The 85,150-nt window shown below is 65.8% G+C and carries 71 protein-coding genes and 3 pseudogenes; 34 read left to right on the top strand and 40 right to left on the bottom strand.

Translation table 11 applies throughout. The features are described 5' to 3' along the window. Positions 1 to 233: 233 nt before the first annotated feature. A complete protein-coding gene (locus QH290_RS09235; RefSeq protein ID WP_425301570.1) occupies positions 234 to 866 on the bottom strand; it encodes a TetR/AcrR family transcriptional regulator in 633 nt (210 codons plus the stop codon). Between the two features lie 231 nt (positions 867 to 1,097). Here QH290_RS09235 and QH290_RS09230 point away from each other — a divergent pair, with 231 nt between their 5' ends. Then, positions 1,098 to 2,405, top strand: a complete 1,308-nt coding sequence (locus tag QH290_RS09230) for a DUF7159 family protein (protein WP_280382559.1) — start codon at positions 1,098 to 1,100, stop codon at positions 2,403 to 2,405. 4 nt (positions 2,406 to 2,409) lie between these two features. On the opposite strand, the gene bcp is transcribed toward QH290_RS09230, so the two are convergent. Continuing rightward, positions 2,410 to 2,880, bottom strand: coding sequence for a thioredoxin-dependent thiol peroxidase (bcp, locus tag QH290_RS09225; RefSeq protein WP_280263308.1), 471 nt, complete (start codon positions 2,878 to 2,880; stop codon positions 2,410 to 2,412). Positions 2,881 to 2,990: 110 nt separating this feature from the next. Here bcp and QH290_RS09220 point away from each other — a divergent pair, with 110 nt between their 5' ends. Further along, entirely contained in the window at positions 2,991 to 3,215 is a 225-nt protein-coding gene (locus QH290_RS09220; RefSeq protein WP_280263305.1) for a DUF3618 domain-containing protein, read from the top strand. Between the two features lie 63 nt (positions 3,216 to 3,278). Here the strand turns inward: QH290_RS09220 and QH290_RS09215 are convergent, their stop codons facing one another. Next, entirely contained in the window at positions 3,279 to 3,569 is a 291-nt protein-coding gene (locus QH290_RS09215; RefSeq protein WP_342213208.1) for an excalibur calcium-binding domain-containing protein, read from the bottom strand. Between the two features lie 160 nt (positions 3,570 to 3,729). Continuing rightward, positions 3,730 to 4,707, bottom strand: coding sequence for a pirin family protein (locus QH290_RS09210; RefSeq protein ID WP_280382561.1), 978 nt, complete (start codon positions 4,705 to 4,707; stop codon positions 3,730 to 3,732). A gap of 60 nt (positions 4,708 to 4,767) precedes the next feature. Between QH290_RS09210 and QH290_RS09205 the strand changes: the two genes are divergently transcribed. Further along, positions 4,768 to 5,235, top strand: coding sequence for a MarR family winged helix-turn-helix transcriptional regulator (locus QH290_RS09205; protein WP_280263300.1), 468 nt, complete (start codon positions 4,768 to 4,770; stop codon positions 5,233 to 5,235). Positions 5,236 to 5,256: 21 nt separating this feature from the next. On the opposite strand, the gene QH290_RS09200 is transcribed toward QH290_RS09205, so the two are convergent. Genes QH290_RS09200 through QH290_RS09185 form a run of 4 tightly spaced genes read right to left on the bottom strand, consistent with a single transcriptional unit; the run spans position 5,257 to position 7,840 of the window. Then, positions 5,257 to 6,297 carry a crotonase/enoyl-CoA hydratase family protein gene (locus QH290_RS09200; protein WP_280263298.1) on the bottom strand — a complete coding sequence of 347 codons (1,041 nt, stop codon included), beginning with the start codon at positions 6,295 to 6,297 and terminating at the stop codon, positions 5,257 to 5,259. Positions 6,298 to 6,330: 33 nt separating this feature from the next. Further along, the gene (locus tag QH290_RS09195) at positions 6,331 to 6,654 is read right to left on the bottom strand and encodes a hypothetical protein (RefSeq protein ID WP_280263296.1); all 324 of its coding nucleotides are present in this window, start codon (positions 6,652 to 6,654) and stop codon (positions 6,331 to 6,333) included. 36 nt (positions 6,655 to 6,690) lie between these two features. Further along, positions 6,691 to 7,152, bottom strand: coding sequence for a MarR family winged helix-turn-helix transcriptional regulator (locus tag QH290_RS09190; RefSeq protein ID WP_280382558.1), 462 nt, complete (start codon positions 7,150 to 7,152; stop codon positions 6,691 to 6,693). Between the two features lie 40 nt (positions 7,153 to 7,192). Beyond that, entirely contained in the window at positions 7,193 to 7,840 is a 648-nt protein-coding gene (locus QH290_RS09185; RefSeq protein WP_280263291.1) for a TetR/AcrR family transcriptional regulator, read from the bottom strand. A 364-nt stretch (positions 7,841 to 8,204) separates the two neighbouring features. Between QH290_RS09185 and QH290_RS09180 the strand changes: the two genes are divergently transcribed. From QH290_RS09180 to QH290_RS09165, 4 genes are all read left to right on the top strand, one after another. After that, positions 8,205 to 9,752: a DEAD/DEAH box helicase gene (locus tag QH290_RS09180; protein ID WP_280263289.1), complete on the top strand. Its 1,548-nt coding sequence runs from the start codon at positions 8,205 to 8,207 to the stop codon at positions 9,750 to 9,752. A 136-nt stretch (positions 9,753 to 9,888) separates the two neighbouring features. Beyond that, positions 9,889 to 11,310 (top strand): alpha/beta hydrolase family protein, encoded by a 1,422-nt coding sequence (locus tag QH290_RS09175; RefSeq protein WP_280263286.1) that lies wholly within the window; start codon positions 9,889 to 9,891, stop codon positions 11,308 to 11,310. Positions 11,311 to 11,376: 66 nt separating this feature from the next. After that, positions 11,377 to 12,897, top strand: coding sequence for a cytochrome P450 family protein (locus QH290_RS09170; protein ID WP_280382557.1), 1,521 nt, complete (start codon positions 11,377 to 11,379; stop codon positions 12,895 to 12,897). Further along, entirely contained in the window at positions 12,894 to 15,044 is a 2,151-nt protein-coding gene (locus tag QH290_RS09165) for a 1-acyl-sn-glycerol-3-phosphate acyltransferase (RefSeq protein WP_280382556.1), read from the top strand. Before QH290_RS09170 ends, QH290_RS09165 begins: the two co-directional genes overlap by 4 nt. 178 nt (positions 15,045 to 15,222) lie before the next feature. On the opposite strand, the gene QH290_RS09160 is transcribed toward QH290_RS09165, so the two are convergent. The 5 genes from QH290_RS09160 to QH290_RS09140 form a co-directional block, all read right to left on the bottom strand. Beyond that, entirely contained in the window at positions 15,223 to 16,584 is a 1,362-nt protein-coding gene (locus QH290_RS09160) for an NAD(P)/FAD-dependent oxidoreductase (RefSeq protein WP_280382555.1), read from the bottom strand. Positions 16,585 to 16,637: 53 nt separating this feature from the next. After that, positions 16,638 to 17,033 (bottom strand): RidA family protein, encoded by a 396-nt coding sequence (locus QH290_RS09155; protein WP_280263278.1) that lies wholly within the window; start codon positions 17,031 to 17,033, stop codon positions 16,638 to 16,640. A gap of 74 nt (positions 17,034 to 17,107) precedes the next feature. Next, a complete protein-coding gene (locus tag QH290_RS09150; RefSeq protein ID WP_280382554.1) occupies positions 17,108 to 17,680 on the bottom strand; it encodes a GNAT family N-acetyltransferase in 573 nt (190 codons plus the stop codon). A 22-nt stretch (positions 17,681 to 17,702) separates the two neighbouring features. Beyond that, a complete protein-coding gene (locus tag QH290_RS09145) occupies positions 17,703 to 17,891 on the bottom strand; it encodes a helix-turn-helix domain-containing protein (protein ID WP_280382553.1) in 189 nt (62 codons plus the stop codon). Between the two features lie 50 nt (positions 17,892 to 17,941). Further along, on the bottom strand, positions 17,942 to 18,430 hold the full coding sequence (locus QH290_RS09140) for a hypothetical protein (RefSeq protein ID WP_280382552.1): 489 nt from the start codon (positions 18,428 to 18,430) through the stop codon (positions 17,942 to 17,944). A 3-nt stretch (positions 18,431 to 18,433) separates the two neighbouring features. On the opposite strand from QH290_RS09140, the gene QH290_RS09135 reads away from it, so the two are divergent. Further along, the gene (locus tag QH290_RS09135) at positions 18,434 to 18,802 is read left to right on the top strand and encodes a DoxX family protein (RefSeq protein ID WP_280382551.1); all 369 of its coding nucleotides are present in this window, start codon (positions 18,434 to 18,436) and stop codon (positions 18,800 to 18,802) included. Here QH290_RS09135 and QH290_RS09130 read toward each other — a convergent pair. Then, positions 18,788 to 19,375: a TetR/AcrR family transcriptional regulator gene (locus QH290_RS09130; protein ID WP_280263274.1), complete on the bottom strand. Its 588-nt coding sequence runs from the start codon at positions 19,373 to 19,375 to the stop codon at positions 18,788 to 18,790. The genes QH290_RS09135 and QH290_RS09130 overlap by 15 nt on opposite strands. A gap of 164 nt (positions 19,376 to 19,539) precedes the next feature. Here QH290_RS09130 and QH290_RS09125 point away from each other — a divergent pair, with 164 nt between their 5' ends. From QH290_RS09125 to QH290_RS09105, 5 genes are all read left to right on the top strand, one after another. Then, the gene (locus QH290_RS09125) at positions 19,540 to 20,487 is read left to right on the top strand and encodes a cupin domain-containing protein (RefSeq protein ID WP_280382550.1); all 948 of its coding nucleotides are present in this window, start codon (positions 19,540 to 19,542) and stop codon (positions 20,485 to 20,487) included. 703 nt (positions 20,488 to 21,190) lie between these two features. Continuing rightward, positions 21,191 to 21,805: a hypothetical protein gene (locus tag QH290_RS09120; RefSeq protein ID WP_280382549.1), complete on the top strand. Its 615-nt coding sequence runs from the start codon at positions 21,191 to 21,193 to the stop codon at positions 21,803 to 21,805. Positions 21,806 to 21,915: 110 nt separating this feature from the next. Next, the gene (locus QH290_RS09115) at positions 21,916 to 22,932 is read left to right on the top strand and encodes a M14 family metallopeptidase (protein WP_280382548.1); all 1,017 of its coding nucleotides are present in this window, start codon (positions 21,916 to 21,918) and stop codon (positions 22,930 to 22,932) included. 141 nt (positions 22,933 to 23,073) lie between these two features. Further along, a complete protein-coding gene (locus tag QH290_RS09110; RefSeq protein WP_280382547.1) occupies positions 23,074 to 24,747 on the top strand; it encodes a cutinase family protein in 1,674 nt (557 codons plus the stop codon). Between the two features lie 70 nt (positions 24,748 to 24,817). Then, the gene (locus QH290_RS09105) at positions 24,818 to 25,240 is read left to right on the top strand and encodes a hypothetical protein (protein WP_280263264.1); all 423 of its coding nucleotides are present in this window, start codon (positions 24,818 to 24,820) and stop codon (positions 25,238 to 25,240) included. 72 nt (positions 25,241 to 25,312) lie between these two features. Here the strand turns inward: QH290_RS09105 and QH290_RS09100 are convergent, their stop codons facing one another. From QH290_RS09100 to QH290_RS09085, 4 genes are all read right to left on the bottom strand, one after another. Then, positions 25,313 to 26,782 (bottom strand): alpha-amylase, encoded by a 1,470-nt coding sequence (locus tag QH290_RS09100; RefSeq protein WP_280263262.1) that lies wholly within the window; start codon positions 26,780 to 26,782, stop codon positions 25,313 to 25,315. Further along, a complete protein-coding gene (locus QH290_RS09095; protein WP_280382546.1) occupies positions 26,752 to 28,473 on the bottom strand; it encodes a glycosyltransferase in 1,722 nt (573 codons plus the stop codon). The genes QH290_RS09100 and QH290_RS09095 overlap by 31 nt, the downstream gene beginning before the upstream one ends. 151 nt (positions 28,474 to 28,624) lie before the next feature. After that, on the bottom strand, positions 28,625 to 28,900 hold the full coding sequence (locus QH290_RS09090; RefSeq protein ID WP_280263258.1) for a hypothetical protein: 276 nt from the start codon (positions 28,898 to 28,900) through the stop codon (positions 28,625 to 28,627). Between the two features lie 12 nt (positions 28,901 to 28,912). Next, on the bottom strand, positions 28,913 to 29,554 hold the full coding sequence (locus QH290_RS09085) for a MauE/DoxX family redox-associated membrane protein (protein WP_280382545.1): 642 nt from the start codon (positions 29,552 to 29,554) through the stop codon (positions 28,913 to 28,915). Between the two features lie 1,240 nt (positions 29,555 to 30,794). On the opposite strand from QH290_RS09085, the gene QH290_RS09080 reads away from it, so the two are divergent. From QH290_RS09080 to QH290_RS09055, 6 genes are all read left to right on the top strand, one after another. Further along, positions 30,795 to 32,207, top strand: a complete 1,413-nt coding sequence (locus tag QH290_RS09080; protein WP_280382544.1) for an FAD-binding oxidoreductase — start codon at positions 30,795 to 30,797, stop codon at positions 32,205 to 32,207. A gap of 442 nt (positions 32,208 to 32,649) precedes the next feature. Then, the gene (locus tag QH290_RS09075) at positions 32,650 to 34,296 is read left to right on the top strand and encodes an AMP-binding protein (protein ID WP_280382543.1); all 1,647 of its coding nucleotides are present in this window, start codon (positions 32,650 to 32,652) and stop codon (positions 34,294 to 34,296) included. Next, a complete protein-coding gene (locus tag QH290_RS09070) occupies positions 34,286 to 35,554 on the top strand; it encodes a cytochrome P450 (protein WP_280382542.1) in 1,269 nt (422 codons plus the stop codon). The genes QH290_RS09075 and QH290_RS09070 overlap by 11 nt, the downstream gene beginning before the upstream one ends. Before the next feature lie 77 nt (positions 35,555 to 35,631). Beyond that, a complete protein-coding gene (locus QH290_RS09065) occupies positions 35,632 to 36,444 on the top strand; it encodes an acyl-ACP desaturase (RefSeq protein WP_280382541.1) in 813 nt (270 codons plus the stop codon). Next, positions 36,441 to 36,701: an acyl carrier protein gene (locus QH290_RS09060; RefSeq protein WP_280382540.1), complete on the top strand. Its 261-nt coding sequence runs from the start codon at positions 36,441 to 36,443 to the stop codon at positions 36,699 to 36,701. Before QH290_RS09065 ends, QH290_RS09060 begins: the two co-directional genes overlap by 4 nt. Next, positions 36,698 to 37,684, top strand: a complete 987-nt coding sequence (locus QH290_RS09055) for a ketoacyl-ACP synthase III family protein (protein ID WP_280382539.1) — start codon at positions 36,698 to 36,700, stop codon at positions 37,682 to 37,684. The genes QH290_RS09060 and QH290_RS09055 overlap by 4 nt, the downstream gene beginning before the upstream one ends. A 268-nt stretch (positions 37,685 to 37,952) precedes the next feature. On the opposite strand, the gene QH290_RS09050 is transcribed toward QH290_RS09055, so the two are convergent. From QH290_RS09050 to QH290_RS09040, 3 genes and pseudogenes are all read right to left on the bottom strand, one after another. After that, positions 37,953 to 38,510 carry a DoxX family protein gene (locus QH290_RS09050; RefSeq protein WP_280382538.1) on the bottom strand — a complete coding sequence of 186 codons (558 nt, stop codon included), beginning with the start codon at positions 38,508 to 38,510 and terminating at the stop codon, positions 37,953 to 37,955. 42 nt (positions 38,511 to 38,552) lie between these two features. After that, positions 38,553 to 40,025, bottom strand: a pseudogene (locus tag QH290_RS09045) (carotenoid oxygenase family protein). 189 nt (positions 40,026 to 40,214) lie between these two features. Continuing rightward, positions 40,215 to 41,093, bottom strand: a complete 879-nt coding sequence (locus tag QH290_RS09040) for a VOC family protein (protein WP_280382537.1) — start codon at positions 41,091 to 41,093, stop codon at positions 40,215 to 40,217. Between the two features lie 86 nt (positions 41,094 to 41,179). Between QH290_RS09040 and QH290_RS09035 the strand changes: the two genes are divergently transcribed. Both QH290_RS09035 and QH290_RS09030 read left to right on the top strand, forming a co-directional pair. After that, on the top strand, positions 41,180 to 42,139 hold the full coding sequence (locus QH290_RS09035) for an Lrp/AsnC family transcriptional regulator (protein ID WP_280382536.1): 960 nt from the start codon (positions 41,180 to 41,182) through the stop codon (positions 42,137 to 42,139). A gap of 205 nt (positions 42,140 to 42,344) precedes the next feature. Beyond that, positions 42,345 to 42,665 carry a VOC family protein gene (locus QH290_RS09030; protein ID WP_280382535.1) on the top strand — a complete coding sequence of 107 codons (321 nt, stop codon included), beginning with the start codon at positions 42,345 to 42,347 and terminating at the stop codon, positions 42,663 to 42,665. A gap of 73 nt (positions 42,666 to 42,738) precedes the next feature. On the opposite strand, the gene QH290_RS09025 is transcribed toward QH290_RS09030, so the two are convergent. Further along, positions 42,739 to 43,428, bottom strand: a complete 690-nt coding sequence (locus tag QH290_RS09025) for a TetR/AcrR family transcriptional regulator (RefSeq protein WP_280382534.1) — start codon at positions 43,426 to 43,428, stop codon at positions 42,739 to 42,741. Positions 43,429 to 43,586: 158 nt separating this feature from the next. Between QH290_RS09025 and QH290_RS09020 the strand changes: the two genes are divergently transcribed. Continuing rightward, a complete protein-coding gene (locus QH290_RS09020; protein ID WP_280382533.1) occupies positions 43,587 to 44,030 on the top strand; it encodes a hypothetical protein in 444 nt (147 codons plus the stop codon). A gap of 51 nt (positions 44,031 to 44,081) precedes the next feature. On the opposite strand, the gene QH290_RS09015 is transcribed toward QH290_RS09020, so the two are convergent. Next, positions 44,082 to 44,693, bottom strand: a complete 612-nt coding sequence (locus tag QH290_RS09015; protein WP_280382532.1) for a TetR/AcrR family transcriptional regulator — start codon at positions 44,691 to 44,693, stop codon at positions 44,082 to 44,084. 85 nt (positions 44,694 to 44,778) lie between these two features. On the opposite strand from QH290_RS09015, the gene QH290_RS09010 reads away from it, so the two are divergent. Together QH290_RS09010 and QH290_RS09005 are read left to right on the top strand one after the other, a co-directional pair. Continuing rightward, entirely contained in the window at positions 44,779 to 45,825 is a 1,047-nt protein-coding gene (locus QH290_RS09010; protein ID WP_280382531.1) for a TetR/AcrR family transcriptional regulator, read from the top strand. Between the two features lie 73 nt (positions 45,826 to 45,898). Further along, on the top strand, positions 45,899 to 47,593 hold the full coding sequence (locus QH290_RS09005; protein ID WP_280382530.1) for a carbamoyltransferase N-terminal domain-containing protein: 1,695 nt from the start codon (positions 45,899 to 45,901) through the stop codon (positions 47,591 to 47,593). 238 nt (positions 47,594 to 47,831) lie between these two features. On the opposite strand, the gene QH290_RS09000 is transcribed toward QH290_RS09005, so the two are convergent. The 4 genes from QH290_RS09000 to QH290_RS08985 all read right to left on the bottom strand — a co-directional run bounded on the left by QH290_RS09000 (position 47,832) and on the right by QH290_RS08985 (position 52,101). Next, entirely contained in the window at positions 47,832 to 48,191 is a 360-nt protein-coding gene (locus tag QH290_RS09000; protein ID WP_280382529.1) for a hypothetical protein, read from the bottom strand. A gap of 182 nt (positions 48,192 to 48,373) precedes the next feature. Continuing rightward, positions 48,374 to 48,832: a hypothetical protein gene (locus QH290_RS08995; RefSeq protein WP_280382528.1), complete on the bottom strand. Its 459-nt coding sequence runs from the start codon at positions 48,830 to 48,832 to the stop codon at positions 48,374 to 48,376. Between the two features lie 52 nt (positions 48,833 to 48,884). Further along, on the bottom strand, positions 48,885 to 50,189 hold the full coding sequence (locus tag QH290_RS08990; RefSeq protein WP_280382527.1) for an MFS transporter: 1,305 nt from the start codon (positions 50,187 to 50,189) through the stop codon (positions 48,885 to 48,887). Next, on the bottom strand, positions 50,089 to 52,101 hold the full coding sequence (locus QH290_RS08985) for a hypothetical protein (RefSeq protein ID WP_280382526.1): 2,013 nt from the start codon (positions 52,099 to 52,101) through the stop codon (positions 50,089 to 50,091). Before QH290_RS08985 ends, QH290_RS08990 begins: the two co-directional genes overlap by 101 nt. A gap of 600 nt (positions 52,102 to 52,701) precedes the next feature. Between QH290_RS08985 and QH290_RS08980 the strand changes: the two genes are divergently transcribed. After that, a complete protein-coding gene (locus QH290_RS08980; RefSeq protein ID WP_280382525.1) occupies positions 52,702 to 53,262 on the top strand; it encodes a TetR/AcrR family transcriptional regulator in 561 nt (186 codons plus the stop codon). Positions 53,263 to 53,496: 234 nt separating this feature from the next. Here QH290_RS08980 and QH290_RS08975 read toward each other — a convergent pair. From QH290_RS08975 to QH290_RS08960, 4 genes and pseudogenes are all read right to left on the bottom strand, one after another. Then, positions 53,497 to 54,021: pseudogene (locus QH290_RS08975) on the bottom strand (DUF2867 domain-containing protein); the annotation flags it as partial. A gap of 631 nt (positions 54,022 to 54,652) precedes the next feature. After that, the gene (locus QH290_RS08970; RefSeq protein ID WP_280382524.1) at positions 54,653 to 55,585 is read right to left on the bottom strand and encodes an NAD-dependent epimerase/dehydratase family protein; all 933 of its coding nucleotides are present in this window, start codon (positions 55,583 to 55,585) and stop codon (positions 54,653 to 54,655) included. Beyond that, positions 55,582 to 55,974, bottom strand: a complete 393-nt coding sequence (locus QH290_RS08965; protein ID WP_280382523.1) for a hypothetical protein — start codon at positions 55,972 to 55,974, stop codon at positions 55,582 to 55,584. The genes QH290_RS08970 and QH290_RS08965 overlap by 4 nt, the downstream gene beginning before the upstream one ends. After that, positions 55,971 to 56,888 carry an NAD-dependent epimerase/dehydratase family protein gene (locus QH290_RS08960; RefSeq protein ID WP_280382522.1) on the bottom strand — a complete coding sequence of 306 codons (918 nt, stop codon included), beginning with the start codon at positions 56,886 to 56,888 and terminating at the stop codon, positions 55,971 to 55,973. Before QH290_RS08960 ends, QH290_RS08965 begins: the two co-directional genes overlap by 4 nt. A 791-nt stretch (positions 56,889 to 57,679) precedes the next feature. On the opposite strand from QH290_RS08960, the gene QH290_RS08955 reads away from it, so the two are divergent. Beyond that, positions 57,680 to 58,276, top strand: a complete 597-nt coding sequence (locus QH290_RS08955; protein WP_280382521.1) for a TetR/AcrR family transcriptional regulator — start codon at positions 57,680 to 57,682, stop codon at positions 58,274 to 58,276. A 178-nt stretch (positions 58,277 to 58,454) separates the two neighbouring features. Next, complete coding sequence (locus QH290_RS08950; RefSeq protein WP_280382520.1) at positions 58,455 to 59,843, top strand: flavin monoamine oxidase family protein; 1,389 nt, start codon at positions 58,455 to 58,457, stop codon at positions 59,841 to 59,843. Between the two features lie 143 nt (positions 59,844 to 59,986). Here QH290_RS08950 and QH290_RS08945 read toward each other — a convergent pair whose 3' ends face one another. The 6 genes and pseudogenes from QH290_RS08945 to QH290_RS08920 form a co-directional block, all read right to left on the bottom strand. Next, positions 59,987 to 60,787, bottom strand: a complete 801-nt coding sequence (locus QH290_RS08945; protein WP_280382560.1) for an NADP-dependent oxidoreductase — start codon at positions 60,785 to 60,787, stop codon at positions 59,987 to 59,989. 345 nt (positions 60,788 to 61,132) lie between these two features. Next, positions 61,133 to 61,318, bottom strand: a complete 186-nt coding sequence (locus QH290_RS08940) for a hypothetical protein (RefSeq protein ID WP_280382519.1) — start codon at positions 61,316 to 61,318, stop codon at positions 61,133 to 61,135. 47 nt (positions 61,319 to 61,365) lie between these two features. Next, positions 61,366 to 61,732 (bottom strand): annotated as a pseudogene (locus QH290_RS08935) (ATP-binding protein); the annotation flags it as partial. Then, positions 61,729 to 63,072: a Mu transposase domain-containing protein gene (locus tag QH290_RS08930; RefSeq protein WP_280382518.1), complete on the bottom strand. Its 1,344-nt coding sequence runs from the start codon at positions 63,070 to 63,072 to the stop codon at positions 61,729 to 61,731. The gene QH290_RS08930 and the pseudogene QH290_RS08935, both read right to left, overlap by 4 nt. A gap of 981 nt (positions 63,073 to 64,053) precedes the next feature. Next, entirely contained in the window at positions 64,054 to 64,656 is a 603-nt protein-coding gene (locus tag QH290_RS08925; protein WP_280382517.1) for a hypothetical protein, read from the bottom strand. A gap of 46 nt (positions 64,657 to 64,702) precedes the next feature. Next, a complete protein-coding gene (locus tag QH290_RS08920; RefSeq protein WP_280382516.1) occupies positions 64,703 to 65,137 on the bottom strand; it encodes a DUF6463 family protein in 435 nt (144 codons plus the stop codon). Between the two features lie 270 nt (positions 65,138 to 65,407). Here QH290_RS08920 and QH290_RS08915 point away from each other — a divergent pair, with 270 nt between their 5' ends. Then, complete coding sequence (locus QH290_RS08915) at positions 65,408 to 65,773, top strand: nuclear transport factor 2 family protein (protein ID WP_280382515.1); 366 nt, start codon at positions 65,408 to 65,410, stop codon at positions 65,771 to 65,773. 207 nt (positions 65,774 to 65,980) lie between these two features. Continuing rightward, positions 65,981 to 66,355 carry an Rv1352/Rv1906c domain-containing protein gene (locus tag QH290_RS08910; protein ID WP_280382514.1) on the top strand — a complete coding sequence of 125 codons (375 nt, stop codon included), beginning with the start codon at positions 65,981 to 65,983 and terminating at the stop codon, positions 66,353 to 66,355. 115 nt (positions 66,356 to 66,470) lie between these two features. Here QH290_RS08910 and QH290_RS08905 read toward each other — a convergent pair whose 3' ends face one another. Continuing rightward, positions 66,471 to 67,649: a histidinol-phosphate transaminase gene (locus QH290_RS08905; RefSeq protein ID WP_280382513.1), complete on the bottom strand. Its 1,179-nt coding sequence runs from the start codon at positions 67,647 to 67,649 to the stop codon at positions 66,471 to 66,473. Between the two features lie 395 nt (positions 67,650 to 68,044). Between QH290_RS08905 and QH290_RS08900 the strand changes: the two genes are divergently transcribed. Both QH290_RS08900 and QH290_RS08895 read left to right on the top strand, forming a co-directional pair. Beyond that, positions 68,045 to 68,611, top strand: a complete 567-nt coding sequence (locus QH290_RS08900; RefSeq protein ID WP_280382512.1) for a hypothetical protein — start codon at positions 68,045 to 68,047, stop codon at positions 68,609 to 68,611. A 52-nt stretch (positions 68,612 to 68,663) separates the two neighbouring features. Then, the gene (locus tag QH290_RS08895) at positions 68,664 to 69,830 is read left to right on the top strand and encodes an MFS transporter (RefSeq protein ID WP_280382511.1); all 1,167 of its coding nucleotides are present in this window, start codon (positions 68,664 to 68,666) and stop codon (positions 69,828 to 69,830) included. 445 nt (positions 69,831 to 70,275) lie between these two features. Here the strand turns inward: QH290_RS08895 and QH290_RS08890 are convergent, their stop codons facing one another. After that, complete coding sequence (locus tag QH290_RS08890) at positions 70,276 to 79,878, bottom strand: MFS transporter (protein WP_280382510.1); 9,603 nt, start codon at positions 79,876 to 79,878, stop codon at positions 70,276 to 70,278. Between the two features lie 1,335 nt (positions 79,879 to 81,213). Between QH290_RS08890 and QH290_RS08885 the strand changes: the two genes are divergently transcribed. Together QH290_RS08885 and QH290_RS08880 are read left to right on the top strand one after the other, a co-directional pair. Then, on the top strand, positions 81,214 to 81,516 hold the full coding sequence (locus QH290_RS08885) for a hypothetical protein (RefSeq protein ID WP_280382509.1): 303 nt from the start codon (positions 81,214 to 81,216) through the stop codon (positions 81,514 to 81,516). A gap of 1,428 nt (positions 81,517 to 82,944) precedes the next feature. Continuing rightward, complete coding sequence (locus tag QH290_RS08880) at positions 82,945 to 83,493, top strand: hypothetical protein (protein WP_280382508.1); 549 nt, start codon at positions 82,945 to 82,947, stop codon at positions 83,491 to 83,493. Here QH290_RS08880 and QH290_RS08875 read toward each other — a convergent pair. Further along, positions 83,487 to 84,194 (bottom strand): hypothetical protein, encoded by a 708-nt coding sequence (locus QH290_RS08875; protein WP_280382507.1) that lies wholly within the window; start codon positions 84,192 to 84,194, stop codon positions 83,487 to 83,489. The two genes, QH290_RS08880 and QH290_RS08875, sit on opposite strands and share 7 nt — an antisense overlap. 624 nt (positions 84,195 to 84,818) lie before the next feature. Here QH290_RS08875 and QH290_RS08870 point away from each other — a divergent pair. After that, the gene (locus tag QH290_RS08870) at positions 84,819 to 85,076 is read left to right on the top strand and encodes a hypothetical protein (protein ID WP_280382506.1); all 258 of its coding nucleotides are present in this window, start codon (positions 84,819 to 84,821) and stop codon (positions 85,074 to 85,076) included. Positions 85,077 to 85,150 lie beyond the last annotated feature (74 nt).

Below are 85,150 nucleotides of genomic sequence, written 5' to 3'. Positions count from 1 at the left end.
TAGTATACCTGCTTGCTACTCCTGTTAGTCTCCCTGGTTGCTACCGCTGTTCGGTTCCCTGGATTCTACAGCTGATCCTTTCCCTGCATGCTCCAGCTCTTAGTATCCCGGCATGCTCCAGCTGTTCCTATCCCGGCATGCTCCAGCTGTTCCTATCCCGGGCTGCTCCAGCTATTTGTATCCCCGGCATGCTCCAGCTATTTGTATCCCCGGCATGCTTTTGGCCGGGGCCCTCAGGCTCCCGGGTCCCGCTGGCCGCCCGTCCGCGATTCCTTCTCCGCGACCAAGAGATACGCCACCATCAGGCGCTTGAGTTCGGTGACCGCGGCGTCGTGGCTGAGCCCGTCCTGCACCGAGAAATTCATCATCGAATACACCATGTGCACCAGCACCTGCGCCATCATCGAGCGGCGGGCGCGGGGGGTGCGCGGCATCAGCGGGCGCAGCATCTGCTGCACCACCTCGGCGAATTCCTTCTCGTGGATGACGCCGGTGGCCCGCGTGGAGGGCGTGGACTGCATGGCCAGCCATACCTCGCGCCGCGACGGATCGGTCATCCACAGGTCGGCCAGGTGGTCGACGAATTTGTTCATATGCCGCAGCCAGTCCATCGACGGGATCTCGCCGTGGAAATCGGCCAGCTCCCGCGACACCGCCACCAGATCCTGGCGATTGAGCTCGCACACGATGACGTATTTGTTGGCGAAGAACTGATACAGCGTGCCGATCGGCACCTCCGCGCGACCCGCGACCTCCTCGCAGGTGAACGATTCGAAACCGACCTCGACCAGCAATTCCCGGGAGGCCTGCAGCAGGGCGTCGAACTTGCGTTTGCTGCGCTCCTGGGTCGGGCGCCGTCGCGGCATCAGTTCCTGCGGGTCGTCCTGCAACTCCAATGCGGGGTCCGGACGACGGTTCGACCTCGATGCCGTGCGCGCTTCCACCACCTCCCCAGGCTAGCGGTAGCGACACGCGGATGACACGCGGCGGCGCCGACTGTGTCCGGTTTGGTCGTCACTCATAACCCATCCACGTCCGATGTGGTGACGAACACATAACCAAGTATGGCGTACCTCGATATGTCGGAAGGCTGATCAGTGGTAGCTCGATCTGTGGTGACATTCGGCGTTTCCACCGAGCGCGGCGCCGTCCAGGCGGTGGCGCTCCTCGCCGACGCGGACAATCTGCCCGAGCGGATACTGCATCATCGGACGCAGCAGATTCGCGGCGACGGCAAACCGGATCTGGCGCGGGCGGTGGAAACCGCGCTGGACGACCTGGCCGCCGAGATCGGCGCGGACTACGAGGACGCCGGGGCGGCGGTGACCTATCGCGATGCGGCCGAGCGCCGCGCGATCGTCACCGGGCTGGCGTCCGGGCCGTGGCGCACGGCGTCACTGGTCTCCGCCAAGTCCGCGCATCTGGCACTGGCCCGGGCGATGACCTGGGTGGCCGAATTCGATCACCTGGTGATCTGCGACGTGGTGCCCGGCTATCAGGGCTTCTCGCTGATCTCCCCCGATCGCGACCGCGTGATGGCGGGCTTCACCACGGCGGGCGGCACGATCTCGAAGGAGACGATGCGCCCGGCGGTCACGGCCGCGTGGGATCAGTTCGACGCCGCCGGGGTCCGCCCGGACGCGGTCGTGCTGATCGGTTCCGCGGCCGGTGATCCCGCGGTCTCGTCCGCGCTCGGAACGGGATTCGGCGCCTCCGTGGTCCCGTGCAAGGTGGCGGCGGCCGGAGCGGCGATCGGCGCCGCCCTGGTGGTGCAGCCGGAGACGCAGGACGCCGCGCCGGGTGAGCAGGCGCGGCGCACCCGCGGCACGACGGCCGTCTTCGCGGCGGCGAGCGTACTGGCGGGCGGGCTGGTGGTCGGCGGTGTCTATCAGGTCGCCGGGAAGTCGCGAACGGACTCCGCGACGACGTTGACCAATGCGCAGCGCTCCGCCGAGACGCAGCGGACGTACCCGATCGGGGATCCCGCGGACCGGCCGGGCCTCGTGGCCGAGACGGAGGCGGGGTCCGGCGAGACGCCCGCCGCGGCGGAACCGGATGCCGCGACCGGCGACGCGCCCACCGAGATCGTCACCATCGATCCCGCGACGGTGCGCTGGGGGCAGCCGGAGTCCGAGCGGCTCGGGGCGCGGCAGTTCGATTCCGCCCCTGGCGATTCCGGGGCCGCGCGGCCGCTGGAACCGCATTCCGAGGCGGAACCGGTCCCGGCCGCGCAGTCGTCGGTGATCCCCGCCCCCACCGTGCCCGTGGGCGCGCCGAACGGGTCGATGCTGTTCCCGGGCGAGGCCGCGCCGCCGCCGGTCGGCACGGCCGAATTCGGCCCGTGGTGGGACAATCACTGGCGGATGATGGTGCAGTGGGCGGCGCAGCTGATGCCCCGCGCCTGACAGGCTAGACCGACAGATCGCGGCGCAGCTTGGCCACGTGGCCGGTCGCGCGCACGTTGTACTGGGCCAGCTCGATCCTGCCCTGCTCGTCGACCAGGAAGGTGGAGCGGATCACGCCGGTGATCTTCTTGCCGTACATCATCTTCTCGCCGTAGGCGCCCCACGCGGTGAGGACCTCGCGCTCGGGGTCCGACAGCAGCGGGAAGGTGAGCTTCTCGTTGTCGCGGAACTTGGCCAGCTTCGCGGGCTTGTCGGGGGAGATGCCGATGACCTCGAGCCCGGCGCCGCTGAGTTCGGCCAGATTGTCGCGGAAGTCGCAGGCCTGCTTGGTGCAGCCCGGCGTGCTGGCGGCCGGGTAGAAGTACACGATCACCTTCCGGCCGCGGTAGTCGGCGAGGGACACCTCCTTGCCGTCGGCATCGGGAAGTGTGAACTCCGGCGCGGTGTCGCCGGGACTGAGTCGGTTCTCGGTCATTCCAAGCACGGTAATCGACGGCGACGACATCGGCGACGACCACCGGGCGGCGGATAGACTCGACCACTAGCGACGCACGCCCACCGACGACAGAACTTCAGGAGATGAACGTGGCTAAGGGTACCGAGGACATCGAGCGGGAGATCGAAGCCGCGCGCAACCGGCTTGCGAACACACTCGACGAACTCGCGGTGCGGGCCGATCCGCAGCGGATCGCCGACAACACCAAGAACGCGGTGGTCGCGAAGGTCAACGAGCCCAAGGTCAAATACAGCCTGATCGGCGGCGGCGTGCTGATCCTGCTACTGGTGCTGCTGAGGATCTTCCGCCGCTGAGCGTGAATACAGAACACCCGGTGTGGCGTTGCGCCGCACCGGGTGTCGCTGTTCGTGGACCGGTCAGACGGTCGGGCAGGCCATTCCGGTGCCGTCGGGGTCCAGGTGGGGGGAGTAGCCGGGCTCGCCGCGGAACAGCGGCGCACGGCCCGCGGCCCGGGCCTCGTCGCAGTTCTTGAACGTGCCGCCCGCCGAACCGGTCTGGGCCAGACCGGCCGAACCGGTGGCCCCGATGGCATCGTCGATGCCCGAGGAGCCGGTACCGGCCGAGCCGGAGGGGACGTAATCTGCGTGAGCCGGTGCGGACAGCGTGATCGGGGCTGCGAGGGTGATCAAGCCCGCGCCGGCGGTCACGATTAGCCTGCGAACGTTCATGTATTCCTCGATGTCTACTGGGTTGACTACGACGGTCCGGCCGCACTCCCCGCGGTGGCAGGGCCGGGACGCGCCGAGTCTACTGTTCTGATGCCCGGCCCGGTTGTCAACCGGGCGGCCGAGAGCCGCGCACGACGCCCTATTCGCCCAGGCGCTTCCCGGACAGGTGCTCGGCCGGGATGCGGCCCATCCGCCCGGCCTCGAAATCCTCGATGGCCTCGATGATTTCGTGCCGGGAGTTCATCACGAACGGCCCGTACTGCACGACGGGTTCGCGGATCGGCTCGCCGCCGAGCAGCAGCACCTCCATATCACCGGAGGGTGTGTGCTGGTGATCGTCGGCGGTCACGGTGATCGCGTCGCCCGGACCGAACACCGCGAGCTGCCCCTCGCCCAGCGGGCGGCCCTCCGCCCCGGCGGTCCCGCTGCCCGACAGCACGTAGGCCATGGCCGAGAACCGTTGCGGCCACGGCGTTTCCAGGCGGCCGCCGGGGCTGATCGAGGCGTGGGCGTAGGCGATCGGGGTATAGGTCGATCCCGGCCCGGCGAATCCGCCGACATCCCCGGCGATGAGGCGCAGCAGCGCCCCGCCGTCGTGCGAACTCACCAGCGTCAGTTCGCTCGCCCGCAGATCCTGGTAGCGCGGCGGCGCCATCTTCTGCGCGCGCGGCAGGTTCACCCACAGCTGGATGCCGTGGAACAGCCCGCCGGAGATCACCAGCTCCTCGGCGGGGAGTTCGTCGTGCAGGATGCCGGATCCGGCCGTCATCCACTGCGTGTCGCCCTCGGCGATGACGCCGCCGCCGTCGTTGGAGTCGTGGTGGACCATGGTGCCGTCGAGCATGTAGGTGACGGTCTCGAAGCCGCGGTGCGGATGCCACGGTGCGCCCTTGGCCTCGTACGGCTCGTAGGCCACCGGGCCCATCTGGTCGAGCAGGATGAACGGATCGGCGGAGCGCAGGTCCACGCTGGGAAACGGGCGGCGCACTTCGAACCCCGCGCCTTCGAGCTGGGGGTGGGCGGTGGTGACGGAGCGGACCGGCCGCTGCCGCGCGGCGGCGTCGGGACGCGGCAGCCGCGGCAGCACCAGGATGTTGTCGACGGTGACGGCGGGCATCGGGACCTCCTCGAACGGGTTGGTGTCCATGTCAACCAAATCGCGGCTAGGATCATTCCCATGGTGCGGTGGCTCGGCGAACAGGAGCAGCGGACGTGGTCGGCCTACATCCGGATGCGGCAGCGGCTGGATGCGGCGATGGCGGCCGGGCTCGCCCGCGACGGGCTGTCGATGTCCGACTACGAGATCCTGGTGGCGCTGTCGGCGGCGCCCGGCGGCCGCCTGCGGGCCAAGGAACTGGCCGCGGAGATCTGCTGGGACAAGAGCCGGTTGTCGAAGCACCTGGCGCGCATGGACAAGCGGGGCCTGGTCTCGCGCACCCCGGCGGCCGACGATGCGCGGGGGATCCTGGTGCGGTTGACGGGTGCGGGTCGCCGGGCGCTGGAACAGGCCGCGCCCCATCACGTGGAGCTGGTGCGGCGCTTGTTCATCGATGACATGACCGAAGACGAAGCCAAAGCCGTGCGGTCCCTGGCGGACCGGGTGGTGGCTGCGGCTGAGCGCACCACGGATATCGACCTCGGCTGACCCTCCGGAAATGCGAGGGGCCTATTCCGTTGTCTCCGAACCCTTCTCGAACTGTGCTCGTTTCCAGTCGCCGAAGGGTTCGTCTCGTTCGCGGACGGCCTCGCGGAAACCGGTGGTGGCGGAGCGCAATTGGAAGGCGTAGCCCTCGCGGGTGTGGCGGGAGACGCCGTCGAACACGGTGCTGACCATGCCCGAATTCGCCACGCCCTGCGCCAGCAGCGAACTGTTGAGCGCCAGCTTCGCCATGATCAGCTGGTTGATCGGCACCTGCGAAATGCGGTGCAGCAGTTGCTCGGTGCGCTCGTCGAGCTCCTCGGCGGGGCAGGATTCGACGGCGAGGCCCCACTGCTCCGCCTGCTTGCCGGTCAGGCAGTCGCCGGTGAACAGCAGCCGCTTGGCGCGCTGATCGCCGAGCCGGTGCGCCCACATGCCCGCGGCCGGAATGCCCCACACCCGCGTGGGCGGGTAGCCGATCTTGGTGTCGTCGGCGCAGATGATCTGGTCGGCGAACAGCGCGATATCGGTGCCACCGGCGATGGCGAAGCCGTGCAGTTTCGCCACCGTCGGCTTGTTCGCGTGCAGCAGGCTGGAGAAGCCGCGGTTGAACCGGCTCATCATCTGGTAGTCGACCATGGGATCCCAAGTGCCCCAGGGGTTGTGGTTGGCGGCCTGGACCGCCGGGTCGAGCACGGTGCCCTCGGTGGGCTGTGCCGATGCGGCGGGACCGAAGCCGCCCTCGGCGAAGATCGACAGATCGTAGCCGCCGCAGAAGCCCTTGCCGCGCCCGGACACCACCATGACGTGCACCCGCGGGTCCAGATCCGCGCGCTCGACGGCATGCGCCAGCTCGATCGGCGTGTCCGCGGTGATCGCGTTGCCGCGCTCGGGGCGGTCGAAGGTGATCCGCGCGATTCGCCCGGTCACCTCGTAGGTCAGTGTGCGATAGGCGATATCGGCGTCCGGCTCGGGACGTCCCGCGAAGGGCGAATCGTCGCCGGCGGTCGCGTCCTCGCGCCACGCCGCCGGGCGGGTGCCGGAATGGTGCTCGTAGTCGGGGGCCACACCAAGAAGTGAACCCCTATTCATTTCTTGCTGTCAAGAGTCCCCGGTCCACGGTTTGACCGGTGGCTTCACCCACAGGATCTTCTCGTCGAGGTGATCGCGTTGGGCCGCAGGGTGATTCGGGTGCCGGGCGGCCCAGGTGTCCTTCTCGTCGAGCAGCCGCGCGACCAGTGCCCAGGTCTCGTCGGTGCTCGGCGGGTTGGTGTCCGCGGCGCGGGCGAGTTTGCGCCGCGCGGCCGCGGGCAGCGCCAGCAGTTCACCGCCGGTGATACCGCGCTGCCAGACGTAGGCGGCCAGGCGGCGGGCCTTCTCGGCGCGGCCCTTGGAGGCGTGATCGGTATGTGCGTAATCGGTCATGGGGAACTCGGTATCGCGCTGGGGGTGGCGTCGAGCCTAGCGGCTCACCGCGGCGCGGGCCGCGCCCCGCCGGGGCGTCACCATCCCGGCGAGGGCCTCGCGCAGGCCGGACGCCCGCTGCTCGCCGAGCCCGGCCACCCAGCGCGCGGTGAACTCGGCCGCCGCGGCCTCGGTGGCGCGGGCGGCGGCCCGGCCGCGATCGGTCAGGGTGATCAATCGGGCGCGGGCGTCGTGCGGATGCGGATTCCGTTGCGCGTAGCCCCGCAGCACCAGATCTTCCACCAACTGGCTCGCGGCCTGCTTGGTGACACCGAGATGCGCGGCGATCTCGCCGACCGTGGCGCCCCCGGCCGCCATGCGCGCGAAGGCGAACCCGTGGGCAGGCCGCACATCGGCGAATCCGGCCGCCGCGACCCCGGCCCGCAGGGCGTCGGTGACGTCCGCGGCGGCCGCCAGCAGCAGCGTCGGCAGGTCCGGGGGCGGGGTGGGATTGGGCATGCAGGCATCTTGGCATCCGAGACCCCGTGGGCGCCGCAGGTCAGGCGATGCCGCCGCGGACGAATGTGGTGATCTCACCGCAGATGTCGTCGAGGGTGAGCGCGCGCTCCGCGTCCCCGTCGCCGCGGGCGAGTTCCTGCGCGAGCGAGTTCACCGCCCCGATGACCGCGATGGCGAACAGGCTGTAGTCGCGCGGCCGGGCGGCGCCGCGCAGCACCGCCCGCTCGGCCTCGCGCTGCAGCAGCGCGCCCATGCGCGCGCGCCATCCCTCGCGCCACTGTTCGACGACGGTGCTGACCCCGACCACCTCGATGTAGCAGACCCGCGCGGACTGCGGCGTCCGGCAGGTCACCGCCAGGTAGGCGCGGAAGCCGCGGGCGATTCGCTCGGCGGTCGGGAGTTCGGCGCTCTCGCCGAGGCTGGCCAGGGCGGCGGCGGCCGCCTGCCCGGTGATGTGGTCGGCGAGGGCGATCAGCAGGTTCTCCCGACTGCCCATCTCCTCGTAGAAGCTACGCGTGGAAATGCTTGCCGCGGAACATAATTGCTCGATACTCGTGGCTGTGAATCCCTGGGTTCCGTACAGTTCCAGCGCTGCCTGCAGCAAACGCGCCCGCCGTTGCCCGGCTCGCTCCTCGGCGGTGCGACCGCCGTAGTGGCGCCTGGCCTTGGCGCTGTCCTTCGTAGCCACCGGCGCGAGATTACTCGAGCGCCGGAGACCGGGTCAAACTGTGATGCACACCACCTATGTCGCCAGGTCGCGGGTGGCTTCGCGGGGGCGAAAAGGCCCGGGGGCGGCCGGAATTCACCCCGGAGGTCCGCCGAGTGCCCGGGCCGGATCTGCCGCGGAGTCCGAGATCACGTGCGGGCGACGACGAGCAGCGGCCACCGCTGGGTTACAGTGGTGGACGGTGAGTAGCGATCTTGCTTACTCTGCTCCGTCGTGGATGTCTTCGTCTCGCGTCGGCCACCCAGCGGTCACCACCCTGCGGGCGAGAGCCCCCCGCACGCCGCTGCGGTTCAACCCTGATGCTCGAAAGGCACCCTGACCTCTCATGACGACTCGTTCATCGAGCCCTGCCACGTCCTTCGCCGCCCTCGGCGTGCGCAAGCGGCTGGCCGACACCCTCACCGCGAACGGCATCACCGCGCCGTTCCCCATCCAGGCCGCCACCCTGCCCGACACCCTCGCGGGCCGCGATGTGCTGGCCCGCGGCAAGACCGGCAGCGGCAAGACGCTGGCCTTCGCCATCCCCATGGTCGACCGCCTCGCCGACGGTCCGCGCAGCCGCCCGGGTCGTCCGGTCGGCCTGATCCTCGCTCCCACACGGGAACTCGCCACGCAGATCGCCGCCGCCCTCGAACCCCTGGCGGCCGCCGCGTCGCTGCACGTGACGACGATCTTCGGCGGTGTCCCGCAGAACCGCCAGGTGCGGGCGCTGAAGGCGGGTGCCGACATCGTGGTCGCCTGCCCCGGACGCCTGGAGGACCTGATGCAGCAGGGCCTCGTCGCGCTGGACGCGGTGCGGATCACCGTGCTCGACGAGGCGGACCACATGGCCGATCTCGGCTTCCTGCCCGGCGTCACCCGGATCCTCGCCGCGACGCCCGCGGGCGGGCAGCGGCTGCTGTTCTCCGCCACCCTGGACAACGGGGTCAACAAGCTCGTGCAGCGCTTCCTGCGGAATCCGCTGTCGCACAGCGTCGATGAGGCGACCTCTCCCGTTCCGGCAATGACCCACCACGTGTTCGAGATCGGGCAGGCCGAGGCCAAGCGCGAACTCGTGCACACCCTGGCGTCCGGCACCGGCCGCCGAATCCTGTTCATGCGCACCAAACATCACGCGCGCCGACTCGCCAAACAGCTGACCACGGCGGGGATTCCGGCGATCGACCTGCACGGCAACCTGTCGCAGGCGGCGCGCGACCGCAATCTGGCCGCCTTCGCCGACGGCACCGCCCGGGTGCTCGTCGCCACCGATATCGCCGCGCGCGGCGTGCACGTCGACGACGTGGAACTGGTCGTCCATGTCGACCCGCCCGCCGAGCACAAGGCATACCTGCACCGTTCGGGCCGCACGGCCCGCGCGGGCAGCGCCGGGGACGTGGTCACCGTCGTGCTGCCCGATCAGCGCAAGGATGTGGCGGCGCTGCTGCGCAAGGCCGGTCTGAACGTCACGCCCGAGCGGGTCACCGCGAACTCGGCCGCGGTGACGGCGCTGGTGGGTACCGTGGCGCCGCTCGTCACGCCCCGAACCCCCGCCGCCGCACCGAAATCCGAGCCGCGGAAACAGCCCGCCCAGCGCGAAGGGAGGCCGGGCGCACCCGGTCGTAAGGCGCGCGGCAACGGCCGGGCGCCGGGCAGGTCGAGCGCGCGAGGGCAGGGCGGCGCATCGAGCACGGGGGTGAAGACCGTGGATGGTAGCCGCGGCGATCGGCGCCGTGCCGAGCGGGCCGCGGACGATACGGCATCGCGGACCAGGGGGAGTCGTCGGTCTTCGAGCCGTCAGCAAGCGACGGGCTCCTCGAACGGGCGCACCGCGCACCGCGATGCCGCGTCGGCCGGAAACCGTTCACACGCCGGGACGGGAATACTTTCGTGAATATCCCTCGGATTAAATCGAATAGCGAGCAGAAATCTCTTCTGATCGGAATCTTTCGGTTAAGGTAGCCACGGCATAGCTACATTGCCTTCGATGATCTCGCCTCGCCCCACTCGTATCGCCGAGAGGAGCAGAAATGACGACAGCTTCGAAGCAGCGCGGCACCGCGACGGCCGACGCGGGCCCGATTCGCGATATCACCGAGCAGTGCGATCCACCGGCGGCACCCGATCCGCTCATGGTGGCATCGGTGGCCCTCGCCGAGGCGGCGGTCGAGGCGCGGCGCGCGTCGGCGACGATCTCCGCCGGGCTGGCGAGCCTGTGGTCGCCCGCGTCGCTTGCCGACCCGATCGCCGCGGGCCACGCGGCGATCGGCACGATGAAGGCCCTGACCGTCGGTAACCTGGGCTATTCGCCGTGCGGCGGGGTGCTCGGCGGGGCCCTGCGGGCGGTGGAGGTGCTGGGTCGGCGGCGGCCGCTGAGCGTCGGTCTGGCGGTCGAGTCGTTCCGGATTCGGCTGCGGGCCGCCACGGCGCAGAATCCCGATCTCGGCGCCCCGGACGTACAGAATCTGATCTCCTCGATCACGGCCGCCAATCCGGTGGGGACGGTGCTCGCGCTCCGCTCCATGATCGGCAGGCTCGGCGTTACCCGCGCGCTGACCGTGCTGGCGCCGGTATCGATCGAGCTGTTCGCCATGGGCGGTTTGCTGGACACCAACCCGTGGAACGATGACGTCGCCTGGGTGGTTCTGATGGGCGGTACGCCCCGCGCGGATCCGGTGGTCGGATTGCCGGTGAAGGTGCTCGCCATGGTGAACCGGGGCGAGGGCCGGGCCTACCGGGTGGAACCCGATCGAATTCTGCGGGTGGCGATGCAGCGTAATCAGGGCAACGACATTGTCGACTACGTCAGCAATATCGCCGCCATGGGAAATCACGGATTGGTGCAGCTGCGGCGAATCCGGTGCCGCGACAACGTCGTCCGCCACGTCGTGTTGCTGCCCGGTACCTCGTTCGCGCGGCTGTCCAACGCCACCCCGCAGGATGTCGTGGGCTGTTTCGACAATCTGGTGCACACCGACACCACCTACACCCGCTCCGTGGGCAAGCTGCTGGCCGACGCCGCGGTCCCGGAGGGCTCGGAGGTCATGCTCATCGGGCACAGCCTCGGCGGGATCACCGCCGTCAATCTGGCGTGCGATCCGGAACTGGCCTCGATGTACCGGCTGACCCACGTGGTGACGGTCGGTTCGCCGATCGACAACAAGCGCACCGCCGATCCGGCGACGAAGGTGATCAGCCTGGTCAACGAATACGATGTGATCCCCTGCCTGGACGGCCGCGGCCCGGCGTGCCCGGTGGAGGTGCCCGGCAGCTGGTCCGAATTCACCTGGCGCGACGAGACGTACGACTTTCCGCTCAGTCACGCGCCGCAGACCTACGCGGCGACGCTGCGCAGCATAGTTCCCGAGATCCGCGAGCAGGCCAACGCCCTGATATCGACCTACGACGGCGATGTCATGGCGGACTGGACGTACGCGGTACGCGACAAATAGGTCTCGCCGGTAGCTCCCGTCCGGTTCCGAGAAGCAACGCCCATCCGCTCCGCGAAGGACACTGCGATGCCGAATCCGCTGGGGGACTTGGACTCCCGCCGCCTGCACGTTGTCGATCCGGACGCCGCCGAGGTGCCGGGGTCGCCGCCGCCCGCGTCGCCACCGGAGACCGCGGCGTTCCATGCCCTGACCGCCGGGCCTCGCCTGCCGCTGGGGCCGCTGGCCGCGCTGGCGCCCGGTACCTCGCGGCTCGCCCGCGCATTCCTCGAGCGGGTCGAAGCCGCCCATGCCGGGCTGCCGGTGCGCATCCCCACCCCCGCAGGGCCGATCGTGATGCCGTGCACGATCGACAGCGCCGACGAGCTGGCCCGCGCGGTGCTGGGCGCCGAGCCCGGCTCGCTGCGGGTGGCCGTGTCGGCCGACGGCCGGCGCCAGGTCCGCCATTCCTGCCCGCCGCAGCCCTGGGACTGGACGCCCGCGCGCGACCACGTGCGGGCGCTGGCGGCGGCCGAGGCCGAGCGGCTACTGCGGCAGCGGCGGTTCGACGACCGGCTGCCCTGGCCCGTGGTGTCGGCCGGGTGGGATCGGCTGTGCCGCCGCATCGTTCTCGGCGACCGGGCGGGTGGCGATGCGTTGCTGCACAGGGACATCCGGGCCCGCTACCAGGCGCCGATCACGGCGCTGGGGCAGGCCGAGTGGACGCTGAACCAGCGGATCGAACCGTACCTGGAGACACCCGAGGAGGGCGCGGTGGCCGCCGTCGCCGGTTCCGGCCTCGACACCGCCGCGACGGTCCGGGTGGCGGCGCACATGCTGCTGACGCTGACCAGATCGCTGGACCGGGGCGCCCGGGCGCTGGCCCTGTGGGCGGCGGCGGGCGGCTCCCCGGCCGCGGCCGTCGCCGAATCGGGGCGGCTGTGGCCGGAGTGGACGCATATGGTGTACGTCGCGGGCGCGCCCTTCCGGTGGCGCGGCTTCGAATTCGGTTGCGGCGATTCGATTCTCGTTCCGATCGCGTGGCTGATGAGAGACGGCCGGGCATTCGCCGAGCCGGACCGGTACGCCCCGGACCGCGAGGACCGGTGCCGCGCGACCACCTTCCCGGCGGCGCGCGTGTGCGGCGGAACGCCGGATTGCCCTGCCGAGGAACTGGTTTCGGAAACGCTGACCGCATTCCTCGCGGCGATCACGGCGTCGAGCAAACCCGCCCTCGTCGCGCCCCGGCTGTCCGCGGATCGCCTTCCGGACCGGCTGGATGCCGATCGGATCCGCATGGAGTTCATCGCCCGCGGCTCGTTGCCGCGCGACAGCGCGGTGCTGATGTTCGACACCGGATCGGTGGCGGATCTGGTGATGCGGGGGAATCGCCCGCAGCGCTACGGTGAGCTGGCCGCCGCCTCCGCGGCCCGGTTGCGAGACCACGCACTGCGATTGCGCGAATGCGCGGACGGGGTCGATCTCGTCGACGATCGATTCCACGACGTCCGGTCGGCGTTGTTCGTCCAGGCCGAGCGTTGCGCCAGCGCGGCCGCGGAGGTCGAGGCGGCGGCCCGGGGGTTCGGGGGCGCCTCGCGGGGAATGTCATGACGCCACGGCAGGATTGCGCCATTACCGGTGGGGTGCAAGCGGATTCGGTGCGGTTTCCGTCGCGTGCGGAGCCGGTCGAGGGTGTGGCGGGGGAGCTGTCGGTCCTGCTGGTCGGCAGCGGTCCGGTGGCCGAGGCCGTGGCCGAGCGGCTGGCGTCGTCGTCGGATCTGTGCCGGTTGGTGCGTGTGCGGCACACCGACACCGGCGGGCCGGGTGCGGCCACGCGGCGGGATCGGCGGTGGGGTACCGGCCACGATCGGCTCGAGGCCGTCCCCGGGGAGACATCGCACCCGTCCTGGTCACGCCTGCTCTGCGAGTTCGACGTCGGTGCCGTCGTCATGGTGCCGCCCGCGATAGGCTCCGAAAGGCGCAGTGTCGGTGCGGTTTTGGCGGCGATGCGGTTGATGTCCGCCTGCCGGGACTCCCGCTCGGTGCGCAAGATCGTCGTGGTCTCCGATGCCGGTGTCTATCCCTGCGGACCGCTGTCGCCGTCGTTTCTCGACGAAAACCACCCGGTGGCAAGGAAATCCGGCAACAGCGCCGACGTGGCCGAGATCGAGGCGCTGGCACAGCGAGCCGGACGATCGCGGTCCGACCTCGAGATCGCCGTCCTCCGATTGGCGCCCGTGGTGGGCCCGGGCGCCGACGGCGCGCTGGCTCGCCTGCTGGCGGCCGCCGTCCCCCTGAAGCCCGCCGGATACGATGCGCGCCTGCAGGTGTTGCATATCGATGATGCGGCCGAGGCCGTCGTGCGTGCGTCCACCACGTCGGCGGACGGGATCTTCAATATCGCCGGGCCGGGCATCGTGACGATGAAACAGGTTGCGCTGCGCCAAGGTCGGCTGCCGTTGGCCGTCCCGCACGGTCTGCTGCCCCGTGCCGCCGAATTGGTGGGTGTGGACGATGTGCGGGCCGAGGAGGTCGCGCTGCTGCGCTTCGGGCGCTGCCTGGACCTCTCGCGGGCGCGCCGGGTGCTGGGCTTCACCCCGTCCTACGGGACCCCGGCGGCGGTGGACGACCATATTCGCGCCAATCCGCCCGCCTCCGAGCCCGTCGCGGCGGTCCTGCTCGACCTCCTCGGCGGAGGCATTGCCCCCCGCCGCGCCGTCGACACGGTGGCGGTGCGCCTGGGGCTGCCGAGCGCGACCGAGGCGCTGGAGCAGACCGCCCGGATGGCGGACACCGCCGCCGAACTGGCCGGGTTGCCCGGCGCGGACGCGGTGGTGGCGCAGGCCGGTCGCACGGTGGATGCCGCGGCGAGACTCGTCGGACTGTCCGGCGCCGACGGGGTGGTGGCGCGGGTCGGCCGGATGGCGGGAACGCTCGCCGGACAGCTTCGCAGAGACCACGACATCGACGAATACGGGCTGGATCGCGAATTCCTGCGCTCGTGCGAAAAGCCCTTTCTCGCACCGTTGTTCAGGGACTATCTCCGTCTGGAGACGGTCGGCATGGACCGGGTCCCGGGCGCGGGCCGCGCCATGATCGTGGCGAACCACTCGGGGACGTTCCCGCTGGACATGGTCGGTCTCGGCTACGCGCTCGCATTCCTCCATCCCGCCCGCAGGCCCGCGCGTGTCCTCGGCGGCGACCTGGTCGCCGCCGTTCCCTACATCGGCGACCTGCTGCACCGGTTGGGCTGTGTCCCGGCCTGTCACGACGACGCCTCCCGGCTGCTGGAGGCCGACGAGGTCGTGGTGGTGTGCCCGGAGGGGTACAAGGGCCTGGGCAAGCTGTACGCGCAGCGCTATCGGCTGCAGCGGTTCGGCCGTGGCGGATTCGTCAAGGCGGCGCTGCGCTCCGGTGCCCCGCTGATTCCGGCCGCTGTCTTCGGCGCCGAGGAGCTGTACCCGATGCTGTCGCAGGCCCGGCCGCTCGCGAAACTCCTCGGCCTGCCCTATTTTCCGATCACCCCCACCTTCCCCTGGCTCGGCCCGCTGGGCCTGATCCCGCGGCGCTCCCGCCTCACCATCGAATTCGGCGAACCCATCCCGACCGCCCACCTGGGCCCCGACGCCGCCGACGACGCGGAAACCGTCCTGGAGATGTCGGACCGAATCCGGGACTGGATTCAGGGCAGGCTGGACGAGCGCTCGGCTGTCGGCGAGAGCGGCACCGGTCCGGAGAAGTCCCGCCGGACAACGTGATTGCGGTCGGCGCAGGAGCCGAGGGCATGGTCGGGATGCAGACCGGAGTACTGGCGGCGGGTGCGCAGCAGCAGATAGCCACCCGGATACTCCTTGACCGCCGCGACCTCGAGGAATTCGACGCCGATATCGGAGTCGGGCCGCCCGCGCGGCGCGTGGTGCCACCGGCCGTGGCCCTTCAGTCCGTGGCGCAGAGTGCTTTCAGGGCCGTGGGGACCTCCTCGGCGGGCAGGTAGCAGTCGGTCTGTTCGAAGCCGCCGATGGTGTGCGTGTCGTGGTCGCCGTAGCCGATGCGCAGGAAGTCGTCGCCGGTGACCCCGTGGACGGCCCAGTCGAAGGCGACGCGGGCGCGCGCGACGAGCGTCCGCAGCGCCATCAGGTGGTAGCCGCGGGTCACGAATTGCGCCGGGACACCGCGCAACGGGATCTTCAGCGGACGCGCCACGGCATCCTTGCCGCCCAGATCCACGACCATGCCCAGATCGGTGTGCCGATACGGTGTCCGCCGCCCGCCACGCAGCTCCGCCACCAGGTTCTTGCCGAGATGGCGGCCCTGCCGCATCGCGTGCTGGGCGGTGGGCGCGCACACGGCGCCGTCGTCGGCGGTCAGGTCGGGCACCGCGGTCGCGTCGCCGCAGGACCACACGCCGGTGAGCCCGGGCACGGTGAGATCGGCGTCGGCGACGATGCGCCCCTTCTCGGTGGCGGCGCCCAGGTGGCCCGCCAGCGGGCTGGGTGCGACCCCGGCGGTCCACAGCACCGTGCGCGACGGAATGAACCGGCCGTCGGTGAGCGTGACCCCGTGCGCGGTGACCTCCTTCGCCGAAGCGCCGCAGATCAATTCGATGCCGCGCTCGGCGAGATTCTGTTTGGCCCGCTCGCCCAGTCGTTCGCCGAGCTCGGGCATGATCCGGTCGCCCCGGGTGACCAGATGCCAGCGCACCATGCGGGATTCGGCCTCGGGGAAGAAGCGGCGCGCGGCCGCCCGGGTGACCTTGTTGAGCACCGCGGTGGTCTCGGTGCCCGCGTATCCCGCGCCGATGGTGACGAAATTCAGCCGCTCCTGATCCAGGTCCTCCTCGCCGCGCATGGCCGCCACGTCCAGCTGCTGCAGGACGTGGTCGCGCAGGTACATGGCCTCGGCGAGGGTCTTCATGCCGAACCCGTGGTCGTGCAGGCCCGGCACGTCGGCCACGCGGGTGATGCTGCCCGGGGCCAGCACCAGATGGTCGTAGTCCAGGGCGCATTCGGTGCCCGCCGACCGGCGCACCACGACCTGCCGGGTCTTCGGATCCACGCCGACGGCCATGCCGGGCACCACCTCGGTGCGGCGCAGCACCCGCCGCAGCGACACCGATATCGACCGCGGATTGAGCACCCCCGAGGCGACCTGCGGCAGCAGGGGCAGGTAGAGCAGCCCGGCATCGGGCGTGACCAGCTGGACGAACGCCTCCTCCGGACGCAGGTGCCGCTCCAGGTAGCGAGCGCACTCGACCCCGGCGAAACCACCGCCGATGACCACGACCTTCGCGGGTTCCATGAGCCCACCTTAGCCAGCATCGGGTGCCGAGCGGGCTGCACTCGCTTGCGAACTCAGCGCGCCAGGGCGGTGACTTCCACTTCGATCTGCCAGTCGGGCTGGGCGAGGGAGGACACCTCGAGCAAGGTGTCCGCGGGGTAGGGCTCGGTGAGGAACTCCCCGCGCAGCTGGATGACCTTGTCGAGGTTGGCGGCCATATCGGTGACGAAGATGCCGACCTTCACCACGTCCCCGAGGTCGGCCCCGGCCTCGGCCAGGACCCGCCGGATGTTGGCGAACGCCTGCCGCCCCTGCGTCAGGAACTCGTCGGAGACGGTCCGTCCCTGTTCGTCGATGCCCGCCTGACCCGAGACGTGGATGAGGCCGTTCGCCTTGATCGCCTGCGAAATCTTGTACGGCGCATACCAATCGGGTGTGGTGGCGATCTTCTCGATGCGCTGTCCGGTCATCACTGACTCCCTTTCTCACGGATGGTTCTTGTACATGCAATTAATGTGTGTGCATGTATATTCCTGTGATCCGCTCAGGACAGGTCGCGGCGCATGACGACCCGCGGAAATCCGCCCGACACCGCGTCGGTGTGGCTCGCCAGGACGAATCCCGCCGCCTCGAACAGCGCGCGAGTCCCGACATACGCCATCGTCAGGTCCACCTTCTCGCCCTTGTTGTCGACCGGATAGCCCTCGACGGCCGGTGCCCCGTGCCGCCGGGCGAAGCCGACCGCACCGTCGAGCAGCGCGTGGGCGATGCCGCGCCCGCGGTGACCCGCCCGAACCCGGAAGCACCACACCGACCAGACCGGCAAGTCATCGACGTGCGGAATCTTGTGCGACCGCGCGAACGGCAGATCCGCCCGCGGTGCGACCGCCGCCCATCCGACGACCTCGTCGCCGTCGTAGGCCAGCACCCCCGGTGCGACGTCGCATTCGGTCAGTGCCCTGACGTACTCCCCGCGCTGCGACCCGATCAGCGATTTGTTGGTCTTCGCATCGAGCCGGTGACTCAGGCACCAGCACACCGAGGACTGCGGATTCTTGGGCCCGAGGATCACCGCGACATCGGCGAACGAGGCAGCGGGCCGCACCGAGAAGCTCACGGCTCGACCGTACGCACCTCGCCTACTTCAGGAGGGAGGTGGGTGAACGGCCGAGCATGGTGCGTGCGGTTCTGGCCAGGTGCGCTTGATCGGCGAATCCGGCGTCGGCGGCCGCGGCGGCCACCGAACCGCCGGGCAGCGCCATGACGGCGTGTCGCAAACGGTGCCACCGGCGCAGGCTTGCCAGCGGGACGCCGATCTCGGCGCGCACGAGGCGGCGCAGCTGCGGGGCGGACAGGCGGACCCTGCCCGCGAGCTCGGTCAGCGTTCCCTCCTCGGTGAGCCGGTCGAGTGCCAGGGCGACGCGCGGGTCCGGGTCGGTGTCGCGGCGGTGCGTGCGCGTGAGTTCGTCGCAGACGGCGGCGAGGTCGGGGCGGCGCGGAGGTCGTCACCGATGGCCAGTGCGGCGAGGAGTCGTCGTTTGTGAGGCAGTGACAGAGCTATCGGAGTGCGGGACGGCGGCAGCTGGTGCGCGTCGAGAAACAGTGCGACGTAACCGTTTTCGACACGGCTGCGGTGTGGCCACCGCGGTGGGATCAACGCGGCGGGCGGGTCGGATCCGCCCGCAGTGCCGTAGATCTCGGCGGGGTTGTCGTGCAGGGGCAGGACGATCTTCCATGCCGGGTGGCAGTGCCTGCTGACCGTCGCGGTGCCGGTGTCGGCGAACAGGGCGGCTGATCTGTTGCCCGCGAAGACGATCCGGCGATCGTTTCGTTCAAGCGCCCATCGGGCCGCGGGCGGAATGCTCACGCTATGCACACTATCGCCGCCGTCGTCCTCGGCCTGTTCCTCATCGCGGCCGGTATCTCCCATTTCGTGTTCCCCGCGTATTTCCGCTCGCTGGTCCCGGATCGCCTACCGCGACCCGACCTGCTGGTGGCCGGGTCGGGGATCCTCGAGATGGTACTCGGGGGCACGGTCGCGCTACCGGCCACACGCGCCGCCGCCGGATGGCCGGTCACCGCATTGCTGTCTGTCTACCTGCTGGTCTGGGTACTGCGGCTACGCGCCGCGCCCCGGCGGACCGCGGACCGAACGAGCCTGTCGGCGACGGTCGCGGGAGTCGTCGTCAACGCCGGGTACGTCGCCTGGGCCGCGTATGTCGCCTTAGCGGTCCGATGATCCCGCCCGGTCATTCTCGGGGCCCAGCCCGGCGAGAACGATGTCGACGAATCGGTGCCAGTCGCCCAGGTTCGCGCGTGCGACGGTGGCGAGGGCGCCGACGACCATGTACAGGTCATCGAAGGTGACATCGGATCGCAGGGATCCGTCGGCCTTGCCCTGATCGACGAGCCCGGTCCCCAGGTCCCGGAGATCGTTCTTGATTCGGCCGCGGGGTGCGGTGTCGCCGAGGGCCGACTCGATCAAGTTCGACAGCGTGCGCCCCTCCTCGTGCACCCGGCCGACCTGCAGCAGCAGGTATCGCACGGCCTCGCGGCCGGTGGCGGCCTCGGCGCATTTGGTGCGCGCGAACTCGAGAATCTCGAGGAAGCGGCGTTCGGCGACCGCCTCGATGAGCGCCTGGCGGGTGGGGAAGTGGCGGTAGACCGTGCCGACGCCCACGCCCGCCGCGCGGGCAACCTCGGCCATCTGGACCTCGTCCCCGCGGTCGGCGAACAGCCCGACGGCGGCATCCAGCACGCGGGCGCGGTTGCGCCCGGCATCGGCGCGAAGGCGGCGCGGCGGAGTCGTCATGGGGTCCTTGCTGATCGGAATCGGATTCCGATGGTGCACGGTACCTCGAGCCCGATGCGTGATCACGGCCACTTCCGGCGGGCTCGGATCCCGTTGACAGCCCAGGCAAGACGGTGCCACACTTTCGGAACCGGAATCCGAATCCGGATATGAAAGGGTGCGCAATGTCCAAAGATCGCTTCTTCCTGCTGGATGCGGGTGCTTCCCGCCCTACCCGAGTCCCGCTGCCGCCGTGGACGAGCGTCAAGGCGGGCGTCGACGACACGCAGGGCCGGTTCACGCTGATGGAGAACCGCGGCGACGGCAACATCCCGCCCCACGTGCACGACACGTTCGACGAGTTCGTCTACGTCATCGACGGTGTGCTCGGCCTGGACTACGGCGGCGTGACCCACGAGGCCACGGCCGGAACGTGTTTCCTGGTACCGCGGGGCATCACCCACGCGATGCGCAATCTCGGCGGCGAGGGTTCGACGGTCCACGCGCTACAGCTGTCGGCTCCCGGCGGCTGGGAGCGCTACCTCGAGGATGTCGCCGAAGCGCGACAGAGCGGCGACTGGACCGGAGATCGCAACTGGGACAAGGCGAACGAGCTCGGCAAGCCGCACGGCATGCGGTACCACCTCGGCGTCGGCGACCCGGGCGAATGGGGCGACCGGGACCGCTTCTACCTGCTCGGTAAGGGCCAGGCGCGGCCCGGCCGGATTCCCGTGCCGCCCGCGTTCAGCGTGAAGGCGCGCACCGGCGATACCGACGGCTTGTTCTCGGCGCTGGAAGTCACTCTCGCCCAGCCGGTTCCGCGCCACACCCACCACGTCGCCGACGAATGCATCTACGTTCTCGACGGCGTGCTCGAGGTGGAGTTCGACGACCGGATCCACACCGCCGCACCGGGCCGGTTCGTCCTGCTGCCGCACGGTGTTCCGCATGCGCTGCGCCCCGGCTCGACTCCGCCACCCCGTGTCCTCCAGATCTCCTCGCCCGGCGGTTGGGAATGCGTCGTGGAGGCCATCATCGAGCACCGCGCCGAGGTCAGCGCGGGCGGCCGATTCGACCCCGCCGCCCTCAACCGTTACACCCGCCGCTACCACGTCGTCTACGAGGAGAATTGATATCCGGAGCGAAACCGACGAGTTTCATCGCGAGGTAAAGGCTATTGGTTCGCAAATCCGGCAGGTAGCCGCTGCGCCGTGTCAGCCGAGAAGGCCGAAGGTGAGAACCTGGAGGAGGTTCTCCACTACCGCCAGCAGGCCGTGTACCACGCCGAAGACACCACTCAACATTGGTTGCTCCTGTTGTGATCCGCAGAGGGGTTCTTATCGCTCGAGCGAGCGCGAAATACTAGCTGGCGACCGTAGCAATCCAAGGGGTGCAACACAAATCATAAGGTCACGGCCCAATTTCGTTGCTGTCTCAGAGCTTCTACTGTGACACGTTCGCTGGCACGGTCGAATTATGTTGCCGCAAACCCAATCCGGTGACACGCGTTGCTTCGAATACTCAAATGACGCTCGTTTTGTTCTGGATGTGTCACGCTCTGCGTCGACGTCGGACGGACCGCGGCCGCCGACTCACTGATGAAGGCGCCTGCCTCGCTTCGCTTCTCGGAAACGTCGCGACGCAGCCCTGAGTGAATTGGTCAATCGACTGCACAACAAACCACCGAAAGGAATTCATCATGGGTCTCGTCTCCACTCTCGTCAACGGCGTCGTCGGCCTGCTCGTCGACGTACTGAACGTTGTTCCCGACCTGGTCGGCGTGCTGCTCTGATTCGGCGCGACGAAACGTTCACGGCCCACCGATCCGGAGGAAAAGTGCAAATCTCACGATCACTTCTCGCCGTCGGCGTCGGCATCGCCGCGCTGTCGGCCGCTATTGCGATGGCAGGTACAGCGAGCGCCGAAGGCGTGCGCGCAGGTGCAGTCGGCCTGACTTCCGTGCAGCAGAATTCGGCATCGTCCTCGAAGGGCGAGTCGAAGCAGCAAGGGCAGTATCTGGCTCAGGTCGTCGACGGCGCCGAAGACACCGGCCTCCTCGAGTCGCTTCTCGGTGGATCCGGTGACAGCGGCAGCGGCGGCGCGACCACCCGCTTCCAGCGTCCGGACGACGACGGGGACGTCTATTACCGCGACACCCAGAACAGCCGAGACGTCTGCGGCGTCAACGGTTCCCGGGACGCCTCGCGGTCCCGAGATGCCTGTGGTATCGGCGGCGGGCAGTCGCGATCCGGGAACCAGAGCTATGTCGATGACAGTAACCAGCAGTACAAGGACGTTCACTGCTACGCGCAGGACGCCGCACGCTCCACCTACATTTGTAGGTCTCAGTCGGACGCGAAACAGATTCAGGACGAGGACGATCCGGTGGAGGAGGAACCCGGGGCCTCCTACTCCAAGGATATCCAGAACTCCAGGAACAGCTCCGGGTAAACCGGCCCGGGATGTCGCGGCGGGTACAGCGGTCCTTGTCCGGAAGCTGTACCCGCCGCCGTTGTCATTCTGCGCAACTCCTTGTCCGGGACGGCTGGAAAGTGGATTCGATGCCCAAATTCGTTGGCCGCTTCACCCGCTGCGTGGTCACCGTATCGACCTGTGCGGCTTTGAGTTCGACCGCGGGAGTCGGCGCGGCCGCTGCCGATTCGTACGATGACGCCTATCACCCCTACGCCGAGACCGTCGCCCGGCTGGCGACCGTCGTCGCCCGGAATCCTGGCCTGATGCATCTCGGATCGATCGGCCGCAGCGTGCAGGGGCGCGACATTCCCGCACTCACGATCGGGGAACTCGGTGGTGGCGCGCCGCGGCTGCTGATCACCTGCGGCCAGCACGCCAGGGAATGGATCTCGGTGGCGGTGTGCATGGGGCTGGCGAACCGGTACGCCGACGGATATTCGACCGACCCCGCTATCAAGCGCTTGATCGATACCCACCCGATCGACATTGTGCCGCTGGTGAATCCGGACGGCTACGAGTACACGTTCACCCCGGACGACCCGACCGATCCCGATCACCGGATGTGGCGCAAGAATCGCAGTGGCCCGAATCGTTCGGGCCCGTGCCGGGGGGTCGACCTGAATCGCAACTTCGATTACAACTGGAGCGAGGCCGGAGCCAGCGACGACCCCTGCGACGAGAACTACGCCGGTCCGTCGGCATTCTCGGAACCGGAAACCCGTGCCCTCCGCGGTTTCATCGGGCCCCGGAATATCGGTGCGGCCATCGACTTTCACTCCTTCCATCAGGTTGTCGCCTATCCGGAGGGCCGAAGCTCCGTTCCCGCACCTGATCGGGAGCAACTCGCGGCGGTCGCCGACCTGGTGGCGGATGCGATGAGCAGATCGCACGGCACGCGCTTCCGGAGCGGATCGGCGCCCGAGGTCCTGTATCCGGTGGGCGGCGGTCTTCCGGATTGGTTGTACGGCACCAAGGGAATTCCTGCTCTCACCGTCGAATTGCGCGACACCGGGAGGTACGGCTTCGAACTCCCGCCGGACCAGATTCGACCGTCCATCGATGAAGCCCTGGACGGAACCAACGCCCTGCTCGCCGAGCTATAGCGTCCCTCGCCCGCACGCACCAGCGGGCCGATGACAGAGGCGACCGGAACTCAGCATCGCATGAAGGCGGGGACATTGCGTCGAATCCTGTTTCATGGAGCAGCCGTTCGGCTGATCGGAATTCTCATCGCGGGAGGCGGGGTGGCCATCTCGGGCGTGTGTGCCGCACCGGTGCACGCCGAACCCGGAGCCGCCGCGCATCCCGGCCGCTGCCCGGCCCTGTACGCCCTCGGCGTGCAGGGCACGGGACAGTCGTCGCCGGACGCGTCTCCCACCACCGACAGCGGCATGCTCGCCAACGTCTTCGCCCCGATGCTCGCCGCCGAGCCGAATCGGATCGAACGGGCCTACGTTCCCTACGACGCGGGCTTCGGCGGCGCCGTTCCGGGCGGGAACGTCTCCTACATGCAGTCGGTCCTCGGCGGTCTCGAGCGGCTGCGGACGATGGCCGAGTCCGTTGCCGATCGCTGCCCCGGCACCCGATTGGCGATGACGGGGTATTCGCAAGGCGCCCATATCGTTTCGCTTTTCGCCCGTGACATCGGCAGTGGGCGGTCGTCGATACCCGCCGACCGGGTCGCGGCCGTCGCTCTGCTGGGCGATCCCACCCGCATCCCCGGTGCGCCGCTGTTCCCCGGCGCTCCGGGGCAGCACACGCCGGACCCGCCACCGGGGACGATCGCCGACGGCCTCGCCGACCTGATCGGAGCTCCGGCGACCGTTTCGGGCGGCGGTATCGGGCCGGTCCGCGACCTCGCCGACGATTTCGGTTCCCTCACCGGTCGTGTCGCGTCGCTGTGCGTCCCCGGCGATCTCGCCTGTGACGCCCCGACCACGGCACCGATCCTGCACATGCTGGTCAACATCGCCGGGCAGTCCCAGCTACCGGCCGACGACCCGCTGGCCGCGCTCTCCTCGATCGCGGAGGCCGTGACCAGAACGGTCAACGAAACCGCCGCCGGAGTCGTGCAGCACGACCTGCACGGATACACCCCGGGCACGCTGATGCTGTCGGGAAAGTCGTTGAGCCAACGGCTCGCCGAGGAGTCCGATCCGCGCGCACTCCTCGAGGACCGCGACGGGCAACCGTCGCTGCTCAAGATCGCCACCATCGCCGTCAACACCCTGACCGGCATCCTGGGCGCGGTCCTCACCCCCGAGGACCTGTGCGAGATCGCCGCCACCGCGGCCGACAACCCCCTCGGTGGCCTGGCGCTGGTGGCCCGCAAGGTATTCGCCACCGCCCCGACCCGCTCGCCCGCGCCGAAGACCCGGGAGATCATCACGCAGGTCTTCGATGCGATCGGTCGTCTGGTCAGTGATAATGCCGAATTGGTGTCCGTCGACAACTGGGCGAAGTATCGCGACACCGTCATCCAGCACGGCGCCTACGCCGTCGCGGTCATGTCCGCCGCCGGGCACACCCCGGCGCGGTTCGTCGCCGACTGGTTCGCCGCTCTGGCCCGCGTCCGACCGGCACCCGCGCCGCCGCAGCCGCACGACGCGATGCCCCGGCCGCACCCACCGGTCGACGACCGGACCGAGGCCGCCCTCCCTCCGCCGGTCGCGATACCCGCGCCGTCGATCGAGCCGCCGGACGAAACCTCCGGCCCGGCACCGCAACCGGTGGTGCCGCGCGACCCGTCGGTGGTCCTCGAGGAGCGGGCTCGAACCGGCCGCGGTCTCACCTGGTTGCTCATCCTGTCGGAGGGTGCGGGCCTGCTCTACGGCGGCCGCCGGACGCTTCTGCTGGACAGTGCGACCACCGAATATCTCCGAGCGGCGGTTCAGGCGATGCTGATCAGATTGCTGTAGGCCGCGCTACATGTTTCCCGTGATCCAGGGCCCGTTTCAGACCGAATCCGATCACTACTGGAGGACAGGTATGCATTTCGAGAAATCCATGATCACCGCCATGCTGGGGCTGGCCGCGGTGTCGGCCACGCTCTGTACGGCGGCTCCCGCCCAGGCGGATTCCGCTTCGGCCCCGGGCCGTTCGGTGTCCGGACTCGCCGACGCTCGGTCCTCCGACCCGATCACCGAAGTGTTCGGTGACATCGACGCGGAGAAGATCGCGGGCACGGCCCGGTTGATCGCTCAGGTAGCCGACCAGGTCGCCAATGCGTTCGGCGGCAACAGGGGCCTGGAAGACTACAGCCGACAGCCACAACAGGGACTGCGGCCGGACCGGGCCGGTTACTCCGACGACAGCGGATACACCAACGGGGACAACAGCATCGGCAACGGCAAGGATTATCCGCGGGGGCAATACCAGGACGAGGGGCGAGGCGGTCGGCAGAGTCGGTAGCCGACACGGTTGCGCGGCGGGTACAAGCCCTTGCGGTTTGTACCCGCCGCATTCGTATGGAACGTACCGATATCAGACGGTCGCGCCCGTGTGCAGGGCGATCCCGGAGTGAGGAGCGATGTCGGCGTGCAACTCGCCCGCACTGTCGATTTCGTAGGTGGGGCCGGTGCAGGAACCGGAGCGCAGCAAGCCGTGCATGACATCGCAGTAGCGGCCCGGGGGCAGTGATGTGCGATAAACGCCGCCGGGTGCGCGGGTGGCCTCGCCGTTGAGGATTACGTGGCCCGAGCTGCCGCGCCCGAAGGAAATGAGGTTCGCGCCGTTGTCGGACCAGCGGACCACCGGCGAGTCGCCCACCTGCCCCCGGAAGCCGATCATGCCCGCGATACCCGGCCGCGAGTGTTCGCACCGCCACTGCCCGACGCCGCAGACCGCGTCGAGTGCGTGTCCGCGAGGATCGGACGGCGGCGGCTGGTCATAAGCGGCAAATGCGTAGCCGCTCAATACCTTCGGCCTGCCGTACGGCCAGGCCAGCATGAAGGCGTTGGCCAGGACGTAGCTGTCACCGTCGGCGGCGGTGAGCGTGGCGCCGGTGCGCTCGGTGTCGTGATTGGCCGCGAACACCACGGACCGGCCCGAGGGGAGCGCCGATCCGAAGTCCCCCAGCTGCGCCAGCTTTCCGTGCCGGAAGATCGAACTCAGGCTCGCGGCGTAGTGCAGATCCATGACGTCGCCGGTGTTCAGGTATTCGTCCGGCTGTACGGCTCCCGGCCCACCGGGGACCTCCTGGTAGACGTATGCGGGTCTGTCGAGTCGTCGCTGGATCGCCGAAAGATCCTCGGGGGGCACGTATTTCGCCGAATCGATACGGAACCCGTCGACGCCCAGTGAGAGCAGGTCGTCGAGATAGTTTGCGATCTTGTCGCGAACCGCGTCGTCCTCGGTCGCCAGATCCGCCATTCCGAAGAACTGGCAGTTGTGGACCTGAAAGCGGTTCCCATAGTCCAGGTTCGCATCGTCGGGCGGGCCGCAGTGATGGAAGTCGTCGATGTCGTAGGGGACCGTCGGATACGAGAAGTGGCAGTATCGCGTGCCCGCGCTGCCGGTCCCGCAGCCTTCCTTGCCGGACATGTTGTTGACGACCGCGTCGGCATAGACCTGCACCCCGGCGTCGTGACAGCTGCGCACCATGCTCGCATACTCGTCCCGGGTGCCCCAGCGGCTGTCCAGCGAGTAGGACACCGCGGAGTAGCTCTGCCACCAAGGAAAACCCAGCTCCGGCACCACCGGATGTTCCTGCGGGGGAGACGTCTGCACCGCCCCGTACCCGAGCGGGCCCAGCGTCTCCTGGCATTCTCGCGCGATCGATCGCCAGTTCCATCCGAACATCTGCGCGATCACGTCGCGCTCCTGCGGCCGATCGGCGCGAACGGGGGCGGCGAGCGCCACGGTGGCGGCAACCAGCGAGGCCAGAATCAGCACACCGGCCGGACGCGACCCCAGATGTGCCATCACCGCGCCGTGCTGCTCGGACGACCGCACGCATGAGCCCGAAAGGCTTCCAGCAGAGGGATTTTGGCCGCCGTCGGCTGGCCCGCCGCGTGCATGATGAAGTCGCCGCGCCGGTGCTCGTTCCAGAAGCTGTTCATCGAACGCTTCTCCAGCACCTTGACCCGCAGCTGCGGTAGCAGCGCGATCGCCCGGGCCATCGCCGCCTGTTCGTAGAACAGGTCGGAAACGTCTTGAATCCACGCTCGGCGCAGGAAGTGCCGGGCGGCCTCGGTATTGCGGATGAGCATGCTGCCGGAGTTGAGACCGAGTTCGTCGTGGGTGACGACCAGGTCGTACTCGTCGTCGCAGAAGTCCCGCAGATCGAAATCGAAATTCGTGATCGCGGCGTCGGCGTCGGTCCAGAACACCCAGTCGTGGTCGGCCAGGTGCTGCTGCACCGCGGGGATCTTCGACCAGTGCGGCGCCCGGTCGGTGGTGAATACATCGGTATAGCCGTAGAAGGCGAATCCGTGCCGCTCGCAATAGGCACGCTTGTCTTCCGCATGCTGCCGTGCCCACGCGTCGATATTGGGATCCCACAGCGTCACCACGCCGAGCGACGCCCGCTGATCGGGCTGGAAACTCCACAGTGGTGGACGGCCGTCGCGCACGGTCGTCGTCAGGGCCGGGGCCGCCGGGGGCGCGGCGGCCGCAGTCGGGCGGAGCGGTCGAGCCGGTGCCGAGGACCGTGCGTGGTGCACCGCCCGCCGCGTGCGGGTGTGTTCGGCGATGACGGCGAGCACGTCGGCGCCGCAGTCCCGGATATCTCGATGCTCGCGGACCCATGTCGACGCCTTCCGGCCGAGTTCGGCCGCCTCGCCCCGGTGGTCGGCCACCCACCGCAGTGCCGTCGCGATGTCACGGGATCCGGGGACCCCGGTGACGCCGTGGCACTCACCGTCCTCGGGATCCAGGAACGGGCGCCAGGTCACCGGCTCGATCGGCAGGACCAATTCGCCTGCCTCGCGGCAGATATCGGATTGTCCTTCGGAATCCAGGGCGATGACGGGCAGACCCGACGCCATCGCCTCGAGCAGCATCGTGCCCGAATTCTCGTTGTCCGGTGCCAGCAACACGTCGGCCTCGGCATACCACCGGGCGGCGCGTCGGTAGGGGCCCTTCAGTGTGTCGACGTGAATTCGTGGATCGGCCGCCAGATGACAGCTCGGCCAGCCCTGCCATGCCTTGATGATGAGCCGGGCGTCCGGGTCGTCGCGAAACGCTGCCTGCCATGCGGCGATGCCCTGGTCGGTATTGGTATGCGGTTCCGTGGGCCGCAACATCAGGGTGGTGAGCCCCTTGTTGCCGAACCGTTCCTGGTAGCGGTAGGTCTCGGGGTCGACGCCGTCGGGCACGACATAGATCGGTGCGGTGACTCCGCTGGTACGGAAGACGTTCGCCGCGAACCGCGTCGGCGTGATCACGGCCCGGGTCCGATCGAGGTGCGCGGCCCACCGCGAGGGGATGCGTGAACTCTCGCAGGTGGTGTATGCGAACAGATCCGTCCCCGGCAGGCAGCGGAACTCCGGCCGGCCGAGCGCTCCGGAATACAACACCGGACCGTCCACGGTGGCCGACGATTCCGCGACCAGGCGACGGAGCTCGCTGGAACGGCCGTCCAGATCCGGCGTCAGTGGCGCCACACTGAGCCGGGCCCCGGCATGATGCATACCGCGTGCCAAGTATTCGTTGGTCCGGCCGTCATTTCCTGTGAAGTCACCGACGAAAGTAATGCGCGCCCCGCCGGGCGGCCGGTGCCGCGACACCGGCCGCCGTGGGGTTTCCTGCGCTTGTCTGTCGGCACGACTGGATTCGAGGACGTCAGGCAAGGTTTCAGTGGTGCCCATGGATGCTGCCGCCGACACTGTTGCCGTCGTCGTAGATGCGACCGTACGCAACGTCGCCGTCGCCGTAGATACGGCCGTATGCGACATCGTTCCCGTAGCCGTACCCGTACGTCCCGTATCCCTGTCGTTTTCGGCTTCCCATCCGGTAACCCTGCTGGCGCTGCAATGTCTCGGCGCTGGCGAGTTCCGGGAAAACCACGGTGGCGGCCGCCGCCGCAGCGGCCACGCCGGTGTAGCGGAAGAGATTGCGACGCGAAACCATTGAATTCTCCTTTCATCGAGTGCTTGCGACGTCGGCGAGAAGCCGCTGCCGCTGTGCACGGCGTGTCATCGAGATCGCTGCACCTGCCGCCCCCATCGCGACTGTCAGCGTGAGTGCCTGCGTCCACGGGTCCACGGCGCTCAGTGCCAGGGTGAAGCTGCCGTGTGCCACGACTGTCCCGAGCGCGACGATCAAGAAGATGTTGCGCAGCAACGCATATGGGGAAAGTAGCGGCTGCAGCCGGCACAAACTTCCACCGGACAGAACGAGCCCGCGCCGTAGCGCTACACCGGCCGCCACGGTGGTCGACGCCAATACGATAGCCGCCGCCATCGCCGAAGCGGCGCCGAACACACCGAGCAGCAACGAGATTCCCGCCAGCATTTCGGCGACCGGCAGCAGTCGCGCGACCGGTCGAACCAGCGGCGCGGGCAGCAATTGGTGCGCGGCGAACCATACCTGCCGCCAGGCGGAGGTCGAGGTCAGCATTCCCACGCCCCGGGCGATCAGGAATCCGCCCACGACGAATCGGGTCGCCAGCTCGAAGGCGACCCACAAGGACCCCGACAGCGAAACCGGTATGACCATACGACTCCCTTGGGCGCTGTATCGACGGATGAACTGCCGTCTTCCTCGGTTGTCGAGCAATTGCATTCCGGGCCAGCGGTTTTCGAAACCAGGCCCGGCCGGAGTGGTGCTCGAGGGTACGACTGCCCGCGTCCGAATATCCTGGGATGCGACGCAGGTGAGCGCGGACATCGTCATCTGGTTGCTTCGGGCGTGCGTACACGCGAAAACCATGGAGGCGCAGCACCTCCCACTGCCACGAGAGCGCAAAAACACTAACACAGGGCCTCGGGCGGACCGAATGGTGAAAATCGCCCACACCACACCCGCGCACGTCTCTCGACAGTCACGGCCAGCAGCGCATCGATATCTCCGCGGGCGAACCCGTTCCCCTCGAGACACGAATCCGCCTCGCAACCAGACGACATCAGCAACACGCCATACGTCCGTGCCCGGAACATCGGGCGCACGCGGGTCGTGGTCCGCTGACGGTCAATTCCGAGACCGTTGCCGTATTGCTGCGTGCGTAGTGAGGACCATATAAGGCGCGATACGGGAATCGGCGCGATGCGCTGGTTGCGAGAGGGCGGGAAGGTCGATGGCGGGGAGCGGAAAGCCAGCGCCGGTGAGCGGCTCGCCGTACCGCAGGGTCGAGAACTGTACACCGGTAGCGTCCGGGTTGAGGTCGGCGAGAATGTACTGCCGGGGCGCAGTACCCGATGAACTTCCGAGGCCAGCACCGACAGGCGATGGTCGTCGGGGTCGGTGCAGTAGACCAGACAGCAGACCGTTGCGTCGATCCCGGAAACGACAGGACTGCAACGTCTTTCGAGATGGCGGGCACAGTGCGGTAGGTCAGCGAGGTGACTATGCCGACATAGGCACCCGCGCCGCGCAGAGCCCAGAACAGATCGGGGCGAGACGTCGCGGCCGGGGGTCGAATCGAGTATTGGAGATCTGTTTCGCCGGTCCGTAATCGTTGTCGCCCGGAACGAGCACCCGGCCCGCGACACGGGTGCGGAGCTGGTTCCTATTCGTGCCCGCCGCACCCGTATCCGACGCGGGATGGGCGTCGGCAGTTCGTCCGAGCGCGATCGTGGTTGCCAGTCCGGCTGCGCCGATCATCCGGCAATCGAAGGGCAACGGCGGCACGTGAATTCACTGTGCCTGGTCATACGGCCAGGATGTGGTGGGTTTATGTTGCCCGATGTCGTTCAGCTATCTTCTTCGCGAGTGGCGGTAGTAGACCTGTTCATCCAGGCGTGTCGCCGCATCGAATCTGCACTGTCCGTGTGTCATTCCGATAGGGAGCGTGATGGTTTTGTCGATGTCGCGGCGTTCGTTGCTCCACGGCGCGGGCGGTTTGGTGGTGGCTGGGAGCGCGGGGGTGATCTCGTCCGGGATTGCCGCGGCGACTGTCGACCCGAAGGCATGGGACGGGCTGCGACGGCGGTTGCAGGGGGCGCTCGTACTGTCGGGCGAGCCGGACTACGGGTCGGCGAAGAAGCTCTTCGATTCGCGTTTCGACGGAAATGCTCCGGTCGGCGTGGTCCGAGTAGCCGTGCCGGAGGATGTGCGGGTGGCCGTCACCTTCGCGCGCGACCACGGACTTCCGATCGCGGCCCGTTCCGGCGGGCACTCGTTCGTCGGCGCCTCCGCGACCACCGGCGCGCTCGTCGTCGATGTCCGTGCGCTCGACGGCGTCACCGTCGACGCCGACCGGGTGACCGTCGGCGCGGGGATCACGACCTTCGCGGCGCAGAGCGAGCTGTCACGGTCGGGCCTGGCGCTACCGACCGGCACCTGCCACAGCCTCGGACTGGTCGGCCTCACCCTCGGCGGCGGCCTCGGCGTCGACGCACGCCGCTACGGAATGACCTGCGACCGACTGGTCGCGGCGGATCTCGTGCTGCCGAACGGAGACCCGATGCGGGCATCGGCAACCGAGGCGCCGGAGGTGTTCTGGATGCTGCGGGGCGCGGGCGGTGCCACGGGGATTGTCACCTCACTGACCTACCGGGCCATACCTGCGACATCGAAAGATGTTGTACGGCTTACCTTCCCGGGGGACAGGGCGGCGCGCGTGCTCACCGGCTGGGCGCAGTGGATGCCCGCCGCCGACCGTGCCGTCTACGCCAGGGTCGATATCGTCGCGGCGGACGGCATACGGTGCGAGGTGCTGATCGTCTGCCCGGCCGGCGCCGGAGCCAGGACCGCCGCGGAACTGATCGCCGCGGCGGCGACCACCCCCACGGCCCAGGATGAGCGCACCCTGTCGCACTTGGACGCGATGCAGGATATCGGCCGGGACAAACCCACTCCGGGTATGACCAGGGTCGCCGGGGCCGACGTCGTCGAGCACCTGTCGCCCGCCGTTGCCGACGTCATCGTCGACGCGATCACGGACCGATCCCGCGTCGGTGCGTCCGGCCTCGTGTCGATCGAGCCGATCGACGGGGCCATCCGGGATACGGCACCGGGGGCCACCGCATTTCCTTGGCGCTCCCACGCCGCGGCCGTGGAGTGGATCGTCAGGACCCCCGATCCGCCTGCCGAAGCTCATCGCTGGATCGGTTCCGCGAACCGTGCCCTGGGCCCCCATTCCGCGGGCGGCTACCTCAACCACGTCCAACCCGGCGACACCGTGGATCGTTGCTTCGCGCACAATCGCGCGCAGGTGCAGATCATGCGCCGGGCACTGGACCCGGAGCGTCGACTGCGGTGGGGTATCGACGTCTGACCGAGCGATGTGCCCATCGCCCCGCCGAACACCATGTTCAGGAGTACGCCGCTGGCAGAGAACCCCACGCGTAGGGCGGGTTGCGTACTGCAACGGGCCTGCAAACGCGTCACGGCCACGCTCCGGCACGTTCCCTGCCGCCCGTGACGTGACATCGAAACATGTTTCACCGCAACCGATTACGTTGACAACCAGGACGGATTCACCGACCCCGGCGGCGCCGCAACCCGCCTTTACGAGTGAATGTACTCGTATGGGATTCTAAACTTGCTGGGGCATAACAGGATTCGGCTGTCTTCTCGACAGAGTGAACCAAATAGTTTGTAATGTCGGATATTTCGCAATGTTGCCGCGAATTATGTTGCCGCACCGGTTTATTCATTGCTTCCGTTCGGGTATATCTTGGTGCATGTACGGTTCGGACGCGTGGGGAGCGTCGACGGTGCCCGAGGCTGTGTCGTGGATCGCCCGCGACCACCCGCACGCCGAAACGACCTTCCCCCACCTGCGGCAGACCCTGACGTCGGCCGATCTGGAGTCGGCCTCGACCCGGTTCGCACACGGCCTGATCGGCGAAGGTATCCGGCCCGGCGAGGTCGTCGGGCTGTTGCTGCCGATCGGGGCCGAACTGCTGGTGGCGCTGCTGGGCAGTATCCGAGCGGGCGCCGTGGCGACGGTGCTGCCGGTAGGAACCGCAGACGCGCGGGCGAACGCACGGCGGCTGCTGCCGTTGGTGCAAGCGTGCGATATGCGAGCGGTCGTCTGCGCCGACCGCTACGCGGCGGTGGCGGGCGAGCTGGCTGGGCTGCGTCCCGGTCTGCAGGTGGCCCCCGCGTCGGTGAATCGCCCCGGGGCGGGCGGGTTACCCCGGGTCGGCGACGGCGATCTGGCGGTGGTGCAATACACCTCCGGCAGCACCATGGCACCCCGCGGAGTAATGCTGACTCACCGCAACGTACTGGCGGGGCTGGCCGCGATCGCGGCGTCCGCGGAGATGACTCCCGCGGACGTCTGGGTGCAGTGGACACCGCCCTATCACGACCTGGGCCTGTTCGGCATGCTGACCAGCGTGCTCAACGGCGGCACCACCTACGCGACGGCGCCGCGCGAGTTCATCCGCCACCCGGAGAACTTCCTGCGCTTGATCGCCGAGACCGGGGGGACACTCAGCACCGGCCCGAACTTCAGCTACGACCTGCTGATCGGCGCCGCGGCCGGACGCGAGCTCGACCTGTCGAGCTGGCGGCTGGCGTTCAACGGCGGCGAGCCGATATCGCCGGTCACCGTCGAGAACTTCGCGAAGGCGTTCGCGCCGGCGGGGGTGGCGCCGTCGGTGATGTATCCGGTGTACGGGATGGCCGAGTCGACCCTGGCGATCTCGTTCCCCCCGCCGGGGTCCGTGCCACGGACCAGCTGGGTCGACCGCGAACGGCTCGGCACGAAAGGCGTTGTCCACGTGGTAGATCGGTCGGACCGCTCCGCGGTCGGTCTGGTCTGCGTGGGTCGGCCGGTGTCCGGGATGCAGGTCCGCATCGTCGCCGAGGGGTCCGAATGCCCCGCGGGGCGGCTCGGGGAGATCCAGTTGCGCGGCCCGGCGGTCACGACGGGGTATTACCGCAACGGCGACGCCACGGCCGAGCTGTTCGACGACGGCTGGTTGCGCACCGGAGATCTCGGGTTCCGGCTGGACGGTGACCTGTACGTGGGCGGCCGGACCAAGGAGATGGTGATCGTGCACGGCTGCAACTACTTTCCGACCGATGCCGAACAGCTGGCCAGCCGGGTGCCGGGTGTCTATCACGGGCATGTCGTGGCCTTCGCGGACAACGCCGTCGGCGACGGTGAGCGGATCGGCCTCATCGCCGAGACCGAGCTGCCCGAGAACCAGCATCCCCTGCTGATCAACAGGATTCGCGATCACGTCGCGGCCGGGATCGGCACGGCGCGCATCGCCGTGCACCCGGTCCCGCCGCATTTTCTGACCCGTTCGACCAGCGGCAAATGGCAGCGGCTGGCTGCCGCCGAACGGCTCGCCGCGCACCGTCGATCCGCCGACCCCCATTGCGAGGTACGAAGACATGAAACCTGAAACCGCCGATGCCGCACCAAGTACCGATCACGCACCGGTCGCGACCATCCCGCACGGATGTTCCCGCGATATCCACGCCGTACTCGCGAGCCTGCCCGGCCCCATCGATCGAGCGATCATGTTCGACGACCTCCCGGCGTGGGTCGTCACCGGATACCACAATGTCCGGCAGGTGCTGGACAACGACGAACTGGTGAAGGACCCGCTCCGGCTGCCGCCCGGTGTGCATCCGTTCCGCGGCCGCCGCTATCCGGAGGACGGATACTCGCTCGGCGGAAGGCATCTCATCAGTTCCGACGCCGCCGACCACACGCGACTGCGGCGCATCAGCAAGCCCTTCCTCTCCCGTCGCGCAGTGCAGCACTGGCGCCCGCATATCGAGACCACCACCGACGACCTGCTGGCTGCGATCATCGAGCACGGCGGCGGCGAACTGGTCGGCGAGCTGTTCGAACCCCTCGCCAACACGACCATCTGCCGCGTACTCGGCATTCCCGCTACGGCGGATCGGACAGTGCTGACGGGCAGCCGAACACTGCTGGGCGCAGTCCACCCTCGCGACCCCGACTACATGCGCGCCTCCGCCGACCTGCAAACCCTGCTGACCGACCTGCTGCGCCGGCGAGCCGACCGGACCGGCGCCGACACCGACGACCTCGCCGGGGCGGCGGCTGCCGCCTGGCAGAACGGGACGATCGGCCTGCGCGACGCACTCGGAGTTGTCCGGCAGTTCATCACCGCGAACACGATCAACACCGTGTCGGTGCTCGCCCGCACCGCGGTCACCGTGCTCGAGGACCCCGGCCTCGCCGCAACCGTCGCCGCGGACCCCACCGCAGCCTGCGACGTGACCGAGGAACTGCTGCGGCTGCAATCCTCTGCGCCGCTGGCGACATGGCGATTCGCACCGCACCCGATGACCCTGCTCGGCGCCCGCCTCGACGTCGGCGACATCGTGCTGGCCGCCGTCGACACCGCCGACCACGACCCGGAGGTCTATCCCGACCCACACCGGCTGATACCCGGCCGGGAAGGACCCCCGCACCTCGCGTTCGGGCATGGACGCCACCACTGTGCAGGCGCTGAACTGGCCCGCCTGGAGATCCAGACCGTGCTCGTCGCACTCGCCCGGCACGCCCCGCGGCTGAGTGTGGCCGAACCGGCCGATCGGCTGCCGTGGTCGGACACCGTGCTGTGCCACGGCCTCGCCCGCGTGCCCGTCACCGTCCGCACATCCGAGATCGGAGCCGAACCATGACATCGCTACCCGATACCGCGACAGACCGTCACGAACCCCGCTCCGGCACAGGCGAACCGCTGCAAGGTCTGCCGTTCATGGACATTCGGGCCGCTGTCGAGCCGGCGGTGCAGCGAGGAGCCGACCGCGGCTGGAGCCTGGCCGACGTGCGGTGGGACGCAATACAACCCGAGGCACTCACCAAGTCCGACGAGTTCGTCATCCGTTTCACCACATTCATCGAGGATCACATCCCCGGATACGTGACCTCGTTGCTGGACAACTTCCCCGTCACCGGCGAGGACATCGACCTCGAACAGTTCTGCGGCAACCGGGAATACTTCCGGTTCCTGGTCGCGTGGGCCTACGACGAGGAGCGCCATGCCTCGGCGCTCACCCGTTACCAGACCGCATCCGGCCTCGCCGACGAGGAGGACCTGCTGCGCGAACTGGCCGTCGAGGGGCGCAAGCAATTCCAGGAACTGCCCGACAATCCCCTCGAGGCTTTCGTCTACACGATGGTGCAGGAGAAGGCGACGCACCTGTTCTACCAGCGTTTCCATGCGGTCGCGCGCGAACCGGTGCTGCGTGATCTGCTGCAGCGGCTCGGCCGCGACGAAGCCCGGCATTTCTCCCTGTATCGCCATCTCGTTGCCGCCTATGTGCGCCGGCACGGCACGCGCACCATCCCGCATCTCAAGCACGTCCTCGAGAACTTCAAAATGCCATTGACCGCGTCGCTGACCGACTACTGGAAATGGTCGCTCTGCGCGCCCAAGAGTGTCCGGTTCGACGTCACCGATGCCTACGAGCCGGTCGGCCATCTCGTCCGCGACCTCATCGATTCCCCCGGGGACCCCGACGTCGACGATCTCATGTCGTTCATCACCGAAATGAGGAGACTGCCGTGACCCGCAACGATGCCCCGACCACCGACCAGATCGCCGACACGGTCCTCGCCGCGTTCCGCACCGAACTCGACAGCGAGGTCCGCCCCGGCGACAGCATCTCCGAACTGTCCTCGATCGACTCGGTCAAACTCATGCGCCTGATCACCCGCATCGAGGACCATTACGACATCAGCCTCGACGACGACACCGTCTTCACCGTTACCACCGTCGGCGACCTCGTCGATCTCATCACCACCACGGTGGCGGGCAAGCAGTGACCGTGCCCACCCTCGGCATCGCAGCCACCGCCACCCACCTACCCGCCACCCACCAGACCGCCCGGAGCGTGGGAATCCCCGAAACCGACGCTGCCACATGCGACTTCGAAGGCTACGAACAGGTACCCGTCGCACGGGGCAACCCGGTCGAGGACCTGGCCGTGCCCGCGGCCGAAGCGGCACTGCGGCAGAGCGGACACCCGCCGGAGGACATCGACCTGGTCGTCTACGCATGGATTCACCATCAAGGCGACCAGGTACCGATGCCCCACGCCCGGCTCGCCCGCCTGCTCGGCGCGCACCACGCCACCGCGCTCGGCGTCCAGCAGATGTCCAACGGCGGCGGCGCCGCCGTCGAAACCGCCACCGCCCTTCTCCGAACCGGCCGCTATCGCACCGCCCTCGTCGCCACCGCCGACATCTTCGACGACGACCCGCACACCCGATGGATCGACCGCGCGGCCCGCGGCATCCTCCTCGGAGACGGAGCCACCGCCGCTGTCCTCGACACCACCCGCCGCCCCCTCACCATCGCCGCGGTCGCCTCATCCGGGCGCCCGGACGCCGAGCTGCAATTCTTCGCCGACTTCGCCCCCGGCAATCCCATCCACCAACGGCCACACGGAAAAACCTTGCGTCCCGAGGCAATCCCCGCGATGCGCGCCTGCATCACCACCGCCGTCACCCAGGCCCTCGATCAAGCCGGACTCGCCCCCGGCGATCCCCGCATCCGCGCCGTCGCCTTCACCCGGCTCGGCCGCACTCTGCTCCGCCGCGTCTTCTACCCCGCCCTCCCCACCGGCCTACCCCGGCCCCTGCAACTCACCGCCGACACCGGCCACCTCGGCGCCGGAGACCTCCTCGCCAACCTCGCTCACATACACCACAACATCCCCCTCACCCCCGGCGACTACGCCCTCATCGTCAACATCGCCATGGGATTCACCACCACCGCGGTCATCATCCAGGCCAACGGGCGATAGACGATGGACAGCAGAGTTCTCGAAACGATGAAAGCCCTGGCAGTGTGGGTGCCAGGGCTTCGTGAGGGTGCGCCATCAGGGAACAGGTCACGTTTTGCCTTACCGCAACAAGAGCTGCGGTGTTCATGCACTAGACGCTAGCCCTCGTACCGGAGCCCGGTCAAAACAGGCCCGCCGGCGGGCGCCACGACCATCAACCAGCGGGTGACCACGATTCGCGAATTTGATCGTGACGATGCCGGGCTCCGAGCCGATTTAGCGGCGGGAATCATGGTGTACGAGGCTCACGTCGGCATATGGATCGACCGCTGGAGTCCCCTGAGATACGGAACCACGCCGAGTTGCGTGCCCAGCGGTAAGGTCTGCTCGTGATCGCAGTCATTGCCGCGGCGATGAAGACGATCTGTTCGGGAATTCGGAACCACAGCGGGACAGCGGGGTCGCCGTTGAGCATGACGTCGTTGAGCGCAGAGTGCAGGTTGGCCGGGAACATCGCGATGTACAGCCCAATAAGACTGACTCCGGCGATGGCCCGTGTGGCACCTACGATCAGTCCCACGCTGCCGAGTAGTTCGAGGACCCCGGTTGCATACACCATGAAGTCCGGGGCCGGGACGTAACCGGGCACCAAGGTGACCAGGTCGTCGTGGCTGGGCATGATGTCGATGGTGTCCGGCATGAAGTGGGCGATGCCCGTGACGGCCATCATGAAGGCGAGGCCGTGGGCGAGTGCCGTTCGCCAGTCGGTGAAGCGTGATACGCCGAAGGCACCGAGCGCGCGGAAGATCACGCTCGAAATCAGAAGTAGTGCCAGAGTGTCGAACATATTGTTTCCTTACGGGATTGAGGGATTGGTTGTCGTGGGATCTCACCGACCGCCTGGGATCCAGTTGCCGTGGAATCCGGCCGGGACCCGATGGGGCAGTTTGATCGAGGCGACGGTCTCCAGCGTTTCCGCGTCCAGCATCGCCAGTTCGCTGCGGTCGGATGCGGTGTCATGGACGAACCCCATCAGCACCCCCTCGTCCTCGGCTGCGTCCGGCGCTGTAGGTTCGAAAACAAACTCGCCCACCCGCGCGTGTCGGCCGAAGAAACGGGCGGTGGTGGTGTCGCGGAGCCGGTCGTGTTTAAGCAGGGCGGATCCCGGAGCGGCGCCCGGGCCGACCGCTGGTGCGTAGCCGAACCGGTAGCGTCGGCCCACCTTGCGTTCGTCAACGCGTGGGAACTCCTGCGCGCGATCGTCGAGGCGGTTCTGGCGGACGGTGCCTGCGGCCAGATCGATCGCCCACCGATCCAGGGTCGGTGATCCCTCCTCGGGACCGGTGCGGTCCCGGTCGAACATGACCGGATATCGGACGACGTCGAGGACGACGGTGTCCCCGTCGTCGTAGGCGTTCATCGGATGGAACACCCAGCAAGGCTCGATCTCGAACCAGCGGACGTCGTCGTTGCCACCCTCGCGGGGCATGATCCCTACCCGTGCCGGGTAGCGGGAATTCCAGCCGTAAGGCAGGCGGAGGTCGCGTGGCCGACTCGCGCGGATCGGGTCGGGTACCCGGATTCGGCCGATCATCGCGGAAAGAACCAGCCGGGCCGGTTCCGACATCGGTGCGCCAGCGAACAGGCCTTCTTGATCGGATAGTGCCCCCATCTGGTGCGGATCAAGAGTGACCGGAAGGTCGTACAGCACGATGTGATCGTCGGTTATTGAGAAATCGTGCATCAACGGCATCCCGGTGACCTCGATGTCGACGGTCCGTCGCGCTCGGCCGTCGGTGCCGATGACGGTGTATTGCACCGTATTTCCGCGGTCGAAGGCGTAGGAGACCGCATGCAGTTCACCGGTTACCGGATCCCGCTTGGGGTGTGCGGTGTAGCCGCCTCGGATCGTCCCGCCGAAGTCGCAGATCCCTATGGAGTCCAGCTCATGGCTCAACTCGACCGATGTGCCACCGGCTTCGATCAGCGCGAGGGTGCGCCCGGCGTGCCTGATTACGTTCGTGTTGGCACCGATACCGGTTGCGTTGTTGCCGAGCACCCGGTCCTCACCCAGTGCAACGGAGGTTTCCGGCCCCCGGACCCACCGATTGCGGTACCACTCGGCCCGACCGCCCCGGATACGGATGCCGTGCACCATCCCGTCTCCGACGAACCAGTGATAGAAGGCCGGATCGAGGTCTCAGACCGGATTGGCGCCGTTGCGTAGATATCGGCCGTCCAGATACTCCGGGATTGTGCCGACCACCTCCAGGCGGGTCAGGGTGTGTTCTTGTTCGATGGGCGCGAACACGCCCTCTAGGTATCGGTTTTTTACCTGTGGATCAGTCCTTCTTGCATCAATCGAGCAAAGTGAGTGGGGACGTGCCGTGCGCCGGCTAGAGACAATTGAGCGCGGCAAAAGGCCGCTGCTTCGTCCTTGGTGCTGCCGATCAGGATTGGCCTGACGTTCGATCCGATGGCCTCGACTTGTGCGTCTGGATCGACCTCCGTCGGCGACAGGCCCAGGACGGCGACGGCACCAGAGGCCGGATTATCGGTCGGTAGCTGCGGTGAAGAACAGGCCGGCGCCGAATGCGTCACGCGCAGATACGAAGAAGCCGCCGTTGTCTGTGGGCCGGGTCGGTGTGCCGGCACGTCCGACGATAGCTCGGGCGGCAGCGACGTCCTCCACCGCGATCGTCATTGCAGCCAGATACGAAGGGGCAGGCACGGGCTCACCGGGCAGCAGCACCTCGGCCATCGAGGACCGTACGAGCTCCACCCGTCCGGCCGCCATCTCCACGACGGTGAGTGTGCCGTCGGAACGCGGGGGCGCGCCCAGGAGTCCGGCATACCGCCCGACAAGTCCATCGAAGATATCGTCATCGGCGACAATCAGCACGGCGCTGAGACCGCGTGCGCCGTTCAGATGGTTGAGGTATCGCGACTGATGCACGTACTTGCGGGTGAGGTGCTGGGCAATGCCCACGTACCCCTCGGAGGTCGTCCGCGGGTCGACGTGCACGGCGCGGGCACGTATCATCCGTGGCCCGTTCTCGGTGTCCACCTCGCGTTCCAGGTCCAGGACTCCGGAGGTGTGCAGGCCGAGGGCGGTGATCCGCTGCTGGGTGACCTCGGCGTCGCCGGTGTCGAAGTTGAGGATCCGGAAACCGTCCGGCATGGTCCGGGTGTGCCACGGATCGGGCGCGTCCTCGTCGACTATGCCAAGCAGCTCGATGTAGGAGTTCCCGAACAGTGCGCATCGGTTGGCCGTGCAGCCGGGTATCGGTTCCGTGCCGGGTCCTTCACTCAATAAGTGGCGCGACCGGGGACTGAGGGTAAAGCCGAGCGACGCGAAGCGTCGTTCCAGACTGTCCAGATCCCGTGTGAGGATGCCGCAATGGTGAATGCCGTTGATGTCGTGCGTCATGACAGCGATGCTGCGTCCACCTGTTGCCTCCGGCCCTGAACGAGCCGGTTTCACGCTGGATTTCGACGTCGTCCTAGGCTGTCGGGGTGGATTCGGACATGCTGGACCTCTTGGACCGGCAGCTGCTGCACGCGCTGCAACTCGACGCGCGAGCTCCGTTCAGCAGAATTGCCGAAGTCCTCGAGGTTTCCGATCGCACAGTTGCCCGCCGTTACGGGCGCCTGCGTTCGACCGGCGCGGTACGGATAGCTGTCGCATTCGCCAGTCATCGCACGGGCAACTCCGAATGGCTGGTCCGGCTGCGGATTCACCCCGACGCGACCGCGGGTATCACTCACGCGTTGGCAGCCCGGGCCGACTCCTCCTGGGTGACAGTGCTGTCCGGCGGAACGGAACTGGTCGTCTTGCTGCGTACACCGGACGGCGGTCTCGCGCCGCTGGAACAGCTGGCCCGCCACCGCCAGATTCTCCAGGTGGATGCGCAGCGCCTGCTGCGCCACCTGATGGATCATCCGTGGCGCGGCCGCACGTCCGCACTGACCCCCGACCAGATCGCCGCGCTGACCCCCCAGGGCGCCCTCACCTCGGCTGCCTCGCCGACCCGGCTGACCGACCTCGACCGAAGGCTGTTCTCGGCACTGGCCACCGATGCCCGCGCCGCCTATCCCACCCTCGCTCGCAAGGTCGGCTGGTCGGAATCGGCCGTCCGGCGCCGCCTCGAGGAGCTGCGTTCTTCACTTGTTGTGAGGTTCGAGGTCGAGGTGGATCCACTCCGTTTGGGATTCACCGAGCAATGCTTGCTGTGGTTGAACGTGGTGCCGACGAGCCTGGTCGAGGTGTCTCGCACACTGACCGACGATCCCGAGATGGCATTCGTGGGAGCGACGACCGGAGCGTACAACCTGTTCGCGATTGTTGTGTGCCGTGACGCCGACGAGTTGTTCGCCTATGTCTCCTACCGGATCGGTGCACTGGAAGGCATCGACCGCATGGAGTCGGCTCCCGTCGTCCGGTACGCCAAGCGATCCGCCTCGCCCATTCGATAGCTCGGTGTGTCGGATTCCGCCACATCCGGCCAGGAGCACGTCGAATACCGCCGGTCTGCCCGGCCGCAGCAGCGATCGTGCGCAGGGACTCCCACACTCGGTGTTGTCCGTTCCGACAAGGGAGTTGAAAATGCTAACTGTCCTGCCTATCCGGTACGTCTCGGATGTGCCCGCGTGCCGCGAGTTCTACGCCGGACTCGGGCTCATGCTCGACGCGAACTCGAGTATCGAAGTGTGGGCTCAACTTTCGGCCGGCACCGGCGCCGTCGGGCTGCACGACTTCGCGGTCTCGAAGCGTCGCCCTGCCGGATCGACCGAACTCGGTTTCGCCACTGACGAGAAGCTGGAGCTGGTAGCGGATCGGTTGCGTGCCCAGGGATACGCCTACGAGATCGTCGACGAGGACTTCGGTCGCAGTCTACGAGTTGTCGATCCGGACGGTGTGACTGTCCAAATCCAGGAAATTGACATGGATGTCGCCAAGGCATCCGAGTCGGCTCTGACCGATCCAGCACGGAAGGAATAGGGCTCGGACTTCGAGGATGGTGCTGGCCGCTGGCGACTCCGGATACGCATGATCAGTCGCTCGCGGCCGCACTTCAGCCGGGTAGTGTAGGCATGTCGACCATGGTGGCCAAGACCCCGGCGAACGAGCCTGGTGCCGCGCCGAGGATCCGTTCCAGGGCCTCGAGGTGGGCGCGCAGCAGAACCTCGCGACGGTCACGTATCACCGGGTCGTCGACCGCGCCCGTGAATGCGTCGAGCAATGCATCACCGAGGTGCATTCCCATGCCGGCGATAATCGTTGCTGCTTGATCCGGATACGTGGCATCGAAAACTCCCTCTGCGCAGCCTTGTCGGATTATCGCAGCAATCAGGGGGCCCTGAGCTCCGATCGAGGCATCGGTGATGCGTTGGCGCAGCAGCGTGTTGTGTTCGTTTCGCCACATGCGCGCAATCGCCGATAGGTCGCTACGGTGGGCGACTTTCCAGTCGACCGCTGAGACGATGTAGGTGCGCAGTTTCGTGAGGGCATCCGTCGTGGTGTCGGCAGCGACGGGCTCCAGGACGTCGGCAACGTCGGCGCGCATCGCGTCGATCACGCCGTCCAGCAGCGCGCCCTTCGAGTCGAAGTAGTGGTAGAACGCACCCTTCGAGATGCCGACAGCGTCCAGCACATCTGCGATCGTCATCTGCTGGAAGCCCTTCTGGTGTATCAACTCCAGTGCCGCGGTGAGGATTTGAGTCCTCTTGGCGGCGTGTTCCTCGGGCTTGACCTGCCTGGCCATCAATCCTCCCTTCGCCGCGGGACCACTCATCGATCCATCCGCGTTCGGTCGCGCATCACACGATCTTGACGCGGGGCTGTGTTGACCGGCCGCGAGTCACGAGCGTATCGTCCCATCCCATAAACCGACCGCCGGTTTATTAAAGCAAGGAGTGCTCCATGACCAGGGTCGACCATGAGGCCGCGCAGCGTACCAAGGCGTACGCTCGGGTGCTCGGGCCTTTCATCGCAGTCGTCACAACTGTGTTGGTATTCCGGCTGCAGGATGCCCAGCCTGTCGTCGACAACCTGTTCGCCAATCCGGCCACGGTGTGGATTCTCGGTGCAGCGATGCTCGGTATGGGGCTGGTGATCATCGGCGGGCATCGCCATTGGCGAAGTGTGACAGCAGCGGCGATATCGCTGTTCGGCTGGTTCGTGGCTGTGCGTGGCGCCGCACTGATGGCCGCTGCGGGGACGATGCGGGACGCAGTGGACGCCTCACTGGATGGCGCCGCGCTCGTGGCGGCGCGGGTCTTCTTCGTGCTGCTGTGTTCCTTGGGGTTGTGGTTCACCTACGTGGGTTGGTTCCGCAAATCGACCGCGCCCGCAGCCCGCGGCTGATACCGGCCGGCGTTGGGTCCCGGCACGGCGGGTCGCCACAGCACCCCATCCCTACGGAGGATCGGATGCGACGAGCCCCGCGGTGAGGGCTTCGGTGGTGATCCGCGCGACGGTTTCTGCTAGATAGGTTGTGCGGCTGGGGTTTTCGTCAAGCATGACTTGCCATGCGAACAGTGGGCCGAGCAGCAAAGTGTGAACCAGGGCGGGATCGGGCCGTGTCGGCAGTTCGCCGCGAGCTACCGCCCGGTCCAGTAGGACGGTGACTATGGATCGTTCGACGGCGAGATATGTCTCGGTGAAACGATCGCCCAGGGCCGGGTCGGCGTGGATATCGGCGAGCAGACCCGCCAGGACCTCCGCTGCGGTCCGGGTGAGCCGCTCGCCGAACTGTGTAGTGAGCGCAGTGATATCGCCGGCCAGCGAGCCGGTGTCGGCGGGTGGCTCTTCGCTCAGGTCATGCAGGAGCGCGGCGAAAATCATCTCCTGCTTGGTCGCATACCGCCGGTAGATCGCGGCCTTGCCCACCCCGGCGCGGGCTGCGACGGCATCGACGGTGAGTGTGGTGTAACCCTGCTCGTCCAGCAGCGACCGGACCGCTGCGGCGATGGCGTGATCTACCCGACTGTCTCGGGGGCGACCTCCGGCTTGTTTTGGTTTCGACATGCTGGCATCATACGAGCCGGTCAGTATCGGTACTGTCAGTCTCGAAATCGATGTCTGACCGATACCGGTGTATTGGAGGCCTTTGGTGTTTGTCTTCGAGCGAGATCGAGCATTCTTCCCCATATCTCCGGCTGCGCCCCGCTGGACGATCATCGCGGCTCATCTGGTTCCGGTGGCCGTTCTGCCTTCCACCTTGTGGCGCCTGGCCGTGCTGCTGGCGGGTTCGTTCGACGGACGGGTGAGCCTACCGTGGTGGACGTCGGCGTATATCGCGACGATCATGGTGGTGCTCGAGGTCTTGGCCTTGCTGACCGTGGGTTTGGTAAGCGTCTGGGGCGAGGTTGTTCCGGGCCGGATCCCCGTTCTGGCCGGGCGTGCGGTCCGTCCGTTGGCAGTAGTTGTGCCGGCGCTGGTGGGCTCGGTACTTGCGACGGTGGGTGGCTGGATTTTCGCCTACGACTGCTACAAGTTGCTTACCGATCCCTCGTCCTCCGATGAGATGGGCGGACCGGTCGGACGAGTACTGTTTGCAGTCTGTTACGTGCCTTTGGCAGCGTGGGGGCCGTTGCTGGGGGCAGTTGCCATTGCATACTACCGGCGTCGTACTCGTGCACTGTTGGTTGGGGCCGCGGCGGAGCTATTTGCCGAGAAAGGGTATCGGAACACGAGTGTCATCGATATTGCTGAGAGGGCTGACGTCCGGCTCGGCAGCATTTCGCGGCGGTTCGGCACCAAGGAGAGCCTTTTGCGGGCGGTGCTGGACGATCAGCTGCAGTCTGTGTCGATCGGTGCAGACAATTACGCTGGTGATTCGTTGGATCAGGTCATGGAATACATGCGACTGCCCGCCACCCGAATGCTGATCGGCTTGCACGCCGAAGCGATGGAGGCCGATTCGCCGCTCCGTGAGCACTGTGCACGTCTGCATGAGGCACTGCGGCGTGGAGTACAGCGTAGAATGAATCCAGATGCATTGCCTTCGGGAGTTACCCCGGAACTATTGGCCATCTTGCTGGTCGGAGTCGCTTTCGGTGTTCAGGCCCAGTGTCGGGTCGATCCAGGAGCGGTGGACCTCAACAGAGTTCGCGAAACCCTGCGCACTTTGCTGCCAATGGGCACCGGAGCGTGCTGACAAATTCTGACGGCGAGAAGAGGGTATATTCTCAATGTTGGTAGTGCTGTGTCGATAGGTACAGTAGCTATGTATGATGATCTGTGGAATCAAGGTGTCTCACGATGGTGGTGTCGCGGTTGTCGACGGCAACGAACTAATGTTCAGTATCGAGGTCGAGAAACTCGGTAACGCCCCCAGATACAGTCCTATCGGTGATCTCGACAGGGTCGCCGAGATACTGCGGTCGGAAGGGTTGAGCCCGTCTGATATCGATCGCTTCATCGTCGATGGTTGGTTCGCCAGCGAAACCGTGCGGGACACCGATTCGGTGAGACCCTCATCTATCTCGACGATGGCGGGTGGGCGCCCTACCTCTCTGTCGGTCGCTCCATATCAGGACCGTCCCGGGGTTACCGATCCGATCACGCGATTCCGGTTTCGGAGTAACGCCTTCGGATCGGCATCTGGAGGATACGCGAGTTACCACCATGTGGACCACCACATTCTGGGAGGTTACTGCACAAGTCCGTTCGCGGAGCGGGCCGATGACGCGCTCGTTCTTGTTTGGGACGGCGGAACAGCCGCTCGGGTCTATCACGTGGAGGCCGTGAAACGGACTGCACGTCCTGTTGCAACTGTGCTGCCGATCGTCGGCAACAGTTTCACCTACTTCAGCTCTCACTTCGATCCTTTTATGCAGAAAATACATGGACCGGCACGGGATCAGGCTTTGCGACAGCATCTGTCCATACCCGGCAAGGCGATGGCGTATGCGGGGCTGGGTGTAGTGGAAGAGGCCGCATATCCGGTCCTCGACAGAATTATCTCGGCGTTGCCCGACGCCTCGCAGGAGGCTGCTCGATCCATTGGGGCGAAAGTCGTGGAGAATCGCGACGAACTGTTTCCTGGGCTGGTCGATGCCGACCTCATCGCTACGTTTCAGGCCTATCTGGGAGACAGACTCGCGGAGGGCTTGGCTTCACTGGTGCAACAGAACCCGTGGTTGCCCCTGAACCTGGTCGTGGCCGGCGGCTGTGCTCTGAATATCAAATGGAACGCATTGTTGCGAGCCAGAGGAATCGTCGACGAAATCTGGATTCCACCTTTTCCTAATGATTCGGGAGCGGCAATCGGCACCGCGTGCTGTGAGATGTTCCGGTATGGGAAGAGCCCAGCCCTGAGTTGGAATGTGTACTCGGGTCCGGCGGCAGAAATCGGACACGTACCGAACAACTGGCAGAAAGAACCCTGCAGTGAGGAAGGTGTCGCCCAGCTGCTACATCGCGACGGCGAGCCCGTTGTGATCGTCTCGGGCCGTGCGGAACTCGGGCCGAGGGCGCTCGGCAATCGCAGCATCCTGGCCTCTGCAACCGACGTGGCGATGAAGGATCGCCTCAACGGCATGAAGAACCGGGCAGGTTATCGGCCGGTAGCGCCGGTGTGTCTGAGCACTCGGGCACACGAAGTTTTCCGGCCCGGAGCCCGGGACCCCTACATGCTATTCGAGCACCGCGTCCGCAGTGAGTGGGCTGAGCGCATACCCGCTGTGATCCACGTCGATGGAACAGCCCGGCTGCAAACCATCGATGAGTTTGCGCCCAGCCCCACAGCTCGCATTTTGGCGGCATACGAGCGTCTCAGTGGAATACCGGTCCTGTGCAACACAAGTGCGAACTTCGAGGGGCGGGGGTTCTTCCCTGATGTCGCTTCCGCGGCTCGGTGGGGCGGTACGCGATACATCTGGTCCGGAGGATATCTTTACACGAATCATTCTTTTCGAGCATGAAGGACGGAGCCCGGCCGGTATCGCCGGGCGGGCTCCGCTACTGCTTTTAACATCTACTTGCATGCACCTACGGGTGCAATCGGGGCTGTCGGCGGCGATTGCGCCGCGAACGCTGCCGCGATCAGATTCAACAGAGCATCCATGAGTCACCTCCTTCCGTAGCCGGTAGCGCCTCGCCGAGGCATAAGCACCGCAGATGCGAATCCGGCGAGCGGATCTGCTTCTTCGGTACCAGCCTCTATCTCTTGTCGAGCTCGACCAGCTTGCAGACGCAGAGTGTTACGGTGTGTGCGAGAATCCCACCGAAGTATCGTGTGCAGAACTCGGCGTACCCGACCGGGTCGCACTGGTGTGCATGCCATGCAGAGTCGACCTCGAGGTCATCTGGCAAATAATTGCCCTGCATACCGCTCGCGCGGTAACGCTCGAGCGATGCTTGATACCGCCTGACACGGTCCTGGATTTGGTCCTCGGTCAGTGCGGTCGATCCTGGCCAGAACAAGTGACCCCACCGCAGATTTTCCTCGAGATGCGTGGTGTCGAATTCTGCCGGCGGAGCTTCTGCTTCGGTCTCCTGTGATGTGATTTTCGTTGTCATTGCCTGGTTCCTCGTTTCGCTGAAACTCACCATGTCGGCCGACAGGACTCCAGATCTGCTGGAGTCATTAAATTCTCGATACAGTGTGGACGAGTGTCAATTGGCGAAACCGCCCAGGGGTGGGGATATTTCCGGCATGCATGTACCTATTTTCATGGCATTGTTTTGTCGTCGACACGTCATCAGATGCCCGGAGGGAAATCATAATGCTTCGGGACTAGGGGAGTCATCAGCTGTGTACCGATGATCACCGCCACTTCATCGTGGTGAGCGAACCGATATGACGCGGGATCGCCGTAAAAGCGCTCGCCGTTCACGTAGAGGTGTACGGTCTCGAACGGGGTCAGGACAATCGGCCCCACACGCTCGGTGGTCAGCGGCTGCCCCCATTCGGTGAAGAATTGACCGAGTGTGTAGGGCACGTCCTCACCCGACTCGATATGCACGATCCCGGTCGTGTCGTGAGTGTGCAGAGGGGATCCCATTTTCCGGGTGTCGTCGATGCCGACAAGTGCGGGCACTGTTACCGGCTGCCCGTACACAATAACATCGAGGTGGGCGTGGTAATGGAAGGTTGTCATGATCGTGTGCAGTAGCGGCAGTCCTGCGGCCTCTACGGCGGCAGCGGTATCCGTCGGCAAATCCCATCCTGGTTGAGACAATGCCGAACCGGTCAGAGGATAGGGTGCTGCATCAGCGCCTGTAGAAGCCATTAGAGTGAAAACGGCGGCGGTGAGAAGGGCGGAGAATGTTCGCATTTAACGAATCTACAGGCATCGGGTGCACGGCGCTTGGCGCATTATTCCCACGGGCGGCGGCCGCACTGCGGCGCGCAAACGCGGTCCACAGCGTGCTTCCGAAGATCGCTGCAATAAACCCGATTTCGCACACCGTCAGCCATCCTCCGGACTGATAGGCGAATCCAGCAATGGTCGAGCCCGCTACGCCACCAAGGAAGTATGCGATCATATAGGCTGATGTGATCCTGCTACGGGCTGCGGGATCGAGCGCGTAAATGGCGCTTTGGTTTGTCGATTGTGCGGATTGGATACCGAGATCGAAAACTAGTAATGCGATGACCAGCACCACCTCGTTATATCCGCCCCACAACAGGAGCAGCCAGCTGGCCAGCAGTATCAACCAGGACAGGGTCGTAATAGCACGCAAGCGCCCGCGATCGGCCAGGCGGCCCGCAAAGGGAGCGCCGGCAACACCAGCGACCCCAGCGAGCGCGAACAAGCCGATCGAGAACGGGGAGTAGTGGTAGGGGCTCGAGTGGAGGCCAGCGAGAAGGAACGTGATTGCCGTCCAGACTCCGGAGAAGCTGGCCATGATGAGAAAGCCCAGAACCATGCGCTGCCGGAGTACCGAATGCGACCGGATGAGTGAGACGATCGAAGCCAGTATGTCGACGTAGCGTTCGGTTGTCACGGTTCGCTCGGCCTCCGGTGCTACAAGGTAGACGGTCGTCGATGCGATGGCCTGGATTCCCGCAGCGACAATCAGCACTGTGCGCCATCCGCCGAACTGTGCGACCGCGCCGGATATCAGCCGAGAGAGGAGGATGCCGAGGAGCAGGCCGCTCATAACGGTGGCAACGGTTTCGCTGCGCCGCTCCGGGGCTGCTGTAGCCGATGCCCATGGCACGACAATCTGAGCTGCCGATGCTGCCAGACCGGTGGCGAAAGTGCCGAGCAGCAACATCACCAGATTCGACGCCGCGGCCGAAACGGCAAGGGACACGACCGAAGCGGCCAGTAGGATTGGCACCATGTGGCGACGCTCGAGGAAGTCACCCAGTGGCACAAGGAGCGTGAGCCCGCAGAGGTAGCCGATCTGCGCCGCACCGACCAGCAGGCCGGCGGTGGTCGCGGAGATGCTGAGGCCACCTGCGACCTCATGTAGCAAGGGTTGCAGGTAGTACAGGGAACCCGCTGAGGAGCCGGCTGTAATCGCGAAGACGAGCACGATCACCCGGCCTCTGTTCTGAGCGGTCACGATGCCAGCTTCCTTCCCATGTCAATGCCATCTCAGAACTCTTGTCGCGAGTCGGATTGCGGAAGTAGTCCTGCAGATAGTCGCGTTCTTCGCGCGTGAGCTCGGATTCCGGTACATGGTCGATGTATCGTCGATTAGCGAGCCGGTGCGCAGTTTGTTGGAAGAGAGCCATATTCGCCGGTGAGGTCTCCAGCTTCAACACTGCGAGCGACGCTGCAGCCTCACCGATGTATTTGTCACCGTCCCACACACTCGGCGCGAAGTTTTGACGATAGTTGTACGCGCGGATGGCATTGATGATCATTCTCTGATCGGTGAAGCCGGCATCCATCATTGCGGTGGCTGCATCATTGAGCATTCCGCCGCGGTTGATGATTCGGTCCACAGCCGCGGCCGCACTGCGGTGATTGTGGCCGCCATGTTCGCGGACGGCGGATCGAGCGGCCTCAATGGTTTGTTCTCGAATGCGATACTGATTGCGTACCCACCCTCGATTGTAAACTTCCTCATTTGTTCTCCACTGCGCTACTTCAGCGCGATTCCGCAGCCGAGAATTCGGGTCTAAGGGGCTTCTGCGGTACCCGAAAAGAATTCCCGCGACCGGGTTACTGTTGACGACGTTGATCGCGGTCAATCCGGCGATCAGCCCTGCGGACATGGAGTGCGCGGTCTCTCCCGGACCCATCCCGACGGCCGTGCCACCTGCGGCGGCCGCCTTTCCGCCCTGGCCTTGCATGGCGAGGGCAAACCGGTTGGCGACCCAGTCGTTACCCCTGTCGAGACTGGCGCTGAGCCGTTTCAGCTGGAATATGGCGATGGTCTCGACGATCGCACCCAGCACCAGGACCACCATGACCTGACCACCGGCCTGCTCGAACAATTTTCCCAGGAACAGTGCGTAAACGGAGAGGAAGATGGTGTACGCAGTCATTCGTGCCGCCGCGACGAGCCCGTCAACGAGGTTGCGAGCCAGGAACGTCTGCGTCGGCCCATAGACGAAGCCGCCTGCGGCAAAACCGAACAGCGCCATGAAGCCGTGATAGATGGCGTCCAGCGCAGCCCAGATGATCTTGATTCCGAGATATCCACCGAAGCACAGCATGACCATCGCGCAGCCCAAGAGAACCAGGCCCGAGCCGATCTGCCCCATACTCGGGTGGCCGGCCTCGGTGAATGCCGCAACATCGCCGCACGCGCGGATATTGTCGAGCAGCCGGTCGGAGTCTCCGGAGGCGACACCAGTCGACCAAGCCGCTGCACACTGTGGAGACTGGTCGACCACATGACCGAAATTCCAGACCTGCACCGGACTCCGTGCGAAATTGTCGGCCAGGTCGCCTTGCAATTGCGTTAGTACCGTTTCGGTGTCGGGATGTGAGTTCCCGGTGAGGCCCGCACCCACCGCCACTCCGACATCGCGACCCGTGGCGAGTAGTCCGTGGGGTGAGAGAACCTCTGCCAGCGGGTCGGCGAGAAAAATGGTGCCGACGACTGCAACGAGGAGCATCGTGACGGCCTGCGTCGTTGCCTTCGAATAGAAACCCCGCGCGATCAAGTAGGCCACGACGACCGATCCGATCGACGCGAATGTTATGAGCACGATCGGGGTCGCGATCTGACCGGTGAAGGCATCGGCAATACCGGTGAATGCGAGTTCGAACGGGGTCACCCAACGGAAGCTGATGGCGAAAATGATGAACCAGACCCCACCGGTCGTCGCAACCATGTAGCCGACGAGTTCCAGCCCGAGTACTGCCACCACGATAGTCTCCAATGGGCGGAAAAGACTTCCGCCCTTGTTGGCGAGGATGTAGTCACTCAGCGGGACTCCGTGCGAATCCCGGACGTTCATCCAGGCGATCGCGCCGATCCCCGCGCCGCCTGACGTGGTCCCACTCTGCGCCGTGGCCACCGCCCCGAGGACCGCGGGAAATACCAATAGCACACCGACAGTCGCAAGGAAGACTGCTGTTCTACGCCGCACCGTGGTGGCGTCGACCCGGTTGCGCCACCGCCGCACCAGCGCCGGTTCCAGCGACCGCGACGGACTACGGAGTGCCGTACGGTGCGTCGGTCTCGGAGCGCTCACCGGTGGCTCGTCCTTTTGGCTCACCGCACCTCCGAATATCCGCCAGGGGTCTTGGCGTTGAGCCGATCGACAACAGCTCCTCTCCGCGGCCCTGATCAGCCGTTCCACGGTCTCACTGCAGCCTCGGGGGCGATCGCAACCACACGTTGCGGCGCGGCATTCGACTAGCGGTCGGTGTCTCCGCGCATGCGGTATGTGGAATGACAGTGGCTATGTTGTGTAGCATAGGATGAAGAGGTTTCGGTGGCAAGCCGAACGCATCGAGAGTTGCGGTCGTGGCCGTGAGGTCGGTGGTATCCGCCTCGCGGCGCAGAGTCGAGGCCGGGCGATGGCGAGCTCCGCAACGCAGGCTATGCCGGGGGTCAGAGGATGGAACAGCTAACATCGAAACGATGGTTCCGGACACCGTGGTTGGATGGATCTATGGCATCGCTGCGTAACGAGCGGACTCAGGAGAGTCGTCGGTTGCTGATCGCAGCCGCGGCCGAACTCTTCGCCGAGAAGGGGTACCGGCAAACGAGTTTCATCGATATCGCTGAGCGTGCCGGTATCAGCCGTGGTTCCATTCCGTGGCATTTCGGAAACAAGCTGGGATTGCTCGAGGCGGTGCTCGACGACCAGCTCGAGACGGTGTTGGCCAGTTTCACGGTTCGTTCGGGTGATCCACTGGACCAGGTCGCCGAATATGTCCGGATGCCTGCGACGCGCATGTTTACCACTCTCCTGGCTGAGGCTGTCGAGGCTGATTCGCCGATTCGTGAGCATTACGCGCGGCTGCACGAGGCCCTTCGACGCGGGGTGCAGGCCAGTCTCAGCTCCGCAGCACTTCCGCCGGGCAGCACACCGGAGACGGCCGCCGTCTTGCTGGTCGGGGTGGTTATGGGTGTGCACGCTCAGTGGCGGGTGGACCCCGCCGCAGTCAATCTCGACACGATCCATGCGACTCTGCGTACTCTGCTGCCTGCGAGCGTTGTGCGGCCCTGACCCGCGTTTTCGGATCGAAGGTGCCCAATCTTCCGGCGACGCTTGGATATCCGTGGAACGCGTGAACTGATCCGCGTAATCAGTGACTGGTAGTGAACTGAGAGTGCGTGTGGCGCTGGGGATCTCGTCTACACCGACCAGACCGCGGATCGTCCCGGCGCCGATTACCTCGGCGGTCGCGTCCCGCCATGCGTGTTCCCATCGGCGCAGGAAGATTGGGAGGACAACGAGGTGTCGAATCGGTGCGATCGCGGCCAGATACAGCCGCCCCATCAGGCCGTTGGGTTTCACGAGGACCGTCATACGCAGCTCGTGGCCACCGTTGTCGTCCTGCGCCCACCCCAGATGCATCGCGGTGTGTACGGTCTTGTTCGCGAGCTCCAGAACAGCCTCGTCGGGGAGTTGATAAACCGGCGTGAAGGGCGCCAAGCCCCGGTCGGAGCCGCGCGGGACAGTCCTTAGGTCCTCGGGCAGACCCTCGCGCAACGCGAATACTCGCTCACCGAGGCCCGTCTCGCGAGCGTCCCATCCGAACAGCGCTCCCAGCTTCCACCGCACCGCGAGCAGGAACCCCAGCAGGGCGGGGTTGGGCCGGGAGGTCTCGTACCGCTCGACCGCCTCGAGCATAGTGGGGAAGTCGTCCGGTCCACCGCCCGGCGTATGCACAGCCCAGACGTCCTCGATCTGGAAGTCGCCCGAGACCTCGTGGGCCCGCCACGGGACGTCGGTGTACGCCGTGTTCGACAGTCTCGCAGGCATGAAGTTCTCCGATCTGATGCGCGCGCAATATCGAAACCAAAAGTTCCGATACTGAATGTATCGCATATGTTGTGTTCGATCGATTGAAAATCCGCTTGCCATCGGGCTCGCACAGAGGTCGAAGGCGGGTTGGCCCGCCTCGGTGCCTGATCGCGGGGCCTCGTCGAGGCGCTGGCCTGTTCAGGGCACTACGGCTAGCTAGAGCTTCAGTGCATTGCCGAGGAGTCCGCGGGGCGGTACCCCCGGACGTGTTCTGACGTGCTGCTGAGCGGCCCTGTTGAATCATGGTGCGGGCTGTATTCGATGCACAGCTGAGCGCGGTTTCCGTCGATTCCGATCCGGGCATCGAATGCAACGGCGCACCTGTGGTAGCCCGAACACAGTGACGTGGGTTCGAAGCAAACGAATGTCCGATGCCACCGACCCGCGACGGCGACCGGCCAAGAGTGCCGACGCCCACCACCCGTATGCGTCGGGGAGGCGCTCGATATGAGTTTGGTCAGCCGAAGTGGTGCAGCTTGTCAACCGCCAGTGCGCGGGACCGCCGAGTGCGGTAGCACCCGGTGGTCCCGCTTCTGGTCGCTACTCGAGTCCCTTACGGTTTTCCGCGATCCGAATAGAAGCGTCCTGATCAGTCTGTGTCCCACAGGGTCGTGAGCCCTTCGTGGATGGACGGATAGACAGGTTTCCAGCCCAGCTCGTGTTTTGCCCTGGCATTGGACAGGCGAATGCGGGTCGTGACCATCAGCCCATGCATGTACGGGAAGGCGGCGAGCAGCCAGGCTGGGACGGATCGGGGTGATGGTGCCCCGGAGGCCTCGGCCAGTGCTTCGATGTATTCGCTGAACGCGACGGGGTGATCATCGACAATGTTGTAAGCCTGACCGGGCCGCCCGCGTTCGAGGGCCGCGACAGCCGCGGCAGCGGCGTCGTGAATGTGAATGAGCGAGGTGACACCGGACGGACGAGGTACCGGCAGGCGCCGGCTCTTGGTCTGATCTGCAAGCTGACGGGTCAAAGGCTCTGGGCCGTAGAACATTCCGTAGCGTAGCGCGATCCCGTCGATACCCGGCGTGCCGAGAACCTGGTCTTCGTTGGAGCGCAGAGCACGCATATGCCTGTCGGTCGGGCCATGCCCGGTGAGCTGGGCGAACGGCCGGTCCTCGGTGATGAGCTCGGTACCGTGGTCGCGGTATCCATACCCGAGGAAGAAGGACTGTGTCACGAACCGCCGGGCGCCGACGAGCTGAGCCGCCTGGATCAGGTTGGTTGTTCCCTTGTCCCGCAATGCGTCGGTGGCATATAACGCGCGATGGAACAGAGGAGTGCCGGTGATGGAGGTCGCCTGGTGAATCGCTGCGTCGGCTGTGTACCCGTCCAGAGCGGTCAGCAGCTCGTCGGCGTCCATCAGGCTCGCGCGCACCGGCTCGGCGCCAGCGGCGTGCAACCGCTGCAGGCCGGGTTCGGATCGGGTCAGCCCAATCACTTCATGGCCCGCTGAGATCAAATGTGAAACTAGGGCCTTACCGATGGTGCCGGTGGCCCCGGCTAGCAATACCCTCATACCGGAACCACCTTGTTCTCGATATTGCGGCGCCGTAACGCGCGAAGCCTGACTACCAACCCCGCCAGCGCAACCGCGGATAACGCCAGCAGTGCCCACGGGTCGGATCCCTTTCCGCCCAGGTCTAGGTCGACGGCGTGGTTAAAGGCGTGGAAGGAGTTGGTGATGACGAAACCGGTGAGGACAACCGCGATTACGTCGCGCCACCAGAGTGCGGCCAGCATCATGAAGCCGATGCCGATCTGGAAGACACCCGCGTCATGGAGGAAGTGCACGTGATTGGGCCAGTTCGCCCACTCGGCGAAACCAGCGGGGTCCAGGCGGGCCCACCACCCGAATCCCAGCATCGATAGTGCCGCGAGAACCACGGCAATTCTGACGGTTTTCATTTCAATCCCTTCTCGACGGATCCGTAAACCGGCTTCCACGCCAGATCACGGTGCGCTTTGTGGTTGGCGACACGCATACTTGTGTCGGTCATGAGGCAAGCCAGGTACGGTGCGGCGAGCCCGAGCAGCCAGCGCGGCATCGCCCGGGCTCGCGGTGTGTGATGAGAGGCGGACACGGCGGAGGCGAACCGCTTCCAGGTGATCGGTTCGTCATCGACGATGTTGTAGACCTGACCCGCCGACCCGTGCGTGAGTGCCGCTACGGTTGCGGCCGCGGCGTCGGCCACATGAATCCAGCAGTTGATACCCCCACCATCGGAAGGTACGCACGGTCGCCGTCGGCGCATCATGTCGGCGAACATGTCGCTGAAAGCGCCCGGGCCGTAGAACAATCCGTATCGCAGCGCGATGCCTTCGATCCAATCGGCATCGCACACCTGCTGCTCAGCAGCTCGAAGGCCTTCGATGACCGAGTCGGCGTAACTACCGCACGGTTTCCCGAAGGTGTCGTCTTCGGTGAGAACGCGGTCCCCATGGTCGGTGTAGCCGTACCCGAGGATCATCGACTGGGTGACGAATCGGCGCGCGCCGACGGCGTGCGCGACCTCGAGCAGATTGGCCGTGCCGGTGTGGCGCAACGCGTTTGTGGGGTCGTCATCGCGCAGTCGCGGTGGAGCGCCTCGTAACGCTGTCGCCTGGTGCACGACGGCATCAACACGCAGCCCGTCGACGGCGTGCAACAGCTGTTCGCGTCGCATGACGTCGGCGACGACGGCCGTCCCGCCCGCGCTGTGCACCAGGTGATCCCTACTTCGGTTGCGGATAAGGGCGACGACCTCGTGGCCGGACGAGGTCAACGCGCGCAGTAGCGGTTGCCCTATCGCTCCCGTTGCTCCGGCGAGCAGAATTCTCATTGTGCTTGCCTGCCCGGTCTGATCGGTACGGCGGTACCGGCGCGGCACCGTCCGGGTGCAACAGCCTGCAACGCTGCAACGGCCCTCTCCAACGTATGCTCCGGCACGCAAACTCCTCGTTCTGCTAACAAAAGCTCTGTGGCGCAACGAAATTCGAAGCGCAGATCGAAGACGACCTGCCGACGCGGGTCAGAATCCCGAGGATCCGGTCGGCGGAGGGGTGCGATCCACCTCCGCATTCCAGTAGAAGACCCCTACCGGCCGGGTCAGGACATGTTCCGTATTCGGAATCTGCGGCTGCGTATGGCGGTAGGTGCCGTCCGGCTGCCTTCCCAGTGTTGGCGGGGCGGGTATCCCCGGCTTTGCGATGGTGGGGCACCCGAAACGGATAACCGCCGAACCATGTGGAGGTATCCATGCCCGACCCGTCGTCGAGGTGCCCTCCGTGCAGTGCACGAATGCATCGACACGGTAGGGGTCATCGGTCTCATTGGTGCAGGTGAAGCCCTCGCAATTGACTCCCCGGGCTAACTTTTCGGGCGCTGCCGACGGCGCCGAGATCCCGATCAGCGCAGCGAACACTGCGCCGGCAAGTCCGGTACCTACCATCTGTCGCCATCTCATGTATTGGTCTCCTGTCTTGGCCCGACCCGTTGATTTCGAGCGGCACAGTCACATTCCGCGCTCACCGCCGTGTGGTGCGGGGATTGGGCGTTGAGTCCGGCCATTTGACCGCGCCCACCGTTATGAAACTACCAGTTCCGCTACTGGCGGTTTCGTATAGTACGGGCATGTCGAAACCAAAACAAGCAGTCGGTCGCCCCAGGGATAGTCAGGTTGATCACGCCATCGCGAGTGCGGCGCGGGAGCTAGTGGCGGAGCGCGGCTACGCGGGATTTACCGTCGATGCGGTAGCGGCCAGGGCCAGGGTCGGCAAGGCTGCGATCTACCGACGGTATGCGACGAAGCAGGAGCTCATCTACTCGGTATTGGTGCGCGCCACTCGCACACCGCTGGTGCCGGACACGGGCTCGCTCGCCGGGGATCTGGCGGCGGTGTGTGAGGCGTTCGGAACCCGATTCGACGGCTTGCCACCGGATGTGCTCAACGGTTTGCTGGCCGACATTTATGCCGATCCGTCTCTCGGTGACCGGTTCGCCGATACGTTTCTTGCCAGCGAGCGGTTCGTGGTGACCGAGGTGCTCGATCGCGCGGTCGCAGCGGGTGACCTGAGTAGACGACCGGACCCGGGGATGGTGCAGGCGCTGCTGCTTGGTCCGATCTTTGCGTGGCTGCTGATTCTGGACGGTGAGCCTGCAATGGTTCCCGATCTCGGGCGGATGGCCGCCGAGGCGGCCTCGATAGCGCTGGTGAACAAGTTGCCCTGACGCCGAGCCGGCGTGGGACTCGACACTGGCCGGGCGTATATGGAACGATTAGTATCGAAACCGATAGTTTCGTATTGATGCTGGATTCGGACAGCTCGGATCGGTCGACGTTTCACGTCACCTACGCGCTCGACGACGCAGCCCTACGGAGCGTCCACGTAGAACAAGGGGTTACTCGATGAAGAACGCTCGAATGGCTGATGTGGTCGTGGTGGGAGCCGGTCTCGCTGGCCTTGCGTCCGCGCGTCGGCTGAGCCGGGACGGCCGGGACGTCATCGTCCTCGAGGCCAGGGATCGAGTCGGGGGGCGAACGCTGAACCGATCGATCGGCGATGGCAAGATTGTGGACATAGGGGGACAGTTCGTCGGGCCGGGTCAGGATCGGATCCTCGGGCTGATCAGAGAGCTCGGGTTGGAGACGTTTCCCGTGTGCAGCCGCGGCCAGCACCTGTTCGAGCACCGCGGGTGTGTTCGCCGATTTCGCCGGATGCCATTGGCTCCGTCACCCGGGCTGGCAGAGGGCGCACTGGCTTTGGCGGTTCTCGATGTGATGTCACGATCCGTTTCTGCGGAGTCGCCGTGGTCGGCGAGGAAGGCGAACCGATGGGATTCGATGACCGTCGACTCCTGGATGCGGCGCACTGTCCGCAGCGGTGCTGGGCGCGAAGTCGTTGCGATGCTGTGCCAGGCGGTGTGGGCGGCGGATCCGGGGGAGGTGTCACTGCTACACCTGCTGGCTTACGTGCGCGCGGCCGGCGGAATGTATCGCCTGCTCGGGACGGATGGCGGCGCTCAGGAGCGGAGGGTCGTCGGCGGTTCTCACCGAATCAGCTTGGCAATGGCCGCCGATCTGGGAGAGCGCGTAGTACTGGGAACGCCGGTGCGACGGATCGAACAGACCGAGACAGCGGTCACGGTGGAGTCCGACGCGGTGCAGGTACGAGCCCGGCAGGTGATCGTCGCCATGAATCCCGCGTTGGCCGGGCGGTTGGTGTATTCGCCGAGCCTGCCTGCCGATCGCGATCAGCTGACTCAGCGGACCCCGAACGGCGAGGTTATCAAGTGCTTCGCCATCTATAACACGCCCTTCTGGCGAGCAGCCGGGTTGTCCGGCCGAGCGGCCGGCACGACCGGGCCTGTCAAGGTTGTCTTCGACAATTCGCCGCCGGACGGTGATCCCGGTGTGCTGCTCGCATTTCTCGAGGGTGGCGATGCTCGCCGAATGGCTCGCCTGTCGGCTGCTATGCGACGCGACACTGTATTAACAGCGTTGACTAGGTACTTCGGTCGTGCGGCGGCGCATCCTCGCGACTACATAGAACAGAATTGGTCCGGCGAAGAATGGACGCGTGGTTGCTACGGCGCCTTCTTCCCACCGAATACCTGGACCTCGTACGGGTCTGCGTTGCGCGCTCCAGTCGGTCGGGTGCACTGGGCGGGAGCTGAGTACGCCACAGCGTGGATGGGTTACATGGACGGTGCCGTCCGGTCCGGTGAGCTGGTTGCCGGCGAGGTTATCGAACGACTGTCGGCCGAAGGCTCCACGATGGGCACATTTGTCTCTTGATGCGCGGGCAGGCCGAGAACGGGGCTGGGCTCGACGACTACCAGGTCCGCGACTATCGGGCCTGGTACGCCCACTTCACCGCGTCGATACTCGCGTTGGCCTGATCGAGCTGTCCCGCCTGGTGTCGTGAGGCGGCGGTCAGCTCACCTCGAGGACAATTTGCCCCGCGCGTGGCCTTTCTTGCTGAGCTCCAACGCCGCCGCGGCCTGGGCCAGGGGGAGCACGGTGTCAATCGGGACGGTGAGCTTGTCCGCGTCGGCCAGGTCGGCGAGCGCGGTGAGATCGGGGGAGGAGGGGCGGACCCAGACGAGGTGGCCGCCCTTGTCGCGTACTGTTCCATCGGCGATGGAGGCGATTCGAGTACGGTCCCGCAGGAGTTCCTGGGATATGTCGATCACTCCGCTACCGGCGAAATCGACTGCGGCGACGATACCTTCGGGCGCCAGCGCACGGACCCGGTCGGCCAGGCCGTCGCCGTAGGTGACCGGTTCGGCGCCGAGGGAGCGCAGGAAGTCGTGATTACGCCCGCTGGCAGTGCCGATCACGCGGGCGCCGCGCGCCACCGCGATCTGCACGCCGAGCGACACGACACCACCGGCCGCGGCATGCACCAGCACAGTTTCGCCGGAGGACAGGCCGATCCGCTCGAGCGCCTGATACGCGGTCAAGCCCGCCAACGGCAGCCCGGCGGCCTGCTGCCAGTCCAGCGCGGCCGGCTTGCGGGCGAGTGTGCGTACCGGCGCGGCGACCAGTTCGGCATAGGTGCCATGCTGCACCTCGTCGCGCCGGACGTAGCCTATGACCTCGTCACCGACTTGGTACTCGGGCACGTCCTCGCCGAGCTGTTCGATGACGCCTGCGACGTCCCAGCCCGGAATCAGCGGAAACTGTACATACATCATCGGATCCCAGATATCCGGCGAGCACCTTCCAGTCCACCGGATTGACGCCGGCCGCTGTCACCCGGATCAACACATGTCCGGGGCTACCTTGGGCGTCGGAAGGTCACCGGATACCAGCACGTCGGGATCGCCGTAGACGTCGGCGAGGATTGCTTTCACACGTCGACCCAACACTGCGTTGTTGCTGGTAATTCCCGCGCAAATTCGGTGGCCGAGAACGTCCCGCCCCATCAGCGTCGCGGCCATGGTCTACGAACAGCCGTTGGCGCATGCGCTGGAACTCGAGGGCGTCGCGTTGTTGCGCGCCTTCGCGGGAGCGCGGGCGTGGCTTTCCTGACGAATTTTGGCGGGGGGTTTCCGGGTGAATTCTGGCGGGGTCCGGTGGGGCTACTGGATGTCGGCGCCGAGTAGCACGGCGAAGCGGAGTAGGTCGATTCGGAGGTGGTCGGCGGTGTAGGCGTCGGCGGGCATGAACTGGTCGAAGCTGAGGCGGGTGCTGAGCCAGTCTTGGATGAGCAGGAGCAGTTCGGCGAGTTCGAGGCCGAGGTTGCCGGTATCGTCGGGGCTGGTCATGTCAGTGGGGTTTGGTGGCGGGCTGGGCCTTGGCGGATTTGGTGTGGGCTTTTGCCCGTGCCGGAGTCGCCGATCGGACACAGCGGCAACCCTTTGCGGACCCATTCGCATTTGGCGAGGGTGTGGATCGTGGCGGGGTCGACGTTCGGGTTGATGTCGAAGTCGAAGGCGCGCAACGACTTTCGCGGGGAACCCCGCGGCTTCGATGCGGCGCTCGGAGCGGCAGCGGGCGCGGTCGTCGCACTCGGCCATCAGCAACTCGGCGAGGAACCCGCGGTAGGTCATCTGTTCGCGGGAGGCGCGGTCGGAGACTTCTTCGAACTGGCCGGGCAGTCGCAGCATCCGGCAGGCGGTGTCGATGGCAGCCTCGGCGGCCTGCTCGGTCAGGCCGTGGCGGCGTGGTGTGGTGGTCACGGTGGTCCTCCTGTCTGTCCGGTCGTGCGGGTGTGGTGCGGCAGTTGGTCGTAGGCGTCGACGGTCGGCACCGGGCGGGTGTCCGGCGGCAGTTGCCGAAGCCTCCGCGCGGTCAGCGACGCGACCTCCGGGGCGTCGCCCGGAGGCTCGGCGCCGACACTGCCGGTGCGGTCGGCATCAGCTGTTTTGCGGGCCTCGAGCGCGACCGCGTCCGGTGTGAGTGCTCCGGCGGCCAGGGCGGCGACGAGCCCGGCGACGACGTGTTCGTGGCGCATGTGCCGGTGCAGCAACAGCACTTCGATCAATGCCTTCGTGTCGGCCGCATCGCCGTGGGCTTTGCGGCTGGCCGCCCACCAGGCGTCGTGGACGGGTGTGAATTTCCCTGCGGCTCTTGCTTGTTCGAGCACGGTTGAGCCGGGCAGCGCGCCGGGTTTGCGTAGCAGTCCCTCGAGGTAGTGGTCGAGTTCCAGGCAGGTGCGGCCGCGTCCGGCGGCGCGTTCGTGGCGGGCGATCTCGGTGCGGCCGTCGTAGACGACCAGCTCGGAGGCGGCCAGCAGGACCCGCACCTGACGGCCGACCAACCGCACCGGGATCGAGTATTTATTGCTGCGCACGGTGATCTGGGCGTAGCGTCCACGCGCGGGGTGAACCAGTGCCCGGTCTCCACCGGCTCGTCCGGAAGCGGTTTCAGCAGCGGTCTTTCGGCGGCGACGTGCTCGCCGACGGACCGCGCGGGTGCCGATGCGACGGTTGTCGTCGGCGATATCGAAGGCGTCGATCATCGCGTTCAGCTCACCGATCGACCCAACCTCCGGGACGGGCACCGACCGGTTGCGGCGGAAGAACCCGATATCGCCTTCCACGCCGCCTTTCTCGTGCGCGCCCTCGACGCCGGGTCGGCAATAGGATGCGTCGATGTCGTATGCCGACCGAAACGCCGCCCACCGCGCGGTCTCGACCCGTTGCCGGTCGAATCCGAGCACACTGGCGACCGCGGCCTTGAGGTTGTCGTAGCGGATGCGGCCGGGCACCCCGCCGATCACCGCGAACGCGTGCGCGTGTCCTTCGAAGAACGCCTCCTGTCCGCCGGAGCTCGACGCGCGGTGAACAGCCTTGCCCGAGAACGACCTCCGCATCGAGCACAGAAACCATGTCTCCTGCTCGGCGCGGCGGCGCACCACGATCTCCCCGAAATCGACCTCCGCCTCGGCACCCGGCCGGGGCGACTGCGCGATGAACACCTGCGATGGCGCGCGGTCGGCCTGCACCCGGATCTCCGGTTTGCGGTCACGGATGTAGGCGCGGACGGTGTCGTAGCCGACATACGCGGAGGCGGCCACGCCGACGCGATCGCCCGCTCGCCCGTCCTATGCCCCACGTGATACCTGCGCTCGATCACCATCTTCGGCACCCCCGCCCGAAGATCACGACGGATCGCAGCAAACAGCTCCACCTTCGACAGCTCCGTCATGGGCACGCTCCTCGGGACCGTGCCCGCCATCGTCAACCCACAGGCCGCAGCACCACGCCGAGATTCGTCAGTATCGATCCCGCCGACACGCCGGGTCCGCCAACATCCATCAGCAAACCCCGCCGAGATTCACTCGTGTAGCCAGCGGGCGGGAATTCATCGCGACACGCATCGCCGCGATCCGCTGGTTGCTCGATGACGAGACCCTCGGTCTGGGCGTCGATGTCGCGTATGCGGACACCGTTGAGGGGTACGGGATCTGGGCCGAGACCTTGGGCGAAGACTGCGGGAAACCTGCCCGGGCACGGCGCTCGACGCGGCCGGGTCGCGGAGGTACTGGCCGAGTGCGGGCATCGCGTCGTCGGCGTCGAAAGTCGGCCGAAATGCTGGAGTGCGCCCGAAAGCTGTTGCCGGACGCCGACTTTCGACTCGGTGAACTGCGGGCCCCGCCGGCAGTGGGCCACTCGGTGGACGTGCTGACCTGTCGACGACGCCGACCCAGTCGAGCACCATCTGGACCGAGACGGCGGTGCTGCTGGCCACGCTGTGTGGGACGCCGATCGGACTGTGGGGACCGATCGCGCTCGCGGTGACCTACAGCTACTACGTCCGCCGCTGCCGGGTGCCGGATGCCGCGCTCGCGACGTAATCCCCGCTGTACGAAGGTAGTTCGACGGCGGCGGCCGTGTCAGATACGAGGCCCGGAGGAACCGCCCGCCGCTCGCATCGAGCGCCTGGTCGGTGATCCAATGGTCAGCACTATCACCCTGGCGGAGGACGAGCCGTGTCTCGTAGCAACCGCCAACAGCGTAGACAGCACGAGATCCCGCTGGTTCGTCGTCTGGTCGGGTCATGGCTGGGGGGTCGACCGTTGGCGGCGCCGGATATAGGCGAAGGTCACGGCAGCGAGTAGAGGCCCCCACAGTAACAGCGGGGCGTAGCAGAGGTAATAGAGTCCCGCCTCCCAGCCGCCGGCCTGCGAGGGGAAGTCCGCAGGAATGGGGTCACCTTGCAGTGTGCGGTCCGTGAGCTCGGCGATGAGTGCGGCGGTCCACAAGACTGTCAGCAACCCGGCACCCAATGCTGCCGGAGCAGCCGTCGCCCACGTCGGCACCTTCCTGCCATGCAGTCGCGGAAACCAGCGTGGGAACCACTCTCCCCAGGTGGTAACCAGTCCAACTGCGGTGAATGCCAGCAGTTCCGACAGCACCGAGAGGACGATCACGTACACCTCGCTCGGTAACCAGGACGGGAGATCTCCCTTCTTCGTCGACGCCTCGTCATCGAGGAACGCCACGCCGATGCGCCAGAGACTGGATGGCAGCACGGTGAACGGGACGGCAAATGCGGCAATCCGAGCCCATCGAGGAACGCCCTGCGCCGGATCGTGGATAGCCCTCCACACGGCACGCAGCCGGCCGGTGGGCGGTTGCGATTTCGGCGGAATAGTCATTACATGCTTCTCCGGCAGTGTCGTCGAAACGGATCCGCCAGCGTGGCTACGCGTCCAAGCGGAGTTCACGGCGGTCCCCGGCCACGACCCCTCGCGGCTGGTCCGCTGCCGCCGCTCGATGCGCACCGGCTACGAGCAGGCCAACCGCGATCCAGGCGAGCGGCCAGGGGGCGGGCTCCATGATCACGCCGCATACCAGCGACCAGATTCCGAGCATCCAGGCGAGGAAGAGCGGTGGCACGATGTCTCGTCGGTCCAGCCACACGACGAGCAGGCCGATCATGACGAGCGGTATTCCGAAGCTGCCGGTTGTCAGCCAGAACGTTGCCATGGGCTGACTCATGGGTGTGACACCTTCGTCGAGCTGCCAAAGCTGGCCGTTGAACCATGCGTCGCCCTCGCGCGGCGCCGTCAGGATCAAGCCCGCAACCGTATGCCCGGCTCCCAGGAAGGTGAGGAGGTAACCGCCCCATCTGATCATTTCGAGTCCTTCTATATTATGGAACTACTAGTTCCGGTACAGCTGGTTTCGGATCATAGAGTCACTTGGAGCGGGGTGCAACACCCGTGTCGATTCGGATGGCTGCCGGGTCGAACGCCTCCATTGGGTCGATGAGTGGCGACTCGGCGGGTGCTATACGACATACTCTATGTTCATTGACATAGGACCTGGATTCCCGCAGACTACGGCCGTGAACGCTGACGTGTCATGTTGCGTCAGGCCACAGCTGATACGAATGGAGAGGCAGTTATGAACAGCGCGAACAAGCTGGTCGAGGGCTACATCGCGGCATGGAACGAGACCGAGCCTGCCGCTCGGTCGGCGCTGGTTGCCGAGGTGTTCAGCGAGGACGCCGAGTACATCGACCCCATGTCCTCGTTGCGCGGCCGGGCGGGCATCGATGCAGGAATCGCTGGCGTCCAAAGTCAGTTCCCCGGACTGGAATTCAGTCTCGGCGGCGAGGTGGATGCTCATCACGACATCGCTCGCTTCACCTGGCATCTCGGCGAGAGGGGCGCCGATCCGCTCGTTATCGGGTTCGACGTAGCCGTCATCGAGGACGGCCGGATAGCACGGGTGTTCGGTTTCCTCGACAAGGTGCCGGGCGGCGCGTGACGTTGGGGCGGGGCGGGACCTTCGAGGTCCCGCCCTGGTCGAACGACTTACCGGGCGCCCGGCGATCGATCGCCGCTGCGCTCGACCCCTGTACCCAGAGACAAACCACTGAGACACGGTTCCGGCTCGTCAACGTGGCGCACTGGGGAGGGATTGGCGTCAACGGCTAATTCTCTACCGCTTATTTCACGAAGGATCACCTGCACTATGAAGCTGTCCACCCGGACCACAGGGCTCGGTATCGCAACCGCCGCTGTAATGTTCGTCTTTATGGGTTCAGTCGCGATCGCATCGGCCGCCACGGTGATGGATCATGACGGTGTCTACGCCATCCCCGCCGATATAATGCCGGGTCAGTACCGGACCAACGCAGCGACGCCCGAATGCTCGTATGCGGCCTATGACGCTGAGGGTAACGTCCTGTTCTCCGGCGGCGGGGAAGGCTACAGGGGTCAAAAGCAAGTCGGCATCTTGGACAACGCAGCGAGCTTCTCGACCACCGGTTGTGGTATCTGGAACAAGGTGGAGAGCGGCCGACTGCCGACCGGGCCCAGCACTGGATCGTCTGGCCTGGGCTCCTGAGCGATGCCCGCTATGCAGTAGGAAGTCGGCTCGCCCCCGCATCGCTCTGCTCCGGGGGCGAACGACTGCCGCGTTGGCAACCGACAAGGTACTCACGCGGAACAACGTGCAGGAGTCAGACTCCTGCCGCCCTGAGAGTTTCACTCACCTCGAGGAAGCGGGCGTTGTCTTCCGGCGTGCCGATCGTAACGCGCAGATGATGCGGTGTTCCGACGTCCCGAATCAGTACTCCGTGGTCGAGGTAGCGTCGCCAGGCACGCGGCGCGTCGGCGAAACGGCCGAAGAGCAGGAAATTCGCGTGGCTGTCGAATACCTCGAAATCGAGCTGACGCAATGTTTTCGAGACCTGGCTTCGCTCTGCGGTGACTATCGAGACGAGGGTGAGGGATTGATCTGCGTGTCGCAGTGCAGCGCGCGCGGCGGACTGGGTGATCGTAGATAGGTGATACGGCAAGCGCGCCAACCGCATTGCGTCGATCACCGGGGGCGCGGCGACCAGGTAGCCGAGTCTTCCGCCGGCGAAGCCGAAGGCCTTGCTGAGCGTCCTGGTCACGATAACTCGCATGGGAAACCGGTTGATCAAACCGATGGCACTCGGTGTGGTGGAGTATTCCCCGTACGCTTCGTCTATCACGACGATTCCCGGTGCCGCGTGCAGAATGCGTTCGAGTTCGAGGGTTCCGAGTCTGTGTCCAGTCGGGCTGTGTGGATTGGTGACGATGACGACGCCTGGGTGATGTTCGGCAATCATTGCCACGGCGTGATCCATGTCGAGTGAAAAGTCCTCTGCGCGTTGGATTTCCATCCATTCGGAACCGAGTCCTTCGGCGATGATTCGGTACATCGAATAGGAGGGCGCGAAGCTCAGCACGCGACGTCCGGGCCCGCCGAAGACGTGAAGTATGTGCTGCAGCACCTCATTGGAGCCGTTGGCGGCCCACACGTTGGAGGTATGCACGGCCAATCCGGTGCGCTGTGTCAGGTAGGTCGCGAGATCGTTACGCAGCGCTACGGCCTCTCGGTCGGGGTAGCGGTGCAGATCGGCTGCGACTTCCCGGATCGACTCGGCGATGTCGTGGATCAATGCCGGCGCCGGGGGAAACGGACTCTCGTTGGTGTTCAACCGCACCGGTATCGCCAGCTGCGGGGCATCGTAGGATCGCTGGTTGCGCAGGCTATCTCGTATCGGCAGCTCGCGTGGCGTGGCGCCCGAACCCAGCGGTGTTCCGGGCGGGGACACAATTTTGCGGTTCTGCCGAGCCGGGCAGGGGCTTGGGCTTCGTCTCGCTGTCATGCCGGCTCCCCTCATCTCGCGATGTGCGGGTTAACACTTATTATGTTGTTCAACATAGAACAAGCTCGACTGCAAGGCAACATTCGCTATGTTGATTGACATAGGCTCTGGTGTTACGCAGACTACTGGTCATGAGGACTGATGCTTCAGATCGCACCACGCGCTCGGCACCTGACCGGCAGGGATGGCTATGCCTGCCGGGAGGTTCGACACAGCGCGCGACCGTGTTTACGAGGCCGCCGTCCAGGAACGATGGGAATCGTCAGTAGGCGCGGCCTGGCCGTGCGCTGCCACCCGCCGGTGTCGACCGTCGGCTACACCGTCCCGGATTTGGTATTGGTGAGCGCGGCTGCCGTTGATGCGTCGGGTGACGCGGTCTCAACTTGGAGCCGTCTATGAACGTCGATGCACTCGATCACGGCTGTGTGTACTGGGCCGCGGAGCCGCCTCTGCCCAGCAGCCGCGAACTGATGGTTGCCATGGCGGGTGATGTCCCCGCGGCGCATCCGGCGACCCAGATACTGCGAGCAGGGTTTCTGCTGGCCACGATCGAGGATTGGATGAATGCCTCAGCCGTTGTCACCGAACAGGGCGACGAGGGCGGGGATCTACTCTGGCGGCTCGGCATATTCGATGTCAACGATCTGGTACGCGATCGGCTTATCGACGTTATCAATCATGCCGCTGCGCAGGCCGACGTCGGGCCCGCTGTCGATGCGGTCGCCCGCGCGTGGTGGGAATACCGGCGTGCTGTCCGCTACAGACGGGTGTCGTCGCTCGATGCTGGCCTGTATCGGCGGGCCCTCGACGAACTTACCGCGGCCCGCGTCCGCTACACCGCCCTGCGTCGGCGTACTCATCGGAAAGCTTCGGAACCCCCCGGACACTCCGAACCTGCGGTCGATGAAATCGGCGAAAAGGATTGTCGTGGTTATTCATTCGCGCCGGAGCGCCGGAGTTGACATCTAGATCGGGCCGCAAAACGCGGTCGGAGAGGGAATCGTGCCTGGGTGGTTGATCGTATTGGCATTGGCGGCATTGGTCTTCTACACCGATGACTACGTGATCGCTGGCGTGCTACCGGAGATCGCCGGCGATCTCGACGTGGGGGTCGGTGTGGCCGGACAGCTGGTGACCGTGTTTTCGCTGACGGTGGCGGTGGCGGCGCCGGTGGCCGCTATCGTGCTGTCGAGACGACAGCCGCGGAGTGTCCTCGCCGCCGCCACAGGTGTATTCGCCGGTGCCAATCTCGTCGCGGCCGTCACGCCCTCATTCTCCGTGTTGATCTGTGCGCGGGTGCTGGCCGCGCTCGCCGCAGCAGCCGCTACGCCATCGATTTTCGCACTGGCTGCACGACTGTCGCCGCCGGAGAGGCTGGGCCGGTACCTCGCAATCGTGACGTTCGGAGTCACCGGCTCCATTGCCGTGGGTGTGCCGCTCGGCACGTGGTTGAGCGCAATCGGTGGTTGGCGTGCGACGTTCGGAGCTATGGCGGTCGGCGGTGCGCTGGTCCTGCTCGGGTTCCTGACGCAGCTGCCCAGCCGCGCGGAACTCGGTGCGGTGCAGCCGGTCTCGGCTCAGATGCGTGTTCTTGCCTCGCCGCGCGTATCGGTTGGTCTGGCCGCCAATATCGTGCTCATGTTCGGCTCGATGATGCTTCTGACCTATCTGTCTTCTTTCGTCGATGAGGTATCCGCTGCCACCATCGGTGTGCGCGGGGTGGTATTTGCGGTGTCCGGTGTTGCCGGAATGGCCGGTATCTGGGCAGGCGGGCACGCCGTCGACCGGTGGGGTCCGGACCGGGCCCTGGCCACCGGAGTTCTCGTGTTCGTCGTCACGATGCTGGCATTCGCCGGCATGTGGGTCCTCCGCCCGGTGCCCGTCGCGGTGCTGTATCCGCTCGTGATGCTGTGGTGCGGCGCAGCGTTCTGGAACTCGCCCGCTACCCAGGCCCGCCTGCACCTGCTCGCCGGTGAGACCGCGACCCAGGCGCTGGCGCTCAATACTTCCGGAACCTATATCGGTGTCGCGGTCGGCGGTGTGGTCGGTGGCGTAATAGTCGGCACCGTCGGGCCGGGCTTGCTGCCAATTGCCGCAGTCGGCGCCGGGGTAGGAACGCTGTTGCTGTTCCACCTGGCCGCCCGGCTCGCGCCTGTGCACTACGAAACAACGCCGGGCTGAGGGGTCGCGACGAGGAGCGGGCCCTGTATCATCTCTTATGATTTCGATCACAGTGCGCCGGAGCTTCTTCGCCGACACTCATTCCGTCGTCTATCGAACAACTCCGGCATCTACACTGTGATCTTCGGAACTCTGTCTGAAACGTTCCGTCGAAGCCCGGTTTGTCCGGCGCGATCGTTTAGACCGGATCTCATGCCGCTGACTTCACCATCTTCCTGTGGCCGGTCAGTGCTGCAGCGAGAGCCTTTTGACCATACTTGCCCTCATCATGGACGAGGTCCCGCGAGCGGAGAGCGTGCGGACGGTGACGGTCGCGGCACTCTTACGCAAGCCGCTTCCTTCTACGGTCACCTCCTGCCTTTGCGGAACGGCGCATCAGGCCGCTGCTCGGTGGCGAAGCGGTCCTGGTCGAGGGCGCTGGCGTTGCAAACTGGGTGAGTTGCACTTATTCAGTTGATGTTCCCTGTATTTTGTGCGGATGCTTCGAGTGAAGTAGCTTGGGTTTTGATTTATCCACAGGGATGAGACTGCCGTTCCTGGTTGCGAAGCGGGCGATGAAGGCCTTTTTTATGGTTCGGTCCGGACGTTGCCATTTGTTTCCTTGGTCGTCGCCATCAAAGTTGCGCAGGCGGTGCGCATCGAATACGAAGACATTATCCTCGACGTTTGTGAGGAGGAGACCGTGTGCATTTTTACCGTCGTCCAGAACGAGGACCGCGGTGTCGGCAGCGTCTTTTTTGGCGCGTATTTCTTCGGCTATTGTGGCGATGTCGCCGGCGCCCTTGATTTTTATTGGCCGAAGCTGAGCACCGATGGTGGTTTCGAGCATCCGCCAGTTGTCGTCCGCGTCCCATCTCGAGTCAGTATCGTCCGGATCGGGTTGGGCGCCGTCGTTCAACGCTTGGAATGCGCGGGCCACATCAATGGCGCAGTTGGCGATGGTCGAGGACGGTGATGGGTCGAGAATTGGTGGGTGGTAAGCCTTGAACAAATCGCCGCGGCTGATGTCGCCCACCACATACAATCCGGTGTCTACGCGGTCGTCAGGGTGCTCCGTAAATACTTCACCGAGAGCGGCGTAAATTATTCCCGTTACGTTGCCTGTAGAGTGGAGATAGTCGGCCGTCAGCAGGGCAGCTCGGTCGCCGGTATGACAGGCAGCGAGCACGTGATCGGCCGCTGGGTCCCTTCGTAGAGCACGTTTGGAATCCTTGTTCGCCTCGAGCATTCGACCGCATTCGCGTCCACTCAATTCAACTTCGACCCAATCCTCCTCGGTCTTCGTTCCGCGATTTATGTTCACTATGAAATAATCCCCGTCTTCTGTTCCGTGGAGAAAGAAGAAGTTGGGCAGTCGTCCTGACTTGCGGACGTTTGCTGCCCACAAAGCATCATCCGGTGACGACACTTCGGTACTAGAGGAGTAGAGTCGTACCGGAAAGATTTCGGTATCGGCCAGCCTGCTTTCTTGGGCCGCCCACTGGATATCCCGGTTCTCGGATTCACGGCAGAAGGTAACTCCATTCCGGATGCCATCGGCGTCGGTCAGGGGTCTGCTCCAGACATCCGAGGAACGGAACATGATCGGCTGGCCCTGGTAGGTGCCCGTCAGCCAGACCTCGGGTGTTCCATCGTTCGCCGCGGGGTGGATGACAGTTCCGGACTGCGGCCGCACGGGATTCTCCCTGAACCAGGTGGCACCGCCTACGCCCGGCGACATTTCACCGAGGCCGGCGTATCCCGGTCCGCCCGCACCCGGGCGGGTGTATTTGGGTCGAGGGAGGGGAGAGTCGAAGACGTCCGCGGCAGGGTTGAGCGCATCGAGCAAGTCCAGGGACGGCATAGAACGGTCGATGTGGCCTTGGCCTTGACTCCACGGAGTTCGACCGGAAGCCGTACCACCGGACCGTACAGGCTGCAATGAAGTGTTGGCCTCTGCGGGCCCAAATGTGTCTGGGTCTGTCTCCATCACGGTGCCTTTTGCGGCGGAGTCGCCTCCGTCGGACAGGCCAGGTCTCGCCCCGAGGTTCGGCGCTATGCGGTCGCGGAGGCTGGCTGCGAGCGCCCGTGCCAGGACGCGACCTTCGGCGCTAACCATGCCGAGCAGGTATCGATCGACGACGCCTAGGACGTAGTTGTCGACTGATCGGCTCCCGATCAGCGAGTAGAGGCGCGCGGCAAGGTACCTAGTACGGAGATACGCCGTTGATTCGGGGTCGAGAGAGCGGCACCCGGGGAAGTGCAGCGCTGACCACAGATCGTTTTTGAGATGCTGGTCCCAAAGGTCGTATTCCGCCGGTGTGAGCACTTCCCGCATCCGGGCGCGGTCGCCGTCCAGCATCGGCCTGCCTTGTAGGTACGACATGGTCCCAGTTGCGATCGACAGAAGTTGGGGCAACTCGTCGAGCGAGGTAGCACGTACAAAGCGTCGCATCGGACTGACCCTGTTGGCTATATCTCGGCTGCTCGGCTGTTCCGGCTCATCCAGCGCCATGGACCGGAACTTCCACACGGTGATCGTCTTGTCGCCTTGTATTCGCTTCTCCTGCTTGAAAAACAGTGGACCGGAATCGGAAATACCCACCAGCTGTTCTGATTTGAGCCCGGCTGTGACAGCAAGTGCGATCGTAAGATAAATAGGGGCGCGTCGAAGAATTCGTTTCAGCTCGAAAATGTCCTTGTCGGTCAACTCTATATTTCGCAGCTCGGCGAAGTTGCCAGTGAGAATCGTACGAAACCAGTCGTGGCGATTACTGGCCCAGTCCGCCCCGAACGGCTCATGGGACGTGGGGAGGGGCATAGCGTCGAGATAGGCAAAGGGTCGGTTGCCGTTGGCATCACGAACGGCGCTCAGTTCGGAGATGATTTGCTCGATTTCGGTTGCTGCTTCCGGCGGGAAGGTACTGGAAAGCGCACGAATACGAACGCGTCGCCGCTGGTCTGGATCAGAGAGCTGCCCAGGGTTTCGGCGACGTGTGTGCGTCGTCCGATGTTCGGCACGAGTGGCTTCGGCACCGCGGCCTGCCGTGATCAGGCCAATGTTGTTCAGCGACTCGGTCGGGATGAGGTTCTCGCGGTCCGCGAAAGAGTCGTAGGCAGTATGGGCGCGCAGCGGATTGCGGAGCTCAGGCGTATCGGGTGATTCCGTCGTGACACGAACCGCTCCCCATGCCTCGTTGGCGGGGTCGACGCCCAGGCCACGGTTGAGGAATCGGCCACGCCGGTCGGGGGTCTCGGCCCCGAGCCAGGCGATGGGATCGTGGGTTGCCGTCAGGACATAGACGTTCTCGGTGCCGATTCCGAACTCGGCTGCGTGGGTGATCGGCCCTGCTCCGGGCGAGGCAGTAAGGACCACCTGGTCGATCTCGCGAGCCAACCTGCCATGCTGTCCGGCGTAGCAGATGGTCGTCGTACCGTAGCTGTGGCCGAGAAGCGTATGCAGTCGCGGCAGTGAAGTTTCCTGATACTCGGCGAGCGCTGTGCGAGTGGCGTTGTAGGACGCGATGTCTCGCGCCACCACATAGCCGCCGACCTCGGCGAACCTGTGGTAGGCGGGGTCGAAGGGTAGGATCGGCGAGGTGCCCATGACCAGTTTGGTCGGGTGTTCGTAGCCGATGTCGATGACGGCAGCCACGATCTCGTCGGGTGCGTATCGGGATGTCACTTCGTACTGGGCTTCTGCGAAGTTGTATCGGTGCAGCAGCTTCCGCAGCGTGGTTCCGAAGCCGCCGACGTGGCGGGTTACGTTAGCTGCCCTGTCGGCGTCACCGATCGAGACGGCGATACGGCCTTGGCCGTTGTACTTCTGGGCGTCATAAGAGAGGAGTTGGACTGGTGGTGAGCCGAACTTCTGCACACGACGTTGTATCTCGGTGAGATGATTCCTAGCGGTCGCGAGGTTGAGACGGTGCGCCCTTTCCTCGGCGTTGAGCTTGCGGTGCTGTGCGATATTTTCGAGGTTCGCGAGTTGTCGTGATATCGATCTGCGGTTCGCGTTGTCGCGGTCGGCGTAGGGGATGCCGTCGGTGTTGCCGATCAGCGCGGGGTATACGGCGATCATTCCCATCTGCTCGTCATCGGCCAACGAGAACCACCATTGTGCGTTTTGTTGAACACGGTTTCTTGCAGCGACCACTGCGTTGGCGGGTGGAATGCGGTCGACAAGTGACTGCGGTATTGCGTTTGCCCCGAATTGATTGCGCAATTTTGCGACCGCACTCGCCGCGCATTTCCTGTCCTGTTGGGTCAGTGGTGGATCAGGTAGAAGCGCGATTGCCGAATTGACGTCACGGTTCGTCTTTCCTGGGTCGGGATTTTCTCTGAACCAGGTGGCGCCGCCTACTCCTGGCGACATGTCGCCGAGTCCGGCGAAGCCCGGTCCGCCGATGCCCGGCCGGTTGGATTTGCGTCGGGGAAGCGGAATGTCGAGAGCGTCTGAGATATCAGGGGGTTCGCCGACAGGTGGTATTGCGCGATCGGCGCTCCACGGTGTCCGCAGGCCTCGGGCCGGTTGATCGGATCGACGGTCCCCCCACGGTGTGAGTGTTGAGGATGCGGTGCTATTGGTCGACAGTGCGCCGGCCTCGGGGAAGGCACCGCCAAGTTGGGAAGGCTCCGGTGTGGCTGTGCGACGGTTGCCGTTGTCCGGCGGGAGTTCACCGAGCAATGCGTCGATCGTCTCGATCACCCTGGCTGGGTTGGACGTTCCGCCGGCACCGGCACGGGCGCTGGCTTCTTTACCAGTTCCTTGCCCTCCCTCGATGTCTCGTCCTGTGCGCAGCGGTACCGCGATCCAGGTGGTGGTGAACCCGCCCCACGACTCGGTGCCCGCTCTACTCGCCCGGCCCGGACCGACCAGGTCCTGTACCTGCCATTCGTGCGTCATACCTGCGGAACTCGACGACCTGTGAACAGCAGCTATGACACGGAGCTCCAGTCCTTCCGGTCCCATGGCGATGGCGCCGGTCAGCAGCACATCCCTGTCCGATCGGGCTTCGGCAGCTGTCGAGGTTCGCTCAGCGGAAGATGCCACGGGGCGCAGGAGGCTTTCCAGTAGTTGCAGGATCAGGCGTTCTGCATTGCGCCGGGTCTTCTGTGGGCCGAGGTGATCAGGGGCCGTGCTGAATATGCGTTCGACCAGAGTGGCGGCCTGGCGGTTCCTTCCTCGCTTGTGCAGGCCTGCAGCAAGTAGCAGTTCTGCTCGTTGCTCGCCGGATCGCCGCGCGGGGTCCGCCAAGCGTTGGGAGCCGCGCCGCGAGGCCGACGGGCGACCCGCCAGAGGCGGGAAGATCTCGGTTCCATCGAACAGGGGATCTGCCCAGGGCGATCCCGTGCCGCGCTCCCAATGCCAGCGGGCCAACCACCGATTGTCGTAGAAATGCTCGGTGGCTGTGCAGTTCGGCCCAGGATCGCCATATTGCTCGAACAGTTCGACGAGCGAGACGGTGTTTTGGTGGCGCGGATCGGTCGCCGTGATGTGCAGACCTCGGTGCTGCGGCCTGCCGGATACCCGAACCGCCATCGCCCAAGCAGGCTCGCCTGCCCAGCGTTGGAACTCCGATACTTGTGATAGCACCACGGCTCTGGCGGCATCGACATGACGAGCTGTCGACCACCCGCTGCGCAACATCTCACGATGAGCCCTACGCCAAGCATCAGCGGCAACCGGGTCGGCGTCGACCTCGACCGAGGCCGTGTCCTGACCTGTAGGCCGAAACACTGCCCCCCATTGGCGCTCGGTAGCCTCATCTCCCTCCGTGAAGTCAAGCGTCACCAAACCGGCCCGCGACAATCGCACCTCACACCTCGCGGCAGGACTCATGACCTCGGGCGACAGCTCCTTCGCAATTTGCATGGCGATCCCTACGTCACCAGGCGCAAGGCCGTGCTGGCCGAGAAGGTTACGGACCCTGTTGGTGAGTGCTGTAACGGATTTCGGGAGCGGGGTCACGCCGAAGGCTTCGGAAATCGGGAGTTGATCGTCGTGAGCTTGCCCCGCGGGTTCGCGGGTGGGAACGCTGACCGAATCGTCGAACAGGTGGAAGTCGAGCACGACACGTTGGTGCGCGGGCCCTCCGTGTAGCTGTTCCGGCCAGGACAACACTTGCCACGCACTTGTTCGGAGTTCGAGGGTTTGCGTCAGTTCGGGTGATGGTCCGGGAATTCCATCGTGGGCGACGGTCACCCGCAGACCCTCGTGGCTATCGACACGGACTGTTATGTCCGAACTGACTGAACGCCCGAGCATATGGCTCAGTGCGGCGTGCACCGCGTCGGTCGCCGCGACGCGCGCAGTGACCGGCCACCCAGGCACTATCTCATCGATCGCGATCCCGATGCGGCTGTCCGCAGCGGGATCCGTTGTGGGCAGCGTCAGTTCCACTGATTCGGCCGCAGCGGCACTTAGGTCATCAATTTCAGGCTCGGTGGGATCGGCCTGGTGTATATCTGCCGGCGGCAGGCCGGCGGCCGTGACAGTCAAGCGGATACGCGCGGGCTCGATCTCGGAATTGGTGAGCTCGACATCGGAGGGCAATCCCGAGAGGAAGGCCAGCAGGCTTTCACCATGGGCTCGCAGATACTGGGGCATGCGGCCTGCTGTCGATTCGCCGACAGCCCGACCGTACTGCTCGAATACCCGGGTGTCCCTCGAGGCCAGTGCGGCAACCAGTTCCGCAGCGCCGCGGCGGTCGTCCGCGAGCACCGCCCGCACGGTGTAGCCGTCGGCGACGGGCTCGAGATCGTATCGATCGGCGTAGTCCGCGACCAGGTTCAACCGCGCGACGTTGGTGCCGTACACACGCATATCGAACGCGAGCGCAGCGCCATCACCGGTCGTCAAGGCGGTCAACACCAGCACACCCTCAGCGTGAGAGTTGTTCGTCACGGCGCTGCCCAGTTCGTCTGCCATCAGCTCTGCGATGCCGAGGAGTTCGGGTGACCAGCTCTGATGTAACGAGCTGTCGTCGCGGTCCACCAGGCTGTGGACCAGACCGGAGGCCTGGTTTGCTATCGCAGCCCGGTCCGCATCGGCGTCGATGACCAGGGAGCGCAACTCGACCTCGGCCACAGGGTGGCGTTCGGGCGATGGTGGGATCGGGTCCGCTGAGCTTGCCGCCGGATTCTCCCTGAACCAAGTGGCGCCGCCGATCCCCGGGGCCATATCGCCGAGTCCGGCATAGCCCGGTCCGCCGGCGGCAGGGCGAGGGGATTTGCGGCGAGGGAGGGGAAGGTCGAAGACATCCGGGTCGGGGTCGAAGTCGTCGAGCAGGCTGGGGAGTCGTGCTGCAGGGATTCCGGCGGGCTGACGGGTTTGCCGAGCAGCTGAAGGCGTCGCTGGTAGTGAACAAGCCTGAACGGGTGCGGGTTCGCGCTCAGATCGTCCAAACCACCCACGGCCTCGCTTGATGATGCGGAGAGAGACGCGGCCCTTTCTGACAAGATGGAGAGCGCCGTAACCGGCCGCTGTGACCGCCGCTACGGTCGCTGCTAGCGCGGCAACAGCGTCGCCACCGTGCGTACCTGCCACGGCGCCGCCGGCCAGGAGGCCGACAGTGGGCCCGGTTCCCAAGAACAGTCCTCTTACCGATCCCACGCGACCTTGAAGTTCCTCGGGCACGGTTTGCTGCTGATACGTCGCGGCCCGAGTATTTACACCGGCCGTCACCATCATTTCCACAAAGGATGTGGCTGCTATTAAGGAAGGGTCGGCGGTTGCCGCCTGGATCGCGTGACTCCCCGCGATACTGGTGAGTCCGGCAGCGAATAGACCGCTTATCGGAATCGGGATCGGAATCCGATCGATTAGCTTCGGCATCAATAAGCCGCCGAGTACCCCGCCAACTGCGGGTGCGGCGAGCACGGCACCATCGGCCCAGACGGACATGTCGGCATCAGCCAGAACGGTGGTGGTGCGAAACGTCATCATGGCCCAGGCGGCGTTGGTTATCGTAGCGGCGACGGTATGTTCGCTGAGGAATTGATTCTGCCGCAGTGCTCGCCAGCCTTCATGAATTGCCTTGAGGGGTTTACGATCGATTTTGCTGGATTGGCTGGTCGAATTCGGATGACTTCGGGCAGGAAAAGGAAATCTTCGCACATTCGCAAGTTGCCCGAGAAAAGAAAGAGTGTTCAGGCCTGCAGGCGCCGCGGGTACGGCGCTGGCTAGGCCTGCCAGCGAGTTGCCAGTCACCTGAGCCGCAGACCGGGTGCTGGTCAACAATCCATTTCCAGCGTCTTGCTCAGCGCTGGTGAGGAGCTTCCTGGCTGCTGTATAGAAGGTCCGGGTATAGAAGGTGGCTGCGGTGGCCTCGACCAAGGCCGCCGCCGTCAGACCGACTGCAAGATCTGGCGCGTCGAAGATGATCAGGCCGGTGGCGGTGGCTGCGGCCGCTCCGCCGCCCCCCAGCGCAGAAACCATAACTTTCTTCTGGTCCCAGAAGTCGGCAACGTAGCCGGCGAACAGCTCGAAGGACCTTGGAATCCATAGGGCTGCACCTGCCATAGCCGCGGCTGTGGGTGATTCTCCCGCGTTCAGCAGAATGAGTGGTATCGCGGTCGACGCGGCGCTGGAGCCGATCTGACTGAAGGCATCGCCGCCCGGTAGCTTCGCGTCTCCGAACAACAGCGTAACGAATGGCTTGTTGACCACGTGCAGTTCGCGGACCGAGACCTTCCCTTTTTCAGAGGTGTCTTCGACAGGTTTGGCTCTATTTCGAACCCATTGCAGGAAACCGCTCTTCGGCAACGTCTCGTCAGGTTTCCGCCTGCGGCGAGGAAAGCCGCCCCCGGAAGCCTCCACGCGCGCATAGCTTGTCAGCAATGCGCGCCGATTAGCAGGCGAGAGTCGCCGATTCAGCGGGTTGCCGTGCTCGTCGAAGGGATTCTCGGGTATTCCGAATGGCCCGTCGAAGCCTGGGCGGGTGGGCGCCGATCGATCCGACGCAGCATTCGGAATCGATGGCGAGGGATCCGGATCGGAGCTGGGGTGGCCGTCGGCGGCGGTGGCCGGTCCCGTGGTGGGAGGTGAGACTCTGTATACGACCCTGATCACTTTTCCTGGGTCTCGTTTCAGAATGCCGAGCCATTCGGCGTCCTCGAGGACTATCCGTGCGCCGCGGCCGTGGTTTCCCTCGGCACGGTCACCCAGGCTGTTCGGGTCGGATCGTTCGGCCTCCAGGTCGTCGAGGGTGAACAGGGCAAGTAGGTCTTCCTCACTGCTGACCTTGGGTTTCTTCAGATTCCATGTCGGAAGTTCGGCGCTGCTGTCTTCGAAGTCCACTACCAGCCTGTCGTTTAACAGCCACCCTGCTATATCGACGCCGCCTGCGTATTTGCAGGCATTGGTAGCCAACTCCGATACGGCTGTCCGTACACTCCAAACCTCGTCCTCGCTGAGTCGCGCAGTGCGTCGGAGCTTGTCGGCGATGGCGTTCTTCAGCTCACCGAGACGCTCGATCTCCCGCTCCTGCAGGGTGATTCGGAACAGTGGAGGTGATTCCACCGTGGTGGGGTTTTGCGCCTGAGCGGATGCGAAGTACCAGAGCCGCCGACTTCGGCGGCCGTCGCCGTACATCCTGCAGTCCCACGATGCCAGGGGAGTCTTTTCGATCAGGTCCGTGATCTGCCCTGCTTCGGTTCGGGTGACCTGCCCCGTACGTTCGTCCGGTTCGTCGCGCTGTGGTACGGCACGGCTCCTATCGACGACCTCGACTGATATCCACCGTGACGCCCCTTGCCCCGCATACTGCACCCGAGTCGCAGCACAGCTGCTTGCCGTGCGCAGCAATCTAGTTGTCACTGCTTCGGCGGCACCGAGATGGTGCTCCACGGGCCAATCGGCGAACGCTTGACGGAGGTTGACCAGTGCCTGGTTCAGCTGCTTCTTCTTGCCCCGTCGCTGCGCACGAGTGCCGAGCTCGAGTGCCTTCTCGTCGCGCCGGCAGGGTTCGAGGTCCTCTTGGACGATTGGACGGTTCGAGGGTGGAGGGGAAGGCGGCACTCCTCGGTTGTCGCGTCGGTTGGCTCCTCCGTAGTTGGGTGACTGCATCGTCGGCGTCGGGAGGACAGGGTCTTGTTGTGTCGGATTCTGTTTCGGGGTGGCCAGTTCGGTTTGGGGGATCCGGTCGACAACGGGGATGCCGTTGTCGTCGAAGGTATATGCGAGGGTGTCAGGGTGGAGCTGGGGCGGAAGCGGAGGCCGCGGTGCGCCGGGAGATTTTGGTTCGGGCGCGGTGGGGTAGCGGGCCTGTGCCGGGGCCTCCTGCGGGGCTTTCTCGAATGTGGTCAGCCCGGTGTCGGGTGATGCTTCGTGGCGGGGGAGCGGCGCCGTGTCGGGTATCGGCCCGGGACGGCCCGGGGTGCGGTCCGTCCTGTTGCGGGAGTCTTCCGGGTCGGCTCCGAGCGGTGGGCGGTACGTCGAGGGTGATACATCCGTTCCCGCCGGGAGTACCGGGTTCTCAGGGGCGGGTGTAATCGGTATGGCGCTGGGAGGCGGGCTGTCCGGCACCTTTGGGGCGCCAGGGAACACGATGTCGGTTCCGCGAGGGTTTCGGAACTCCTCCGGTTCGTCCTGGGTCCTCGGGTGCTCGGGCGCGCGATGCGGGTCCGGGACAGAGATCGGGACGCGGGGTATCGCGTCGGCAGGAAGGTCCTCCGGACGTACGCGGGGAAACTCCGGAGGACGAACACGGAACCCGTCGGTGTCCGGCGGCTCCGGCAACACTACCGAGTCGGTTGCTGTCGAATTCGTATGTGCGGCAGCCGTTCCGATGGCAGAGGGAGTCGTCGTTCGAGGCAACCCCCGGTCTCCGGGGGGTGTGCTCGCCTCTGGCGTGGTGCGCGGCACGGGTGCTGGCTGCCCGTCGTGCGGTGGACCCGAAGGCGTGGTGTTCGGGTGCGCTTCGCGGGCGGTCGATGTTACGTGCGACGCTGTGGATCCGTGGGAATTGTCCGCGTGCGTTTGCGTGCTGGTTCTATTCGAGTCTGGCGCCGCGTAGGAGGGGGGCCGGGTTGACTGTGATCGGGCGGAACCCGGTAGGGCAGCGGTCTCGGCGACCGAGGGTGTGGCTCGTGCCGATGTGGCGTCCGGTTCGAGTGGATGGATAGGCGCCTGCCTGGAACGTCCGACGTGCTCAGCAGCCGTCATGGGCATCGGGCCCGGTGCGTCGGGGCCCGGCAAGGTGTGGTCTGCGATGTTTCTGAACTGGGCCTCGAAGGGCGCGAAGTCCAGGTCGAGTAGTGGCTTACCGTCGGCGGGCGCCTCGCGCTCCAAGACGCCGGCGCGGCTTCCCATTTGTTCGGGTGCGTCGATTCCAGGCCGTGCTTGGGAGCCGTCGGGCTGTAGGTGAACCTCCGGGCGCATCGGCAGCCCGGGTTCGGTCTCGTGGAATCGGATGAGCCCGACCCTGTCGACGTGTGGTTCGAGCCGTTGCAGCCAGGCCTCGATTGCGTTGTCCTGCAGTTCGATCCGATGGGTCGCGGCTATGCGCCGTCCCTCGGGGTCCACCGTCCAGGTTTCCACGATGTCGCCGTGTCGTTCGTGGACCTGATTGCCGACCTGTTCGTGCATGACGACGCGGCCTGCGTCGTTCTTGCTGAAAACCACGGCGTGCCCGCCGGTCTCGAACTGCATGCCCGTGACGGCGATGCCGCCGTCATTGCGCACTTCGTCGACGACCGCGCGTAGCGACGGAGCTCCGCCGGGGCGCCACTCGCCACCGGCCGCTCGGGCGAGTTGACTGTAGCTCACTCCCGCGGTCGCGGCCTGTTGTCGGTTGATCGTTGAATGGTCCGCCGTGGTGTGTCCGGTGAGCTTGTTACTGTGGGACGCGGCCTCTGCACCGCAGTTGCGTTGTCCCGCAGGGACGTCGGGAGCCAGTGCGAACGGTGTAGTGCCATCGAACGACGGCGTTGGTTCGGGGTGACCACGTGCCGCCTCGGCTGATTGCGGCGAATTATCTTGTGCGCTGGTCGGTTCGGATCTGTGCTGAGTTCCAATGGCATCGCCGTCCGCCTGAGTTCCGTGCCCAACGCTGGGCGAATCGCTGGACGCGCTGCTCACCGGTCCGGAGACCTGGCCCCCTCGACCGGGCTGGGGTGTATCGGGTTCCGCAGTGATGATCGGGTCGGCGTCAGCTGTGTGGCGCGGCGGTCCCTCGATGTGGGCAGTCGATGCGCGAGGTTGCACCTGGCCCATACCGGCCTCACCGAGGTGGGCCATTGGGGGGCCGGGCTGGCCGGTTGGCGAGGGGGGTCCGAGGGTTATCGAGGCCGCTGGTCTGGCCGAATTCGACACTGGCTGTGGCGGTGTGATCCCGCCATCTCCCGGGCCGGTGCGTACGGATACGGGGGGCGTGCCACCTGGCAGCGGTTCCGGACCGAGCGAACCACCCCGTGGACCGGGGGAGTCCGTCCGCGAGACCTGCCCCACACCGCCATCCCGCAGCCTTTGCATTTCCTGGGCGTGCCACGTGGCCTGCAGGTCGGTCGGATTGGGCCGATCGGCATTCAGCAGCGCTTGAAGCTCGTGGGGGCCCAATTTCCGAGGCGTCCCCGTGGAGGCGGAGTCGGCGGCAGCATCTACGGAGAACGCAGCGACCGCATCGCGTTCCGCGCCCGGGGGCAGGTCGCCGGCGAGTCGTCTTCGAACGTTGTTGATCTCCTTCACACTGTCCGGATGCAGGTGGGTAGGGCGGGGGAATTGTCCGTCGCCGGAATCAGGAGTGGCGACACTTCGCGCCAGGCGATTTTGGGTACCGCCCGGTACCGAGTCTCCTGCTCTCGGTCTGGCAGTTGGGGGTCCGCTACGACCGGTCCGGACCGCAGCAGCGGTTCCCGCCACCAGGCCGCCACCGATACCCATCAACACCATCTGGGAAAGGCTCTGCCTGGTCAGAGGTTGGCCGCTCAACAGCGAATGCACCCCGGCACCGGCGGCGCCACCAGCGGCGCCACCAGCGGCGCTGGCGATCAGGGTCGCCAGCACGCGGCCAGCTCTGGGGGCGAGCGCGGACACGGTCACGTGCGCGACGGGTGCTGCCGCAAGCCCTCCGGCCCCGCCTGCCGCAGCGGCCACGGCTACCTGACCCCAATCCATCGATGTCCTACGCCCAGGATGGCCGCGGCCGTCGATGATTTGCTTGTACTGGGCGAGGCCCACAGTGCTGCCCATGGTCAGGGCCCCCAGTGCTACCGAGCGGGCAACCAATGCTTTGAGCGTGGCTCTGCGAGCCGCTACCGCCGCGGTCTCAGCCGCGATCCGAGCCACGGTCGCGTTCGGTGGGAACAGGACTGTGCCCGCCAGCGTGGCGACCAGAGCAATCGCAATGCCGTAGACGACGTACCTTTCCAGCTCGAGCGTGTTGGCGTTCTCGTACAGGAATCGCGCCTGACGGTTGGCATCGTCGATCTGCGCCCGAGTTTCCTCCACCCGATACCGCAATTGCTTGCGGATTTCGTTTCCGCTGTGGCCATCGAATGCGGCCTCGCCGAGGCCATCAGCGAGTCCCTGCAACTGGTGCAGCTTCTCGGTCAGTGCTTCGGCGGCACGCGCATGGGCCTCGGCCGCCCGTCGCATGGCGGCGATCTCAGCCTTGGGGATATGGCCGATTACCCAGCGCTGCAACCAGTCCGGGAACGCGGTCGTAGCCTGTTCGCTCACTGACTCTTCGAGCCCTCTCGCACGGCCTCTACCAGCAATCGATGCAGTACCTTCGCGGGGCCGCCCGCGGCTTCACCGCGCATCTCGACTTCCGTGAAGGCTGCGGCGAGGGCCACGGGCGGGTCGAAAAGGCCGCCGATCTGGCCGTGCCCGGGCAGCTGCGCTCGCCATTCCCGATACCCTCTGACGATCCGAGCCAAGCGGTCGGTGTCGTCCCACGGTCCGCTGATGCGCTGATACTCGGTTATCAGGAATCGTTGTGCCAGCCGCAGCGGACGTGGGCCTGCGGCCTTCACCATGATCTGACCAAAAGCCGTAATCACGGCTGAATATAACGGCCGTGCAACAGGAGTCGCATTGGCACCATTGAATTCCTCGGCAGCACAGTACCTTTCAACCGGCTTTGCGGCGTTATCGATGACGGATCGGTCGAGATGGAGCCAGGGGAGCGGTTTCCCGCGGGTTGATTCGGCGTGCGTCCAACCAGCGCGGCAGACGGCTGAGCCGCCGAGGTCGGTGATCGATATCCCCTGGAGTCTCAGGAACCGATATGTTCCGAGCACATGATCCACTGCGGCCGCCAGCTCTCGGACTGTGTCTTCCGTGATGCCGGAATGATCGAAACCCTCGATCCGCAGGAGGTGCCGCGTTGCCAGCGCTTGTGCCGATGTCAGGGCGGCAGCATCGGTAGCGGTAGGCGTCACAGCAGCCGAAGTCGTGCCGCCCTGTCGCTGCCTAGTGGCATCTTGTCCGGATCGCGTGGGCTTCGATAGAGGTTTACGCCGCTGAGGTGGTGGGATGATCTGTCCGGGTTGGGGTTGCTGAGCGGCCGCCAGAGACCACGGTGATCGAGGCCGACCCTGTGACGGGGGATATCCGGCCGATGCTGGCCGCCAAGGCGTTCCTGAGGCATGGCTGGATACGGTCGCCCCGTTCCTGCTTCGGAGTTGCCCGGTAGCGGGCTGAGCGATCGGCCTGGTTTGCTGTGGGGGCGGTCCGGACACGGGTATGAGGCCGTCCGGGAAGGCTGTAGGTACTGTCGAACCCTCCGGGAGTGCGCCCGGCTTCATTTGGGAATGCGGAAGGTTGTCGTCCGCTGTTGCCGGTGGAGACCCATCAAGGGCGGCTGGGAGCCAGCCGTCAGTCCAGCGCTCGTTTTGGTCCGGAGAATCAGATCGCGATGGCGCGGTGGCCGAGGAAACACGCGGGCCCGGGTCTGAACTGGCCGAGCTGATTTGCGTGAGTTCCGTGTCCTGGTGTGAGACACGGGAATAGGCAGCGTCCCGCCATGCGGGCCCGTTGTATATCGGCGTAGCAGCCGTGACGGCGTGACGATTGAACGGGACTTTCCCGGCATTGTTGATCTGGTGGCCGCCCAGATGGTCTTCCTCGTCGAGCAGGCGGGCAATGTCTGCGATTCCCTCGCTCATCTTGCGAATATTGTCGATGAGGTTCTGGTACCCCTCCAGACTTCTGGTCAGGCGCGGCAAATAGGATTCGCCTATGACGCGCCCAGGCTCGTCGTCACCCCAGCATTCGCCCTCGCGATCGAGTGCGTCTTTCAATTCGGTCAAGTCTTGTTGTGACGATTCAGCGATATCTGCCAGTCCGGCGATCAGCCCATGGACTTGTTCGTGGTCGACACGCAACGACTCACTCA

Origin of the sequence: Nocardia wallacei (genome assembly GCF_029869545.1) — a bacterium.
Lineage (GTDB): Bacteria > Actinomycetota > Actinomycetes > Mycobacteriales > Mycobacteriaceae > Nocardia > Nocardia wallacei_A.
The sequence above is the reverse complement of the archived record's forward strand: the minus strand, read 5'-3'. Positions and strand labels throughout refer to the sequence as shown.

Excerpts from the sequence above, each read along its gene's own strand:
- QH290_RS09085 (WP_280382545.1), bottom strand. The coding sequence starts at position 29,554 with ATGCAATTGCTCGACAACCGAGGAAGACGGCAGTTCATCCGTCGATAC.
- bcp (WP_280263308.1), bottom strand. The coding sequence starts at position 2,880 with ATGACCGAGAACCGACTCAGTCCCGGCGACACCGCGCCGGAGTTCACA.
- QH290_RS09065 (WP_280382541.1), top strand. The coding sequence starts at position 35,632 with ATGGACATTCGGGCCGCTGTCGAGCCGGCGGTGCAGCGAGGAGCCGAC.
- QH290_RS09170 (WP_280382557.1), top strand. The coding sequence starts at position 11,377 with ATGCCGAATCCGCTGGGGGACTTGGACTCCCGCCGCCTGCACGTTGTC.
- QH290_RS08940 (WP_280382519.1), bottom strand. The coding sequence starts at position 61,318 with ATGACCAGCCCCGACGATACCGGCAACCTCGGCCTCGAACTCGCCGAA.
- QH290_RS08950 (WP_280382520.1), top strand. The coding sequence starts at position 58,455 with ATGAAGAACGCTCGAATGGCTGATGTGGTCGTGGTGGGAGCCGGTCTC.
- QH290_RS09175 (WP_280263286.1), top strand. The coding sequence starts at position 9,889 with ATGACGACAGCTTCGAAGCAGCGCGGCACCGCGACGGCCGACGCGGGC.
- QH290_RS09160 (WP_280382555.1), bottom strand. The coding sequence starts at position 16,584 with ATGGAACCCGCGAAGGTCGTGGTCATCGGCGGTGGTTTCGCCGGGGTC.
- QH290_RS08915 (WP_280382515.1), top strand. The coding sequence starts at position 65,408 with ATGAACAGCGCGAACAAGCTGGTCGAGGGCTACATCGCGGCATGGAAC.
- QH290_RS09025 (WP_280382534.1), bottom strand. The coding sequence starts at position 43,428 with ATGGCCAGGCAGGTCAAGCCCGAGGAACACGCCGCCAAGAGGACTCAA.
- QH290_RS09195 (WP_280263296.1), bottom strand. The coding sequence starts at position 6,654 with ATGACCGATTACGCACATACCGATCACGCCTCCAAGGGCCGCGCCGAG.
- QH290_RS08955 (WP_280382521.1), top strand. The coding sequence starts at position 57,680 with ATGTCGAAACCAAAACAAGCAGTCGGTCGCCCCAGGGATAGTCAGGTT.
- QH290_RS09050 (WP_280382538.1), bottom strand. The coding sequence starts at position 38,510 with ATGTTCGACACTCTGGCACTACTTCTGATTTCGAGCGTGATCTTCCGC.
- QH290_RS09180 (WP_280263289.1), top strand. The coding sequence starts at position 8,205 with ATGACGACTCGTTCATCGAGCCCTGCCACGTCCTTCGCCGCCCTCGGC.
- QH290_RS08960 (WP_280382522.1), bottom strand. The coding sequence starts at position 56,888 with ATGAGAATTCTGCTCGCCGGAGCAACGGGAGCGATAGGGCAACCGCTA.
- QH290_RS08905 (WP_280382513.1), bottom strand. The coding sequence starts at position 67,649 with ATGACAGCGAGACGAAGCCCAAGCCCCTGCCCGGCTCGGCAGAACCGC.
- QH290_RS09015 (WP_280382532.1), bottom strand. The coding sequence starts at position 44,693 with ATGTCGAAACCAAAACAAGCCGGAGGTCGCCCCCGAGACAGTCGGGTA.
- QH290_RS08920 (WP_280382516.1), bottom strand. The coding sequence starts at position 65,137 with ATGATCAGATGGGGCGGTTACCTCCTCACCTTCCTGGGAGCCGGGCAT.
- QH290_RS09000 (WP_280382529.1), bottom strand. The coding sequence starts at position 48,191 with ATGACAACGAAAATCACATCACAGGAGACCGAAGCAGAAGCTCCGCCG.
- QH290_RS08925 (WP_280382517.1), bottom strand. The coding sequence starts at position 64,656 with ATGACTATTCCGCCGAAATCGCAACCGCCCACCGGCCGGCTGCGTGCC.
- QH290_RS09205 (WP_280263300.1), top strand. The coding sequence starts at position 4,768 with ATGGTGCGGTGGCTCGGCGAACAGGAGCAGCGGACGTGGTCGGCCTAC.
- QH290_RS08980 (WP_280382525.1), top strand. The coding sequence starts at position 52,702 with ATGGCATCGCTGCGTAACGAGCGGACTCAGGAGAGTCGTCGGTTGCTG.
- QH290_RS09235 (WP_425301570.1), bottom strand. The coding sequence starts at position 866 with ATGCCGCGACGGCGCCCGACCCAGGAGCGCAGCAAACGCAAGTTCGAC.
- QH290_RS09125 (WP_280382550.1), top strand. The coding sequence starts at position 19,540 with ATGTCCAAAGATCGCTTCTTCCTGCTGGATGCGGGTGCTTCCCGCCCT.
- QH290_RS09155 (WP_280263278.1), bottom strand. The coding sequence starts at position 17,033 with ATGACCGGACAGCGCATCGAGAAGATCGCCACCACACCCGATTGGTAT.
- QH290_RS09210 (WP_280382561.1), bottom strand. The coding sequence starts at position 4,707 with ATGCCCGCCGTCACCGTCGACAACATCCTGGTGCTGCCGCGGCTGCCG.
- QH290_RS08965 (WP_280382523.1), bottom strand. The coding sequence starts at position 55,974 with ATGAAAACCGTCAGAATTGCCGTGGTTCTCGCGGCACTATCGATGCTG.
- QH290_RS09090 (WP_280263258.1), bottom strand. The coding sequence starts at position 28,900 with ATGGTTTCGCGTCGCAATCTCTTCCGCTACACCGGCGTGGCCGCTGCG.
- QH290_RS09165 (WP_280382556.1), top strand. The coding sequence starts at position 12,894 with ATGACGCCACGGCAGGATTGCGCCATTACCGGTGGGGTGCAAGCGGAT.
- QH290_RS08910 (WP_280382514.1), top strand. The coding sequence starts at position 65,981 with ATGAAGCTGTCCACCCGGACCACAGGGCTCGGTATCGCAACCGCCGCT.
- QH290_RS09030 (WP_280382535.1), top strand. The coding sequence starts at position 42,345 with ATGCTCGACGCGAACTCGAGTATCGAAGTGTGGGCTCAACTTTCGGCC.
- QH290_RS08970 (WP_280382524.1), bottom strand. The coding sequence starts at position 55,585 with ATGAGGGTATTGCTAGCCGGGGCCACCGGCACCATCGGTAAGGCCCTA.
- QH290_RS08880 (WP_280382508.1), top strand. The coding sequence starts at position 82,945 with ATGGCCGCGGCCGTCGATGATTTGCTTGTACTGGGCGAGGCCCACAGT.
- QH290_RS09105 (WP_280263264.1), top strand. The coding sequence starts at position 24,818 with ATGCATTTCGAGAAATCCATGATCACCGCCATGCTGGGGCTGGCCGCG.
- QH290_RS08900 (WP_280382512.1), top strand. The coding sequence starts at position 68,045 with ATGAACGTCGATGCACTCGATCACGGCTGTGTGTACTGGGCCGCGGAG.
- QH290_RS09020 (WP_280382533.1), top strand. The coding sequence starts at position 43,587 with ATGACCAGGGTCGACCATGAGGCCGCGCAGCGTACCAAGGCGTACGCT.
- QH290_RS09190 (WP_280382558.1), bottom strand. The coding sequence starts at position 7,152 with ATGCCCAATCCCACCCCGCCCCCGGACCTGCCGACGCTGCTGCTGGCG.
- QH290_RS09130 (WP_280263274.1), bottom strand. The coding sequence starts at position 19,375 with ATGACGACTCCGCCGCGCCGCCTTCGCGCCGATGCCGGGCGCAACCGC.
- QH290_RS09115 (WP_280382548.1), top strand. The coding sequence starts at position 21,916 with ATGCCCAAATTCGTTGGCCGCTTCACCCGCTGCGTGGTCACCGTATCG.
- QH290_RS09005 (WP_280382530.1), top strand. The coding sequence starts at position 45,899 with ATGATGATCTGTGGAATCAAGGTGTCTCACGATGGTGGTGTCGCGGTT.
- QH290_RS08890 (WP_280382510.1), bottom strand. The coding sequence starts at position 79,878 with ATGCAGTCACCCAACTACGGAGGAGCCAACCGACGCGACAACCGAGGA.
- QH290_RS09080 (WP_280382544.1), top strand. The coding sequence starts at position 30,795 with ATGTCGCGGCGTTCGTTGCTCCACGGCGCGGGCGGTTTGGTGGTGGCT.
- QH290_RS09070 (WP_280382542.1), top strand. The coding sequence starts at position 34,286 with ATGAAACCTGAAACCGCCGATGCCGCACCAAGTACCGATCACGCACCG.
- QH290_RS09135 (WP_280382551.1), top strand. The coding sequence starts at position 18,434 with ATGCACACTATCGCCGCCGTCGTCCTCGGCCTGTTCCTCATCGCGGCC.
- QH290_RS09040 (WP_280382537.1), bottom strand. The coding sequence starts at position 41,093 with ATGACGCACGACATCAACGGCATTCACCATTGCGGCATCCTCACACGG.